Annotated in this window: 117 protein-coding genes and 2 pseudogenes (2 of these 119 cut by a window edge); 46 read left to right on the forward strand and 73 right to left on the reverse strand. The window is 51.5% G+C overall.

The features are described 5' to 3' along the window. The 18 genes and pseudogenes from rpoB to fkpA all read right to left on the reverse strand — a co-directional run. On the reverse strand, positions 1–1,808 hold the 5' portion of the coding sequence (gene rpoB / locus BZG82_RS03415) for a DNA-directed RNA polymerase subunit beta (RefSeq protein WP_077765220.1). 2,218 nt of this gene lie to the left of the window's left edge; only the first 1,808 of its 4,026 coding nucleotides appear in the window; its start codon is at positions 1,806–1,808; its stop codon lies beyond the left edge, outside the window. A gap of 228 nt (positions 1,809–2,036) precedes the next feature. After that, on the reverse strand, positions 2,037–2,405 hold the full coding sequence (gene rplL / locus BZG82_RS03420) for a 50S ribosomal protein L7/L12 (RefSeq protein ID WP_069586999.1): 369 nt from the start codon (positions 2,403–2,405) through the stop codon (positions 2,037–2,039). 57 nt (positions 2,406–2,462) lie between these two features. Beyond that, positions 2,463–2,951 (reverse strand): 50S ribosomal protein L10, encoded by a 489-nt coding sequence (gene rplJ / locus BZG82_RS03425; protein WP_069587000.1) that lies wholly within the window; start codon positions 2,949–2,951, stop codon positions 2,463–2,465. A gap of 228 nt (positions 2,952–3,179) precedes the next feature. After that, positions 3,180–3,884, reverse strand: coding sequence for a 50S ribosomal protein L1 (gene rplA / locus BZG82_RS03430; RefSeq protein ID WP_069587001.1), 705 nt, complete (start codon positions 3,882–3,884; stop codon positions 3,180–3,182). Positions 3,885–3,888: 4 nt separating this feature from the next. Next, positions 3,889–4,317 carry a 50S ribosomal protein L11 gene (gene rplK, locus BZG82_RS03435; protein ID WP_069587002.1) on the reverse strand — a complete coding sequence of 143 codons (429 nt, stop codon included), beginning with the start codon at positions 4,315–4,317 and terminating at the stop codon, positions 3,889–3,891. A gap of 122 nt (positions 4,318–4,439) precedes the next feature. Continuing rightward, on the reverse strand, positions 4,440–4,985 hold the full coding sequence (gene nusG / locus BZG82_RS03440) for a transcription termination/antitermination protein NusG (RefSeq protein ID WP_069587003.1): 546 nt from the start codon (positions 4,983–4,985) through the stop codon (positions 4,440–4,442). Positions 4,986–4,996: 11 nt separating this feature from the next. Then, entirely contained in the window at positions 4,997–5,368 is a 372-nt protein-coding gene (secE, locus tag BZG82_RS03445; protein WP_069587004.1) for a preprotein translocase subunit SecE, read from the reverse strand. A gap of 232 nt (positions 5,369–5,600) precedes the next feature. Continuing rightward, a pseudogene (locus tag BZG82_RS03450) lies at positions 5,601–5,900 on the reverse strand (hypothetical protein); the annotation flags it as partial. Positions 5,901–5,929: 29 nt separating this feature from the next. After that, positions 5,930–7,045: pseudogene (gene tuf, locus BZG82_RS03455) on the reverse strand (elongation factor Tu); the annotation flags it as partial. Continuing rightward, on the reverse strand, positions 7,041–7,262 hold the full coding sequence (locus BZG82_RS16715) for a GTP-binding protein (RefSeq protein WP_443216476.1): 222 nt from the start codon (positions 7,260–7,262) through the stop codon (positions 7,041–7,043). The pseudogene tuf and the gene BZG82_RS16715, both read right to left, overlap by 5 nt. 154 nt (positions 7,263–7,416) lie before the next feature. After that, a complete protein-coding gene (fusA, locus tag BZG82_RS03465; protein WP_077479741.1) occupies positions 7,417–9,513 on the reverse strand; it encodes an elongation factor G in 2,097 nt (698 codons plus the stop codon). 75 nt (positions 9,514–9,588) lie between these two features. Further along, complete coding sequence (rpsG, locus tag BZG82_RS03470) at positions 9,589–10,059, reverse strand: 30S ribosomal protein S7 (protein WP_069589544.1); 471 nt, start codon at positions 10,057–10,059, stop codon at positions 9,589–9,591. 97 nt (positions 10,060–10,156) lie between these two features. Beyond that, positions 10,157–10,531, reverse strand: a complete 375-nt coding sequence (gene rpsL, locus BZG82_RS03475; protein WP_069589545.1) for a 30S ribosomal protein S12 — start codon at positions 10,529–10,531, stop codon at positions 10,157–10,159. Between the two features lie 179 nt (positions 10,532–10,710). Then, positions 10,711–11,001: a sulfurtransferase complex subunit TusB gene (tusB, locus tag BZG82_RS03480; RefSeq protein ID WP_077765166.1), complete on the reverse strand. Its 291-nt coding sequence runs from the start codon at positions 10,999–11,001 to the stop codon at positions 10,711–10,713. 9 nt (positions 11,002–11,010) lie between these two features. Then, positions 11,011–11,364, reverse strand: a complete 354-nt coding sequence (tusC, locus tag BZG82_RS03485; RefSeq protein WP_077662638.1) for a sulfurtransferase complex subunit TusC — start codon at positions 11,362–11,364, stop codon at positions 11,011–11,013. 8 nt (positions 11,365–11,372) lie between these two features. Beyond that, entirely contained in the window at positions 11,373–11,765 is a 393-nt protein-coding gene (gene tusD, locus BZG82_RS03490) for a sulfurtransferase complex subunit TusD (protein ID WP_077765167.1), read from the reverse strand. Continuing rightward, complete coding sequence (locus tag BZG82_RS03495) at positions 11,762–12,484, reverse strand: helix-turn-helix transcriptional regulator (protein ID WP_069589551.1); 723 nt, start codon at positions 12,482–12,484, stop codon at positions 11,762–11,764. Before BZG82_RS03495 ends, tusD begins: the two co-directional genes overlap by 4 nt. A 125-nt stretch (positions 12,485–12,609) precedes the next feature. Next, the gene (fkpA, locus tag BZG82_RS03500) at positions 12,610–13,398 is read right to left on the reverse strand and encodes an FKBP-type peptidyl-prolyl cis-trans isomerase (RefSeq protein WP_069589552.1); all 789 of its coding nucleotides are present in this window, start codon (positions 13,396–13,398) and stop codon (positions 12,610–12,612) included. A gap of 126 nt (positions 13,399–13,524) precedes the next feature. On the opposite strand from fkpA, the gene BZG82_RS03505 reads away from it, so the two are divergent. Both BZG82_RS03505 and BZG82_RS03510 read left to right on the forward strand, forming a co-directional pair. Next, positions 13,525–14,508: a WD40 repeat domain-containing protein gene (locus BZG82_RS03505; protein WP_077765168.1), complete on the forward strand. Its 984-nt coding sequence runs from the start codon at positions 13,525–13,527 to the stop codon at positions 14,506–14,508. 17 nt (positions 14,509–14,525) lie between these two features. Next, entirely contained in the window at positions 14,526–14,747 is a 222-nt protein-coding gene (locus tag BZG82_RS03510; RefSeq protein ID WP_069589556.1) for a SlyX family protein, read from the forward strand. A 94-nt stretch (positions 14,748–14,841) separates the two neighbouring features. Here the strand turns inward: BZG82_RS03510 and slyD are convergent, their stop codons facing one another. Genes slyD through kefG form a run of 4 tightly spaced genes read right to left on the reverse strand, consistent with a single transcriptional unit; the run spans position 14,842 to position 17,967 of the window. Next, complete coding sequence (gene slyD / locus BZG82_RS03515; protein WP_077455135.1) at positions 14,842–15,330, reverse strand: peptidylprolyl isomerase; 489 nt, start codon at positions 15,328–15,330, stop codon at positions 14,842–14,844. A gap of 50 nt (positions 15,331–15,380) precedes the next feature. After that, positions 15,381–15,584, reverse strand: coding sequence for a YheV family putative zinc ribbon protein (locus BZG82_RS03520; protein ID WP_077455134.1), 204 nt, complete (start codon positions 15,582–15,584; stop codon positions 15,381–15,383). Between the two features lie 9 nt (positions 15,585–15,593). After that, positions 15,594–17,393 (reverse strand): glutathione-regulated potassium-efflux system protein KefB, encoded by a 1,800-nt coding sequence (gene kefB / locus BZG82_RS03525; protein ID WP_077765169.1) that lies wholly within the window; start codon positions 17,391–17,393, stop codon positions 15,594–15,596. Continuing rightward, positions 17,383–17,967 (reverse strand): glutathione-regulated potassium-efflux system ancillary protein KefG, encoded by a 585-nt coding sequence (kefG, locus tag BZG82_RS03530; protein ID WP_077674594.1) that lies wholly within the window; start codon positions 17,965–17,967, stop codon positions 17,383–17,385. The genes kefB and kefG overlap by 11 nt, the downstream gene beginning before the upstream one ends. 176 nt (positions 17,968–18,143) lie before the next feature. Here kefG and BZG82_RS03535 point away from each other — a divergent pair, with 176 nt between their 5' ends. The 7 genes from BZG82_RS03535 to BZG82_RS03565 all read left to right on the forward strand — a co-directional run bounded on the left by BZG82_RS03535 (position 18,144) and on the right by BZG82_RS03565 (position 24,684). Further along, positions 18,144–20,072 carry an ABC transporter ATP-binding protein gene (locus BZG82_RS03535; protein WP_077765170.1) on the forward strand — a complete coding sequence of 643 codons (1,929 nt, stop codon included), beginning with the start codon at positions 18,144–18,146 and terminating at the stop codon, positions 20,070–20,072. Then, a complete protein-coding gene (locus tag BZG82_RS03540) occupies positions 20,015–20,560 on the forward strand; it encodes a TIGR02444 family protein (protein WP_077765171.1) in 546 nt (181 codons plus the stop codon). The genes BZG82_RS03535 and BZG82_RS03540 overlap by 58 nt, the downstream gene beginning before the upstream one ends. Next, entirely contained in the window at positions 20,547–21,509 is a 963-nt protein-coding gene (locus tag BZG82_RS03545) for a hydrolase (protein ID WP_077678111.1), read from the forward strand. The genes BZG82_RS03540 and BZG82_RS03545 overlap by 14 nt, the downstream gene beginning before the upstream one ends. Positions 21,510–21,657: 148 nt before the next feature. Next, the gene (locus tag BZG82_RS03550) at positions 21,658–21,876 is read left to right on the forward strand and encodes a YheU family protein (protein WP_069589565.1); all 219 of its coding nucleotides are present in this window, start codon (positions 21,658–21,660) and stop codon (positions 21,874–21,876) included. 59 nt (positions 21,877–21,935) lie between these two features. After that, on the forward strand, positions 21,936–22,805 hold the full coding sequence (locus BZG82_RS03555) for a phosphoribulokinase (RefSeq protein WP_069589567.1): 870 nt from the start codon (positions 21,936–21,938) through the stop codon (positions 22,803–22,805). Between the two features lie 251 nt (positions 22,806–23,056). Next, complete coding sequence (gene crp / locus BZG82_RS03560) at positions 23,057–23,689, forward strand: cAMP-activated global transcriptional regulator CRP (protein WP_002535199.1); 633 nt, start codon at positions 23,057–23,059, stop codon at positions 23,687–23,689. A gap of 128 nt (positions 23,690–23,817) precedes the next feature. Then, a complete protein-coding gene (locus BZG82_RS03565) occupies positions 23,818–24,684 on the forward strand; it encodes a hypothetical protein (protein ID WP_077765172.1) in 867 nt (288 codons plus the stop codon). Positions 24,685–24,735: 51 nt separating this feature from the next. Here the strand turns inward: BZG82_RS03565 and BZG82_RS03570 are convergent, their stop codons facing one another. From BZG82_RS03570 to rpe, 9 genes are all read right to left on the reverse strand, one after another. Further along, a complete protein-coding gene (locus BZG82_RS03570) occupies positions 24,736–25,530 on the reverse strand; it encodes a DUF1338 domain-containing protein (protein WP_077662632.1) in 795 nt (264 codons plus the stop codon). 10 nt (positions 25,531–25,540) lie between these two features. Further along, positions 25,541–27,019 (reverse strand): succinylglutamate-semialdehyde dehydrogenase, encoded by a 1,479-nt coding sequence (gene astD / locus BZG82_RS03575; protein ID WP_077765173.1) that lies wholly within the window; start codon positions 27,017–27,019, stop codon positions 25,541–25,543. 2 nt (positions 27,020–27,021) lie between these two features. Beyond that, positions 27,022–28,044 (reverse strand): arginine N-succinyltransferase, encoded by a 1,023-nt coding sequence (gene astA, locus BZG82_RS03580; RefSeq protein WP_077479754.1) that lies wholly within the window; start codon positions 28,042–28,044, stop codon positions 27,022–27,024. 29 nt (positions 28,045–28,073) lie between these two features. Further along, positions 28,074–29,291, reverse strand: a complete 1,218-nt coding sequence (locus tag BZG82_RS03585) for an aspartate aminotransferase family protein (RefSeq protein WP_077765174.1) — start codon at positions 29,289–29,291, stop codon at positions 28,074–28,076. A 292-nt stretch (positions 29,292–29,583) separates the two neighbouring features. Further along, complete coding sequence (locus tag BZG82_RS03590) at positions 29,584–30,159, reverse strand: anthranilate synthase component II (RefSeq protein WP_077640976.1); 576 nt, start codon at positions 30,157–30,159, stop codon at positions 29,584–29,586. Between the two features lie 97 nt (positions 30,160–30,256). Beyond that, positions 30,257–32,596, reverse strand: a complete 2,340-nt coding sequence (locus tag BZG82_RS03595) for an ExeM/NucH family extracellular endonuclease (protein ID WP_077765175.1) — start codon at positions 32,594–32,596, stop codon at positions 30,257–30,259. Positions 32,597–32,795: 199 nt separating this feature from the next. Then, the gene (trpS, locus tag BZG82_RS03600; protein ID WP_101494755.1) at positions 32,796–33,809 is read right to left on the reverse strand and encodes a tryptophan--tRNA ligase; all 1,014 of its coding nucleotides are present in this window, start codon (positions 33,807–33,809) and stop codon (positions 32,796–32,798) included. Positions 33,810–33,869: 60 nt separating this feature from the next. Further along, entirely contained in the window at positions 33,870–34,550 is a 681-nt protein-coding gene (locus BZG82_RS03605) for a phosphoglycolate phosphatase (RefSeq protein ID WP_077662628.1), read from the reverse strand. 5 nt (positions 34,551–34,555) lie between these two features. Beyond that, positions 34,556–35,230 carry a ribulose-phosphate 3-epimerase gene (gene rpe, locus BZG82_RS03610; protein ID WP_069589885.1) on the reverse strand — a complete coding sequence of 225 codons (675 nt, stop codon included), beginning with the start codon at positions 35,228–35,230 and terminating at the stop codon, positions 34,556–34,558. Between the two features lie 148 nt (positions 35,231–35,378). On the opposite strand from rpe, the gene BZG82_RS03615 reads away from it, so the two are divergent. Continuing rightward, complete coding sequence (locus tag BZG82_RS03615) at positions 35,379–35,567, forward strand: DUF2970 domain-containing protein (protein ID WP_069589884.1); 189 nt, start codon at positions 35,379–35,381, stop codon at positions 35,565–35,567. A 13-nt stretch (positions 35,568–35,580) separates the two neighbouring features. Here the strand turns inward: BZG82_RS03615 and dam are convergent, their stop codons facing one another. The 9 genes from dam to pilM form a co-directional block, all read right to left on the reverse strand. Continuing rightward, entirely contained in the window at positions 35,581–36,402 is an 822-nt protein-coding gene (dam, locus tag BZG82_RS03620) for an adenine-specific DNA-methyltransferase (protein WP_069589882.1), read from the reverse strand. A 72-nt stretch (positions 36,403–36,474) separates the two neighbouring features. Next, the gene (locus tag BZG82_RS03625; protein ID WP_077765176.1) at positions 36,475–38,040 is read right to left on the reverse strand and encodes an AAA family ATPase; all 1,566 of its coding nucleotides are present in this window, start codon (positions 38,038–38,040) and stop codon (positions 36,475–36,477) included. Between the two features lie 11 nt (positions 38,041–38,051). Further along, positions 38,052–39,131, reverse strand: coding sequence for a 3-dehydroquinate synthase (gene aroB, locus BZG82_RS03630; protein ID WP_069589877.1), 1,080 nt, complete (start codon positions 39,129–39,131; stop codon positions 38,052–38,054). A 21-nt stretch (positions 39,132–39,152) separates the two neighbouring features. Continuing rightward, positions 39,153–39,671, reverse strand: a complete 519-nt coding sequence (gene aroK, locus BZG82_RS03635; RefSeq protein WP_069589875.1) for a shikimate kinase AroK — start codon at positions 39,669–39,671, stop codon at positions 39,153–39,155. 145 nt (positions 39,672–39,816) lie between these two features. Continuing rightward, positions 39,817–41,565: a type IV pilus secretin PilQ gene (locus tag BZG82_RS03640; protein WP_108742951.1), complete on the reverse strand. Its 1,749-nt coding sequence runs from the start codon at positions 41,563–41,565 to the stop codon at positions 39,817–39,819. A 13-nt stretch (positions 41,566–41,578) separates the two neighbouring features. Next, a complete protein-coding gene (locus BZG82_RS03645; protein ID WP_077765177.1) occupies positions 41,579–42,091 on the reverse strand; it encodes a pilus assembly protein PilP in 513 nt (170 codons plus the stop codon). Beyond that, positions 42,088–42,699, reverse strand: coding sequence for a type 4a pilus biogenesis protein PilO (locus BZG82_RS03650; protein ID WP_077765178.1), 612 nt, complete (start codon positions 42,697–42,699; stop codon positions 42,088–42,090). The genes BZG82_RS03645 and BZG82_RS03650 overlap by 4 nt, the downstream gene beginning before the upstream one ends. Next, entirely contained in the window at positions 42,696–43,274 is a 579-nt protein-coding gene (locus BZG82_RS03655; protein WP_077765179.1) for a PilN domain-containing protein, read from the reverse strand. Before BZG82_RS03655 ends, BZG82_RS03650 begins: the two co-directional genes overlap by 4 nt. Next, complete coding sequence (gene pilM / locus BZG82_RS03660) at positions 43,265–44,179, reverse strand: pilus assembly protein PilM (protein WP_077662623.1); 915 nt, start codon at positions 44,177–44,179, stop codon at positions 43,265–43,267. The genes BZG82_RS03655 and pilM overlap by 10 nt, the downstream gene beginning before the upstream one ends. Before the next feature lie 143 nt (positions 44,180–44,322). On the opposite strand from pilM, the gene BZG82_RS03665 reads away from it, so the two are divergent. Next, positions 44,323–46,815, forward strand: a complete 2,493-nt coding sequence (locus tag BZG82_RS03665; RefSeq protein WP_077479764.1) for a penicillin-binding protein 1A — start codon at positions 44,323–44,325, stop codon at positions 46,813–46,815. 64 nt (positions 46,816–46,879) lie between these two features. Here BZG82_RS03665 and oxyR read toward each other — a convergent pair whose 3' ends face one another. Continuing rightward, positions 46,880–47,812: a DNA-binding transcriptional regulator OxyR gene (oxyR, locus tag BZG82_RS03670; RefSeq protein WP_077765180.1), complete on the reverse strand. Its 933-nt coding sequence runs from the start codon at positions 47,810–47,812 to the stop codon at positions 46,880–46,882. Between the two features lie 149 nt (positions 47,813–47,961). Between oxyR and BZG82_RS03675 the strand changes: the two genes are divergently transcribed. The 3 genes from BZG82_RS03675 (at position 47,962) to BZG82_RS03685 (ending at position 50,631) form a co-directional block, all read left to right on the forward strand. Further along, positions 47,962–48,693, forward strand: a complete 732-nt coding sequence (locus BZG82_RS03675) for a glutathione peroxidase (RefSeq protein ID WP_077765181.1) — start codon at positions 47,962–47,964, stop codon at positions 48,691–48,693. A gap of 52 nt (positions 48,694–48,745) precedes the next feature. Then, positions 48,746–50,197, forward strand: coding sequence for a dihydrolipoyl dehydrogenase (locus BZG82_RS03680; protein WP_077479766.1), 1,452 nt, complete (start codon positions 48,746–48,748; stop codon positions 50,195–50,197). Between the two features lie 161 nt (positions 50,198–50,358). Continuing rightward, positions 50,359–50,631 (forward strand): DUF3624 domain-containing protein, encoded by a 273-nt coding sequence (locus BZG82_RS03685; protein WP_077765182.1) that lies wholly within the window; start codon positions 50,359–50,361, stop codon positions 50,629–50,631. On the opposite strand, the gene BZG82_RS03690 is transcribed toward BZG82_RS03685, so the two are convergent. The 5 genes from BZG82_RS03690 to argC form a co-directional block, all read right to left on the reverse strand. Continuing rightward, on the reverse strand, positions 50,628–52,097 hold the full coding sequence (locus BZG82_RS03690) for an alkaline phosphatase (protein WP_077765183.1): 1,470 nt from the start codon (positions 52,095–52,097) through the stop codon (positions 50,628–50,630). The genes BZG82_RS03685 and BZG82_RS03690 overlap by 4 nt on opposite strands. 213 nt (positions 52,098–52,310) lie before the next feature. After that, a complete protein-coding gene (gene argH / locus BZG82_RS03695; protein WP_077765184.1) occupies positions 52,311–54,191 on the reverse strand; it encodes an argininosuccinate lyase in 1,881 nt (626 codons plus the stop codon). A gap of 35 nt (positions 54,192–54,226) precedes the next feature. Next, on the reverse strand, positions 54,227–55,438 hold the full coding sequence (locus BZG82_RS03700; protein ID WP_077765185.1) for an argininosuccinate synthase: 1,212 nt from the start codon (positions 55,436–55,438) through the stop codon (positions 54,227–54,229). A 54-nt stretch (positions 55,439–55,492) separates the two neighbouring features. Continuing rightward, positions 55,493–56,272: an acetylglutamate kinase gene (gene argB / locus BZG82_RS03705; RefSeq protein ID WP_077765186.1), complete on the reverse strand. Its 780-nt coding sequence runs from the start codon at positions 56,270–56,272 to the stop codon at positions 55,493–55,495. A gap of 9 nt (positions 56,273–56,281) precedes the next feature. After that, the gene (argC, locus tag BZG82_RS03710; RefSeq protein ID WP_077765187.1) at positions 56,282–57,292 is read right to left on the reverse strand and encodes an N-acetyl-gamma-glutamyl-phosphate reductase; all 1,011 of its coding nucleotides are present in this window, start codon (positions 57,290–57,292) and stop codon (positions 56,282–56,284) included. 530 nt (positions 57,293–57,822) lie between these two features. On the opposite strand from argC, the gene ppc reads away from it, so the two are divergent. The 3 genes from ppc (at position 57,823) to BZG82_RS03725 (ending at position 62,542) form a co-directional block, all read left to right on the forward strand. Further along, complete coding sequence (gene ppc, locus BZG82_RS03715; RefSeq protein ID WP_077765188.1) at positions 57,823–60,456, forward strand: phosphoenolpyruvate carboxylase; 2,634 nt, start codon at positions 57,823–57,825, stop codon at positions 60,454–60,456. A 183-nt stretch (positions 60,457–60,639) separates the two neighbouring features. Further along, positions 60,640–61,917, forward strand: coding sequence for an O-acetylhomoserine aminocarboxypropyltransferase/cysteine synthase family protein (locus BZG82_RS03720; protein ID WP_077765189.1), 1,278 nt, complete (start codon positions 60,640–60,642; stop codon positions 61,915–61,917). 64 nt (positions 61,918–61,981) lie between these two features. Then, positions 61,982–62,542 (forward strand): PadR family transcriptional regulator, encoded by a 561-nt coding sequence (locus BZG82_RS03725; RefSeq protein ID WP_077765190.1) that lies wholly within the window; start codon positions 61,982–61,984, stop codon positions 62,540–62,542. Positions 62,543–62,594: 52 nt separating this feature from the next. On the opposite strand, the gene metF is transcribed toward BZG82_RS03725, so the two are convergent. From metF to metB, 3 genes are all read right to left on the reverse strand, one after another. Continuing rightward, on the reverse strand, positions 62,595–63,494 hold the full coding sequence (gene metF / locus BZG82_RS03730; RefSeq protein WP_069589847.1) for a methylenetetrahydrofolate reductase: 900 nt from the start codon (positions 63,492–63,494) through the stop codon (positions 62,595–62,597). A 251-nt stretch (positions 63,495–63,745) separates the two neighbouring features. Next, complete coding sequence (locus BZG82_RS03735) at positions 63,746–66,187, reverse strand: bifunctional aspartate kinase/homoserine dehydrogenase II (RefSeq protein WP_077765191.1); 2,442 nt, start codon at positions 66,185–66,187, stop codon at positions 63,746–63,748. Between the two features lie 69 nt (positions 66,188–66,256). Then, entirely contained in the window at positions 66,257–67,414 is a 1,158-nt protein-coding gene (gene metB, locus BZG82_RS03740; RefSeq protein WP_077479515.1) for a cystathionine gamma-synthase, read from the reverse strand. Positions 67,415–67,586: 172 nt separating this feature from the next. Between metB and metJ the strand changes: the two genes are divergently transcribed. Next, positions 67,587–67,904 (forward strand): met regulon transcriptional regulator MetJ, encoded by a 318-nt coding sequence (metJ, locus tag BZG82_RS03745; protein WP_069589843.1) that lies wholly within the window; start codon positions 67,587–67,589, stop codon positions 67,902–67,904. Positions 67,905–68,018: 114 nt separating this feature from the next. Here the strand turns inward: metJ and BZG82_RS03750 are convergent, their stop codons facing one another. Both BZG82_RS03750 and rpmE read right to left on the reverse strand, forming a co-directional pair. Next, positions 68,019–69,272, reverse strand: coding sequence for a malic enzyme-like NAD(P)-binding protein (locus tag BZG82_RS03750; RefSeq protein WP_069590824.1), 1,254 nt, complete (start codon positions 69,270–69,272; stop codon positions 68,019–68,021). Between the two features lie 252 nt (positions 69,273–69,524). Then, positions 69,525–69,740 carry a 50S ribosomal protein L31 gene (gene rpmE, locus BZG82_RS03755; RefSeq protein WP_069590826.1) on the reverse strand — a complete coding sequence of 72 codons (216 nt, stop codon included), beginning with the start codon at positions 69,738–69,740 and terminating at the stop codon, positions 69,525–69,527. A 218-nt stretch (positions 69,741–69,958) separates the two neighbouring features. Between rpmE and priA the strand changes: the two genes are divergently transcribed. From priA to rraA, 7 genes are all read left to right on the forward strand, one after another. Further along, complete coding sequence (gene priA, locus BZG82_RS03760; protein WP_077765192.1) at positions 69,959–72,157, forward strand: primosomal protein N'; 2,199 nt, start codon at positions 69,959–69,961, stop codon at positions 72,155–72,157. 146 nt (positions 72,158–72,303) lie between these two features. Continuing rightward, on the forward strand, positions 72,304–73,341 hold the full coding sequence (gene cytR / locus BZG82_RS03765) for a DNA-binding transcriptional regulator CytR (RefSeq protein ID WP_256369730.1): 1,038 nt from the start codon (positions 72,304–72,306) through the stop codon (positions 73,339–73,341). 71 nt (positions 73,342–73,412) lie between these two features. Beyond that, positions 73,413–73,964 carry an SPOR domain-containing protein gene (locus BZG82_RS03770; protein ID WP_077662609.1) on the forward strand — a complete coding sequence of 184 codons (552 nt, stop codon included), beginning with the start codon at positions 73,413–73,415 and terminating at the stop codon, positions 73,962–73,964. Between the two features lie 167 nt (positions 73,965–74,131). Continuing rightward, the gene (gene hslV / locus BZG82_RS03775; RefSeq protein ID WP_069590834.1) at positions 74,132–74,659 is read left to right on the forward strand and encodes an ATP-dependent protease subunit HslV; all 528 of its coding nucleotides are present in this window, start codon (positions 74,132–74,134) and stop codon (positions 74,657–74,659) included. Between the two features lie 11 nt (positions 74,660–74,670). Continuing rightward, a complete protein-coding gene (gene hslU / locus BZG82_RS03780; protein WP_077479517.1) occupies positions 74,671–76,002 on the forward strand; it encodes an HslU--HslV peptidase ATPase subunit in 1,332 nt (443 codons plus the stop codon). A gap of 153 nt (positions 76,003–76,155) precedes the next feature. Continuing rightward, positions 76,156–77,061 (forward strand): 1,4-dihydroxy-2-naphthoate polyprenyltransferase, encoded by a 906-nt coding sequence (locus tag BZG82_RS03785; RefSeq protein ID WP_077479518.1) that lies wholly within the window; start codon positions 76,156–76,158, stop codon positions 77,059–77,061. Positions 77,062–77,180: 119 nt separating this feature from the next. Then, a complete protein-coding gene (rraA, locus tag BZG82_RS03790; RefSeq protein ID WP_077765193.1) occupies positions 77,181–77,699 on the forward strand; it encodes a ribonuclease E activity regulator RraA in 519 nt (172 codons plus the stop codon). A 51-nt stretch (positions 77,700–77,750) separates the two neighbouring features. Here rraA and zapB read toward each other — a convergent pair whose 3' ends face one another. Then, entirely contained in the window at positions 77,751–77,993 is a 243-nt protein-coding gene (gene zapB, locus BZG82_RS03795) for a cell division protein ZapB (protein WP_077765194.1), read from the reverse strand. Positions 77,994–78,295: 302 nt separating this feature from the next. On the opposite strand from zapB, the gene glpX reads away from it, so the two are divergent. From glpX to BZG82_RS03815, 4 genes are all read left to right on the forward strand, one after another. Beyond that, positions 78,296–79,303: a class II fructose-bisphosphatase gene (glpX, locus tag BZG82_RS03800; protein WP_077479520.1), complete on the forward strand. Its 1,008-nt coding sequence runs from the start codon at positions 78,296–78,298 to the stop codon at positions 79,301–79,303. A 129-nt stretch (positions 79,304–79,432) separates the two neighbouring features. Next, entirely contained in the window at positions 79,433–80,053 is a 621-nt protein-coding gene (locus BZG82_RS03805) for a helix-turn-helix transcriptional regulator (RefSeq protein WP_077455151.1), read from the forward strand. Between the two features lie 9 nt (positions 80,054–80,062). Further along, positions 80,063–80,806, forward strand: a complete 744-nt coding sequence (locus tag BZG82_RS03810; RefSeq protein WP_069590846.1) for a ferredoxin--NADP reductase — start codon at positions 80,063–80,065, stop codon at positions 80,804–80,806. A gap of 238 nt (positions 80,807–81,044) precedes the next feature. Further along, entirely contained in the window at positions 81,045–81,386 is a 342-nt protein-coding gene (locus BZG82_RS03815; RefSeq protein ID WP_077455092.1) for a DUF3135 domain-containing protein, read from the forward strand. 51 nt (positions 81,387–81,437) lie between these two features. Here the strand turns inward: BZG82_RS03815 and BZG82_RS03820 are convergent, their stop codons facing one another. Beyond that, positions 81,438–81,797 carry a 5-carboxymethyl-2-hydroxymuconate Delta-isomerase gene (locus BZG82_RS03820; protein ID WP_069590851.1) on the reverse strand — a complete coding sequence of 120 codons (360 nt, stop codon included), beginning with the start codon at positions 81,795–81,797 and terminating at the stop codon, positions 81,438–81,440. Between the two features lie 260 nt (positions 81,798–82,057). Here BZG82_RS03820 and tpiA point away from each other — a divergent pair, with 260 nt between their 5' ends. Further along, entirely contained in the window at positions 82,058–82,825 is a 768-nt protein-coding gene (gene tpiA, locus BZG82_RS03825; RefSeq protein WP_077479522.1) for a triose-phosphate isomerase, read from the forward strand. A 50-nt stretch (positions 82,826–82,875) separates the two neighbouring features. On the opposite strand, the gene BZG82_RS03830 is transcribed toward tpiA, so the two are convergent. The 3 genes from BZG82_RS03830 to BZG82_RS03840 all read right to left on the reverse strand — a co-directional run bounded on the left by BZG82_RS03830 (position 82,876) and on the right by BZG82_RS03840 (position 85,487). Further along, positions 82,876–83,340, reverse strand: coding sequence for a tRNA (cytidine(34)-2'-O)-methyltransferase (locus BZG82_RS03830; RefSeq protein WP_077765195.1), 465 nt, complete (start codon positions 83,338–83,340; stop codon positions 82,876–82,878). Positions 83,341–83,403: 63 nt separating this feature from the next. Further along, the gene (cpxA, locus tag BZG82_RS03835; protein WP_077765196.1) at positions 83,404–84,804 is read right to left on the reverse strand and encodes an envelope stress sensor histidine kinase CpxA; all 1,401 of its coding nucleotides are present in this window, start codon (positions 84,802–84,804) and stop codon (positions 83,404–83,406) included. Then, positions 84,792–85,487: a response regulator gene (locus BZG82_RS03840; protein ID WP_077765197.1), complete on the reverse strand. Its 696-nt coding sequence runs from the start codon at positions 85,485–85,487 to the stop codon at positions 84,792–84,794. Before BZG82_RS03840 ends, cpxA begins: the two co-directional genes overlap by 13 nt. A 155-nt stretch (positions 85,488–85,642) precedes the next feature. Here BZG82_RS03840 and BZG82_RS03845 point away from each other — a divergent pair, with 155 nt between their 5' ends. From BZG82_RS03845 to pfkA, 3 genes are all read left to right on the forward strand, one after another. Then, complete coding sequence (locus BZG82_RS03845; protein ID WP_077479526.1) at positions 85,643–86,080, forward strand: Spy/CpxP family protein refolding chaperone; 438 nt, start codon at positions 85,643–85,645, stop codon at positions 86,078–86,080. Between the two features lie 76 nt (positions 86,081–86,156). After that, positions 86,157–87,083, forward strand: coding sequence for a CDF family cation-efflux transporter FieF (gene fieF, locus BZG82_RS03850; protein WP_077765198.1), 927 nt, complete (start codon positions 86,157–86,159; stop codon positions 87,081–87,083). Between the two features lie 154 nt (positions 87,084–87,237). Continuing rightward, positions 87,238–88,200: a 6-phosphofructokinase gene (pfkA, locus tag BZG82_RS03855; protein WP_069590862.1), complete on the forward strand. Its 963-nt coding sequence runs from the start codon at positions 87,238–87,240 to the stop codon at positions 88,198–88,200. 58 nt (positions 88,201–88,258) lie between these two features. Here the strand turns inward: pfkA and cysE are convergent, their stop codons facing one another. The 4 genes from cysE to BZG82_RS03875 all read right to left on the reverse strand — a co-directional run bounded on the left by cysE (position 88,259) and on the right by BZG82_RS03875 (position 91,279). Then, entirely contained in the window at positions 88,259–89,092 is an 834-nt protein-coding gene (cysE, locus tag BZG82_RS03860; RefSeq protein WP_069590864.1) for a serine O-acetyltransferase, read from the reverse strand. A gap of 122 nt (positions 89,093–89,214) precedes the next feature. Next, entirely contained in the window at positions 89,215–90,234 is a 1,020-nt protein-coding gene (gene gpsA / locus BZG82_RS03865) for an NAD(P)H-dependent glycerol-3-phosphate dehydrogenase (RefSeq protein ID WP_077455085.1), read from the reverse strand. Positions 90,235–90,243: 9 nt separating this feature from the next. Then, on the reverse strand, positions 90,244–90,720 hold the full coding sequence (secB, locus tag BZG82_RS03870; protein WP_069590868.1) for a protein-export chaperone SecB: 477 nt from the start codon (positions 90,718–90,720) through the stop codon (positions 90,244–90,246). Between the two features lie 97 nt (positions 90,721–90,817). After that, entirely contained in the window at positions 90,818–91,279 is a 462-nt protein-coding gene (locus tag BZG82_RS03875) for a rhodanese-like domain-containing protein (RefSeq protein ID WP_077479530.1), read from the reverse strand. 462 nt (positions 91,280–91,741) lie between these two features. Between BZG82_RS03875 and gpmM the strand changes: the two genes are divergently transcribed. Together gpmM and BZG82_RS03885 are read left to right on the forward strand one after the other, a co-directional pair. Beyond that, the gene (gpmM, locus tag BZG82_RS03880; RefSeq protein ID WP_077678120.1) at positions 91,742–93,280 is read left to right on the forward strand and encodes a 2,3-bisphosphoglycerate-independent phosphoglycerate mutase; all 1,539 of its coding nucleotides are present in this window, start codon (positions 91,742–91,744) and stop codon (positions 93,278–93,280) included. Between the two features lie 112 nt (positions 93,281–93,392). Then, positions 93,393–94,421: a murein hydrolase activator EnvC family protein gene (locus BZG82_RS03885; RefSeq protein ID WP_338012744.1), complete on the forward strand. Its 1,029-nt coding sequence runs from the start codon at positions 93,393–93,395 to the stop codon at positions 94,419–94,421. Positions 94,422–94,487: 66 nt separating this feature from the next. Here BZG82_RS03885 and tdh read toward each other — a convergent pair whose 3' ends face one another. The 3 genes from tdh to BZG82_RS03900 form a co-directional block, all read right to left on the reverse strand. Next, complete coding sequence (gene tdh, locus BZG82_RS03890; RefSeq protein WP_101494759.1) at positions 94,488–95,516, reverse strand: L-threonine 3-dehydrogenase; 1,029 nt, start codon at positions 95,514–95,516, stop codon at positions 94,488–94,490. A 19-nt stretch (positions 95,517–95,535) separates the two neighbouring features. Next, positions 95,536–96,732 (reverse strand): glycine C-acetyltransferase, encoded by a 1,197-nt coding sequence (locus tag BZG82_RS03895; protein ID WP_069590876.1) that lies wholly within the window; start codon positions 96,730–96,732, stop codon positions 95,536–95,538. A 190-nt stretch (positions 96,733–96,922) separates the two neighbouring features. After that, positions 96,923–97,591, reverse strand: a complete 669-nt coding sequence (locus BZG82_RS03900; RefSeq protein ID WP_069590877.1) for a TetR/AcrR family transcriptional regulator — start codon at positions 97,589–97,591, stop codon at positions 96,923–96,925. Between the two features lie 100 nt (positions 97,592–97,691). Between BZG82_RS03900 and rfaD the strand changes: the two genes are divergently transcribed. From rfaD to BZG82_RS03925, 5 genes are read left to right on the forward strand one after another with little or no spacing between them, the layout of a single operon-like run. After that, on the forward strand, positions 97,692–98,636 hold the full coding sequence (rfaD, locus tag BZG82_RS03905) for an ADP-glyceromanno-heptose 6-epimerase (protein ID WP_077765199.1): 945 nt from the start codon (positions 97,692–97,694) through the stop codon (positions 98,634–98,636). Positions 98,637–98,680: 44 nt separating this feature from the next. Continuing rightward, entirely contained in the window at positions 98,681–99,661 is a 981-nt protein-coding gene (locus tag BZG82_RS03910) for a lipid A biosynthesis (KDO)2-(lauroyl)-lipid IVA acyltransferase (protein WP_077479534.1), read from the forward strand. Continuing rightward, complete coding sequence (waaF, locus tag BZG82_RS03915; protein ID WP_077765200.1) at positions 99,658–100,698, forward strand: lipopolysaccharide heptosyltransferase II; 1,041 nt, start codon at positions 99,658–99,660, stop codon at positions 100,696–100,698. The genes BZG82_RS03910 and waaF overlap by 4 nt, the downstream gene beginning before the upstream one ends. Continuing rightward, positions 100,695–101,474 (forward strand): glycosyltransferase family 2 protein, encoded by a 780-nt coding sequence (locus tag BZG82_RS03920; RefSeq protein ID WP_077479536.1) that lies wholly within the window; start codon positions 100,695–100,697, stop codon positions 101,472–101,474. Before waaF ends, BZG82_RS03920 begins: the two co-directional genes overlap by 4 nt. 1 nt (position 101,475) lies before the next feature. Then, positions 101,476–102,519 (forward strand): glycosyltransferase family 4 protein, encoded by a 1,044-nt coding sequence (locus BZG82_RS03925; RefSeq protein ID WP_077662599.1) that lies wholly within the window; start codon positions 101,476–101,478, stop codon positions 102,517–102,519. On the opposite strand, the gene BZG82_RS03930 is transcribed toward BZG82_RS03925, so the two are convergent. Continuing rightward, positions 102,514–103,299 carry a glycosyltransferase gene (locus BZG82_RS03930; RefSeq protein WP_077765201.1) on the reverse strand — a complete coding sequence of 262 codons (786 nt, stop codon included), beginning with the start codon at positions 103,297–103,299 and terminating at the stop codon, positions 102,514–102,516. The two genes, BZG82_RS03925 and BZG82_RS03930, sit on opposite strands and share 6 nt — an antisense overlap. A gap of 91 nt (positions 103,300–103,390) precedes the next feature. Between BZG82_RS03930 and waaA the strand changes: the two genes are divergently transcribed. After that, positions 103,391–104,644 (forward strand): lipid IV(A) 3-deoxy-D-manno-octulosonic acid transferase, encoded by a 1,254-nt coding sequence (gene waaA / locus BZG82_RS03935; protein WP_077765202.1) that lies wholly within the window; start codon positions 103,391–103,393, stop codon positions 104,642–104,644. A 3-nt stretch (positions 104,645–104,647) separates the two neighbouring features. On the opposite strand, the gene BZG82_RS03940 is transcribed toward waaA, so the two are convergent. After that, positions 104,648–105,358, reverse strand: a complete 711-nt coding sequence (locus BZG82_RS03940; protein ID WP_077674608.1) for a 3-deoxy-D-manno-octulosonic acid kinase — start codon at positions 105,356–105,358, stop codon at positions 104,648–104,650. 153 nt (positions 105,359–105,511) lie between these two features. Between BZG82_RS03940 and coaD the strand changes: the two genes are divergently transcribed. Then, positions 105,512–106,018, forward strand: a complete 507-nt coding sequence (gene coaD, locus BZG82_RS03945) for a pantetheine-phosphate adenylyltransferase (protein ID WP_069590889.1) — start codon at positions 105,512–105,514, stop codon at positions 106,016–106,018. Here the strand turns inward: coaD and mutM are convergent. From mutM to radC, 5 genes are all read right to left on the reverse strand, one after another. Next, entirely contained in the window at positions 106,013–106,825 is an 813-nt protein-coding gene (gene mutM, locus BZG82_RS03950; protein ID WP_077765203.1) for a bifunctional DNA-formamidopyrimidine glycosylase/DNA-(apurinic or apyrimidinic site) lyase, read from the reverse strand. The two genes, coaD and mutM, sit on opposite strands and share 6 nt — an antisense overlap. A 15-nt stretch (positions 106,826–106,840) precedes the next feature. Continuing rightward, positions 106,841–107,320 carry a hypothetical protein gene (locus tag BZG82_RS03955; RefSeq protein WP_077765204.1) on the reverse strand — a complete coding sequence of 160 codons (480 nt, stop codon included), beginning with the start codon at positions 107,318–107,320 and terminating at the stop codon, positions 106,841–106,843. Between the two features lie 154 nt (positions 107,321–107,474). After that, positions 107,475–107,642, reverse strand: coding sequence for a 50S ribosomal protein L33 (rpmG, locus tag BZG82_RS03960; RefSeq protein ID WP_069590895.1), 168 nt, complete (start codon positions 107,640–107,642; stop codon positions 107,475–107,477). Between the two features lie 13 nt (positions 107,643–107,655). Continuing rightward, positions 107,656–107,892, reverse strand: coding sequence for a 50S ribosomal protein L28 (gene rpmB / locus BZG82_RS03965; protein WP_069590897.1), 237 nt, complete (start codon positions 107,890–107,892; stop codon positions 107,656–107,658). A gap of 185 nt (positions 107,893–108,077) precedes the next feature. Beyond that, positions 108,078–108,761: a RadC family protein gene (radC, locus tag BZG82_RS03970; protein ID WP_077455068.1), complete on the reverse strand. Its 684-nt coding sequence runs from the start codon at positions 108,759–108,761 to the stop codon at positions 108,078–108,080. Positions 108,762–109,028: 267 nt separating this feature from the next. Between radC and coaBC the strand changes: the two genes are divergently transcribed. Together coaBC and slmA are read left to right on the forward strand one after the other, a co-directional pair. Beyond that, complete coding sequence (coaBC, locus tag BZG82_RS03975; protein WP_108742954.1) at positions 109,029–110,273, forward strand: bifunctional phosphopantothenoylcysteine decarboxylase/phosphopantothenate--cysteine ligase CoaBC; 1,245 nt, start codon at positions 109,029–109,031, stop codon at positions 110,271–110,273. 180 nt (positions 110,274–110,453) lie between these two features. After that, positions 110,454–111,044, forward strand: a complete 591-nt coding sequence (gene slmA, locus BZG82_RS03980; RefSeq protein ID WP_069590901.1) for a nucleoid occlusion factor SlmA — start codon at positions 110,454–110,456, stop codon at positions 111,042–111,044. Positions 111,045–111,087: 43 nt separating this feature from the next. On the opposite strand, the gene pyrE is transcribed toward slmA, so the two are convergent. Then, entirely contained in the window at positions 111,088–111,729 is a 642-nt protein-coding gene (gene pyrE / locus BZG82_RS03985; RefSeq protein ID WP_077765206.1) for an orotate phosphoribosyltransferase, read from the reverse strand. A gap of 102 nt (positions 111,730–111,831) precedes the next feature. Beyond that, positions 111,832–112,551 (reverse strand): ribonuclease PH, encoded by a 720-nt coding sequence (gene rph / locus BZG82_RS03990; RefSeq protein ID WP_069589051.1) that lies wholly within the window; start codon positions 112,549–112,551, stop codon positions 111,832–111,834. A gap of 159 nt (positions 112,552–112,710) precedes the next feature. Between rph and BZG82_RS03995 the strand changes: the two genes are divergently transcribed. Both BZG82_RS03995 and BZG82_RS04000 read left to right on the forward strand, forming a co-directional pair. Continuing rightward, positions 112,711–113,574 carry a YicC/YloC family endoribonuclease gene (locus BZG82_RS03995; RefSeq protein WP_077765207.1) on the forward strand — a complete coding sequence of 288 codons (864 nt, stop codon included), beginning with the start codon at positions 112,711–112,713 and terminating at the stop codon, positions 113,572–113,574. A gap of 186 nt (positions 113,575–113,760) precedes the next feature. Next, the gene (locus BZG82_RS04000) at positions 113,761–114,975 is read left to right on the forward strand and encodes a tyrosine-type recombinase/integrase (RefSeq protein ID WP_077765208.1); all 1,215 of its coding nucleotides are present in this window, start codon (positions 113,761–113,763) and stop codon (positions 114,973–114,975) included. A gap of 136 nt (positions 114,976–115,111) precedes the next feature. On the opposite strand, the gene darG is transcribed toward BZG82_RS04000, so the two are convergent. Next, positions 115,112–115,343 carry the 3' end of a type II toxin-antitoxin system antitoxin DNA ADP-ribosyl glycohydrolase DarG gene (gene darG / locus BZG82_RS04005; RefSeq protein ID WP_077765209.1) on the reverse strand. The gene runs 839 nt beyond the window's last position, so 232 of the gene's 1,071 nt are visible here — the last part of the coding sequence; the start codon falls outside the window, past its right edge; its stop codon occupies positions 115,112–115,114.

Here is a 115,343-nt window from a genome sequence, read left to right on the forward strand (position 1 = left end):
ATTTGATCGGTCACTTTACCGTCAACCACTTTACGGTATGGGGTTTCCAAGAAGCCGTAAGGGTTACAACGCGCAAACGCTGACAGTGAGTTAATCAGACCGATGTTCGGACCTTCAGGGGTTTCGATCGGACAGAGACGACCGTAGTGCGTCGCGTGTACGTCTCGAACTTCAAAGCCGGCGCGCTCACGCGTCAAACCACCTGGACCCAATGCAGAGATACGACGTTTGTGCGTCACCTCAGACAACGGGTTGTTTTGGTCCATAAATTGTGACAACTGAGATGAACCAAAGAACTCTTTCACCGCGGCCGAAATTGGCTTAGCGTTGATCAAGTCTTGTGGCATCACATTGTCAAGGTCACCCAGGCTCAGACGCTCTTTAACCGCACGCTCAACACGTACCAAACCAACACGGAATTGGTTCTCGGCCATTTCGCCAACCGAACGAATACGACGGTTACCTAGGTGGTCGATGTCGTCCACTTCACCGATACCGTTACGGATATCGATCAGTTTACGCATCACTTCAATGATGTCTTCTTTGCTCAGTACGCCAGGACCGGTTAGTTCATCACGCCCTAATGAGCTGTTGAACTTCATACGGCCCACCGCTGATAGATCGTAACGATCTTCAGAGAAGAAGAGGCTTTCGAACAATTGCTCTGCCGCTTCTTTTGTTGGTGGCTCGCCTGGGCGCATCATGCGATAGATTTCAACCAACGCAGTCAAACGATCCGTGGTGTTGTCGATACGCAAGGTATCTGACATGTACGGACCATGATCTAAGTCGTTGGTGAACAGGGTTTCGATTTTCTTGTGACCCGCTTGCGACAATTGCGCCAGTGTCTCCAGGCTTAACTCTTGGTTAGCCGAGACAATCACTTCGCCTGTGTCTTGGTTAACGTAATCACGTGCAGAAATCTTGCCTGCGATGTACTCAACCGGCACTTCGATGTGATCGACGTTATCTTTCACCAACTGACGGATGTGGCGAGCGGTAATACGGCGACCCTGTTCAACATAAACGGTGCCGTTGGCTTCAATGTCAAAGCTGGCTGTTTCGCCACGTAGGCGATCAGGCACCAGTTCCATGACTAGCGCTTTACCTTTGACTTCAAAGACAACTTTATCGAAGAACAGATCCAGGATCTCTTCCGTTGTATATTCCAGCGCACGCAGAATAATCGATGCAGGCAGCTTACGACGACGGTCGATACGAACGTAAACGATATCCTTAGGATCAAATTCGAAATCCAACCATGAACCACGGTATGGGATCACGCGTGCGTTATATAGCACTTTTCCTGAGGAATGGGTTTTACCCTTATCGCTGTCGAAAAAGACGCCCGGACTACGGTGCAGCTGGGATACGATAACCCTCTCAGTACCATTGATGACAAAGGTACCATTTTCAGTCATGAGCGGAATTTCGCCCATATAGACTTCTTGTTCTTTGATGTCTTTAACGGTACCAGCCGGGGCATCTTTATCAAACATCACCAAGCGCAGTTTCACGCGTAGTGGTGCCGAATAGGTTACGCCGCGAATTTGGCATTCTTTGACATCGAAAACTGGCTCACCGAGACGATAGCTAACGTATTGCAGCTCGGAATTGCCGTTGTAGCTCTGAATTGGAAAGACAGAGCGAAAGGCAGCTTCAAGACCGTATTGCCCTTCTGGATCCTGCTCGATAAACTTCTCAAAAGATTCAAGCTGGATCGACAGCAAGTATGGCACGTCCAGAACTTGAGGACGCTTACCAAAATCCTTACGGATACGCTTTTTCTCGGTATAAGAGTAAACCATAGGGTTCCTCAGCTCGCTGATAAGTGACCCAAACTGTCCAGTACAAGGGACAGTGACTAAACAACCACCGTTTAGTGTAGGAAAATCAAAGCGCTTGCTTTGATTTTTTTGCATGGTCAGCAGTGATAAAACGGGGTGGAAATTTCACTACCGCCCTACAGCGCAAAAAGGCCGGTGGCTATTTAGCCACCAGCCAATGCCCTTTCAGGCTAAGAAATTAAGTATAAATTACTTAACTTCAACAGAAGCACCAGCTTCTTCTAGCTGAGCTTTAAGCGCTTCAGCTTCTTCTTTCTCAACACCTTCTTTCAGAGGTGCAGGAGCGCCGTCAACCAGAGCTTTCGCTTCTTTCAGGCCTAGACCAGTTGCGCCACGAACCGCTTTGATAACTGCTACTTTGTTAGCACCAGCTTCTTTCAGGATTACGTCAAATTCGGTTTGCTCTTCAGCAGCACCGCCTTCAGCAGCACCACCAGCAACAACTGCTGCTGCAGCTGATACGCCGAATTTTTCTTCCATTGCTTCGATTAGCTCAACAACTTGCATTACAGACATGTCTGCAATTGCGTCTAGGATTTGCTCGTTAGTGATAGACATAACAATTCTCTTTAAAGTCAACAATAATTAGATTAAGCAACCAATGTAAAAGGGCAATTACGCCGCTTCTTTTTGGTCGCGAACAGCGGCAATAGTACGAACCAGCTTGCCTGCAGATGCTTCTTTCAGACCCATCATCAGGCGTGCAATTGCTTCGTCGTACGTTGGCAGTGTTGCCAATACCTCTGGGTCAGTGATCGCACCTTCGAATGCAGCAGACTTGATCTCAAACTCTTTGTTCTCTTTTGCGAAGTCTTTGAAAAGACGCGCAGCGGCACCAGGGTGCTCGTTAGAAAACGCAATCAGAGTTGGACCAACGAAAGTGTCTTTTAGACACTCGTAGTCAGTGCCTTCAACTGCACGGCGAGCCAGTGTATTACGAACAACTTTCATGAAAACGCCCGCTTCACGCGCTTGTTTACGTAGAGAAGTCATCGCATCCACGGTTACACCGCGAGAATCAGCAACTACTGCAGACAGGGCACCACTGGCAGCTTCGTTGACTTCAGCAACAATTGCTTTTTTGTCTTGAAGGTTTAAAGCCATTTGGATTTGCTCCTGGATTGTTTAACACCACTCTCTACAGCTTTGCAGAGAGAGCTTGTACGGTGCAGATCCAAGAAAGACGAGAAATCTATCATGTTCTGGCACCGTCTACGTAGGAAATATTAAGTTCGTAATGAACGCCTACGGTCTTGGACGAAGTCTGTTAAACAGACTCAGCCATAAAATTGTGAAGCGAGAGAGTATAAACTACTCACTCGCTTCTGGCAATTAGCTTGCGCTGGTTTCCAGAGTGTTCTGGTCCAGAGCAACACCTGCGCCCATGGTGGTAGACAGGCTAACTTTCTTAATGAAAGTACCTTTTGCTGAAGTTGGCTTCGCCTTCTTCAGAGCAACCAACAGCGCTTCCAGGTTTTCTTTCAGGCTGTTCGCGTCAAAGTCTACTTTACCGATGGTGGTGTGAACGATGCCGTTCTTGTCGTTACGGTAACGAACCTGACCTGCTTTCGCGTTCTTAACCGCTTCAGCAACGTTAGGCGTTACAGTACCCACTTTCGGGTTTGGCATCAGGCCGCGAGGACCTAGGATAGTACCCAGTTGGCCAACAACGCGCATCGCGTCTGGTGAAGCGACAACGACGTCAAAGTTCATTTCGCCTTTCTTCACTTGCTCAGCCAGGTCTTCCATACCAACGATGTCGGCACCCGCTTCTTTCGCAGCTTCAGCGTTCGCACCTTGTGTGAACACAGCAACACGGATATCACGGCCAGTACCGTGTGGCAGTACAGTTGCGCCACGAACGTTCTGGTCTGATTTACGTGCATCAATGCCAAGGTTGACAGCAACGTCAACGCTTTCAACAAATTTAGCAGTCGCCAGTTCCTTCAGTAGAGCAACGGCTTCGTTGATGTCGTACTCTTTGGTCACATCAACTTTTTCGCGGATTACGCGCATGCGCTTAGTCATTTTAGCCATTGTCTTAACCCTCTACGTTCAGGCCCATTGAACGGGCAGTACCCGCAATAGAGCGTTTCATCGCTTCGATGTCCGCACCGGTCATGTCTGCCGCTTTCGTTTCTGCGATCTCTTGGATCTGAGCGTCAGTGACGGTACCCACTTTTTCAGTGTTTGGACGACCTGAACCAGACTTAACGCCTGCTGCTTTCTTAAGAAGAACTGCCGCTGGCGGAGTCTTAGTAACGAAAGTGAAAGAACGATCGTTGTATACAGTGATAACAACAGGAATCGGCAGACCTTTCTCGATAGATTCGGTCTTCGCGTTAAACGCTTTACAGAATTCCATGATGTTCACACCGTGTTGACCTAGAGCAGGACCAACCGGTGGCGATGGGTTAGCTGCACCCGCTGCAACTTGCAGCTTGATGTAAGCTTCTACTTTCTTTGCCATTATTCAATTACCTAATTTTGGGTACTAACGTCTACCTGACGATAGACTCCCCGTTTAACAAAAGGGCGCGAAATTATAGTCAAATTTCGCGCCCTTGCCAACCGTTGATGATGCTTTTTTGATCAGGTTTTTTCTACCTGGCCAAACTCAAGCTCAACTGGGGTTGCACGGCCAAAGATAGACACAGACACCTTCAGGCGGTTCTTGTCATAGTCCACTTCTTCAACCACACCGTTAAAGTCTGCAAAGGGTCCTTCCGTCACGCGAACCACTTCACCAGCCTCAAAGACGGTTTTGTGTACGGGTGACTCACTCGCTTTTTCAAGACGGTTGAGAATCGCATCGGCTTCTTTGTCTGAAATCGGCGCAGGACGATCTGAGGTGCCACCGATGAAGCCCATTACACGAGGAACACTGCGTACCAAGTGCCAAGATTCATCGTTCATCACCATTTGTACTAGCACGTAGCCTGGGAAGAATTTGCGCTCACTTTTACGGCGCTGGCCTTGACGCATTTCAACCACTTCTTCGGTTGGCACCAAGACTTCACCAAAGTGATCTTCCATTTCGTGCATTTTGATATGTTCACGCAATGACTGCGCAACACGGCTTTCAAAACCAGAGAAAGCCTGAACCACATACCAACGTTTTTTGGGAGCTTCGCTCATGTACTTTTACCTCACACGCCAGTGATTAGGCGGACTAGACGGACCATAATCCCGTCAACGCCCCACAGGATGAGCGCCATAACGACAGTAACAGCCAGAACGATGAGAGTGGTTTGTAAGGTCTCTTGACGCGTAGGCCATACAACTTTACGCACTTCCATACGCGATTCGCGTGCAAACGTGATCGCAGCTTTTCCTTTCATCGTGAGTGCAGCAATACCACCAGCAGCGGCAACTAACACCACTACAGCAGCAGCTCGCACTACCACAGACACGTCACTGTACAGGCTATTCCCTACCACGGCTGCGGCCAACAGGACAAAAACAACACCCCATTTAAGGATGTCCATCGAACCGGATTGGGTCTCAGCGTTCGCTTTCATACATTCTACCTGTAACAAGTCTACATAGACGGCAATGTCTTTGCAGCCAAAACACCATAATGCCTTGGCAATGACACGCGGTGCTCGTATTTATCACACCTAAGGGTATCAATACGAGCACCAACACGCTGCATTTGTTCACTAATACTGGGCAAAATAGCAACAATATAAGTGTCAAACGCAGAAAAAGGGCATCAAATGATGCCCTTTTTACTAGTGTTTCGTCAAATCATTATTCAACGATGTTGGCAACAACACCAGCGCCTACGGTACGGCCACCTTCACGGATAGCGAAACGTAGACCTTCGTCCATCGCGATTGGCGCGATCAGGGTAACAACCATCTTGATGTTGTCACCAGGCATTACCATCTCAACGCCTTCTGGCAGTTCGATAGTACCGGTCACGTCAGTTGTACGGAAGTAGAACTGTGGACGGTAGCCTTTGAAGAACGGAGTATGACGGCCGCCTTCGTCTTTAGACAGTACGTATACTTCTGACTCGAACTTAGTGTGCGGGGTGATTGAACCAGGNTTCAGTGGTATGTTTTTAACTCAACGCATTACGCGATGATGTTAGCGACAACACCAGCACCGACTGTACGGCCACCTTCACGGATAGCGAAACGTAGACCTTCGTCCATCGCGATTGGCGCGATCAACTCAACAACCATCTTGATGTTGTCACCAGGCATTACCATCTCAACGCCTTCTGGCAGTTCGATAGTACCGGTCACGTCAGTTGTACGGAAGTAGAACTGTGGACGGTAGCCTTTGAAGAACGGAGTATGACGGCCGCCTTCGTCTTTAGACAGTACGTATACTTCTGACTCGAACTTAGTGTGCGGGGTGATTGAACCAGGCTTCGCCAGTACTTGACCACGCTCAACTTCGTCACGCTTAGTACCACGCAGAAGAACACCAACGTTCTCACCTGCACGGCCTTCGTCTAGAAGCTTACGGAACATTTCAACACCAGTACAAGTGGTCTTGGTGGTGTCTTTCATGCCCACGATTTCTACTTCGTCACCAACGGTGATGATGCCTTGCTCAACACGACCAGTTACTACRGTACCACGGCCTTGGATTGAGAATACGTCTTCGATTGGYAGGATGAACGGCTTGTCGATTGCACGCTCTGGCTCTGGGATGTAAGAATCCAGTGCTTCCGCTAGCTCAACAATCTTCTGTTCCCACTGCTCTTCACCGTTCAGAGCRCCTAGYGCTGAACCTTGGATTACTGGGCAGTCGTCACCTGGGAAGTCATACTCTGAAAGCAGCTCACGTACTTCCATTTCAACTAGYTCAAGTAGYTCTTCATCATCAACCATGTCACATTTGTTCATGAATACGATGATGTATGGGATGCCTACCTGACGGCCTAGCAGGATGTGCTCACGAGTCTGTGGCATTGGGCCATCAGTCGCTGCTACTACTAGGATACCACCGTCCATTTGCGCTGCACCGGTGATCATGTTTTTCACGTAGTCGGCGTGCCCTGGGCAGTCAACGTGCGCGTAGTGGCGAGTTGGCGTATCGTATTCTACGTGCGAAGTCGCGATGGTGATACCACGCTCACGCTCTTCTGGTGCGTTATCGATTGATGCGAAGTCACGCGCTGCACCACCGTGTACTTTTGCAAGTACAGTACAGATAGCGGCAGTCAGAGTAGTTTTACCNCACGTAGTCGGCGTGCCCTGGGCAGTCAACGTGCGCGTAGTGGCGAGTTGGCGTATCGTATTCTACGTGCGAAGTCGCGATGGTGATACCACGCTCACGCTCTTCTGGTGCGTTATCGATTGATGCGAAGTCACGCGCTGCACCACCGTGTACTTTTGCAAGTACAGTACAGATAGCGGCAGTCAGAGTAGTTTTACCGTGGTCAACGTGGCCGATAGTACCAACGTTAACGTGCGGTTTCGTACGTTCAAATTTTTCTTTAGACACGATCGTCTTCCTTCCTAGTTGTGAGCTAAAGGTATCAACACCTAACTAGCTCAGAAGTCAGTATTGGATGCCGACAACACGCCGGCATCGAGACTAATAAAAATTAGCTACGCTCTGCAATCAGGGCGTCGGCAATGTTCTTAGGCACTTCGCCATACTCGCTGAATTCCATTGAGTATGAAGCACGACCCTGAGTTGCACTACGCAGGTCAGTGGCGTAACCGAACATTTCAGACAGTGGTACCTGAGCACGTACGATCTTCAGACCCGCTGGGCCCTCGTCCATACCGCCAATCAGGCCACGGCGACGGTTCAAGTCACCAACAACGTCACCCATCCACTCTTCTGGCGTAGTTACTTCTACTTTCATCATTGGCTCAAGCATAACAGGTTGCGCTTGCAGTGCACCTTTCTTGAATGCCATTGATGCAGCGATCTTAAACGCCATTTCGTTGGAGTCAACATCGTGGTAAGAACCATCGTACAGGGTTGCTTTAACGTCGAGCACTGGATAACCGGCAAGTACACCGTTTTTCATTTGCTCTTCAACGCCTTTCGCTACCGCGCCGATGTATTCACGTGGAACCACACCACCAACGATTTCGTCAACAAAGACAAAGCCTTCGTTTGGCTCAGATGGCTCAAGCTTCAGCCATACGTGACCATACTGACCACGACCACCTGACTGCTTAACGAACTTACCTTCAACTTCCGTGCTACCACGGATAGTTTCACGGTACGCTACCTGAGGCTTACCAACGTTACACTCAACGTTAAACTCACGGCGCATACGGTCAACGATAACGTCTAGGTGAAGCTCACCCATACCAGAGATCAGGGTCTGGCCAGACTCTTCGTCAGACTCAACGCGGAAAGATGGATCTTCTGCCGCCAGTTTACCTAGCGCGATACCCATTTTCTCTTGGTCTGCTTTAGACTTAGGCTCAACCGCGATCTGAATAACTGGATCAGGGAATTCCATACGCTCTAGGATTACTTTTGAATCCATCGCACACAGAGTATCACCCGTAGTTACGTCTTTTAGACCAACCGCGGCCGCGATGTCACCGGCGCGAATTTCTTTGATTTCTTCACGCTTGTTCGAGTGCATCTGTACGATACGGCCTAGACGCTCACGCTTCTGCTTAACAGAGTTGTAAACAGTATCGCCTGAGCTTACAACGCCCGAGTAAACACGCATAAAGGTCAGCGTACCTACGAATGGGTCAGTTGCAATTTTGAATGCCAACGCGGAGAACGGTTCTTTGTCGTCTGCGTGACGCTCGATTGGGTTGCCGTCTTCGTCTTCACCTTTGATTGACTTAACGTCGATTGGTGAAGGTAAGAATTCGATAACCGCATCCAGTACCGCCTGAACGCCTTTGTTCTTAAATGCAGAACCACAGGTTGCCAGTACGATTTCGTTATCTAGAGTACGCTGACGCAGCGCCTTCTTGATTTCTTCTTCAGACAGCTCACCTTCTTCAAGGTACTTGTCCATCAGCTCTTCAGACGCTTCTGCAGCAGACTCAACCAAGAAGTTGTGCCACTCTTCTGCTTGCTCTTGAAGTTCAGCTGGAATCTCTTCATAGGTATAAGTCATACCCATGTCTTCTTCATTCCAGTTGATCGCTTTCATTTTGATCAGATCGATAACGCCCTTGAACTCGTCTTCAGCACCGATGTTCAAGTGAATTGGCACAGGGGTCGCACCAAGGCGATTTTTGATTTGATCAACAACGCGTAGGAAGTCTGCGCCTGCACGGTCCATCTTGTTGACGAAAACCATGCGTGGAACTTCATATTTGTCAGCCTGACGCCATACGGTTTCAGACTGAGGCTCAACACCAGAAGAACCACAGAAAACAACAACCGCACCATCAAGAACACGCAGTGAACGTTCTACTTCGATAGTGAAGTCAACGTGTCCTGGAGTATCGATGATGTTAACACGGTGTTGTTCGAATTGGTGATCTGAACCTTGCCAGAAAGTGGTAGTTGCTGCAGAAGTGATGGTAATACCACGCTCTTGCTCCTGCTCCATCCAGTCCATGGTAGACGCGCCGTCGTGGGTCTCACCAAGCTTGTGGTTAACGCCTGTGTAGAACAGGATCCGCTCGGTAGTGGTGGTTTTACCGGCGTCTACGTGAGCACAAATACCGATGTTACGGTAGCGCTCGATAGGGGTTTTACGAGCCACAATAGTATCCTCTTACTAAGGTTAACCTTAGAAAATGGGTTCGGCGCGCCACCGAAGTGGCGCGCCATGAAGGCATTACCAGCGGTAATGTGCGAACGCTTTGTTCGCGTCTGCCATACGGTGAACGTCTTCACGTTTCTTAACAGCAGTACCTTTGTTTTCAGACGCGTCAAGCATCTCGTTGGCCAGGCGCTGAGCCATAGATTTTTCACCACGCTTACGAGCAGCTTCAACCAACCAACGCATAGCCAGCGCGTTACGACGCACAGGACGTACTTCTACTGGTACTTGGTAAGTTGAACCACCTACACGGCGAGATTTAACCTCTACCGCTGGGCGTACGTTTTCAAGAGCTTGTTCGAATACAGCCAAGTGCTCTTTACCAGAACGCTCAGCCATGATGTCTAGTGCACCGTAAACGATTTTTTCAGCAGTTGACTTCTTACCGTCAACCATCAGGATGTTCACAAATTTTGCCAGCAATTCTGATCCGAACTTAGGATCTGGAAGAATTTTACGCTGACCAATTACGCGACGACGTGGCATGGATTATCTCCGTTGTCTTCTTCAGGTTTTATCCAAAACTTTTCAGTTTTTTCAAAATTCAATTGTTTGAGTGTTTGGCCTTACTTAACGGAATCCATTAAGACTTAGGACGCTTCACACCGTACTTAGAACGACCTTGTTTACGGCCGTTAACGCCTGCACAGTCAAGTGCGCCACGAACAGTGTGGTAACGCACACCCGGCAAGTCTTTTACACGACCGCCGCGGATAAGCACAACGCTGTGCTCTTGCAGGTTGTGGCCTTCACCACCGATGTATGAGGTTACTTCGTAACCGTTAGTCAAACGCACACGGCATACTTTACGCAGTGCTGAGTTTGGTTTTTTTGGCGTAGTGGTGTAAACACGAGTACAAACACCACGTTTTTGCGGACACGCTTCCAGCGCAGGCACGTTGCTTTTCGCAACTTGCTTCAGGCGTGGTTTGCGTACCAGCTGGTTAATAGTTGCCATTAAATAGCTCCTGATATTACTTAACGTATAAGTGTGAAAAATCTATCCCCAATAAAACGGGGACGCGAAATTTTAGGCGCCGACTTATAGGGTGTCAAGATTTATACAGAGATCTTTGCATCGTCTGTTTTTTCACCGATAGCAAGGAAGGCATTTTTATCCTTCGATAGCCTAGTCGATCACCATGTCATTTGCGTGACGTGATCCTCGGTGAGTTGAACCAACCCTTGCATATCAATCWGTTTAACTTGCGGATGTAGATGCGCTTGTACCCCACGGGCCATCACATCTTCTTCGAGCACATAAACCGAACGATTATCTGTAAAAAGTGCCACACCCAAAGGGCTCTCTACCAGTGCGCCGAGGACTGCGTCATTGATCAAGACGATGACACTGTCAGGGGTGGCATACGCCAAACAGTGCGACAGCGCATGCGTTGCATAAGGGGACGATTTGATAATATGTAGCATCTGACTCTCTTAAAAATGCAGGATGCGATCGCAGCGAGCGAGCTTTGCCTGAATTTGTTCACGTTTCAGTACTTCGCCCGTCAACACGCGCGCCGCATCACCCATGCCTCTTGCCGTCAGTGACGCTTGGCAAATATAGATATCTTCGACATCACACAGCGGTAGCATTTTAAAGCTGGCAATATAATCGCGACTCAGCACTGTGCTTGGGCGCTGCCCATCAATCAATTGCATCACCCCATCACCAATGAAGAACACGCTAATCGTTTCGCAAAAAGCGGATGCCGCCAACAGCGCATCTAACCCCTCACGTCCGCTCGCTGAGCCATGCGGTGCGGTTGAAAAAACAAACCCGAGTTGCATACGTCCTCTTAAAATTGCAATACACGATCGGCTGTCAACAAAGCTTCTGCCAAGGCACCGAGACCAGCTTGTTGATACCCATCAGCTAGGTTAGCTTGTGACAAGCCATGCTGCATCGCTTCTTGCTCACTCACAATACCTCGACGTAATGCGGCAGCCACACAGGTTTCGAGTTGTACCTGATGTTCATTGGCTAAGGTCTGCCATGCCTTAACCAAGTCAAATTCGTCATTCGCAGGCACCGTTGTCGCAGCCCCGTTTAATACGCCATCTTGGTAGAAAAACACTTTGCTGACACTGTGTCCTTTGGCAATGGCCGCACACGTAAATTGATAGGCCGTACGCGCAAGTTGCGTCCCATAAGCCGGCTCTGAGACCACGAGTACGTAATTGAGGCTCATTTTTCCCCGTCTCCCGTTTTGCGTTGGCGCACGTAAAGATACACAGTGTGCTTCGATATGTTGAGCCTATCAGCGACACGATGAATAGCATCTTTGATATCAAAGATCCCTTTATCATAAAGCGCCATCACAATTTGGCGGTTTTTGGTGTTATTAGACACACTTTTATCCGCGTTGACTTCTTCAATGGTACGCTCAACGGTTTGATCCACCAGCTCTTCTACATCACTGGCAAAGTTAACCGATGACGCAGCTTGCTTGGCTTGATCATCAGGCATAAACGCTTGCAGCACCTGAGAGAAAGGGGCATCCAAGTTTATATTGATACATAACAGCCCGATAATGCGGCTTTCACCATTGCGGATGGCAACCGTGATCGATTTCATTAAGGTGCCGCTTTTCGCGCGCGTAAAGTAGGCGCGAGAAAAATTACGCTCAGACCCTTCAATGTCCCGCAACATCCGTAAGGCCAAATCCGTGATGGGTGACCCCACTTGGCGACCGGTGTTTTCACCATTGGCAATTTTGATTGCTGACTTGTTCAAGTCTTCTAGCGAGTGCAGTACGATTTCACAATGCTCGCCGATTAGCGCAGCCAAGCCGTCTACGACCGCGGCATAAGAGTGTAAAATCACACTGTCTTGCGCCGTAAATGGATTCGGCTCAATGAGCTCGCTTTCTGTCATGATTTCTGCGCCAAAATGCTCTGTCGGTACCACGTACGCCTATCCTTATTCGACGGTGAATCTGTGTTTATCTCAGCCAAGTTTAACAGAATCCAGCCCTAAAAAAGCAAAAGCCCCGGCAAAGCCGAGGCATTTTGGCGCGAAAACAAGCGTCAGGTTTACCCTTCACTCGCCTTCTCTTTGTTGGCATCGTCTTTGATTTCCAGTAGCTCAACATCAAACACAAGCGTTGAGTTAGCAGGAATGGACGCCGTATCTTGGTCACCATAAGCCAGCTCTGGCGGGATCACGAAGGTAAATTTAGATCCAACCGGCATCAGCTGCACCCCTTCGGTCCAACCTGGGATCACACGATTAAGCGGGAAGGTTGCTGGCTCGCCACGATCGTAAGAGCTATCAAATTGGGTACCATCTGTCAGGGTGCCTTTGTAGTGCACCACCACAGTGTCTTCCGCCGCGGGCTTTTTACCGTCACCTAAGCTATCCACTTTGTATAACAAGCCAGATTCGGTTTCTTTCACACCTTCTTGACTCGCAAATTCAGTGCGATACTTTTCACCGTCTGCCAGCGCAGCTTCTGCTTTCTCTTTAGCTTGTTGCTGAGCCAGCTCAGTCACGCGTTGATCGAGTGACTGCAGTGCCGCTTGCGCTTGCTCGTCGGTCAGCTTGGATTCGCCATTAAAGACGTCCTGCACCCCTTGCAATACCAACTCTTTATCTAAATCCAAACCGATGTCGGCTTGTTGTTCTAGGTTGGCGTTGAGGTATTGCGCTAAAGACGCACCAATCGCGTAGGCTGCCTTGTCGTCATCATTAGCAAACGACGCTTCCGCTTGCGCTTGCTCAGCGGCTTGGTTCGTCTGCTCGACGTTGGCGTCGTCTTGTTGACAGCCGACGGCAAGGGCAACGGTTGCCGCGAGTAGCGACATCTTCATTACTGATTTCATTGGGTACTCCGTTGATGGTAAGGATAAATCCTCGTATGGTTGTCACTGACGCATCAACAATGCGAAAGCCTGATTCTATCAATATACTCGTGGTTATATGGCTGCACGTTTCGGAACTCAAGCATCATGCCCAAAATTCGCCACATTGTTTGCATTTTTCTCATCGCCATCACGCTAACTGGCTGTTGGCAGTCTGGCAAAGAAGCCCAGCGTTGGTCAATCCATCCTGAAGGCGCCACCAGCTTTAGCCTGAGTCGAGACGGGCGATTTGCGCTGCTCGCCTCCGAAGAAACCGACATTGTGCTGTGGGATCTGGTCACCAACCAAAAACTGGCGGATCTAGGGCCCCAAGATCCGAATGCAAACCCTGTGGTGGTCAGCCATATCTCCGACAATAAACGCTATGCCATCACCGCGACCGCGCAAAATTTTGCTGTCTGGGATCTTGCCTGGAGCCAAGCCGAGGGCTTGTGGTCGGTCTCTGAAGGCATTATCCGTGATGCGGCTATCAGCAACAACGGCCAAAAAGTGGTCCTCGCGATGTCGGACGGCAAAGCGCTATTCATCGACTTAGGCACAGGAAGACGCTTAGAGTTCCTTGCCCATCGCGATAAAGTCAATGCGGTTGCCATTTCCCCGAACGGCGCTTACGTCCTCTCAGGGGGCAATGACCATCATGCCTATTTTTGGGACACCAGTTCCGGGCAAATTATCAACGACTTTCCTTATGACCAACGGGTGAAGCAAGTGGCGCTGCAACGGGAAGGGAAGTATGCCTTTGTCTCGGATGGCAGCAATCAAGCAATTATCTGGGCCTTACCCAGCGGTGAGAAGGTCAGTCAACTGGATATCTTTGCGCGCCAAGCGATTTATGCCAGTGCACGCTTTTCCGATGACGGCCGCCGACTCGCAACCGGTACTCCCTCACAGCGGGTCGAGCTTTGGGATGTTCAGACCGGTGAGAATCTAGGGCGTTGGGAGGCATTGGCTCAACCCAATACTCGCCCTCCCAGCGCGGTCGTGTATGATGTTGCTATCGACCCAACCGGCCGTGTGATTTCCGGTACCTCGGCGGGCATCGCCCAAGCTTGGTTAACCGACACCCCTTAATGCAGTGAGAAACAAAAATGAGTGAGATTGGCAAATTACAGCAACAAATTGACGATCTAGAGTGCAAGGTCGCGTTTCAAGAAGACACAATAGAACAGCTCAATGACGCTCTCACCCAGCAGCAAGGCGATATTGAGCGTATGACAGTGCAAATTCAGTATTTGGTCGGCAAACTGAAAGACGTCGCGCCGGCCAACATCGCCAGCCAATCGGAAGAAACCCCACCGCCGCATTATTAATTGCCAAGCGCTGGTGTCGATACACACCTGAAGACGGTGGATATGAAATAAAAAAGGCGCCAAACCGGCGCCTTTTCTCGTTGCTAATCACTGATTAGTGATCGTGACCGCAGCCACCTTCTTGGTGAATGTGGCCATGAGCAATTTCGTCTTCGGTTGCTGCACGTAGATCAACCACTTCCACAGAGAATGACAGAGTTTGGCCTGCCAGCATGTGGTTAGCATCAACAACAACTTCGTCACCGTCAACTTCGGTGACTTCAACCGGGATCTGACCTTGGTCAGTTTCCGCCATAAAGCGCATGCCGACTTCCACTTGGTCTACGCCTTGGAATACGTTCGCCGGTACACGTTGTACCATGGCTTCTTGATACTCACCGTATGCGTCGTCAGGACCTACAGTCACTTCAAACGCGTCGCCTTTCTCACGACCTTCCAGTGCCTTTTCCAGACCAACGATCAGGTTACGGTGACCGTGTAGGTACTGGAGGGGTTCTTGCGCTGTTGATTCATCAACTAACGCACCGTCTTCATTTTTTACTTGGTAGGCCAGGCTGACCACCACATCATTTGCAATTTTCATGCTCGCTCCGAGACCGGAAGGTTAATGGACTGCCGATGATAACGGATTCCCTACTCCGGTTTAAAGATCCCAATGACATTCTCTGCCGGCGGGGTTTCAGACTGTGACTGCTGTGCCGAATCCGGAAGCCGACTCTCATGGTAATCGCAGCTGACACATTCCACTTTGTCAATATTGTTTTCGCGCCAGACCCGCAAGGTATCTTGGCGCTGACATTTGGGGCACGCCGCCCCAGCAATAAAGCGCTTTTTCACAATTCCATCCTATTCATCTCGGTTCCAACTCTGGTGGCGCTCAATCTCTCCGCGCATTTCCCGATCGAAGATCTCTTCCAACTCTTTACGCGCCTCTTTCACGCGTGAGGCGGCGCCCATATCTTCATTATGCTGAGGTAAGAGGTCTTGCAATACCCGCATATCCAATTTTCGGAACAACACCTCGGCACGTTTTGCCTTGTAAGGATGCATGCCTAAGGACTCTAACGTCTGTCGGCCTAAATCAAGCGCGCCAAGAAATGTCTCCCGCGACAAGGTTTCGACGCCTAAGCCCATGAGCTGATAAGCCTCCACCCGACTTCGTGCTCGCGCTAATATCTTTAAGTTAGGGAAATGCCGCTGACAAAGATCAACAATCTCCATCACTTCATCCGGCGAGTCGGTGCAAATCACAATCGCCTCTGCGCTTTGCGCCCCTGCCGCCCGAAGCAAATCAAGCTGCGTCGCATCACCGTAATACACATCATACCCGAATTTGCGTAACAGTTTGATTTGGGTGGGATCACGTTCCAAGATGGTGACACCAATTTTGTTGGCAAACATCAATCGACCAACCACTTGACCAAACCGACCGAAGCCCGCGATGATGACGCGCGCATCATGTTGATCAAATTGCGTCTGTGTCGGTAACTCCTCGGGTTCATTAAAGGTGCGTTCAAACCAGCGTTGCTGCAAGGTAAGCATCAAAGGCGTGGTCATCATCGACAGACTCACCACCACCAGCAAGAAGGCATTCAATTCTTGGCTGAGTAACCCTTCTGCGCGTGCCGCCGTAAAGATCACGAAAGCAAACTCACCGCCTTGGCTAAGCAACACCGCCATTTGACTGCGCGCTTTAGGTGCCACACCAAATAGACGCGCGAGCAGATAGATAAGTAACGCCTTACCACACACCAGTGCAAGTACCGCACCGAGCAAGGTCAGCGGATATTCCAGCAATAGACCGAGATCCACCGCCATCCCAACCGCAATAAAAAACAGCCCCAGCAACAATCCTTTAAAGGGATCGATGGCGGTTTCGAGCTCGTGGCGATACTCACTCTCCGCAAGCAGCACACCCGCAAGGAACGCACCTAACGCCATCGAGAGACCCAACTGCTGCATCGCAAGCGCAATACCAATCACCAAGGCCAGTGCCGCCACGTTAAACAGCTCGCTGACCCCGCTCATGACCACCAAACGGAATAGAGGCCGAAGCAAGAAATGCCCGCCGACCAACAGCGCGCCAATCCCCACAAACATCCAGAGCACATCTAACCAGCTGCCGAGGCTGCCTCCTGCCAGTGCGGGCATCACCGCCAACATGGGGATCACCGCGATATCTTGGAATAACAGAATCGCAAACCCTGCTTGACCGGATTCACTGCGCATAAGGCGCTGATCCTCCATAACTTTCATCGCAATGGCAGTGGAGGAAAGCGCCATGGCCATGCCCACAATAAAGCCCTGCCGTTCCGTCAGGCCAAACATCACCCCAACAGCACCTATTACCAAGGTGGTCACCACCACTTGGCTACCACCCAGCCCCAGTATCGGGCGGCGCATTTGCAGCAGTTTTTTAGGGTTCAGTTCCAAGCCAATCAGAAATAGCAGCAATACCACCCCGAATTCAGAAAAATGGAGAATAGACTCCACATCGCTGATAAGCCCGAGCCCCCAAGGACCAATCACGATGCCAGCCATCAGATAGCCTAATACCGAGCCCATTCCTAACCGCTGCGCGAGTGGGACGGCAATGACCGCCGCGAGCAGAAAAATAAAGGCCGCAGACAGCAAGTTATGCTCCATGCTCACCTCCCGCATGGGCGAGCGGATCACGAATCCAATCGGCATACAGTTCCGCAAACGCATCCCGATCAGCATCACTAACACGGCGTGCCCAATGCAAGACCAACGGCGGAAGCCACTCCATGCGGCAAAGGGCTGCGGTCAGCTCAAACGGCTGGAGAAGCTCTTGCATCGAGTACTTGTTGTATCCGCTTTTAGTGAACGCCTCAGCCGCCCCTCCAGTAGTGACGACAAAACGGCAGGTTTTTCCTGCTAGCGCATCCCCTCCCTCGCCATGTGCAAAACCTTTGCCTAGCACCACATCAATCCATTCTTTCAATAACGCCGGACAGGAATACATTTGTAGCGGGTGTTGAAAAACAATCACATCAGCTTGTTGCACCCGTCGGCGCTCATCGTGCACATCAACCACAAAGTCGGGATAAGTTGCGTAAATATCGTGAACAGTAACATGCGGAAACGAAGAGATAGCGGCAAGCAGACGTCGGTTCGCCACCGACTGATCGGGGTCGGGATGGGCAAAGATCACCAACACCGACGCGGGGTCTTGGTGTGCATCCTTGTCATTGGGCATAGGCATCCTTGTTATCACGGCAAGAGTCAGTTTTCATGCTTGTTTTTAACCTTAACACACAAAACACACAACACAGATCGCGCCAGTTAGGCCTACTGACGGGGAAATTTGGCAATCCCTGCACCAAGCTGGTATAACGACGACGCACCCAAACCACACTAGCGCACTGAATAATCATGATTAGCTTTTCTGACATCCAATTACTGCGCGGTGGCAAGCCACTGCTCGATCACACCTCAGCAACCATCCATCCCGGCGACAAAGTCGGATTGGTCGGAAAAAACGGCTGTGGCAAATCCAGCTTGTTTGCGCTGCTTCGCCACCAGCTGACGTTAGATGCGGGCAGCTATCATTATCCTAGCCAATGGCAAGTAGCATGGGTGGCACAAGAAACACCCGCACTGGAAAAAAGTGCGCTCGAGTATGTCATTGATGGTGATGCTGAATACCGTGAACTGCAGATGGCCTTGTCGGATGCCGAACAACGCGATGACGGTCATGCCGTAGCGACCTTACACGATAAACTGGATGCCATTGGTGGCTACAGTATTGAGGCGCGCGCCGCCAGTTTGCTCGATGGTTTGGGGTTTAGTCAGGCGCAAATGCAATGGTCCCTCACGCAGTTTTCGGGCGGCTGGCGGATGCGCTTAAACCTTGCCCAAGCACTACTGTGTCGTTCCGACCTCTTGCTACTTGATGAACCAACCAACCACCTCGATTTAGATGCCGTGATGTGGCTGGAAAAATGGCTACAGCAATACCCCGGTACCTTGGTGCTGATTTCCCACGACCGTGACTTTCTTGACCCTGTGGTCAACCGCATTATTCATATTGAGCATCAGCAGCTGAATGAATACACGGGCAATTATTCCGACTTCGAGCAGATGCGGGCGCAGAAGCTGGCGCAACAACAAGCGCAGTTTGAAAAGCAAAAAAAGCAAATTGCCCACATGCAATCTTACATCGACCGCTTTCGTTACAAAGCCTCAAAGGCGCGCCAAGCGCAAAGCCGGATTAAGGCACTGGAGCGGATGGAAAAGGTGTTGCCAGCGCAATACGATAATCCGTTTAGCTTTACCTTCTTCACCCCAGATGCGCTCCCAAATCCTATCTTGATGATGGACAAGGTCGCAGCGGGGTACGACAAGACGCCGATTGTGGAAAACATCCGCCTCAATCTAGTCCCAGGCGCGCGTATTGGTTTGTTGGGCCGCAATGGTGCGGGTAAGTCTACGCTGATCAAACTCCTTGCTGGCACCTTACCAGCCATGGCCGGTGAGCTCAGTTACTCCCAAGGAGTAAAAATTGGCTATTTTGCGCAGCATCAACTCGATACCTTGCGCATTGACGAAACCCCACTGCAACATATGAATCGCCTTGCGCCCACCACAGCCGAGCAAACGCTACGTGACTTCTTAGGGCGCTTTGGCTTTCAGGGGGATAAAGCGCTTGAGACCATTGGTCCCTTTTCGGGAGGCGAGAAGGCACGCTTGGTATTAGCGTTATTGGTGTGGCAAAAGCCTAACCTGCTGTTGCTTGACGAACCGACTAACCACCTTGATTTAGACATGCGCCAAGCCTTGACGCTTGCCCTACAATCGTTTGAAGGGGCGATGGTGATCGTCAGCCATGATCGCTTTTTGCTGCGCGCGACCACCGACGATCTTTATCTTGTCGACAACGGCGCGGTGCAACCCTTTGACGGTGACTTACACGACTACCATCGCTGGCTTGGCGAGCAACAGCGTGCCGACCGTGCGGAAAGTAAAAAACAAAACGCCGATGACAAAGCCGCCCCCCAGCAACGTCAGGTCGATCGTAAGGCACAAAAGCGTCGCGAGGCCGAACTTCGCCAAAAAACCGCGCCACTTCGTAAAAAAATTGACAGCCTAGACACAAAAATCGAACAGCTCTCTGCCATTATTGCCGATGCAGAGACCAAACTGGCCGACCCAACAATTTATAGCGCAGACCAAAAAGCCCAACTCGCGGAACAATTACAACGCCAGGCTGATGCCAAATCAGCGCTGGAAGAGGTAGAGCAAGAATGGATGGAGCGACAGGAAGAACTGGAAGCCATGGAGGCGGCATTCAATCAAGCCTAATTCCCGGCAAAGCGAATGCAGCCGATCTGTGGCAGTTTTGTTTGCAACACTACGGCAAGCAAGACGTCAAACAGGCGTGTCTTAAATTGCAAGATCAGCATCAGGGCAACGTCAACCTTGCCTTGTTGCTGGCTTGGTTGGAAAGCCATGGCTATGGCCTTGCCCCAGAGAGCCTCAGCCAACTTAAACAATCGCTCAGCCGCTCTGAGCATTTGCTGATTGCCTACCGCAACCTGCGTCGCGATATCAAACCGCGCGTTGGTGCGGGACAATATAAAAAAATGCTGAATTTCGAGCTCAGCCTCGAGAAGTTCCAGCAACAAGACCTCATCCACGCCTTGAATCAACAAACATGGCTGACCGAATCACCCTCGCCGTTGGCGTATTATTGCCGTCAGCTCTCGCCCTCGGCCAAATCGCTCTACCCCGCCCTGCGCGCCAGTGTGATCAAAGACGATGAGCGAGGAGACGCCGATGACGCCCTTTGAACCGATTCCCAGCGCCCGTAATCCACACCTACAAACCATCATGCCACGGCTGATACGGCGTCAACCCGTGCTCTCTCCTTTGTGGCAACAGCTGGATTTACCGGATGGTGATTTTGTCGATCTCGCTTGGACGCAGACACCTAAGCCCGGTCAACCGATAGTGGTGCTTTTTCATGGCCTTGCTGGCAGCTTTCATAGCCCATACGCTAATGGGTTACTGGCTGCTTTTCAGCGCCGAGGCTGGTGCGGTGTGGTGATGCACTTTCGCAGTTGCAGTGGCCGCTTAAACCGCGTCCCGCGCACTTATCACTCAGGCGAGACACAAGACGCACGCTATTTTCTGACCACATTACGCATGCGTTATCCTCAGCATCCCATTCATGCTGTGGGCGTATCGCTAGGCGGCAACATGCTGGTGCGCTATTTGGCAGAGTATGCGGACGATCCGATCGTCTCCAGTGGCTGCGCAGTGTCACCCCCCTTAGACCTTGCCGCCTGCTCGTTACGCATTCAGCAAGGATTCTCACGTGTCTACCAAGCGTATCTGCTCCGATCGATGCGGCAAACCCTGTCAGATAAGCTTACGCGGCACGCCCAAGTGGGTCGTTGGCAAGCTGGCGAGCAGCCCCGTATTGCGACCTTATTCGAGTTTGACCAAACCGTCACCGCACCACTGCATGGATTTGAGGACGCACATCATTACTACCAGCAATGCAGTGGCCTATCCGTGTTGCCTGCGATCCGCACCCCTTTGACCATCATTCATGCCAAAGACGATCCTTTTATGACCGACGCGGTGATCCCAACCACGCCATTACCGGCCAATATACGCTATCAACTCACTGACCATGGCGGACATGTTGGGTTTGTCACTGGCCGTTGGCGTGCACCGCGTTTATGGTTGGAAGAGGCAGTGCCCGCGTGGATAGCTGAGCAACTCGACACCTGATGCCCCTATTCGTCACGATAAATTGTGACTGAATCGACATAGATACACTGCACCTACGCGCATAATTCGGTAAAATGGGAGCTAATTCACAACCTAAGCACGGAGATGGCGTCCGTGCCATCTAGGTGTCAGCAAAAGGTGATGTAGTATGATGGTTCCATGGCAATCTGTGCCAGCCGAAACCTTGACCAATTTAATTGAGCACTTTGTGTTGCGGGAAGGGACAGATTACGGTGAGCAGGAAGTCAGCTTTGCTGAGAAAGTTGAACAAGTGCGCGAACAATTAAAATCCGGCGATGCCGTGATTGTATACTCTGAGCTGCATGAGACAGTGGATATTCGTCGTCAGCGCGATCTCAGACCGTAACACCGCCTCCCATTGTGGGCTGCGGTGTAAATTCAGACTGATCAATGACAGGGCTCGTCATGTCGGCTAAACACCCAATCATCGCTGTGACCGGTTCATCTGGCGCAGGCACAACCACGACCTCCGAAGCGTTTCGCAAGATGTTCAATATGATGAACATCAAAGCCTCTTGGTTAGAGGGCGATAGCTTTCACCGCTTCACGCGGCCAGAGATGGATGTTGAGATCCGTAAAGCACGTGAACAAGGTCGTCATATTAGCTACTTTGGCCCCACGGCCAACGACTTCCCACGCCTTGAGCAATTTTTTAAAGAATATGGCGAACAAGGCACCGGCAAGTATCGTCGTTATCTACACACCTTTGATGAAGCCGTGCCTTATAATCAAATGCCGGGCACCTTCACTCCCTGGCAAGATCTGCCTGAAAATACCGACGTATTATTTTATGAAGGCTTGCATGGCGGAGTGGTGGATGGTGACGTCAATGTCGCCCAACATGTTGATTTACTGATCGGCATGGTGCCTATCGTTAACTTGGAGTGGATTCAAAAGTTTGTCCGCGATACGCGCGACCGCGGCCATTCCCGCGAGGCCGTTACGGACTCCATTGTGCGTTCCATGGACGATTACTTGCACTATATTACGCCGCAGTTTTCTCGCACGCATATTAACTTCCAACGCGTCCCAACCGTAGATACATCTAACCCGCTGAATGCAAAAGGGATCCCGTCACTCGACGAAAGTTTTGTCGTGATCCGCTTTCGTGGCATGAAGAACGTCGATTTTCCTTATTTACTGCAAATGATCAGTGGCGCCTTTATGTCTCGGCACAACACGCTGGTCGTGCCCGGCGGTAAAATGGGATTTGCGATGGAGCTGATTATTCGCCCCTTGATCCAACAGTTGATTGAGAAAGGCAAGATAGGTTAAGCGCCGTAGCGCACTTAACGTGTATTACTTCTCAGGTCGTGATCTTAGCCACATTTTTGCCGAATTTTTAGGCGGTTGGCTTAGATCAAAATCAAGAAATCCAGATAGAAAAAAGATACACTCTTGTTAACATACAGTGAGCTTGTAGCCTGCGCCAAGACCTCGTATTCTGTGCATTGGACTGATGGGTTTCCATTCAGACAAAGACAGGACGTCGTTGCCGGGCAACACATGCAGAGGAAATAAGTTATATGGTTCCAGGAAAACCTCAAACAGACCCTACACTCGAGTGGTTCCTTTCACATTGTCATATTCACAAGTACCCGTCCAAAAGTACTCTGATCCATGCAGGGGAAAAGGCGGAGACCTTGTACTACATCGTGAAAGGTTCTGTGGCCGTACTAATCAAAGATGAAGAAGGCAAGGAGATGATCCTGTCTTACCTTAACCAAGGTGACTTCATCGGCGAACTTGGTCTGTTCGAAGAGGACCAAGAGCGCACCGCATGGGTACGTGCGAAATCACCTTGCGAAGTGGCAGAAATTTCATTCAAGAAATTCCGCCAGCTGATCCAAGTTAACCCAGACATTTTGATGCGTCTCTCCTCTCAGATGGCGCGTCGCCTGCAAGTGACCAGCCAGAAAGTGGGAGACCTTGCCTTCCTGGACGTGACCGGCCGCATTGCACAAACCCTACTGAACTTGGCGAAGCAACCTGACGCCATGACTCACCCTGACGGCATGCAAATCAAGATCACGCGTCAGGAAATCGGTCAAATTGTTGGCTGTTCGCGTGAGACGGTTGGGCGTATCCTTAAAATGCTGGAAGAGCAGAATCTTATCTCAGCTCACGGTAAAACCATTGTGGTTTACGGCACACGCTAATCCTCGCGTGTTGCGATAAAACCGGCGCTTTTGCGTCGGTTTTTTATTTTTATTGACTGGAAACTCATTACCTAAGTTCTACACTTCAAAAACGACCCATCTAACAACTGATTAACAGGATGTCGTTTATGAGAAGCTTACGTCACACCCTTGCTGCATTGCTACTCGCGGCGGTTTCTTCAACTGCTGCGGCGAATATCACCATTGTCCACCCAGAACCACGGGCTGGCTCTGCCCTCGATTTATACGCTATCGACTTGATTGAGTTTTTAGCGGAAAAATCGGGTAAGTCTGTCACGTTACAGCCCTTTCAAGGCCAAATTGGCTCTCAGTCTCGTAAAGTAGAAATGCTGAAACAAGGACGACTGACGGTAGATTGGCTCGGGGCCGACCGTACCCTTGAGTCAGAATTACTTCCCATCCGTTATCCAGTTTTTCGGGGTCTATTAGGCCATCGCTTGTTCATTACCAATCAAGCCACCGAACCCAAGCTTGCACAAATCAGTGACCAAGCAGGGCTCAATAATCTGACCATGATCCAAGGGCAAGGCTGGGCGGATGTGAAGGTCTTGCAGTCGGCGGGATTTCGGGTTCGAGAAATATCAAGCTTTGAGAATATCTTTAAAGCCGTCGATACCGGACGGGCTGACCTCTTCCCGCGTGCTTTGATTGAGCCTTTTAGCGAGCTGGCAGAGCGACCTCAATATGCAAATCTGTTGGTCGATCCGCACTTAATGCTGATCTATCGCTTCCCGATGTTCTTGTTTGTATCGCCCCAAAACCCAGAGGTGGCGACCATGCTCAATGATGCCTTTGCGGCCGCCTATCAAGACGGATCCTTCATCGAATTTTTTGAGAATGCGCCTCTGGTAAAAGAGACCTTTGAGAAAGCCAATATTGGTGAGCGCACCTTTATTCGCGTCGACAACCCACATCTGAGTAATGAAACTCAGGCGATTGACGATAAATTCTGGCTCGATATTGAAAGTCGCTAAACACAGCCACCCAAAAAAGGAGAGCATCGCTCTCCTTTTCTTCTCTCGCCACTATTGATGCGTACTTTCAAAGATTTTATCAGCCGAGGCGGCGACAAAACCTTGATAAAGTTCACCGTCCGGAAGCGGATACCGTTTCGCAAACTCGTAGAACCCCCCCGGAATATCATGGCGTGCATCGCTAAATTGCACCGGCACGCGATCAGCCATCGTCGAGGATTGCTCCAAAAAGACTGATGCATCCCCTTTGACCTCCCCGCCAGATTCGTTAATGGTAAACCCATTTTGGCGCAAGGTATCGTTGACCGCTTGACAGCTATCATGGTTGTTCAGCTGATTCACGCTGACGGTAAAGTGGTTCGCCCCATAGCCATGCGCTGCCACCCAAGCTGCATATTCACTTTCATCCGCTAACGTCTTGTAGGTTTGCCAATCCAACTCCCACAAACGTCCTTGATGAAGAAAATCGCTCCCTTTCAGCGCATCATCATCCACATTCGCCACTAAGTCGCGCACGATAGATTGCAATCTTGTCGAGCATTGGCCGACCATCAATTCACTAATAAACACTTTCGGCATCAAAGGGTCGGGATGCTCGTAGTGACGTGCGTTGAGCTTCTTCGCTTCAAAGGTGTACTCACCTTTCGGTTCATAGCCCAACGCAATAAAAGGACGGGCAAGCTTGTCCAGCCCTACATTAGGCAGTGCAAAGGTGCGCAGTGCAATGTGATCATTGATCAGGGGTTGGCCTTCTTCGAGCAACCCATGCACTTTCTGCGCAGAAGGGCAAAGACGCTGTGTGTAGTCTTGCCACAATCTGTCAAATAACGCTTGGCAACTATCCATGTTATTCTCCTTAATCAAGAGGCGTGATCCCCGGCGCAAAGCTCTCGGGCAAGGTGACCTGCTCGCCTTCCATCGATGCCATAGGGTAGGCACAATAATCGGCGGCATAATAAGCACTTGGACGCAGGTTACCCGACGCGCCCGGACCACCAAATGGTGCATCCCCACTGGCACCGGTCAATTGACGGTTACGGTTTACAATACCGGCGCGAATATGGTCAAGGAAGTATTGCCACTCACCATCGTCGTCACTGATAAGGCCTGCCGATAAGCCGTAGCGGGTATCATTCGCTTTCGTCAATGCATCGGCCATATCGGTGTAACGCTGCACCTGCAATAAAGGACCGAAGTATTCTTCATCGGGTAACTCGGCGATCCCGCTAACATCAATGATCCCCGGCGAGATCACGGCATCATGGCGATGTTCACAAGCGACGACTGGCTTGCCACCGAGATCGATCAGTTTTTGCTGAGTGGCTAAGATCCCTTCAGCTGCCGCCACAGAGATCTGTGCGCCCATAAAGGGCGCCGGATCATCGAATTGCCCGCCCACACGGATCGTTTTAGTCCACGCTGCCAAGCGCGCCAAGATCTTGTCACCCTCCTCCCCTTTAGGAAGAAGCAGACGACGTGCACACGTACAACGCTGACCGGCACTGAGGTAAGCCGATTGAATAATGGTATAAACCGTGGCGTCCACACCACTGTGTTTATCACTGATAACCAGTGGGTTATTGCCCCCCATTTCCAGTGCCAGCATTTTGTCCGGTTGGCCGGCAAACTGGCGATGGAGGATGTGTCCGGTGTTGGCGCTCCCGGTAAATAGAAGGCCATCAATACCTCGCGCTTGTGCTAACGCTTCGCCGGTATCACGGCCCCCTTGCACCAAGTTAATCAGCCCAGCAGGTAGACCAGCGTCTAACCAGTAGCCAAGGGTTTGTTCAGCCACTTTAGGCGTCAGTTCAGACGGCTTGAAAACCACACTGTTTCCAGCCAATAGTGCTGGGACAATGTGGCCATTAGGCAAGTGACCGGGGAAATTGTACGGCCCAAACACTGCCATCACACCAAGAGGACGATGACGCAGTACAGCTTGCGTGCCATTGACGTCTTTTTCCCGCGAACCTGTACGTTCGTGGTAAGCGCGTAGCGAAATGGCAATTTTACCCACCATGGCGCCCACTTCAGTTTTGGTTTCCCAAAACGGCTTACCGGTTTCTTCAGCGATGGTACGGGCCAAATCGTCGGTATTGGCTTTCACAATTTCAGCGAAGCGTTCCACCAAGGCTTGGCGCTCGGCAAAATCGGTATTACGCCAAGTAAGAAAGGCTTGTCGTGCCGCGCTTACCGCTTGTTCAACCTGCACTTTCGTGGCTTCATTGCCTTGCCAGATACAACGACTATCAAAAGGGTTTAGCGAGGTCATGACGTCGCCTTCACCCGGCGTCCATTCACCATTGATCAAATGGCCTGCGGTTTGATGTGTCATCCTTACTCCTCCATCGCGATCAAACGGAGTCGATCGCCGTCTTTAACTTGCAGCGCTTCGGCAACCTCTGGCGCAATCACGACATGATTAGTTTCCGGATCAAGTGCCGCTTTCGCCGCAGTCGCGCGGAAGCCCGCAAAATCGGTATTCGAAATTAAGTAGTGCTGAGCACTGCTATGCTCACGCACGCTAGCCGTCGCATTAAATGAATGGCGGACCGATTCGATATTGTGGCGCAAACACTCGACCGTTGGCCCGGCATCAAAGATGTCCACATATCCTCGACACGAAAAGCCTTCTTTCTCCAACAGACGCAGTGCCGGCCGTGTTTTCGGGTGCACCTGTCCAATCACAGCACGCGCTTCTTCACTCAACAGACTGACGTAAATCGGCAACTTAGGCATTAAGTCGGCAATAAACCCTTTCGCACCGATACCGGTTAGGTAATCGGCCAAAGTAAAGTCAATCGAAAAGAAGTTGTCCTTAAGCCACTGCCAGAACGGCGAATTGCCATCATCATCAGACACGCCACGCATTTCGGCAAAAATCACATCCGCAAAGCGCTCAGGAAACTCAGCGAGCATCAAGAAGCGACACTTAGAAAGCAGTTTACCGTTGAGGCCACCTCGAAACTCAGGACGCAAAAACAGGGTGCAAATTTCCGTCGCTCCGGTGTAGTTGTTACCAAACGTCAGCACTTCAACAATGTTATGGACATTGAGCTTGCGCGATGAGTGCACCACTTTAGTTAAGTGATAACTATAAAAGGGGCTATCGAGGCCGATTGCCGCCTCGATCCCCGTGGTGCCCGCAACCTCACCTGTTTCGGTATCTTCGGCCACCATCAGGTAGCCTTCCATGCCAGGGCTAGTGACGTGCTTGGCGAAGCTTTCTAGCGAATTGTTGATACGTCCTTGTAGCAAATCGGCATCAACCGGCAATGAGGTAAATCCATGACCGGACTCTTCCGCACACAACATCAGTGCATCAAAATCTGACGCACGGATAGGCCGAATAACTAACATCTCAAATCCCTCCGAGTGTAAAGGCCGCCTTATGCAGCAACGACCTTCGCAATAGCACGATCAAGGCGCGCCATACCTTCTTCAATATCCGCTTTGGTAATCACCAATGATGGGGTGAAACGCACCACATTCGGGCCCGCGACCAGTACCAGTAAGCCTTCCTCACCGGCCGCCACTAAGATGTCACGCGCACGCCCTTCCCACTCCTTGTTGAGTGCCGCGCCAAGCAACAAACCTTTACCGCGCACTTCACTGAAGATGCCGTATTTATCGTTGATTGCTTCTAGGCCATCGCGGAACCACTGTTCGCGCTCAATGACACCGTCAAGAACCTCGGGTTTGGTCACTTCGTCCACCACCGCTTCTGCGACCGCACATGCCAAGGGGTTACCGCCATAAGTTGAGCCATGCGTCCCCGGTTTCATGTGTGCCGCCAGGGCTTCGGTGGTCAACATGGCACCGATCGGGATCCCCCCACCCAGTGATTTAGCGGTGGCTAAGATATCGGGAGCGACGCCCGATTGTTGATACGCATAGAAGGTGCCCGTACGGCCGTTACCGGTTTGCACTTCATCGAAGATCAGCAAGGCATTGTGTTTGTCACACAGTTCACGTACACCTTCCAAGAAACCCGGCTCTGGAGGAATAATGCCGCCTTCACCTTGCAGTGGCTCCATCATCACCGCACAAGTGCGATCGGAGATATGATCAGCCAGCGCTGCTAAGTCATTGTATGGCAGGTGGGTAATATCACCCGGCTTAGGACCAAAACCGTCAGAATAAGCAGGTTGACCGCCCACGGTGACCGTGAAGAAGGTACGACCATGGAAGCCTTTGCTAAACGCAATGATTTCGCTTTTGTGCTCGCCGTGTTCTTCTTTTGCCCAGCGTCGCGCCAACTTTAGCGCTGCTTCGTTCGCTTCGGCGCCAGAGTTTGCGTAGAAAACACGATCCGCAAATGACAGCTCAGTGAGGCGCTTTGCGAGACGCAATGCGGGTGCATTCGTCATGACGTTGCTTAAGTGCCAAAGCTTTTGAGCTTGCTCAGTCAACGCATCCACCATGACGGGATGACAATGGCCCAAACAGCTCACCGCAATCCCACCCGCAAAGTCGACGTACTCTTGCCCTTCTTGGTCCCAAATGCGGGAGCCTTTGCCGTGATCTGGGATCATGGGCATCGGGTTGTAGCAAGGTACCATCACTTCATCAAAGAGTTTACGTTCTACTTTGTTGTCCATCGTCATCACTCAATCCTTCTGTGTTTTTTCCATGACGCATAGTATTTACATTCTTTTAACCGCGGCAATAGCAGATTATTTTTTCTTTTCAGCAGAATAACAAATACCATGCAAATTAGAGATATAGTTATGCACAAAGTGTGAGGCGAAAGAAGCGCCTAATCAGCAAGGCTGAGATGCCTGTAAGGCATGAGTGGTGCGGGATGACGGTGATGGCTGCATAAGGTTGCAGCCACTGATAATCACGTCAGAAAAAACGAAATGTGAAAATAGTGATAAAGATCGCTATTTTTTGTAACTATTGCTGTAAGAAATTCGCTAGTAAGTCATGACCGTGTTCAGTCAAAATGCTCTCCGGATGGAATTGTACCCCCTCAATTGGCAGGGTTCGGTGCTTCAATCCCATAATGATTTGGCGACCATCGGGCTCAGTGGTGGTCGCTGTCACGGTCAAACAATCAGGCAGGGTTTGCGGGTCAACCACCAACGAGTGATACCGCGTGACGGTAAACGGACTGGGTAAGCGGTTAAATACCCCTTGATGATCATGTTCGACCAACGACGTCTTACCGTGCATCACCGCATTGGCGCGGATCACCGACGCACCAAAGACCTGTGCAATGGACTGATGGCCAAGACATACGCCTAAAATCGGTATCTGTCCGGCAAAATGGCGAATGACCTCGAGAGAAATCCCCGCCTCATTCGGCGTACAAGGACCAGGAGAGATCACTAAATGGGAGGGCTCCATCGCCTCAATGTCTGCGATAGCCAACTCGTCATTGCGTTTAACACACACGTCCACGCCTAGTTGGCAAAAGTACTGATAGAGGTTGTAGGTAAAGGAGTCGTAATTATCGATGATAAGAAGCACTGTGCTGCGCCATCCGATTGAAAACCGGAATGATGCTAACACAGTGCCTGACAAGCGTCATCCGCGGGCGGTGTTGCCACTGCCCGCAGTGATTAAATTAACGTAGTTGGCAACGGAAGCCGGTGTAACGGACCGACATGGGCTGACTCGCCGGCGCACTGCCACAATAGACGGGGATCAAACCCAGCGCTTTCACAGTGACCTCGATACGATCATCTTTATTAAGCTTCAGCTTTTGTACCAATGGGCTTTGCGTATCAAAGGTGCGCTGTGAGCGCCATTTCATCCAAGCGTGATCAGGACTTTTTTGTCCATTCAGCATCGGAATAATCGGCAAAATACTGCGGTTATTAATGGTAACCGATACAGGAACAACCGGATCCGGATACGCCAAAGACACAATTACAGGGTCGTGATCTGACGAAGAGAACGGGTTGGTCGATTTCACCAAATCCCCAGTGTAACGACGACCGTATTCAAACAAGGTGCTTTCGATCGAGTTGATGTGCCAGTCTTCCACACCGACAACTTTTTCCGCCAAGCTAGCGCTGGCGATGGCGTGGTCGAGACTCCCCAACTCACCCGAGTACGAGTAGGAATAGGCTTTATCACCCAATCGCGCCGTGGCGAGGTTGATATAGCCCAGGCCTTTCTCTACCGCTTGTGCGGTCGGATGCATAGGTACACCGCGAATTTCCGTTCCTGCGGCTGTCATGATATCGCGCTGGTTAGGCTGACGTTGGTAGTCGGTTAATACACGGACCGGATCTTCTTTCGCGTACGCATTGAGATCGCCAAGGATCAATACGTCTCCATCCAGCTGCTGCAGACGATCGCGTAGTGTCACCGCCGCCGAAACACGGAAGGCATTACAATGTCCTTGTAAATCTGCTGTATCCGTCTCGAACTCACCCGCGATCCAATCTTCATAACAGCCTGATCCTTTCGACTTAAAGTGGTTAACCACAATATGTAACGGCTCGCCATTAATGCTAAACGCTTGCAGCAAGCTGTCGCGTTGATACTTATTAAGCTCACGCGTTTCGCCCTCAGGGTTTTCACCACTTATATGCTGTTCGGGCATAGCAACCGCTTGTGCGTCACCGGCTAACGAGACTTTTGCAGGGCGGTAAATCATGCCGACCATGATCGCATCAGAGCCAAAAAACGCGCCCTGATTTTTCACCGCATCACTGGGTTCAACAAACTGATAATGATCCGCAGGATCCGCAAACTCTGCGTTGAGATGGCTCACCAAATCGGCAATGGCGCTTCCAGCTTCAAACCCATTGTTTTCAAGCTCCATCAAGCCAACGATATCAGCATCCATCGCGCGGAGGGCATTGACAATCTTGGTACGTTGGAGCTCAAACTCAGCGGCGGTTTTAGCGCCTCGGTTGCAACCACGCTTGGCGTCCGCATGGTCGCGATCTTTACAGGTGACATTTAAGGGGCCACCAATGGCGCTGGCACTGGTGAAATAGTTGAGTACGTTAAAGCTGGCCACTTTAATGTCGGTATTCGGTACCGTCGCGGGGGCATCTTGACGATCGTGACGGTGCACAATGTCACCGGCGGTAATGGTGTTGGTCGCCACTAAACGGTACTGATCGTAGCTAAAGCCCATCACGCCAGACAAATGCTCAATACGATCGCCAATACGCAGATAGCCTTGCTCAGCGTCAAGTCCCGGAAAATAGGGAATTTGTCCGTCTTTGGCTTTTTGATCACTTTCGATATAAAGCTGATTCGCCGCATTGTTCGCCGCAAGCGCTTTCGCTTCGTCGGTTAACGCTGGATAAAGTTGCGTGGGTTTAAATAAAGGGGTGCGGTGCGTTAACACCATATTGTTGCGAAACGCGTCGTAGTCAAAGCCAAAATTACGGGTGATCACCAGCTCACTGTCCGCGTCCATGGTCACATACATGCCTTCGTAACGCTCAAGTGCATCCTTTAACGACTCACCGTGATCCACACGAATGGCAGTCGGAGCCAACGGACCATAATACGGGCCCTTAGCCACTTGATTATCGGTCACACCCAATTGCGTATGACCATAATACTCTTTGACCTTACCACTGGCACATAAGGTGTCACCGGGCTGCAAATTGAGAGCATCAGCGTCCCGCAAGTACACAAACAAGCCATCGGACGTGGCGCGATTGCCATCCCCTTGAGGATCTTGAATCCAAACCCCTTTATAAAGGCCTTGGGTCACCGCAGTGACCACACCTTGTACCGCATAGGTTTTATCGGAGCTGTATTTGCCCGCCGGGACCAATGGGCTGCGCTCACCGTCACCTTGGATCGCATAAATGGGCGTTGTGGGCGTCATACCGCACTGGTAGGTTTGCTCGAGGGGGGCTTTGGCGGCCGCGGGCATGGCGAGTCCCGCCATCATCAATGCTAGCGGCGACCACATCAGTGGCTTTTTCATACCTGTTCCTTCACGTAGTTTGAGTGATTACTCGAATTTCGCGCGCATTATTAACGATGGATACATAGAATGGCGTGATTTAGCTCGCATCAGAAACAGTTACTATTGATGGACTTATAAGAAGTGAGAGTTGGGTTCCGGTCTGATCAAAAAAGCAGCGGAATCGGCCGCTGCTTTTTTATACCGTCATATTCGTGTGCTACACGCGTGGAACAAACCCCACGGCGTCATACACTTTACGCAAGGTTTGCTGTGCGCGTGCCGATGCATGCTCAGCACCTTTTTGCATCACACTGTCGAGCAGTGCACGGTCAGCGCGGTACTCATGATAACGCGCTTGGAGAGGCTCGAGCATCGCCACCACCGCTTCAGCAGTATCCTTTTTCAGATGGCCATACATTTTGCCTTCGTAGGCTTTTTCTAGTGCGGCAATTGACTCACCGGTCGCCCCGGACAGCAAACCAAGCAAGTTAGAGACACCTGGCTTTTGCTCGATATCAAAATGGACACGCGGTGGCTCTTCCGAGTCGGTAACCGCACGTTTGATTTTCTTGGCAATGGCTTTGGGATCTTCGAGCAAACCAATCACGTTATTACGGTTATCATCCGACTTCGACATTTTCTTGGTCGGATCTTGCAGGCTCATCACCCGTGCATTCACATCAGGAATGTAAGGCTCAGGCATGGTAAAGACATCGCCGTAACGGTTGTTAAAGCGCGTGGCAATGTCACGGGCAAGTTCTAGATGCTGCTTCTGATCATTACCTACAGGCACTTGATTGGTTTGATACAGCAAAATATCTGCCGCCATCAGCACTGGATACCCAAATAGACCGGCGTTGATATTCTCAGCATGACGCTGCGATTTATCTTTAAACTGAGTCATGCGGTTCAGCTCACCCATTTGGGTGTAACAGTTCAATACCCAGCCCAATTGCGCATGCTCTGGCACGTGCGATTGTACAAACAAGTTACTTTTCTCGGGGCTCACGCCCACCGCCAAGCACAACGCCAGCGCATCCAAGGTTGCTTCGCGTAACGCATCCGCATCTTGATGAACGGTAATCGCATGCAAATCCACCACACAGTATTGGCAGTCATAATCATCTTGCATCTGTTCCCACTGACGCAGCGCGCCTAGATAGTTACCGATACTTAGTTCACCCGAGGGCTGCACACCACTCAGTACAATGGGTTTTGAAGATTGACTCATGATGATTAGGTTCCTTTACGCGTTGCCCAACCGGGCGGTAGTTATGTTGCTATATAATCGTTATGCTTGATGGCTGGCGACCACGGCTTGTAGCTCACTGAATGAATCCAGCACATAGTCAGGACGGCTATCGCTAATCGGTTCACCGTAGTTGTAGCCATAGGTTAACCCGACAGAAGCGATGCCTGCATTCTGGGCTGCCAAAATGTCATTTTTTGAATCGCCGACCATCAACATTTGTGCATTGGTTAAGCCATGCTTGTCTCGCAAATGGTGCAACCCTTCTGGGTTTGGCTTGTTGGTCGGTAAGCTATCGCCTCCCAACACATCCGTAAACAAGGCGGCTAATCCTAAGTCTTCTAGGATGGCGGGCACAAATGCCACAGGTTTGTTTGTCACCACACCCAGTTGATAACCTTGCTGATGCAGCGCGACCAAGGTGTCTTTCACGCCCGGATACAGCACGGTTTTTTCATGGCCGTTATTTTCGTAGTGGAAGTTAAAACGCTCGCGGGCACGAGCGACCAAATCGGCATCCAAGTCAGTGGCAAAATCATGACGACGCGACAGCGCACGACGGATCATAATATCGGCACCATTACCAATCCAACCTGTAACTTGTTCCACCGTCACGGTGGGCATGTCCAAGTCGGCCAGCATCATCTGTAACGCTTGAGTTAAGTCCGGTACGCTGTCGACCAAGGTACCATCGAGGTCGAAGGCAATATAACGAAGGCTCATACTACTTACCTATTTACAGTTGCAAGCGCGGTGCGCATCTCATCAATCGCCGCTTTATAGTCGGGTTGCCCAAAAATCGCAGAACCGGCAACAAACATATCTGCCCCTGCTTGGGCAATCTCGGCGATATTGTCAGCTTTCACACCGCCATCAATTTCCAGTCGAATGTCTCGACCGCTGGCATCAATACGTGCGCGCACGTCACGCAGTTTATCCAAGGTGCTTGGAATAAACGATTGGCCACCAAAACCGGGATTTACGGACATCAACAAAATCATGTCGAGTTTGTCCATCACGTAATCAAGATAATGCAGTGGTGTGGCGGGATTAAATACCAGCCCGGCTTTCATGCCGTGATCTTTAATCAATTGTAAGGTGCGATCGATATGGTCACTGGCTTCAGCATGGAAGGTTATCATATCGGCGCCAGCTTTGGCGAAGTCGGGAATAATGCGGTCAACCGGCTTAACCATGAGGTGCACGTCAATCGGGGCGGTAATGCCGTAATCGCGCAGCGCCTGACAAATCGGCGCGCCAAAGGTGAGATTAGGCACGTAATGGTTATCCATTACATCAAAGTGGATCACATCTGCACCCGCGGCGAGTACCTTTTCTACATCCTCGCCCAAGCGCGCAAAATCTGCTGATAAAATCGATGGCGCGATCAAAAAATCCGTCATAGTTGTCGCCTCACTTGCCAAAAAGTCGCCGCAATTCTACCCGATCTCGCTCGCGCTGTCTTATTCGATCCCGCTTTTCTACCTGAACAGCTGACAAAATACATACCCCCAACTAGGGTTGGATAAGAGCGACAAAAAAGGAGGCATCATGACAACAAAATTAGGCGTTTGGGACGTCATCAAAAGTGTGATTGCCGCGCTTTTTGGTGTGCAGTCAGAGCAAAACCGCCAACGCGATTTTGCTCAAGACTCACCCGCTGCATACATCGTGATAGGCGTGGTGATGATTGGTGTATTTGTCGCAACTTTGCTTGCCATTGTCGGCATGATTACCTAATGCCGCTTTTCAGTTAGGGTTGGGGTGCAAACAGTGCCAACAGCTCATCCACTTTATTACGCCCATTCCCATTGCGGCTAATGGTGCGTTTGACTCGTACCACGTTGAAGGTCGCACCACGATATAAACGGCGGGTATAAGGGGTGTCGTGGTTTGAAATAAGAACCGGGATCCCACCCGCCATCGCTGCCTGCTCTGCATGCTCRGCCAATAACGCTTGGTCATCCAGCGTAAAGCCGTTGGTGGCATAGGTGGTAAAATTCGCCGTTGCGGTTAAAGGCGCATAAGGAGGATCGCAATACACCACGTCGCCCAGCTTCGCGCGAGCAAAACTTTCCGCATACCCTTCACACACAAACTCTGCCCGTTGTGCTTTTTCAGCAAAAAAGAACAGCTCTTTTTCAGGAAAGTACGGTTTCTTGTAAGACCCAAAGGGAACATTAAATCCGCCTTTTTTGTTGTAACGGCACAGGCCATTGAAGCCGTGACGATTCATGTACAAGAAATAGAGCGAGCGAAGATACGGATCTTGCGTGGCATTAAAGTCTTCCCGCACTTGCAAATATTGCGCTTTTTGATTGTAGTCTTGACAGAAAAAGGCGCGTGCATCATCGACAAACCGTGCTGGGGTTTGTTTGATAATGTTATAGAGATTAATCAAGTCGGGATTAATATCAGCCAAGATATAGCGGTCGTAGTCGGTGTTTAAAAACACCGACCCTGCGCCGACAAAAGGCTCGATCAGCGTGTCCCCTTCGGGAAGATGACGGCGAATGTCATCGACCAGCGAATACTTACCGCCAGCCCACTTTAGAAACGCGCGATGCTTTTTCATTGCCCCTTGTCATTCTCCGCGATATGAAAGGGGGCGGATTGTACCTTATTTTGTTTCATCAATCAGCGGATTTTACTGCCCATTTGCACGATTGATTTCACGGTGAATTTGGCTAAATGATTTCACGAATGGCTGCAGCGCACGGACATTATCGGCCAGCGTGAGTTCTGCGCGACGCGCCGCGGTGACACTCTCATAATCGCCCAGTAATACCATGTACCAAGTGCCGCCATTTCGGCGAGTTTGATAAACCTGAACACGCCCATCCAGTTGATAGTTCGCAATCAAATCAACTGCATCTTGGCGCGATTGTAAGGCGGCCAGCTGTAACGCATAGCGCTGCGCAGGCACCGCCAGTAGAGCTTGGGCATCTAATGGCAAGGTCTGGTTCGCGGACGCTGGCTGAGATGCAGCTTCCGGTTGCGCTGTTTGGCTTGGAGCGGCAGGCTCTGGGCGGCTGTCTGGTGCCGCCGGAGTAGGCGGTGTTTGTGCCAGTTCAGGGATCAAGGGTTCGTCAACGGCCTCAGTACCATCGCCGCCTGCATCCTGCTCTTCAATCATGGCATCGACCACATCATCAGGCACGACAACGCGTTTGCCTTCATCTCCGCGGCCAACCGTCAAGCCTTCGCCATTAACCTCTTCTGGCAATGAGACTGTGTCCTCAGTCACCGAGCCTGACTGGCTAGTGCGGTTTGAAGTACTGGCTGGGTTTTGGTCCATGCGTTTCTCGGTGCCTTGGCCAGCAGTCACGGCGCTCTCTGGCTCGCCCTGCTGTTCGCGGAGTAAGTCATCAAGATTCTTTAACCCTTCTGGCAATACCATGCCTGAGGACTGATCATCGCTTTGGCTCGGGAAGTACCACCAAATCACACCAGCACCCACGACCATGAGCACCACGGCCAATACCAGCATGGTAAAGGGTTTATTACGCGAGGGCTTTTTCTTCTCGTCACTCACTGTGCCTGTCTCCTGATTGTCCTTGCCCATTATCATGCCCGGATAGAGGGTTTGATTGGCCAGCTTGGCCAGCCATTGTTTTTTCTTGGTCGCATCAATGCGTCGGGTCACTGCCAACACATCGATAAACATTTCTTCCTCCCCCTCATTTAAGGGCGAGACTTCTAACTCTAACGGCTTTTGGCCTTGGCCATATGACACCTGACGAAGCCACTTGTTCAACTTTCCGGGCAATGCAAAAAGCACCACATTGATGCGCCAATGATCTTGGTTTTGTGCCTGTAAAACCAGTGCCCAAAGTTCAGACAATAAATTCGGGCTAAGACGGTGGGCATCATCAATGACAATTAATGCATCGCAACCACTGTCGCCTAGCATCATCGTCAGGCTATCGACTAGTGGATCGGCCTCATTAAAGACGCCATCTTTGACAATTTGACGAAGCAAAATAGCACGGCGTTGTGCATCATTTTGTGCCGTGTGACACACCAGTAAGGAGTGGACCGACGCGTCGGCCCATTGCTCCATATAGCGCTCACTGAGCCAGGTTTTACCCGCGCCAGTCGGACCGGTGACCTGGATAAGGTTAGAGCTAAAGCGGGTAAGAAACTGCAGGCGTGATAAGAGCTGGGTTTGGCTTTCCAGCTCCAAGGCCAAAGTATCAAAGGTGTTTGTCATGCATTCAATGGTTAACCGGCATCAATCACATCCGCTAACAGCTGATGTGGAACATCTGCAACCACTTGCGCTTGGCCGATCGCTGTTGGCAGTACCAAACGCAACTGTCCTGAAAGCACTTTTTTATCACGCATCATGTGCTTAATAAAAGCATCGTAGTTCATCTGGGCAGGGACGTGCACGGGAAGCTGCGCTTTTTCGAGCAAGGCAGTGATGCGGGACACACTTTGTTCGTCCAGCAAACCATGACGCTGTGCCGTGTGGGCAGCAAGCACGGTGCCCGTTGCAACCGCTTCACCATGTAACCAGTTGCCGTAGCCCATCTCCGCTTCAATCGCATGACCAAAGGTGTGGCCCAGATTAAGCAGAGCACGTACACCGGCTTCGGTTTCATCTTGCGCAACCACATCAGCCTTGATTTGACAGCAGCGCCGAATCGCATAACTTAACGCGTCGGGTGACAAGGCGGTCAACGCCGCCATTTCGCTATCGAGCCAGTCAAAAAAAGGCGCGTCGGCGATAATGCCGTATTTGATTACCTCAGCCATTCCCGCCGCAAACTCTCGATCTGGGAGAGTGCTGAGTACCTGAGTGTCAATCACCACCGCTTTGGGTTGGTAAAACGCACCAATCATATTTTTACCCAAAGGATGATTGATGGCCGTTTTCCCGCCAACTGACGAGTCAACCTGCGCCAATAAGGTGGTGGGAACTTGAATAAAATCTACCCCGCGTTGATAACAAGCGCTGGCAAAGCCAACGATATCACCAATCACACCGCCACCCAGTGCCACCAGCACCACATCGCGATTGTAGTTATTTTCAAGTAGGAAGGTATTGATAGTATTGAAGGTTTCTAGCGATTTGTACGCTTCACCATCGGGTAAGCTAAGGCAGGCGACATCTTGTGCCCCTGCCTGCTTAAGCGTCGAGACCAGTTTCTCGCCATACAATGGCATCACTGTCTCGTTGCTTATCACAGCAACCCGACGCGAACGTACGTTTTCAAACAAGCTGGCATCTGCCAGCAGCCCTTCGCCGATAGAGATAGGGTAGCTACGCGCCCCTAACTGAACATCTATCCGTTCCATGGTCGGGTCCTGTGTCTGGGATTAGTGCTGCTCTAACAACTCGATGATTTGATTCGCGACCACTTTGGCGCTTTGATCATCAGTACGCACCACATAATCAGCAATTTCTTCATAAAGTGGGTTGCGCTCTTGCGCGAGTGATTCCAACACTTCACGGGGTTGATCGGTTTGAAGCAAAGGACGTTTTTTATCGCGTTGTGTACGCGCCAGCTGCTTCTCGATAGTGGTTTCTAAGTACACCACTACACCACGAGCAGAGAGACGGTTACGGCTTTCTTTACTCATGATAGAGCCGCCGCCGGTCGCTAGCACGATACCTTGCTTCTCAGTCAGGTCGTTAATCACGTTCTCTTCACGTTGACGAAAACCTTCTTCTCCCTCAACGTCGAACACCCATGCAATGTCTGCCCCAGTTCGATCTTCAATCACTGAGTCAGAATCATAAAATTCCATGTGAAGTTGTTGAGCGAGATGACGACCAATTGTGCTTTTACCAGCCCCCATAGGGCCTACCAAAAAGATATTTCGTTTTTCAGCCATTTTAAGCAATTTTACGCGCGGTTAAATAAAACAACACCGCCCGCAGGCTTGATGTAGAAAAGCCCGAGGCGCCAATTCCTCACAGATAATTCGTGATCAGACTAAAAATTATCTCAGGACAGTGGCCCCTTTGGCAACACCTAACCTACCCTGTGACGATTTTAGGGGTCACAAAGATCAGAAGCTCGCGTTTTGCATGATCTTTCAGACGGTGTTTGAACAGATTTCCAAACAGCGGAATATCCCCGAGTAATGGCACCTTGGTTTCTTTGTTAATCATGGTGTGTTGGAAGATCCCTCCCAGCACCACCGTTTCACCATTCCGCGCCAATACCTGCGTATTAATGCGCTTGGTACTGATCGACATGGCCTCCCCTTTACCTGCCACCACCGACTTCTCCGGCATATCTTGGGTGACTTTCAAATCCAGCACTAACTCATTCTCTGGGGTAATTTGGGGCGTCACGGTAAGGCTAAGTACTGCTTTTTTAAACGACACCGCCACAGCACCGCTGGAAGAGGCTTCGAGATAAGGTAACTCTGTCCCCTGCTCGATATATGCCGCTTTTTTATTGGTGGTGATTAAGCGTGGGCTCGATACAATTTCTGCTTTGTTTTCGCTTTCCAGCGCCGATAACTCGAGATCGAGCAATAAATCACTGCCCAATTTAGCCACTTGCAGGGCCAGACTTGACGCAGCAGGGTTGGAGGCGGCCAAGTTCACATTCAAAAAATTGTCCACCGGCAGAGAATCATCGCCCGATCCGGTTAATGCCTCATCATCGGAATTGTACATATTCCGGTCCCACATCAGGTTACTTTCTATCGAAGAGCCGATACTGGTTGAGCCGTTGCGATTTAAAATCCCCCAGCGCACCCCCAGCTCATCGACAGACCCCTCTTCAACCGTGACAATCCGCGCCTCAATTTCAACTTGCTTCACCGGCACATCCAAGTGGCGAACTAAGGTGCGAATGCGGGCTAGATTCTTTTGATTATCCTTAATGATCAAGGCATTGGTTCGCTCATCCAGCGACACCGCCCCGCGAGGAGACAGTAAGCTGACCCCTTCGCCTTGGCCTTTAATCAGTGCGGCGATATCACTGGCTTTGGCATAGTTCACCGTGAGGACTTCTGAGGTCAGAGGCAGTAAGGCATCGGCCTGCTGACGCATTTCGAGTGCTTGCTTTTCTTGTGCCATCAGCTCAGCGCTCGGAGCAACGAGCATCACTTGTCCCCGTTGGCGCTTATCCAGTCCCTTCACACGCAAAATCACATCCAATACATCTTGCCAAGGCACACCATCAATGCGCATGGTGATGTTGCCTTGTACCGAGTCCGAGGTCACCAGGTTAAAATCATTCTGTTCAGCAATCAGCTGCAACACGGTACGAACCGGAATGTCTTGGAAGTTAATCGAGATCGCCGCCCCTTTTTGCGCTAAGGCCTTCGCAGAAGGCGCTTTTTTTGCCGCAGAGACGCGAATGGTCAACACCTTTCCTTGCTGCTGATAATCAAAATCCACCGCCTGCTCAGCACGCAGTACGATACGAGCACTCTCAGGAGCCTGAAAGGACTCAATCTCAGTCACTGGGGTCTGACGACTGCGAGTATCGAGTACCGCAAGTAATGCCTGTTTAAGCTGCACGTTCGGCAAGCGTAGCGTGACTTGCTGAGGGATGGGCTGACGAAAGTCAGCCGTTACCGCGGCATCGGAAAACGTCAGCGAGACCTGGGCATCACCATTATCTAAACGCTTAACTGCAATATCAGTCAGCATACTTTTTGCGGCAACCTGCACTGAACCTAGGCTGAACATCAGTACCAGCAGTATGAACCAGACTGGGCGAACGCTTTGCGCCAACGTGCGGGAAAGGTAAGGGGGTATCATCATATTGGTATCCTAACTACGGCAAAGTTGATTCCATCGACAAGGTGACGGTGCGAAGCTGCCAACACCCCAAGCCATCCGGCAGGGCTTCTTCAATCGCGATCTGGTGTGCATTCACGGCCACCACACGACCACGATTCTCGCCTAAATGCACACCTTCACTGACTTGAGTGATGGTGCCATCAGGGCGTGCAATTAAGGCTTGTTGCTTTGCGCCTTTGGTTAAGCTGCCTTTCATGGCAAGGCTTGCCAGTGGAAATTGTTCGAGCGGCTCTAACGGCCGTTGTAAATTGGGTTGCCAACAGTCACCCGTTGAAGCCTGTCTACCGACATTGATAGCTGGCAGTACAAAGGGATCTCGCTGATCGGCGACAAAAGCTATCGATTGATAACTCGGCGGTGGGGGAATGCGGGTCGCCGTGACTTGCGCACTGGCTTGGGTTTGTTGCATAAACCGCTCGATATCACTGTGGTATCTATCACAGCCCACCAAGCACAAACCAAATAACAATACCAAAAGACGCTTCACTGTAAGGCCTCCTTCTCGGTAGCAATACGTTCACCGGTATAGCGATACGTGGTTGCGGACACAGACAGCAGCAAGGGCGCATGAATGTCATCGGTTTCAGTACGGGTTAGGACAAAATCTTGCAGCGATACCAAGCGAGTCATGGCGGCAATATCTGCGCTAAATGCACCGATAGAGGCATAGTCACCGCTCAGCACAACCGTCATCGGGATAGCATCGAGCCAACTGCCATGCTTTCTTGACTGCCACTTCAGTGTGTTGAAACGCAACTGATGACGGATCCCAACTTCATTGACCCCGGCAAGTAATCCCGAAAGTTCCTCTTCTTCCGGCAATTGGGCAATCAAGGTGGCATATTGCTGATTTAACGCGCGCATTTGTGCCTCAACATCGGGCAGAGCGGCGACACGATTGGCCAACAACCGATACTCGGCTTTGAGTTGTGTTTCGCGCTGGGTCGCTGCCTCCAGCGCCTCTTGGTTGGGCAACAAAATCATCAAGGCTGCGAGAATCAATAGTGCGATCGCGCCCACCGCCCAAACGATAGCGCGGGTGGTGAGTGGTGCACTGGGGAGTTTTTGCCAATCCCATTCAGAAGGTGCGATCATAACTGCACTCCTTTGGGCTTAGGGAGTTGCGGTGTGACATAGTCGGTTAAACGAAAGCTTAACGTGAAGCGTTTGTTGGCGCGTTGCGAACCGGATTCTGTGATCACAGTGTCAATATCAACGTCGGTGGCTAACGCACTTTGCTCTAACGCTGCCAATAGACTTGCCATCTCCGCATTGGATGTGACCCAGCCTTCGACCGTGACACGCCCCTTTTGCTGCGCCAAACGACTTAAATAGGCCCCTTCAGGCATCACGGTTGGAATGAAATTCAGCAACGCAGTGACATTGTTGCGCTGTTGCTGTAAGGCGTTGACCAGTTGTAAGCGCGATTGCAGCGCGGCACGCTTTTTATCTTCGCGCTTAAAAGCTTGTAAGGTGGCACGAAAATCGTTCACCCCTGCGGTTAAGCGTTGATTGCGAGCCTGTTGCTCAGTCAGCCAGTGCTGCTGGACCGCGTTCACGGCACTAACCACCAGTACCACGCCCAGCACCACCAAACCACTGTGAACCATAAAGGTGTGACGCTGAGCGCGACGCGCTTTTTCTCGCCAAGGGAGTAGATTTATACGCATGAATACCCTCCCCGTAGCGCTAATCCCAACGCAATACTGGCCTCGTCACTGATGGTGGGGGCGGTTTGATCCAACATCGCCACTGGGTTTAAGCGTGTGATGGCAAGATGCTCAGACGTCAGTGTGGTAGGCCAGACGCCGCTGATCCAAACCGTGCTCAGTGGTAAGAGTCGATTATGCTCACGCGCACGATGACAAGCCTGATCAAAGTGCTGCTGCACCAAGGTGTTGGCAGCTAACTCACGGTTTTCGTAGCGCTCTCCCTCCCCCAAACGGCTGCGATGCTGGTAAACCTGACCATCCGGATAAAGACGAATCGCGGTGATCAAGCCACCGTGATAATGCAGCCACAGCGGCCAGTGATTAGCCTGCGCAACAGGTCGAATCGCTTGATAGACCCCGACTAACGCTTGGCTGTTAATGTCTGCCACCGAGGGCGATAAACCGACATGCTTGAGCGCATCTAGGGCTGGAGTGAGCGCATGACGCCGACACGCCACTACTTGATAACAGGCTTGTCCTGGCTGAACGGAAATACCGCTCATGACCTCAAAATCGTAATACAAGGTAGCGATATCCATATTGAGGGCAGCACTCAGCTTTTGACCAATCAAGGCTTCTTGCTCAATCTCATCGTCAATAAGCGGTGCCGTTATTTGCTTGGTGATCACAGCATCTTCATCCACACCCACCACCACAGGAACGCGCAAGCGCTGATACCAAGGTAAACATGCGAGTAATCGTTTTTTTATCTCGGTCATCGGGGTGAAAAGATCGTCAGTCGCGCGATAGTGCACCTCATGATGCCCTGCGACCTGAATGCCTTGTCGATGTGCACGAACCGCAATGGCGTGAATGGTATCTCGGCCAATATCGATACCTAAAACTGCCGAATTTCGAACCATTTCGTGTTAGGCTCCCAACGTCAGCGTGAGGTCAGCATTTAGAAAACTGCCCTTCACGGCGGGTTATTTTTCTTGCTGGTGCCTTTATACTACTGACGTATGGTTATTGAACGGCTCAATTGCAACAGAACGGGAAATCTCAGGTGAAGTTCATAAAGCGTCTGCTTATCTTTGCACTGGTTTGCACAGTGCTGGGAGTCACTACAATTTTCGGGTTTTACCTGTACGTAAAACCAGACCTCCCCGATGTGGCGACACTGAAAGATGTCGAGCTACAAACCCCAATGCAGGTATACAGTGCTGACGGCAAGCTGATCTCCCAATTTGGTGAGAAGCGACGTATTCCCGTTAAGCTGGAAGACATCCCACCGCAAATGATTGATGCGCTAATCGCCACTGAAGACAGTCGCTTCTATCAACACCCGGGGATCGACCCAATTGGTATCGTTCGGGCCGCGGTGGTGGTAGCCATGTCAGGCAGTGCGAAGCAAGGGGCCAGTACCATTACCCAACAGTTGGCGCGAAATTTCTTCCTTTCTAACGAAAAACGCATTATGCGCAAGATAAAAGAGATTTTTATCGCGGTGCATATCGAGCAATTACTGAATAAGGACGAAATCCTTGAGCTGTACTTTAACAAGGTTTTTCTCGGCTACCGCGCCTATGGCGTCGGTGCCGCCGCCCAAGTGTACTTTGGTAAGACATTAGACGAGCTGACCTTAAGTGAAATGGCGGTGATTGTCGGCCTCCCTAAAGCGCCATCCACCATGAACCCGTTGTACTCCTTGTCTCGTGCTACTGAGCGCCGTAACGTGGTGCTAGCTCGCATGCTTAAAGAAGGCTACATTTCGCAAGCCGAGTATAGCCAAGCGAAGAATGAGCCGATTGTCGCGCGTTATCACGGCGCTGAAATTGAGCTCGATGCGCCTTATGTCGCAGAAATGGCGCGTGCATGGGCGGTAGAACACTTTGGCGACGATGCTTACACATCGGGCATTCGCATATACACCAGTGTCGACTCCGATATGCAACGCGCGGCCAATGATGCAGCGATGGATAACATCCTGGCTTACGATCGTCGCCACGGCTTCCGCGGTCCAGTCGCGACCTTATGGCAAGCCGCAAGCGACCGCTGGCAACACCAGCGTATTGTCGATTATCTTGCCAAGCAGCCTAGCTATGGTCCACTAGAGCCTGCCATCGTGACCGAAGTGAGTGACCAATCCGCCTTAGTGGTTGGTCCTAATGGCCAAGAAATTACACTCGATTGGGCGGGGATGGACTGGGCGCGCCCTTACATTACCGATAATCGACAAGGCCCCGCGCCCAAACACGCCAGTGATATTTTACAAAGCGGTGAGCAGGTGTGGATTCGTCGCGTTGACGATCAATGGCACTTGGCGCAAGTGCCCAACGCCAATACCGCCTTAGTATCCATGTCGCCTACCACGGGGGCTATCAAAGCCTTAGTGGGTGGATTTAACTTTGTGCATAGCAAATTTAATCGTGCCACCCAATCGGTGCGCCAAGTGGGTTCGAGCATCAAACCCTTTATCTATTCGGCGGCCATCCATGAAGGCATGACCCTTGCCACCTTGATCAATGACGCCCCCATCAACCGCTGGGATCGCAGTCAAGGCGTGGCATGGCGTCCGAAAAACTCGCCGCCACGTTATGAAGGGCCACTGCGTGCCCGTATTGGCTTGGCACAATCGAAGAACGTGATGGCCGTGCGTGTCCTGCGTCGTGTTGGGTTGGACGATACCCTAGATTATCTGACTCGCTTTGGCTTTAAACGTAGTGATCTCCCTCGCGCCGAAGCCATTGCACTCGGCGCAGGCAGCTTAACGCCGGTTGAAATGGCACAAGGGTTTAGCGTATTTGCCAATGGTGGCTACTTTATGGAGCCCTTTATCATCGATCGGGTAGAAACGCCCTTCGGTGAAGAAATTTATCGTGCTAACCCATCGGTGATTTGCGATGACTGCGAAAAACCGATGGAGAAGGCTGACCCCTTCAACGAGCAGAATTTGCTGACCGATAACGGCGAAGAATCGCCACAGCCCGCAAAACAAGTTATTGACGAGCAAAATGCGTTCTTGGTGCGCGAAATGATGCAGAGCAATATTTGGGGCGGCGGCGACTGGCGCTATGGCACCGGTTGGAATGGCACCGGCTGGCGCGCACAAGCACTCAAACGACGGGATATCGGCGGTAAAACAGGGACCACCAACGACTCTAAAGACACTTGGTACACAGGCTATGGCCCGGGTATCGTCACCACGGTATGGGTCGGCTTTGATGACCACTCACGTGAATTAGGGCGCACAACCCGCAACAGCAACCTGAATGACGAACAGCAACCGATTCGTGGGGCCGAGTCTGGCGCCAAAACCGCTGGGCCCGCATGGATAGACTTTATGCAAAAAGCGCTCGCGGATGTGCCAGAACAAAGCAAGGTGGTGCCACCGGGTATCGTCAAGGTACGCATTGACCGTGAAACCGGTTTGCTCACCCGCAAAACCGACCACACCTCGATGTTCGAGTACTTTATTAAAGGGACAGAGCCAACCGAATACGTCTCGTCTCAGCCGAGCGGCACCATCTATGAAACAGAGACCGAATCGCTATTTTAATCGACCGTATCCGTGACAATTGAAGTGACCCCCAGTATTGGATATCCAGCACTGGGGGTTCTTTTTATCCTGCGTTTAATGCGGCAGGCTCAGCACTTAACGGCGTGTCCATGACTGCGACCATGTGCTCACGGATCACTTCAGCCAATTGTTCATAGCGCCCTCGCAATGGTGAACCGGGGCGATAATCCAAGGTGATCTGCCGTGTCGGTGTTGGCGACGTGGTGGGAATATAGGCCACGCCATCACGGCGCTGTGCCGGGACGGATAAGCGAGGGAGTAAGGTGATACCACTGCCCGCCGCGACCATATTGCGGAGTGTTTCTAAACTGGTGGCACGAAAACGCTGATCTTCACGCGCCCCCACTTTAAAACAAAAGCCCATCGCTTGGTCACGTAAGCAATGACCATCGCCCAGCATTAACAAGGTCTCTCCTTGCAGGACATCTAACGCCACTTCAGCACACCCCGCAAGCTTATGCGTCTCACTAACCGCTAATAACATTGGCTCTTCATACAATGGCAGCTCTTTTAAATGCTGGGTTTCTTCCACAGAAGCCAAGATGATGCAATCGAGTTTGCCCTCTTCCAGTTGCTGCACTAACTGCTGCGTCTGTCCTTCGTGAATGAATAGCTCCAATTCTGGAAAACGGTCGCGCAGCATGGGAATGATCTTCGGCAACAGATAAGGGCCGACGGTCGGGATCAGGCCAATATGTAGGGGGCCGGTCATACTTTCCCCTTGTTCACTGGCCAATTCGGTCAAAATTGTGACTTCTCGCAATACGTTACGTGCCTGCTGTACTAACCTCATACCCGCATCCGTGAACAACACACGACGACTGGTGCGCTCTAACAAACTCACGCCCAGCTCATCTTCCAGCTTACGAATCTGTCCGCTCAAGGTGGGTTGGCTAACAAAACACGCTTCGGCCGCTTTGCGAAAGTGGCGGTGTTCAGCCAGCGCCACCAGGTATTCCAAATCACGAATATTCATTGCTGTCTCTTCTATAGGAGAAAACTATCAAAACCATAGCATCAAGCGATTAGAGCTATCAATCTTCTTTCGCGATACTACATCCATCAAGACACGGCGAGTCAGACACATGCCGTCGACAGTTAACGACCAAATCAAAAGGGGAAACCATGTTTGCATCAAAAGAAGGCCAACCAGTACCACAAGTTACCTTCCGTACTCGCGAAGGCGACCAGTGGAAAGACGTTACCACCGATGACATTTTTGCCAATAAAACCGTGATTGTATTCAGCCTGCCGGGTGCGTTTACACCGACCTGTTCATCCTCGCACCTGCCGCGCTATAACGAGCTATATCCGGTGTTCCAACAGTACGGCGTTGATGACATTGTCTGTGTGTCCGTCAACGACACCTTTGTGATGAATGCATGGAAAGCCGACCAAGACGCTGACAACATTCATGTCCTGCCTGATGGTAACGGCGAGTTTACTGATGGCATGGGAATGCTGGTCGACAAAAACGATCTTGGCTTTGGCAAACGCTCATGGCGCTACAGCATGCTGGTGAAAAACGGCGTGGTCGAGAAAATGTTTATCGAACCCAACGAGCCAGGCGACCCGTTCAAGGTCTCTGATGCCGACACCATGCTGGGCTACATCGCCCCTGATCACAAACTGCAAGACTCGATCACTGTGTTTAGTAAGCCAGGCTGCCCATTCTGTGCCAAGGCCAAACAAGCCCTGATCGACGCAGGTCTTCAGTTTGAAGAAATCATCCTCGGTAAAGACGCCACCACGGTTTCTTTGCGTGCGGTGAGCGGTCGCGCCACCGTGCCACAAGTATTTATCGGTGGCCGTCATATCGGTGGCAGTGAAGAGCTCGATACCTACCTAAATCAGTAATCCGCTGTTTGGGCGGCCTCTTTGCCGCCCGTTATTTTCCCAGGAGAAAGCAATGAAAACATTAACGGTTGATGTGGCTGTGATTGGTGGCGGAACCGCCGGACTCGGTGCTTATCGCGCAGCCAAAGCGCATACGGATAACGTGGTGATGATTGAAGGCGGCCCCTATGGCACCACGTGTGCGCGAGTTGGCTGCATGCCTTCCAAACTGTTAATTGCGGCGGCTGAAGCGGCGCATCATATCGACAAAGCGCCCGGCTTCGGTGTGTATCCCGGCGGCACCACGGAAATTAATGGCCGTGAGGTGATGGATCGGGTGAAACGCGAGCGTGACCGCTTTGTCGGCTTTGTACTGGAAAGTGTCGATGACATTCCCGCTCAAGACAAAATTGATGGCTATGCGCGCTTTGTAGATGATCACACCTTAATGGTCGACGATCACACCACCATCCACGCTGATCGCATCGTGATCGCGACAGGATCTCGTCCAAGCTGGCCGTCTGCTTGGGATCACCTTGGCGATCGTTTAGTGGTCAATGATGATATTTTCGAATGGGACGATCTGCCTGACTCAGTTGCGGTATTTGGCCCAGGTGTGATTGGCCTTGAGCTAGGACAAGCGCTGCATCGCCTCGGGGTCGAGATGATTATGTTTGGCGTCGGCGGCCAAGTGGGCCCGCTGACCGATCCGGACATCATGGCATATGCGGATAAAACCTTTAGCGAGGAGTTTTATCTCGACGCCGATGCCAAGGTGGAAGAGATGGTGCGTGAAGGCGATAAGGTGCAAATCCGTTATCGTGATAAAGAGGGCGAGAGCCAACTACGCTGGGTCGACTATGTAGTTGCCGCCACCGGTCGTCGTCCCAATGTCGACAAGCTAAACCTCGATGCGACCAGCATCAAAGTGGATGCCCGCGGCGTGCCAGTTGCCGATAGTTACACCCTGCAAACCACGGCACCGCACATTTTTATTGCCGGTGACGCCAGTAACCAAATTCCGTTGCTGCACGAAGCGGCTGACCAAGCGCGTATCGCCGGTGACAACGCCGGACGCGGCAAAGATATCCGTGCCGGATTACGCCGCAGCAAGCTCTCCGCAGTCTTCTCCGACCCACAAATCGCAATGGTGGGCGAAAGCTACAAAGCGATTACCGACCGTCTCGGCCCCTGCGGCTGCTTTGAAACCGGCGTGGTGTCGTTTGAAAACCAAGGCCGCTCACGAGTAATGCTGCGTAACAAAGGTTTGTTACACGTTTATGCCGAGCAAGGGACTGGCCGCTTTCTTGGCGCTGAAATGATTGGTCCGAACGCTGAGCACTTGGCCCACTTGTTGGCATGGGCACATCAAAATCAAATGACCATTTCGCAAATGTTAGATATGCCCTTCTATCACCCAGTGATTGAAGAAGGGGTACGTACCGCGCTGCGGGATGTGAATGCCAAGCTCAAACTCGGCCCTGAAATGATCAAACACTGCATGGACTGCGGCCCAGGCTGCTAACCCACTGCCCTTTTCGCCGACACTCGGCGCTTTACAGGCGCTGCCTGTTGCTTCCCCAAGCACTTGCTTACCTTTTGCCCTCCTCGTTGGAGGGCTTTTTTGTATCTGGCGGCCCACTGCGCCACAATAAGCTATCGCTACTACCGACCAAGAGACACCGCATGGCTTGCAAATACTGTCAGTCCGCGATTTGGCAACAAAAACTGGGACGCTGTACCCGTTGCATGAAACAACTGTCCGCCATCTGCGCGCTACTTTGGCCACTCTGGTGGTGGGGCTATGCCGACACGCCACGGCAAGTGGAGTCGATTGCATTATTGTTCGCCGCCGGCAGTGCCAGTGTGCTACTCACGCTACATGTGGTGATTTATCCGTTTCGGCGCAATAAAAAACCCGCGCCGGGGCGCGGGTCATCAGACACACCAGACGATTAATCAGCCAGACCCGTGGCTTCGTTAATCACGTGGAAAATGTAGTTTTGCTCCACGGCCCCTTGGAACAACCACGCCATCGGCCCACGCGCCATGATGGCCACATCTTCACCGGAGTGGGTTTCCGAACCAAGCTTAATCAAGGATTGCTGTTTGTAATCCAGCGCACGCACCTGCCCTTCTTGCAAGTTTTCACGCTCACCTTTCACCGCTCCCGGGCCGTTACCATAGGTGATGGTGGTATAGGTTTTACCAAAATCATCCTGATTCAAGCGCCCCTTTTGACGTGACAAACCGAGAATCGGATTGCCCCGCTCCGCATAGCCGTTCATCACCATGGTATGGGCATGGTCGGCGGTGACAATGATCAGGGTATCTTCTGGGTTGGTTTTCTCTAAGGCCACTTTAATGGCATCGTCGTAAGCCAACGTATCTTCTAATGCTCGCGCGGCGTTGCCCGCATGGTGAGCATGGTCGATACGTCCGGCTTCCACCATCATCACATAGCCGTCTTTGTCGCGGCTGAGCATATCGATCGCCTTGCTGGTCATTTCCGCCAATGACGGCTCATCTTGGCTTTCACGGCGATCCGCTTCATATTTCATGTGGCTGCTTTCAAACAAACCAAACACGCGTGAGGTGGTCGCCGGATCGATGGCATCAAAACCGGATTTATCGAAAATGTATTGCCCATCAGGGTGACGGGTTTGCCATGCCTCAATCAGGTTGCGTCCATCTTTACGCTTGCCCTTTTTGCCCTCAGGATCGACGCTATCGGTAGGAATAAATTCACGCCGTCCGCCGCCGAACGCCACCTGAAATCCTTCACCAGCATCAAAGTCGACAAACTGGCTGGCGATATCGGTACAGCCTTGGTTTTTGGCAATGTTGGGTAACTTGCTATCGTTCTCCCAATTGCGATCCGCACTGTGCGCGTAGGTGGTGGCTGGGGTGGCGTGGGTTAAACGGGCGGTTGAGATTAAACCCAACGCCTTACCCTTCTCGCCCGCCATTTCAAATAGGGTTTTCGCTTCGTTACCTTTGGCGGTACTGCAAAAACCACGCTGGACATTATCGTCAACACTGATGATCCCAGCTTTGGTTTTCACTCCAGTGACCATCGCCGTCGCGGTCCCGGCCGAGTCAGGGGTTTGCATGTCGGTATTATAGGTTTTTGCTAGTGCAACATGCGGCAGGCTTTCCATGCCAAGGCGGTTTTCCTCACCGGTTTTTCCTTGCTGCTGCCCCTGATAAATCCGCGCCGCGGTGATTGTCCCCACACTCATGCCATCACCGATAAAGAGGATCACGTTTTTGGCTTTGCCCGTAATAGGTGGGTTCGCTTTAGCGGCCGCCAATGCCGCTTGCGCGTCTTGGTACCAGACATCGTTTTGTTGAGGCACTGCTGCGTGTGCAGTTGCCGCTAATAAGGCTGAGGCCACTGCGGCCGTCACGGTTGTTTTCACCACAAAATCTCCATCATTAACGAGAAAACGCGGGCATGATGGTCATTGCACGTGACGCTTCTGTGACAAACCGTACAATGTAACAATTTGTAAGCCACTCAATTTGATGAAGTTTTTATGACACCGATAGGTAAAAAGGCTGCGACTTAGTCAGCACACAGCCTTTAGGAGGGATAACGACGACGCTGATAGCGTCAGCCAATAGACGATGTCACCCTACTCCAGCGTAGAGAAGGTCGAAATCGTGGCTGGCCCAGCAATGTTATAGGTCAGTGCCACTTCGTCACAGGCGTGAAAGCGCGGACAGATTTCACAATCTTTCATCACTTTCTCAGGCAGTTGCGATTTCGACACCGGGGTAAAGCCTAATTGAGTGAAAAACTCGGGCACTCGGGTGAGGACAAAGACTTGCTCAATCGCCATTTGCTTGGCTTTTTTAATCAAGTGCATCATCAGCGCGGTACCGTGACCTTGGCGCTGCCAGCCTGCTTCGACTCCTAAAGAGCGAATTTCTGCCAGCCCTGAGTCGTAAATATACAGCGAGCCGCAGCCAGTCAAATCCCCTTGATGCTCGGAGACCGCAAACAGGCCAATATTGCGCACCAATTCATGGCGGTCTCGAGGTAAGTTCTCCCCCAACTTCGCCCAATACACCACCATGCCTTCGATGGTATCGAGGTCGGTGAGCCTTGCCGAGCGCACCGTGACTTTGGGGGTAAAGCGCTTATCCAAACGCTTTTGTGCTTCTTGAATAGCAAAGCTAACCTGCTCGGGCGCGACCCCACCGAGTGCACGACGTTGAGCCAAGCAGGATTCAATCGTGAGCATGGCATACACATCGTCTTCAATGACCGGTGAGAATTGCTGCAAGGTGGCAAGCGGCAGCGCTTCTAATGCACAACCTTGCTCAATGGCGGATACTACCGCCACGCCCACAATATGGTGTGCTTCACGGAACGGGATCCCTTTGCTCACCAAATAATCCGCGAGCTCGGTGGCGTTGGCATGACCTTGCTGCGCCGCCTGCAAGGTTTTGTCTTTGTGAATGGTGATACCTTCAAAACACAAGGCGGCCATATCCAAGCAATCATGCCAAGTGTCCATCGCATCGAAGAGCCCTTCCTTGTCTTCTTGCATATCCTTGTTATAGGCCAGTGGCAAGGCTTTGACCGTCATCATCATTGCCGACAAGGTGCCATACACGCGGCCGGTTTTACCGCGGATAAGCTCTAGGGCATCGGGGTTTTTCTTTTGTGGCATCAGCGATGAGCCTGACGTCACCGTATCGGCCAGCTCGATAAACCCGGATTCGCCCGAGTTATAGAAGATCATATCTTCGGCCATCCGCGATAAATGCAGCATTGATATCGACGCCGCAGACAGCATCTCCATCACATGATCACGGTCCGAGACTGAGTCAAGGCTATTACGGGTGGCCCGCTCAAAACCCAGTTGTTGCGCCAAGGCATCGCGATCAATCGGGTACGCCGTGCCTGCCAGCGCGCCGGATCCTAACGGACAGGTATCCAGACGCTTAAGCGCATCTTGTAAGCGGGTGGTGTCGCGCTCAAACATCTCCAGATAGGCCAAACACCAATGGGCAAAGGTCACTGGCTGAGCACGCTGCAAGTGGGTGTAGCCGGGCAGCACGGTATCATGGTGCTGACTGGCCACATCCACCAGCTGCTGCTGAAGCTTGTCGAGAGACAGTAAGATTTGCTGGCCTTGCTGGCGACACCAGAGTTTGAGATCCGTGGCAACCTGATCGTTGCGTGAGCGTCCGGTGTGAAGCTTTTTGCCCAAATCCCCGACTTTATCGATCAGTTGCTGCTCAACCCAGCTGTGAATATCCTCGGCCTCTGAGCTTAAGATTTGCTTCGGGTTTTCCATCACCGACAACTTGAGTTCATTGAGCGCGAGCTCCAATTGCTGTTGCTCGTCATCACTCAGCACGCCCACTGAACGCAAGGCTTTGGACCAAGCAATGGAGCCCACAATGTCTTGCTCTGCTAGGCGATAGTCAAAGCGCAGTGAATCGTTAAACGCTTGAAACCGTTTGTCTGCTGCCTGACTAAAGCGTCCGCCCCATAATGCCATGCTGTCTCTCCTTACTGCTCACGATGCTTTTTTAATTAGGATTGTTTTTGTTTGTTCAGCGTCCGAATCCGGCTCGACAGCGAATACAAACGGATAAAGCCTTCGGCATGGCTGTGATCGTAGACATCGTCATCACCAAAGGTGGCAAAGTCTTCCGAGTACAAACTATTGGTTGAACGCTTTTGGACCACTGTCGCTTGGCCTTTATAGAGTTTGATCACCACCTCGCCCGTTACCGGCGCGGCAAGAGAATTGGCCGCGGCAAGAATAGACTGGCAAAGCGGGGTAAACCAACGCCCATCATAAATCAGGTGAGACGCTTTTAAACCGAGCTCCTCACGGAACTGATAACTCTCTTTATCCAGCACCAATTGCTCAACACCACGCAGCGCTTCCATGATGATGGTGCCACCCGGGGTTTCATAACAGCCGCGGGATTTCATCCCCACCAAACGGTTCTCAACAATATCAATCCGTCCCACGCCATGCTGGGCGCCTTTGTCGTTCAGCAGCGTCAGCACGTCATAAGGCGACATAGACTCACCATCGACCGAGACCACCTCTCCGCTTCGTACTCCCAAGGTGACAAACTCAGGCGTATTGGGCGCCTCTTCTGGTGCGACGGTCCATACCCAGCAATCTTGGTTGGCCGCGGTCCAAGTATCTTCCAGAACACCACCTTCGGTCGAAACGTGCCAAGCATTGGCATCACGTGAATAAATTTTCTCAAGGCTCGCCGTACAAGGAATGTCACGGGCGGCCAAGTAATCGAGCAAGGCTTCACGACTGGTGAGATCCCACTCTCGCCACGGCGCAATCACTTTCAGTTGCGGCGCCAACGCGGAGAAGGTGCTCTCAAAACGGACTTGATCGTTACCCTTGCCGGTACAGCCGTGGCACAGTGCATCCGCCCCGACCTCTAGGGCACATTCGACCTGCGCTTTGGCAATGATAGGACGTGCCATCGAGGTGCCCAGAAGATACTTACCTTCATACACCGCACCGGTTTTCAGGCTGGGGTAAATATACTCCGCCACCATTTCATGTTTCAGATCGGCGATAAAACACTGTGATGCCCCCGAGGCAAGTGCTTTTTGCTCAATGCCATCGAGCTCTTGTTCGCCTTGACCCACGTCAGCGACAAAGGCCACCACTTCACAGTCATAGTTTTCTTTTAGCCAAGGAATGATGGCCGAAGTATCCAATCCACCCGAATAGGCCAGTACGACTTTATTTACCTTACTCATCTTGCTCTCCTTAAATCCTAAATCGACGGTGTCGTCGCGTCGTTATACGTCTAATTAACTGGCGCTAAACCGGGTGCCGATTTGCTGGCCATCGAATAATTGCGTGAGTTTTTCTGGGTAACGCCAGGTGGCAATCTCCACGGGTTTACCCAGTTCACGGGCAGCGGCAAACGCCGCGTTGACCTTGACCACCATGCCATCGGTGATCACCCCTTTTTCCATTAAGTGCTGCGCATCTAACTCGGTAAGGCAAGGCAGCAAGTGCCCTTTGCCGTCTAACACGCCGCTAACATCCGACAGCAACACCAGCTCCGCGCCAAGAGTGGTTGCCACCGCTACCGCTGCTTGGTCGGCATTGACGTTCATCAACTCACCTTGGTCACTGATGCCAATCGAGCTAATAATGGGAACACAATCCGCGGCCAATACCGCCTGCAACAGGCTCGGATCACCGGCGCTGGCTTCCCCCACTGCACCTAGCTCGGGGTCCAGTTGGCTGACCTGACACAAGCCGCCATCGGCCAAGCTCAAGCCACAGCTTTTAATCTTCGCCTTACGCGCCTCAGCTAACAGCAGCTTATTGGCCGTCCCGGCTAAGGCACCGGTGACATAATCAATCTGGTCGACTGGCGTGACCCGTAAGCCTTGTTTTTTCACACTGGTGAGGGCGAGTTTTTTCAGCAGTTGATCAACCAAGTAGCCGCCACCGTGCACCAGCACTAGCGGGCGCTCAGCCTCACTGCGATAGGTGTTCATCGCGCCGAAAACCTTGGCGAGGGTCTCGCTGCAGCTCAGTGCTGCGCCGCCTAATTTAATCACTAATGGCGTTTTCATCCGTTTCTCCTAGACAATCGCTGTGGTTTCGGCAAAGCCAAACTTAAGGTTTAAACACTGCACGGCTTGGCTGGCCGCGCCTTTAAGTAAGTTATCGATCGCACTGGTAAGGATCAGATGCCCATGCGCGGCCTGATAGCCAATATCGCAAAAGCCGGTATGTTGCACCGCTTGCAGCTTGGCCACCTCACCGGCAGGAAGTACCCGTACCAGCGGCGCATCTTGATAAGCCTGGTTCAGTACCTGCCCCACCTCGGCCTCACTAGCACCTGGCGCTAATTTGGCGGTAATGGTGGCAAGAATGCCGCGTTTGTAACTGCCAAGGTGTGGGGTGAAAATCACCGGCGTATCTAGGTGTGCAGCAATCTCTGGCTGATGACGGTGAGAAAACACCCCGTAGGCATGCAGGCTCACTTCGCAAAAACTATTGGTCAGGCTCGCTTTGCGCCCCGCGCCCGTTACGCCACTGGTGGCATTGATCACCGGCCACATTTGTTTATCCAACAAGCCTGCATCCAGCACAGGTTTGAGCGGTAATTGGCTGGCGGTCGGGTAACATCCCGGCACGGCTACCAGCTGCGCTGCAGATAATGCTTCCTGTTGCCACTCCGCCAAGCCATACACGGCTTGCGCCAGCCATGCCGGTGACTGGTGCGAAAAGCCGTAATTGGTAGGATAAAAATCCGCTTGATTGACCCGATATGCCCCCGACAAATCAAACACCACGCAACCTTGAGCCAGAAAAATCGGCGCCAATTCATGACTAACCGCATGCGCAGTGGCTAAAAACACCACATCGGCTTGCTTGGCCACATCCTGTGGCGAGGTCAAAGGCATCAGTAGCATATCCACTACACCACGCAATTGGCCGTGCAACGCGCTCACGGGGCGGTTGGCGTCTTCACTGCCTGCCGAGACATATAAACCGGCCAAGTGCAGTTGCGGATGGCGATGGACAAGGGCGACAAGCTCGGCTCCTGTGTAGCCACTGGCACCGACAATAATGGTGTTAAGGGTCATGGGTGTCTCTCTTTATAGGTGTTTAAGGCGTGCTGCGGGGCAGCAGAATATCGAGGGCGTAGCCGATAGCCACGCAAAGCAGGCTAGCGTCGTCGAGCAGAAAGGGCGTTGTGTTTGGCAGCGAGTGGAATCATGGTCAACTCTCAAAAAATATTTTTATTCATAAATAGTGAATGTTTATTTTTTATCGCATTCCCGTTTGACCGTCAACCCCCAAAAAGCGTAAAAAATCACTTTTAATGTCTATTCATTCATTTTGGAGCAATAATTCCATCTAACCATGCAAATAACACTACTGCCATTCATGAGAAAGTCGCGATACGGCGGGCGCGGAGAAGCCCTCGGGAGGATGGCAAACCTGAAAGCTGAAACTTTTTTTCAGCTTTTGGGGTAGCTCTATGATAAGCATCAAATCCGGCGGCCAGTTTTCGCGCTAATTTGCGGTTAAGTTGACCCGATCGCGCAATATTCGCTAGATTGGTTCTTTACAGTCACAGTAGGATGTAACTTTGTTACAGAATGGATACGCTATGAACGAAAAGTACTCTGCCTTAAAAAGCAATGTCAGTATGCTTGGCCGTCTGCTGGGTAACACCATCCAAGATGCCCATGGTCCAGCACTCTTAGAAAAAGTTGAGGAAATTCGTCAGCTCTCAAAATCGGCTGCCGCTGGCAATCAGGACGATCATGCTAAGCTGAAAACCGTGCTGCAAAACTTGCCGGCTGACCAACTGCTTCCGGTCGCCCGCGCCTTTAGCCAATTTTTGAATCTGACTAATATCGCCGAGCAATATCACACCGTCTCGCGTCAATGCGACGCGTTGGAGTGCAGCCCGGATGCTATCGACGATTTACTCCGCCGTGTCAGCCAAGGTGAGATTGATGCCAATGACGCGCAACAAGCGATCGCCGATTTAAAAATTGAGTTAGTCCTGACCGCTCACCCGACCGAAATCGCACGCCGTACCACCATTCATAACTTGGTGCAGATTAATAAGTGTTTATCGAAGTTAGAGCTCAGTGAACATTTGGGGGCGGCAGAGCGTGCCAAAACAGAGAAACGTCTTGAGCAGTTGATTGCACAAGCATGGCACACCGATGTAATTCGCCAAGAGCGACCTACCCCACTTGATGAAGCCAAATGGGGCTTCGCGGTGATTGAAAATTCACTGTGGCAAGCAGTACCGGCGTTTTTACGCCAATTTGATCAGCAGCTTGAAAGCCATCTCGATATCAACTTACCCATTGATGCCAAACCGGTACAAATTTCCTCGTGGATGGGCGGCGACCGCGACGGTAACCCCTATGTCACCAGCGAGGTTACCCGTGAAGTGATGCTGTTATCACGCTGGAAAGCAGCGGATTTGTATTTGCGCGATGTGCAGGATTTGATCAGTGAACTGTCAATGACACAGTGTGATGACACTGTGCGTGAGATGGCCGGCGAGGCGCACGAACCGTATCGCGCTATCCTCAAAACCTTGCGCAGCCAGCTAACTCATACCTTGAGCTATTTGGACGCCAAACTGAAAGGCGAACGCGTCTCCTCACAAGGGATCCTGACCGATACTCAGCAATTGTGGCAGCCATTACTGGCGTGTTACCAGTCTCTCCATCAATGTGGCATGGGCATTATTGCCGACGGCAAGTTGCTTGACCTACTTCGCTGCGTGCAATGCTTTGGCGTGCACCTGATCAAACTCGATATTCGCCAAGAAAGTACCCGCCATGCCGATGTGCTCTCAGAAGTAACCCGTTATTTGGGAATGGGCGATTACGCCCAATGGAGCGAGCAAGACAAGCAAGCCTTCTTAACCCGCGAGCTGGCGTCTAAGCGTCCGTTGTTGCCACGTGATTGGTCACCGTCGCCTGACGTCCAAGAGGTGATCGACACTTGCCGAGTGATTGCCGAGCAGCCGCGCGAAGCCTTGGGTGCCTACGTCATTTCGATGGCTCGCACCGCTTCCGACGTGCTGGCTGTCCACCTATTGCTGCAAGAAGCCGGTTGTCCATTCCGCATGGACGTGTGTCCGCTATTCGAAACCTTGGACGATCTGAACAATGCCGAGGCAGTGATTGGTGAACTACTGGCCATTGATTGGTACCGAGGCTTTACCCAGAACTTCCAAATGGTGATGATCGGTTACTCGGATTCCGCCAAAGACGCTGGAGTGATGGCCGCCGGTTGGGCGCAATATCGCGCCATGGAAGCGCTAGTCAATTTATGCGATGACCAATGCGTCGACTTGGTACTTTTCCACGGCCGTGGCGGCACCGTAGGTCGCGGTGGTGCACCCGCGCATGCGGCATTGCTCTCACAACCTCCGCGTAGCTTAAAAGGCGGTTTGCGGGTGACCGAACAAGGCGAGATGATCCGCTTTAAATTGGGTCTGCCTGACGTTGCTGTCAACAGCTTAAACCTGTACACCAGCGCCATTTTGGAAGCGAACTTGCTGCCACCACCAGAGCCTAAGCAAGAGTGGCGTCAGCTGATGGACACCTTAAGTGACATCTCCTGCCAAGCTTACCGTGATGTGGTACGCGGCCATGAGCAATTTGTCCCTTACTTCCGCTCTACCACGCCTGAGCTTGAGTTAGGCAAACTGCCACTGGGATCGCGCCCGTCCAAACGTAACCCCAACGGTGGTGTGGAAAGCTTACGAGCCATTCCTTGGATTTTCGCCTGGAGTCAAAACCGATTATTGCTGCCAGCTTGGCTGGGGGCGGGACAAGCTATCGATCACGCCATTGCAAAAGGCCATAAAGCCCAGCTGGAAGAAATGTGCCGCGAATGGCCATTTTTCTCCACCCGCCTTGGCATGCTAGAAATGGTGTTTACCAAAACCAACTTAGACATTGCCAAGTACTATGATCAGCGCTTGGTCGATGAGAGCCTCTGGCCGTTAGGTGAATCCTTGCGTGAGCAATTACGCCAAGATATTCAGGTTGTGCTGGCAGTGGAAAATAGCGACAACCTGATGGAGCAAAACCCGTGGGGCGCTGAAGCGATTCGCTTACGTAATATTTATGTTGAGCCGCTCAATATGTTGCAAGCCGAGCTGTTATACCGTACACGGCAATCGGAACAAGGCGATCAGTCACTCGACGATGCCTTGATGATTTCCATTGCGGGGATTGCCGCGGGGCTGCGCAATACCGGTTAATCCTTGATAGTAGAGCCGTACCCTAGGGTGCGGCTTTTTTGTCTTGGCACACAGACGACGCTGAGGAAATCCTAACCACAGACTTTTTTATGCAAAGCCGCAGCTAATGCTTGCTGTTGCATTGATAATATTATTACTATTGAAGGTCGCACTGACGCGACCCAACAACGCAAAGGAATTGCCATGAAAGACGAAACCCTCTCGATTCATCACGGCTACCAGACCGACCCCACCACCAAATCGGTGGCAACGCCCATTTATCAAACCGTCGCTTACGAGTTTGATAATGCCCAACATGGTGCTGACCTGTTCAATCTTGATGTACCGGGCAATATCTACTCACGGATAATGAACCCGACCAACGACGTGTTGGAACAACGCGTGGCGGCACTAGAAGGCGGTATTGCGGGGCTTTGCGTCAGTGCCGGCGCGGCGGCCATCACCTATGCGATTCAAACCCTCGCCAAGGCCGGTGATAACATCGTCGCCACACCACAGCTTTACGGTGGCACCTATACCTTGTTTGCCCACATGCTCCCTGAGCAAGGCATTGAGGTGCGTTTTGCCGCGAGTGACGACGCCAGTGCCATTGAGGCGCTGATCGATGCCAATACTAAAGCGGTGTATTGCGAGTCGATTGGTAACCCGGCCGGCAATATCGCCGACATTGAAGGCTTAGCCAAGGTTGCCCACGCGCATGGGGTCCCGTTGGTGGTCGACAATACCGTGGCCACACCGGTTTTGTGTAAACCGATTGAGCACGGGGCCGATATCGTGGTGCACTCACTCACCAAGTACATTGGCGGTCATGGCACCACCCTTGGCGGCATGATTGTCGATGGCGGTACCTTTGACTGGGTGGCCCATCAAGCCCGCTTCCCGCAATTCTCACAACCGGAGCCGGCCTATCACGGCGTGGTTTACAGTGAGACCTTTGGCCCAGCCGCATTTATTGCCCGCGCACGTACGGTGCCGCTACGTAACAGTGGCGCAGCCCTCTCGCCGATGAATGCTTTTATGTTGATGCAGGGGTTAGAAACCTTGAGCCTGCGTATGGAACGCCATTGCGAGAACGCCAAAGCCGTGGCCGATTACCTAGCCAATCACCCTGCCGTGGCGTGGGTGAACTATGCCGGCCTTGAAACGCATCCGCATTATTCGCGCGCCCACACGCTGATCCGTGGTGGATTGCCCGCGTCACTGTTGTCGTTTGGCTTGAAAGGTGGCTTTGATGAGGGTGTGCGCTTTTACGATGCACTGAATTTATTTAAACGTCTGGTGAACATTGGCGATGCCAAGTCGCTCGCGTGTCATCCTGCTTCGACCACTCATCGTCAGTTAAACGAGCAGGAGCAGGCCGCGGCCGGCGTCACACCAGAAATGATCCGTCTTTGTGTCGGCATTGAGCATATTGATGACATCATTGCCGACCTTGAGCAGGCCTTGAGTTTGGCGAAATAACCCAAAGAAGGTTATCGCATTCCGGGCCGACCTATTGTTGTACGACTAATTGTGGATAGAAGAGATGTCACTACCCCATGTAATACTGACGGTGCTAAGCAACTGCGAGGCCACGGGTTACGATATTACCAAGGCGTTTTCCACTAGCATTAGCTATGTATGGAAAGCCAGCCATCAACAAGTGTATCGCGAGCTTACCAAGCTCGCAGAAAAAGGGGCGGTGAGCTGCCGCTTGGAGCCACAGATGGGTAAGCCCGACCGCAAGGTCTATGCCATTACGCCGATCGGCACTGACATGTTACAAACTTGGCTACTCAGTGAGCCAAAACTTGCCCCCGAACGGGATGAGTATGTCGCACGTCTGTTAAGCTGTGAGGTGCTCGACCCGTCCCCTATGCTAGGTCATGTTAATCAGTTAATTGCCGAATCGCAGCAACTCCTCAACCATTACGCCATGATTGAGCAACGCGAATTTGGTCAAGCCAACCCGCTCACCAATCAGCAGCGCCTGCTGCGTTTAGCCTTGCGTCGTACTATTCATCAACGCCGCGCTTGGCTGGCTTGGGCACAAGAGGTACGCGACGAATTGGCTATGCTAGCCCCTCGCGAACCTTGCTCGGCATAAATTGCAAACCACACAACACGCAACCTCAAAACGCCCCATTGTGGGCGTTTTTTTATGAGACCGCGGCAAGTGGACGCACGCCCAAGGTATGGCACAAGGCATAAGTAAGCTCGGCACGATTCAAGGTGTAGAAATGGAAATCTTTCACCCCTTCCCGACTCAGGACGCGCACCATATCGATAGCAATCGAGGCCCCAACCATCTGACGCGTAACAGGATCATCCTCTAGACCTTGGTATTGTTTGTGCATCCACTGCGGCACGCGCACATTGGTCATCTTGGCAAAGCGCGACGCCTGCTTAAAGTTGGAGACCGGCAAAATCCCCGGCACAATTTCGACATCAATGCCCGTCGCCACACAACGGTCACGAAAGCGCAGGTAGCTTTCCACATCGAAGAAAAACTGGGTAATCGCCCGGCTGGCCCCCGCATCCACTTTGCGCTTGAGGTTAATTAAATCCGCCTGCGCGCTTTTCGCTTCTGGGTGCACTTCGGGATAAGCGGCGACCGAAATATCAAAATCATGCTCTTCTTTGAGCAAGCGCACCAAATCAACCGCATACATATCGGGCTTTTTCTCTGGCGAGGGCAAGTCACCACGCAACGCCACAATGTCACGAATGCCGTTTTGCCAATAGTCGCGGGCAATATGACGCAGCTCGTCTTCGCTGGCATCAATGCAGGTCAAATGTGGCGCCGCGGCGATACCCGTTTGTTCATGAATGCTTTTCACAATGTCGTGGGTACGATCGCGCTCGCCTGAATTGGCGCCGTAGGTCACTGACATAAATTTAGGTTTGAGCGCTTTTAAGCGATGCACGGAGTTCCAAAGTGTCTCCTCCATGGTTGGGGTACTCGGCGGAAAAAACTCAAATGAGACGTTAATATCGCCATTTAGGTCAGCAATGTTCTGATTCAGTGCATCAATGTGGCCCGCGTGCGTGTAGCTCATACCCTCTCCCTGCAACCAATATGGTGTGTGCTATGATGTGTGTTTTGGTTTATACGTTTAGACGTCTATATGTCTAAAGATTGGCGTTATCCGGCGAGAATGTCAACGATACATTAATGAAAAAAACTCATAACGTTATGAATCAGGCCGTCGAGATCAGTATGGTGGAAAAGCCGTTGATGCGTGGCAGAAAAAAGGCTGCTCAACGCATCATTGAGCAGCCTAGTCAACGTGGGATACAAATGCGCTAGCTAGTGGAGACGTCCAATCAAACGGTTAAGATCGGATTGAATCGCGCCTGCAGTGACATCACGCCCCGCGCCAGGGCCACGAATGACTAATGGATTTTCGCGATACCATTGGCTTTCAATCGCAAATACATTGTCACACGGCAGCAGATGCGCCAGCGGGTGTTCAACCGGCAGGGTTTCTAAACTGACTTGCGCTTTACCTTGGCCGTCTAAACGCGCCACATAACGTAGCACCGAGCGGTCGCGTTGTGCCTTCATTAAACGTTCATGCAGTACCTCATCCATTTGGCTGGCGTTATCTAAAAAACCGTCCAAAGAAAGTGCTTGCAGCGTCTCTGGCACTAACGACTCCACTTTCACTTGTTCCGGCTCTAACGCCATACCGGCCTCACGCGCTAATATCACCAGCTTGCGCACCACATCCGCGCCGGAGAGATCTTCACGCGGATCAGGCTCGGTTAATCCTTGCTGCCAAGCCTGCTCAAGCAACACGCTAAACGGAACCTCGCCGCTAAATTGTAAAAATAGCCACGAGAGTGTGCCGGAGAAAATGCCGGATAAGGCTAGGATCTGATCGCCACTTTCCTGTAAATCTTGCACCGCGTAGTTAATCGGCAACCCTGCCCCGACGGTCGCGTTGTAAAGCCAATGCCGTCCGGTTTTAGCAAAGGCCTGCTGAATAGCATGATATTGCTCTGCCGGTGCCGCCCCCGCTTCTTTATTCGCCGAGATCAAATGAAAGCCATGTTCAGCAAGGCGCGGATACAAGTATGCGAGGGATGCACTGGCAGTGACGTCCAACACAATCACATCGTCATAGGGATGATTGAGCAGGCGAGTAAGCCACTCGTCATCAAAATAGGGCTCGCTTTTGTCATCGAATCCGTCTAACACACGGCTAGGATCGATACCGGCAAAATCCAACCATTGGTTGCGACTATCCACCACAGAGATCAATGAGACACCTTTACCATGGCGCTTCTCCAGCGCTGTTTTTTGCTCGGCAAAGAGACTGAGCCAGCGGGTACCAATGTTACCTTTTCCCACTAACACCAAACCGATGCGGCGCTGAGCCTGAAACAGGGCATCGTGCATCCCCGCCACCAAGGCTTGGGTCTGCATTTGACGCAAAATCGCAACCAAGCTAAGCCCAGACGCCGACTCACTCATAAACTCGACAGGGTGTGCTTTTAGCTGTTGGTAAAAGCCGTGGCAATGGACGGGGTTATTGACCACACCGGCCCCCACCGCCGCCACCATGCTAAAGCCCTCACGCAAACGCAATTCCGCAGACAAGCCCGCGTCCTGAATCTGTGCCATCACGGTATCGATCACTTCTGCACTGAATGCCAATTGAATGCGATGCTGGTCATCACGGTAATCGACAGCTAGAGGTTGCAGCTTGAGCTGAGTCAGGGTGCGGCTTAGCTCCTGCTTAAACGCCTGAAAGTCGAGGCCGCGTGCGACATCAAACTGCAACAGGCAGACATCATCTAGCGCCGTAATGATCTTTGCACCACGCCCAGAGGCGAGCACACGTTCGATACGGGTTGAGCCACTATCAGGTGCATGCGTGCAGCGCAAGGTGAGATCGGTGGCACTCTGCGCGACCGGTTGTAAGGTGCGGCTATGTAGCACAGGGGCAGCAAGACGTGCCAGCTCAGCCGCCTCATCCAATCGAATCAAAGGCAACAAACAAGCATTGTCCACGTGACGCGGGTCGGCACTGTACACCCCTGCCACATCACTCCAAATCGTCACCCGACTCACCCCAGCCAGTGCGCCTAAAATGGTTGCCGAGTAATCGGACCCATTGCGGCCAAGCAGCACGGTTTCTCCCGCTTGGTTTTGTGCCATAAAGCCCGTGATCACCACTTGGGTGTGGGCATATTGGGATAACTGGTTGTTCAGCAATGGCCAAGACGCTCCCCGATCAACTTCTGGCTGCGCTGCTCGCTCTGCACGTAGACACAGACGTGAGTCCAACATCACAGCCGGTTGCTGGTGCTGGCTAAGCAAGCTCGCCAGTAAGCGTGCCGACCATACCTCGCCAAACCCTTGAATACGCGCCTTATCTGCGTCAGTCAGCGCGCCCTCACCCAAGGTCGCAATCGTGGCGATGTCTGTATACAAGGCATCGACAAGGCGCTGCTTATCTTCACCATCAATCAGATTTTCAATTAAATCTTGCTGAAAGCCGCGCAAGGTCTGTAGCGTTTCATGGGCGAGGCGACCGTCTTTGTTGAGCTGAGCCAAATAGGCAATCAATTGGTTAGTGGTTTTGCCTGCCGCGGAGACCACAATCAAATCTTGGCGGCCCGCGTGGGCGGTCAATACATCGACAACCCGACGATAGCAGGCGGGCGACGCCAAGCTGCTGCCGCCAAATTTATGAAGTTGTCGTTGTGATTCAGGGGACGTCTCCGTCGATTGCGCATGCATGACAAGGTCTCTCTTTGTCTAACCAAATATCAGGGTAAAGCAAGGAACAGCGCCGTAACGTTGTTCAGGTTACGCGGCTAATGCCGCAAAAGCGTGGGCCAAATCCGCGATGAGATCATCCGCATCTTCCAGTCCGATTGAAAAGCGCAGCAAAGTCGGTGCGATACCCGCTTCCGCTTGCGCCACATCACTCATCGCCCGATGTGTCATGGAGCCTGGGTGTGTGACCAAGCTTTCTACACCGCCTAACGACTCTGCTAAAGCAAATAGCGAAAGGCCTGCGATAAAACGCGCCACCCCGTCACTGTCGGTATCCAATTCCAAGCTCAGCATACTACCAAAGCCTGATTGCTGACGGGCAGCAATTTCGTGACCCGGATGGGTAGCGAGTCCCGGATAATAGAGTTGGCGCACAGCAGGAACCGTTTGCAGATAGGCGAGTACCGCTTGCGTGTTTTGCTGGTGTTGTTTAACCCGTGCGCCTAAGGTACGCAACCCTCGCAATGTCATATAACTGTCAAACGCGTTGCCCGTGGCGCCTATACAGTTGCCCCACCACGCTAAGGTTTCGGCAAGCTCACTGGTTGCTGCGATCACCGCGCCACCGACAATATCAGAATGGCCATTAATAAATTTGGTGGTCGAATGCACCACCATGTCGGCCCCTAGCGCAAGAGGTTGCTGTAAAGCGGGAGATAAAAAAGTGTTGTCGACCACCACCCAAGCGCCGACTTGATGCGCTTGCTGGCAAATATCAGCAATATCGACCACGCGCAGCAAGGGGTTCGATGGGGTTTCCACCAGTACCAACTTTGGCGATTCTGCCAAGGCGCTCGCCAAGGCGTCTGGGTCGGATTGATCGACAAATTTAACCTGCCAAATTCCCTGCTTGGCTCGGGACTCAAGCAAGCGGTACGTGCCACCATAACAGTCATGTGGGGCCACAATTTTGTCACCCGCATTCAATAGCGATAACACCAAATTAATCGCGGCCATCCCGCAGTTGGTTACCACCGCACCTGCGCCGCCTTCTAAGTCAGTCAATGCTTGCTCTAGCTGGGCGCGGGTCGGATTCCCTCCGCGTGCATAGTCATAGGTGGGCACATCCCCAAACGCAGGAAAGCGATAATTGGTCGAGAGATATAAAGGGGGAACCACCGCATGATGTTGCGTGTCGGTGCCAATGCCAGTTCTTACAGCGATGGTGTCAGTTTTTTTTCGGGTCATGGTTCATCCTTGCGATGTGGTGCGCGAGCCAGCGTTGTTATCCTCACCTTACCCTGCACTTTTTGAGACGTCAACACTTCTAGACGTCTATACAGCTTTGCATGTGGCGGTTAATATAGCTAGAATCTCCGCAGCATCATTCTGGGTATTCAATAATCAAGATAGGTGAGACATGGCGCAGTGGAACGGCGATTACATTAATCCGTATGCCGAGCATGGTAAGAAAAAGGAGCAGGTGAAAAAAATCACCGTTTCTATCCCACTTAAAGTTTTAAAAATTCTCACTGACGAGCGGACACGCCGTCAGGTTAATAACCTGCGTCACGCGACCAACAGTGAGCTGCTGTGTGAAGCATTTTTGCATGCTTATACCGGCCAGCCATTGCCAACCGATGACGATATTCGCAAAGACAAGCCTGACAGCATTCCTGCTGAAGCGCGTCAGATCATGAAAGAACTAGGTATCGAGTTCGACGATAGCGAATACTAAAAAAACCCGCCGATTGGCGGGTTTTCTGTCATCATAGGTGCTCGGTACAGCCTTCTCAGGCTTTATGGCACTGCGATTTTCCTAACGCTCATGCATTATGCCTTGTCGAGCATATTACGCCTTGTCGAGCATATAGTTGTCTGGCATCTCGATACGGGCGACGCCAGTTTCAACCGCTGCAAGTGCCACCGCGCGAGCCACGCGTGGCAATAAGCGTGCATCCATTGGCTTAGGAATAATGTAATCCGGGCCAAAATGCAGCGCATCAACACCTGCCGCGTCCAATACCGACTGTGGGACAGGCTCTTTCGCCAAACCACGGATCGCCTCGACGGCTGCCAGTTTCATTGCATCATTAATTTCACTGGCACGCACATCCAACGCGCCACGGAAAATAAACGGGAAGCAGAGTACGTTGTTGACTTGGTTTGGATAATCCGAGCGCCCTGTTCCCATGATCAAATCATCACGGACTTGATGCGCGACCTCTGGATTAATTTCAGGGTCTGGGTTCGAGCAGGCAAAAACAACCGGCTTATCGGCCATCAGTTTTAATGCCTCTGGCGAGAGCAAGTCTGGCCCTGACACACCCACAAACAAATCGGCGCCCTCAATCACATCTTCGAGGGTACGTTTGTCGGTATTGTTGGCAAACAATTGCTTGTACTTATTGATGTCGTCACGACGGGTGTGGATCACGCCTTTGCGATCCAGCATGTAGATTTTTTCGCGTTGCGCGCCACATTTGATCAATAGCTCCATGCAGGCAACAGCCGCTGCACCAGCACCGAGGCACACAATGGTGGCTTCACGAATATCTTTGCCTTGCAGCTCAAGGGCATTCAGCATACCCGCCGCGGTAACAATCGCGGTACCGTGCTGATCATCGTGAAAAACAGGCACTTCACAACGTTCAATCAGCTGCTTTTCAATTTCAAAGCAATCCGGCGCTTTGATGTCTTCAAGGTTGATACCGCCAAAGGTATCCGCGATGTTCGCAACGGTATCCACGAATTCATCGATAGTACGGTGTTTGACTTCAATGTCGATCGAGTCCAAGCCAGCAAAACGCTTGAACAATAAAGCTTTACCTTCCATGACGGGCTTTGAGGCCATTGGCCCTAAGTTACCCAATCCCAAAATGGCGGTACCGTTTGAGATCACCGCAACCATGTTGCCCTTTGCGGTATATTGATACACAGCGTCTGGGTTCTGAGCGATTTCACGGACCGGCTCTGCAACGCCTGGGCTGTATGCCAACGCCAGATCCGCCGCCGAGTCAGCAGGCTTGCTCAATTCAACAGAGATTTTTCCGGGAGTAGGGTATGCATGATAATCCAGCGCTTGCTGGCGTTTATCGTCCGACATGTAGTGTTCCTAGTTATTATCGTGAAGGGATGCACCAATATCAGCTGGGAAGGCTGCTGATATCAGCAACGCTATACTCAAACCACAGGGTAGATTCGAGCAAGATAGAAGATGTTAACGCAGTGGCTAAACGTCCACCAGTCCAAAACGGCCCCGAACGTTAACCTCCGACCTCTCGACGTTAAAAAGGTGACGACGGGATCAAAAAAGGGGCGCTTTCGCACCCCTTTTTCGCATTCGGCTATTAGCGGCTTATTTTTTGCTGCTAAGGGCACCGAAACGCTTCTTAAAGCGGTCAACACGGCCACCGGTGTCAACGATACGTTGCTTACCAGTGTAGAATGGGTGACATTTGTCACACACGTCTAGGTTGATGTCTTTACCAAGAGTGGTGTTGAACGCGAATTCGTTACCGCAAGAACACTTAGCAGTGACAGCTTTGTACTCTGGATGGATACCAGCTTTCATAGGGATAACCTCATAGTGAAGGCCGTGTCGCTCTCCCGATCCTAAGCCGGGCACCACACGTCGTTAACAAACATTTTCTAAGGCGCGCAATTCTAATCAAGCGACCTCGATTTCGCAACTTTTTTGTGCAGTCGCCCATCACCTCGTATCCAACAACAAGGCTTTGCCTACCTGGGTCAAGCCGTTACACTGAGCGTCTTGTTAGCCGATAAGATGTTGTGATGGAACAGTTTGCACAAGTGGCCTTACCGGTCCCGCTGGCGAAAACTTTTGATTACCGGATCACCGAACACGTCCCTGTGGTGGGAGCACGTGTGAAGGTGCCTTTTGGTCGCCAGCATAAGGTCGGCATTGTCACTGCCATCACCACCACACCTAGTGTTGCCGCCCATCAAGTCAAGGCGATCACTGAGGTATTGGATGACGCGCCACTTTGGACTCCTGCCGTCTATCATCTGTTGCAGTGGGCAAGTCGCTTTTATCATCATCCACTTGGCGATGCGATGGGCGCCGTGATGCCGACGCTACTGCGTAAAGGTCGACCCGCAGCGCTCAAGCAGCAAAAATGGTGGCAATTGACCGAAGCCGGACAGAATCAACCGGTGACCGGGCTTACCCGCGCGCCAAAGCAAGCGCGTGTGTTAACCCTGCTCACTCACGGCCCTACCCCGCATGCCGACCTCGTGGAGCAAGACATTACCCCCGCTGTGATTAATACCTTGGTGGACAAAGGCTGGATCGCGCCTTACACCCCACCGCTTGAAGGCAAAGCTTGGGCACGACATTTTGCCATCAGTGAAGACAAGCCCTCACTGAACCATGAACAAGCCATGGCCGTTGCCACCATCAACGCCAGCGATGGCTTTGCCTGTGTGCTTTTGGAAGGTATTACCGGCTCGGGCAAAACCGAAGTGTATTTAAACGTCTTAGAGCCGGTATTATCTCGTGGCGAGCAGGCGTTAATATTGGTGCCCGAAATTGGCCTCACCCCGCAGACCATCCGCCGATTCGAACGCCGCTTTAACGTCCCGGTTACCGTAATGCATTCGGGGCTTAATGATACCGAGAGACTGAACGCGTGGCTGGCGGCTCGCGACAATCAAGCTGCAATTGTGATTGGAACACGATCAGCACTTTTCACCCCGATGGCGAAGCTTGGCATCATCATTATTGATGAAGAGCACGACCCCTCATATAAGCAGCAAGACAGCTTTCGCTACCATGCACGCGATCTGGCGGTAATGCGCGGTCATGAAGAAAAGATACCTGTGGTGCTCGGTTCGGCAACACCGTCATTGGAAACGCTACACAATGCACAAACGGGAAAATACCAATACTTACGCTTAACCCAACGTCCGGGCAATGCAGTCACCGCCCGTCAAGGGGTGCTCGACATCAAAGGCCACCATCTTGAGGCGGGCTTATCGGCGCCCTTAATTGCCGAAATGCGTCAGCATCTTCAGCAGGGAACTCAGGTGATGTTGTTTTTAAACCGCCGTGGTTATGCGCCTGCAATGATGTGTCACGAATGTGGCTGGCTCGCCAGTTGTCAACGCTGTGATGCCTACTACACCCTCCACCAACAACATCAAGAGTTACGCTGCCACCATTGCGGGCATCAAAAACGCGTGCCGCCCCAATGTGGGGATTGTGGTTCGACACAGCTGATCAGTGTGGGCGTGGGGACCGAGCAACTCGAAGCCCAGCTGGGCGAACTGTTTCCCGACTACAATACGGTCCGTATCGATCGCGACAATACCCGACGCAAAGGCAGCTTAGAGAGCTATCTCGCTGGCATCGAAAAAGGTGAGTACCAAATCTTACTCGGCACCCAAATGCTTGCGAAGGGTCACCACTTTCCCAATGTCACCTTAGTGGCGCTTGTCGATGTAGATGGCGCCTTGTTCAGTAATGACTTCCGTGCCCCAGAGCGTCTCGCCCAACTGATGGTACAAGTCGCGGGACGAGCTGGCCGCGCCAGCAAACCCGGTACGGTGATTTTGCAAACCCACCACCCTGAGCACAGTCTCATTCAAGCGCTGATCCACAAGGGTTATCAGGCGTTTGCTGACTCTGCATTGGCAGAACGTCGCCAAGCGTGGCTGCCCCCTTACACCTTTTTAAGCCTGTTTCGTGCCGAAGGGCATGAGGACAACAGCGTGCAGCAATTTTTACAGCAAGTCCGACAAACCTTGGCCGCCTCACCCATTCAACATGATGAGGTACACATTATGGGGCCGATGCCTGCGCCGATGGCGCGACGCGCAGGGCGTTATCGCTGGCAACTGCTGATCCAAGCACCGTCACGAAAAGTGATGCAACAATGGCTCACCGTTGCCTTGCCCGTCATCCAACAATTGCCCTTGTCACGCAAAGTTAGATGGTCATTAGATGTTGAGCCGCAAGACCTTTCTTAACATTCCCTTGCATTAAAGCGACGTAGATCACGATTTCTTTGCAATAAGTGTTAGCTTGTTCGTATTTATATGGGCCAAGCCTAGGTAGAATACCTTCGCAAATTGACGCATCCTAGACAGGTCAGAGGAGTGAATAACTTACTGATCTGACTAACTCAGACAACAAGAGGACTGTCATTATGGCGACAATGAAGGACGTTGCCCACATTGCCGGTGTATCTACTGCCACGGTCTCGCGCGCACTGATGAACCCTGAAAAGGTGTCAGCATCCACGCGTAAGAAGGTCGAACAGGCTGTGGTTGAAGCTGGTTACTCCCCCAATTCACTCGCGCGCAATCTTCGCCGCAATGAGTCTAAGACCATTGTCGCGATCATTCCGGATATCTGCGATCCCTACTTTAGTGAGATCATTCGCGGTATCGAAGAAGCGGCGATGGAACACGGCTACTTGGTGTTGCTTGGCGACAGCGCCCAGCAGCAAAACCGTGAAAACTCCTTTGTGAATTTAGTCTTTACCAAGCAAGCCGACGGCATGCTGCTCTTGGGCACGGATGTCCCATTTGATGTCAGCAAGCCAGAGCAAAAGAATCTTCCCCCTTTGGTGATGGCCTGTGAATATGCGCCAGAGCTCGAGTTGCCCACCGTGCATATCGATAACCTCACCGCGGCATTCGAGGCAGTCAACTACCTCACCCAAGTGGGGCATACCCGTATTGCCAACATTACCGGTGCAACTCATACGGCACTGACACAGTTCCGCACCCAAGGCTACCAGCAAGCACTGCGCCGAGCTGGGATCACGGTTAACCCCGCCTACAGTGTGACTGGGGATTTCAGTTTTGCATCTGGAGCTCGCGCCATGACAAGCCTGTTATCCCTGCCTGAACCCCCCACCGCCGTATTCTGTCATTGTGATGTGATGGCAGTGGGTGCCATGCAGCAGGCAAAACGCTTGGGCATGCGTGTACCGCAAGATATTTCTATTGTCGGCTTTGATGACATTCAATTCGCTGAGTACTGCGATCCACCGCTTACCACGGTATCACAGCCTCGCTATGACATTGGTCGTCAAGCAATGCTGATGTTACTCAGTATCTTACGCGGACGAGATGTGAACGCCGGCTCTCGCTTACTGGATGCCAAATTAGTGATCCGTGAGAGTGTCGCGCCACCGTCTCGATAGTAAGACTAGTCAGCACGGGTTGAAGCCAGTAACATGAGCGCTTTACTGGCTTCTTGATTCGATTATTTGCTGTGGCAACTCGTGATTACGTCAAACGTGGCAAAGCGCCACGCAAAAAAAACTCCCGTCGCCAACCACCGGCTCGTAAAGGTTTCCCACTCAAATGGGCACTGCTTGCGATCGCGCTCGTGGGCGCGTTTGGCTATGGTTTATACCTTTTGAGCCAAACCGATACACCGGCGCCTGCGCATCCTCAGCAACCCACTGCGCCGGCGAAGCCGCAACCGAAGAGCACCTTGCCTGAAAAGCCCAAAGAAAAATGGAGCTACATCGAAGAGCTGGAAAGCAAAAAGGTGGAGGTTGAAGCGAAAGAGATTCCCCAATCAACCCGTCCGTATCTGATGCAATGTGGCGCGTACCGCAGTCGCGAACAAGCCAGTGAGCGTAAAGCGATGATTGCGTTTCAAGGTCTTGAAAGCCAAATCAAGGTCAGCCAAGGCGAAAAAGGCGCGTGGTACCGTGTGGTGCTCGGCCCCTACCCGCGTAAACGTCAAGCTGAGCGGGATCGCAACATGCTGCGCCGTGCGGGTATCGAACCCTGCGCCATCTGGTATTGGGAATAATCCGTTTGTCCTGCTCTACCGGTCCGTTTTTTAGTCGGACCGGTAAGGCATCGGTGGTAAGACAGCGCGAGGAAATATTACCACTCCCCTTGAAAACCCTCATCCGCGGCCCAAACTCTTAAGGTAATCACCCATCTGGTGCACCAGAAACAAACAAAGAGGTTCCCGTGACTACAATCGTCTCCGTTCGCCGCGAAGGTAAAGTGGTCATTGCTGGCGATGGCCAAGTCTCCCTTGGTAACACTGTCATGAAAGGCAATGCACGCAAAGTTCGCCGTTTATATAACGGCCAAGTATTAGCTGGTTTTGCTGGCGGTACGGCGGATGCCTTCACCCTATTTGAGCGCTTTGAACGCAAACTCGAATTGCATCAAGGCCATCTCACCAAAGCGGCGGTTGAACTCGCCAAAGAATGGCGCACCGATCGCGCCCTACGCCGGCTCGAAGCCTTGTTGGCGGTGGCGGATGAAACCGCGTCACTGATCATCACTGGTAACGGCGATGTGGTTGAGCCTGAGCGTGATCTCATTGCGATTGGCTCAGGTGGCAACTTTGCCCAAGCCGCCGCCGTCGCCATGCTCGAAAATACAGAGCTAGGCGCCCGAGAAATTGCCGAAAAAGCCCTCGCGATCGCTGGTGACATTTGTGTGTTCACCAACCAGCATCACACCATCGAAGAACTCGAGAGTAAATAACAGGATTTGTCATGTCTGAAATGACTCCACGCGAAATTGTGCATGAGCTTGACCGCCATATTATCGGCCAAGATAAAGCCAAACGTGCGGTGGCGATCGCACTGCGTAACCGCTGGCGCCGTATGCAGCTGCCAGAAGATCTGCGTGCGGAAGTCACGCCGAAAAACATCCTTATGATTGGCCCGACGGGTGTGGGTAAAACCGAGATTGCTCGCCGTCTGGCACGCCTTGCCAATGCGCCTTTCATTAAAGTCGAAGCGACCAAGTTCACCGAAGTCGGTTATGTGGGTAAAGAAGTGGAAACCATTATTCGCGATCTCGCGGATGTGGCGATGAACATGACCCAACAGCAAGCGATGGAGAAAGTGAAATTCCGCGCTGAAGAGCAAGCGGAAGAGCGCATCCTCGACATCTTACTGCCACCCGCCCGTGACGCTTGGGGGCAAAATGAAGCCAGTCAGGAAGACTCTTCTACCCGTCAAAACTTCCGCAAAAAACTGCGTGAAGGCAAACTCGACGATAAAGAAGTGGAAGTCGACGTTGCCGCCCCCCAAATGGGCGTTGAGATTATGTCGCCTCCTGGCATGGAAGAAATGACCAACCAGCTACAAGGCATGTTCCAAAACTTGGCAGGCAACACCACCAAAAAGCGCAAGATGAAAATCAAAGACGCGATGAAGGTGTTGACCGAAGAGGAAGCGGCCAAGCTGGTCAATCATGATGACATCAAAGAGCAAGCCATTCATGCGGTGGAAAACAATGGCATCGTCTTTATTGATGAAATCGATAAGATTTGTAAATCCGGTAACACCAGCGGCGGTGACGTATCGCGCGAAGGGGTGCAACGTGATCTATTGCCGTTAGTGGAAGGCAGTACGGTCTCGACCAAACACGGCATGATCAAAACTGATCATATCCTGTTTATCGCTTCAGGCGCATTCCAAGTGTCACGTCCGTCTGATCTGATCCCAGAGCTGCAAGGCCGTCTGCCCATCCGTGTTGAGCTTGAAGCCCTATCAACTCATGACTTCAAGCGTATCCTCACCGAGCCAAACGCCTCGCTCACCCAGCAATATACCGCCTTGCTGAAAACCGAAGAGATTGATCTGGCGTTTGAAGAAAGTGGTATCGATGAGCTCGCCTCTGCCGCTTGGCGCGTGAACGAGAAAACCGAAAACATCGGTGCTCGTCGTCTGCATACACTGATGGAGCGTTTGATGGAAGACGTCTCGTACGAAGCCAGCGAGCGCGCCGGTCAAAGCGTGACAGTGGATGCCGAGTACGTGCGTAGCCACCTTGAAGAGCTGGTGGATGACGAAGATCTCAGCCGCTTTATTCTCTAATCCACACCGATATCAAGGGCAGCAAACGCTGCCCTTTTTTGCATAAAAGTTTGCGCTGACGCAAACGGAAGTCGAATTTCCTCACCCTGCCCGTTGCCCACTTACACGCTTAAGCGATAATGGCGATATTGTCTTTTCGTCGAGAGTGTCTGTATGACTCAATCCACTTTGGCTATTTGGCTTGATGCCGCTCGGCCCAAGACCTTGCCCCTTGCCATTACCTCTATTTTATGTGGCAGCGCGGTCGCCGCTTCACAAGGGCGTCTTTCTTGGTCGATTAGCGCCATGGCCTTGGTCACCGCGTTATTACTGCAGATCTTGTCTAACCTCGCCAATGATTATGGCGATGCGGTGAAAGGGACAGATAACGCCGCGCGCCTGGGCCCGATGCGCGCCATTCAGTCAGGACACGTGAGTGTTGCCACCATGCGGCGTGCACTCATCCTCAACGTACTACTCACGCTCATCAGTGGCGGCAGTTTAATTGCCATTGCCTGCCAACAACCCACTGATATCGTCAGTTTTCTGCTACTCGGTGTCATGGCCATTGTGGCGGCCATTACCTACACCGTGGGCAATAAACCCTATGGCTATCGTGGGCTGGGGGATCTCTCCGTGTTGATGTTTTTCGGTTGGCTGGGTGTCGCTGGGACCTACTATTTACAAGTTGGACACATTGACTCGCTAGTTATCCTCCCCGCCACCGCTTGCGGCTTACTCGCAGTGGGAGTGCTCAACATCAATAATCTACGCGACATTGATAACGATCGCGCCTGTGGCAAACATACGCTTGTGGTGCGGTTAGGCCCACATCGCGGCCGTCAGTATCATGTGATTTTGCTTGCCAGTGCTGTCGTTTGCTATTCGCTGTTTGCCGCGCTCACCTTCCAAGCTTGGCTGGGATGGTTGTTTCTCGCCGGCGTTCCCTTATTGATTCGCCATGGCCGTGAAGTGTATCAAGCCGCAAGCGCCACCGCATTGCGCCCCATGATGGGAAACATGGTACGTTGTGCGCTGGTCACCAATGGCCTTTTTATGACCGGTATGCTGTTGGTGTAATCAGGGCACAGATTGTCCCCTTTTGCATTGCAAAGCCTTATCGGCCCGTTATACTTGGACTAGCCTTGTTGGCAACCGCATGTTGTCAGCCTTTTTCTGCCTCAACAAGAAGTTAGACTATGGAATACAATACCTCGGAACTATGCGACATGTATCTTGACCAAGTGGATGTCGTGGAGCCAATGTTTAGCTCTTACGGGGGCCGCAGTGCGTTTGGTGGCCAGATTACAACCGTTAAATGCTTTGAGGATAATGGCCTTATCCGCGAGCTTGCTGAACAAGACGGTCAGCAACGGATCATGTTGATTGATGGCGGTGGCTCACTGCGCCGTGCGTTGATTGATGGCGAAATTGCACAGCTTGCTGCTGATAACGATTGGGCAGGTATGATTGTGTATGGCTGCGTCCGTGATGTCGATACTATTGATGAGCTTGATATCGGTATTCAAGCACTGGCATCGATTCCGGTCGGCGCGGATGAACAAGGCACAGGGGAAACCGACGTTCCCGTCAACTTTGGCGGTGTGACTTTCCTCCCGGACGATCATGTCTATGCAGATACGACTGGCGTGATCCTCTCACCCGACGCGCTCACCATGGACAGCTTCGACGTTGATGACGAGGAAGACGACGACTAATACGTCGCCTCACGCGGATAGAAAAACAGAGCCAATCGGCTCTGTTTTTGTTTATTCGACGTTCTCAATCTTGCCCAGCAAGCTACGAATACGGTTTTGCCACGCTTCTTGCTCTTCACGCAGTTTGGCGTTTTCTTGCTCGAGGCTTTCACGGCTTTCTTTCACCGAGGCTGCATCACGCTCTAGCGCTTCATTCTTTTCTTTCAGCTCTTCGATTTCCATTTGCAGCAGCGAAATGGTATCCACCGCCATTTGTACTTTTGCTTCGAGTTGTTCTAATACTTCCAATGACATCAAGGCCACCTTATTTCTGACGATTGATCCCGTTACTACTGACATCAGCAGCAACCCGTGCAACGTGATTGTGCACCCCGCTGTTATTGTACCGAGCGCACGCTAGACTGCCACTGTTCTCGCGCCTTGCCAACGCACAAGTGCACAAAAATCCAGCATATTTGGTGTTATTCCTGATCCGCCTGACGTGTATTTCCACACATCCTCTGCTCACAGGCGTACGCAAACGTTTTCTATTTCTGGTAAACTGGCGCGCGCTCACTGGGCTGACCAGTTTTTGTGGCTTTTATCTTGGAGTACTCATGAAACGCGATCTCGCACTGGCTTTCTCTCGTGTCACCGAAGGCGCCGCCCTTGCCGGTTATAAATGGCTAGGCCGTGGCGATAAAAATGCAGCGGATGGTGCAGCCGTTGCCGTGATGCGCACCTTACTGAACCTCACCGAGATTGATGGTGAAATTGTGATTGGCGAGGGCGAAATTGACGACGCGCCGATGCTCTATATCGGCGAACAAGTCGGCTTGGGCGGCGACGCGGTCGATATTGCCGTCGATCCGATTGAAGGCACACGCATGACGGCCATGGGGCAAGCGAATGCCCTGGCGGTACTGGCCGCCGGCGAGAAAGGTAGCTTTTTAAAAGCGCCGGATATGTACATGGAAAAACTGGTAGTGGGACCGGGCGCCAAAGGTGCCATTGATCTGCACAAGCCCCTGCTCGAGAACTTAGAAAATATCGCCATCGCCCTAGGTAAAACCCTAGATACGCTGGTCGTCGCCACCTTGGCAAAGCCTCGTCATGACGCCATCATCGCCACTATGCAGCAACGCGGGATCCGAGTTTTCGCCTTTCCCGATGGCGACGTGGCCGCCTCAATTCTTACCTGCATGCCGGAAAGCGAAGTAGATGTGATGGTCGGCATTGGCGGTGCGCCGGAAGGTGTGGTGTCAGCCGCCGTTATTCGCGCCTTAGGCGGCGACATGCAAGGACGTTTGCTCCCTCGCCACGAAGTCAAAGACGATACCCCAGAAAACCGCGCTTTTGGTGAGCAAGAATTAGCCCGTTGCCAAGAAATGGGGATCCAAGCCCACCAAGTACTGACGTTATCCGACATGGCGAGCAGCGATAACGTTGTCTTTGCCGCCACTGGGATCACCAAAGGGGACTTGCTAGATGGCATTAGTCGCCAAGGCGATCTGGCCACCACAGAAACCCTGGTGGTACGCGGTCAATGTCGTACCATACGCCGCATCCACTCGACCCACTATTTAAGCCGCAAAGACGACGCCATCAAGCATCACATCTTATAACTCAGCGGGCAGCCAATGTGCTGCCCTCACTGGTCAAGTGGATTGATTTCGATTACCCTTTTATAAACACTTTGCTTTATTTAGTTGTGTGCTGCTGGGCAGCGTATTGGGGTAATCACTATCACTACCATCAAGTCTACCGATCGCATTCTCGATACCCTTAAACGAGAAGGCAGTGTCAGCGCAAAAACCCTCGCGCAATCGCTGGGGATGACCACGATGGGCGTGCGCCAACACTTACAGAGCCTTGAGCGAGAAGGGCTGGTTGATTTCGAAGATGTGCGCGCCAAAGTGGGCCGCCCCACCCGCCACTGGTCGCTCACCGCTAGTGGTCATAGCCGTTTTGCAGATAGTCATAACGATCTGTCGATCACCTTGATTGACTCCGTCCAAGACGTGTTTGGCGAGCAAGGCGTCGAAAAAGTGATCGCGCAACGAGAAGCGCGAACCCTTGCGCAATATCAAGATGCACTAAAAGATTGCGATAATTTAGAGGCTAAATTGCAAACCTTGGCGTATCTTAGAGAGAGCGAGGGGTATATGGCCGAGCTCCAACAGGATGGCGCCGACTACATATTGATTGAACATCACTGCCCTATCTGCCACGCAGCCAAAACGTGTCCGGCGCTTTGCCGTTCAGAAATACAATTATTTCAACGCCTTTTAGGTAACGCTTACCGTATCGAGCGCGAAGAGCACATCGTGTCCGGGCAACGTCGCTGTACATATCGAATCGGAGAAAAGACGTGAGGAGGTAATATGGCCACTTGGATCAAGGCTGAAGTTGTGGAGAACCAACATTGGACGAAGGATCTCTTCAGCCTGGTGTTATCCGCCCCTATTGAACCCTTTACCGCCGGCCAGTTTACAAAACTGGGGATGGAGATCGACGGTAAACTCATTCAACGCGCCTACTCGTTTGTTAACCCTCCTCAAAGTAAGTATCACGAAGTCTATGCCACACGTGTCGCCGATGGACTCATGTCGCCGCGACTGCATGCGCTAGAGCCGGGTGAAACCGTGATGATCACTAAAGATCCCGCGGGCTACTTTACCTTGGATGAAGTGCCGCAAGGCCAACACTTGTGGATGCTCGCCACCGGTACCGCCATTGGTCCTTATCTGTCGATTATGGAGCAAGGGGACGTTTGGTCACGGTTTAGAAAGGTTATCTTGGTGCATGCGGTAAGATTCGCGGCGGATCTGACCTATCAAGCGCGCATCAACGCACTGCAAGAAAAATACCCCGATCAGTTAGTCGTCCAACCGTTCGTGAGTCGCGAGCCCACCGCGGGCGCCCTTTCTGGACGGATCACCCATGCGTTGGAAGATGGCTTGCTCGAGCGTGTGGTTGGGCTGCCGCTTCAGCCGGACCATAGTCAAGTGATGCTGTGCGGGAACCCGGCGATGGTCAAAGAAGTGAAGAGCATTTTGGAAGGCAAAGGATTAAGCAAAAACCTACGCCGTAAGCCCGGTAACATTACCACCGAGCACTATTGGTAAGTCGTTGCGCCCCTTTGCTGGGGTGCATACGGTAACCCATTGTATTTTTATAGTTAAAAATAAGCACTAAAAAGCGGTCATTTTTCAGGGGATTGTTTGTGCCACAGTCTGCTTTCCCGTTCAGAGCGCCAAGTGGCTCAGACACCCTGAATTTGATCCCCCCACGCCCCCGACTCATAGTTATTCATACGCCTTGGTAATGCGGTCATCTGACCGACGGCGTACAAAGGAGTAACTTATGAAGACGCTACCTTCTTTTGATGAACTGGCCGCTTTGGCCCAGTCCGATCCAAAAGCTTTAGAAGCTTTGCGCCTCAAGATGAGTGAAGAAGTGATTGCCAATGCCTCACATGCCACGCAACCACAGCTCCACGCCATGCTAAGCCACATCAACCGCGTGATAGAACATGGCAAAAACCCACTGCACGTGAACGTCATGTTATTTCAAGCGCTGTCAAAGCAATACTCACGCTTTGCCACCGCCTTTGAATCACCCGAATCGCTACGTAGCCACAACGCTGAGATCATGGACTTTCGCGTCGGCCAAGCCGCACGACAAAGCGCACGCGCTGGCGAATAACGTCCAAACCGGCTCGGGTGGAGCATCCACCCGTTACCGCTTTATCATCGGTCAAACCACCGCTGACGCGACCCGCTTGCTGTAGCTTTTGGTTTCCATATCACGAATTTCAACCGTCAAACTGCTCACGTGACTAGCATGGCGGGATAACACGTCAACCAGCGCTTGGCTAATGGCTTGCTTTTGCGCCACAGTTCGCCCATCGAGCAAACGAAATTCGACATGAATAAAATCACCACGGTCGGCTTGTTCTCCAACCCGCCATACGCCGCAAGGCACGGCTCGCGACTTTAGCGCCGCCGGCTCAAACACCTCACTGGCGATGGCAGCTTGATGTAAGGCCTCCACCACCTGATCGATGTTCACTCGTTCAGAAACCGATTCTGTGTATTCCATGATTAAATGCGGCATCACACACTCCTTGTTATTGAGAAAGGCTATGGTGCCGGATTTTTCACCACCACTCTAGCGAGACCATCACAGTTCACTGGCCAGACGTGCCACAAAATGATGAAAATTTACTACTTAGCGGTTCACTTTTGCCAATAAAACGCGTAAAAACGAAGGCATTCTCGCCATTCTATGATTTTAAACAGAGAAGGCCGCGCTACAATAGACTACCTTCTTTACATCTTTTGACTTCAAATCAACTAAACCGCGGAGGAATTCCTATGCGCCGTCCATTGGTAATGGGTAACTGGAAACTCAATGGCAGCAAAGCCATGGTCACTGAACTGCTTAACGGCCTGAACGCTGAACTTAAAGGCGTGGAAGGTGTGGACGTTGCTGTTGCGCCACCGGTCATGTATTTGGCTCAAGCCGAACAACTGCTGGCGGATAGCGCCATTAAGCTTGGTGCGCAAAACGTAGACACACACAACAGCGGCGCATTCACCGGTGATATTTCTGCAGAGATGCTGAAAGACTTTGGTGCCACCCATATTATTATCGGCCACTCAGAGCGTCGTGAATATCACCAAGAATCTGACGAATTTGTCGCGCAGAAATTCGCTTTCTTGAAAGAAAATGGCCTCACGCCAGTACTTTGTATCGGTGAGTCCGAAGCGCAAAACGAAGCGGGCGAAACCCTTGCTGTCTGTGCACGTCAGCTTGACGCAGTGATCCAATCACAAGGTGTTGAAGCGCTGAACGGTGCGATCATTGCCTATGAACCTATTTGGGCGATCGGTACTGGTAAAGCTGCGACTGCGGAACAGGCTCAAGAAATCCACGCGGCCATTCGTAAGCACATTGCGTCTTACAGCGAAGACGTCGCAAGCAAGGTTGTGATTCAGTACGGCGGTTCAGTAAAAGCAGGAAATGCTGCAGAGCTATTCGCGATGCCGGATATCGACGGCGCGCTAGTTGGCGGTGCCGCGCTTGACGCAGCGGGCTTTGCCGCTATCGCTAAAGCAGCGGCTGAAGCGAAAAAAGCGTAAGCGACTGACGCTAAACGTCTAACAAAACGTCCCCAATCTGGGGACGTTTTTTATTGTGCGCCGGTAAAACCTAATTGCCGCCACGCTTCATAGCCAATAATGGCCACGGCATTAGACAGATTAAGGCTACGTGCCTCTGGCTGCATAGGTATGCGTAAACGCTGCGCATCGGGTAATGCTTGGATCAACGCATCAGGCAAGCCGCGCGTTTCTGGCCCAAACAACAACACATCACCTTCCGCAAACGTCGCCTCCGTATGAAACTGGGTGGCTTTGGTGGTACACGCAAAGATCCGACGACCCGCCATCGCGTTTGCAAACGCCGCATAGTCTTTATGACGTGTCACTCGGGCAAGATCGTGATAATCCAGTCCCGCACGACGGACTTTCTTTTCTTCTAGATCAAAGCCAAGCGGCTCAATCAAATGCAAGTTCGCACCACAGTTGGCACAAAGACGAATGATATTCCCCGTATTAGGGGCAATTTCAGGCTCGTAAAGCGCTATATCAAACATGAGAGTTCATTACCAAAGTAAGCAAGGCAGGTATTGTCGCAACCGCTGGTAGATTGCGCAATATTAACCACTCGGCCATTGCAAGCGCACCACGAGTCCACCTTGTGGATGGTTCGCGGCACTGACTTGGCCACCATGCTGCTGTACGGCTTGTGCGGTAATCGCCAGCCCAAGCCCAGTACCACCCGATTGACGGTCTCGCGCGGCAGACACGCGATAAAAGGGGCGGAAAATATCAGTCAGCATGGTCTCAGGGACGCCGGGGCCATCGTCCTGAATCTCAATATTTAACCCCGCTTGCTCGCTCGTGACCGATAGGCAGACATGTTTATTGGCGTAGCGAATCGCATTACGCAGCACATTGTCGAGCGCACTGCGGGCTAAGCGCACATTGACGGTTAATGCGACATCAGGAAAGGGAGTCGCCTCGATCTGTTTACCTTGCTGCCCCGCTTCAAATTGGGCATCGTCAACGACCGATTGCCAGAGTACTTGAGCACTGATGGATTCGCGTTCAAGCTGTCCTTGCGATTGCAGTCGTGACAAGGTGAGTAGCTCGCTGATCAAGGCTTCCAATTGGCTCGCTTCCCGTTCAATCCGCGCTAACACTTCGCTATCGCCCAATTCACGCGCGGCCAAGGCGCGTGCCATTTGTAATCGGGTCAAGGGTGAGCGCAACTCATGGGAAATATCTGACACCAGTTGTTGCTGCCCAGTCACCATCTGATTGAGCGCGGTCACCATTTGGTTAAAGCCTCGACCTGCGTCGCGAAACTCTTTGGGGCCTTGCTCAAGGGTAGAATCAATCACCAACTGCCCCTTGGCGACCCGCTGACTCGCGGTTTGAAACCGACGCGCGGGACGCGTCAAGGTATATGCCAACCAGAGCAACAAAGGGGTACTGACCAACATGGTCACCACTAATAAGTGCTGCGGTTTTTCCAAAATTTTAAGCACAAACGGCAGCTTGGGTTGCCAACGCCGAGCATGATAAAAGGTTCCGGCTTCACGCGCGGTAGTGACGGGGAAAGGGCCGGCTAACATATTGCGGTGATAAAGGCGCTGCATCGGCGCATCAGTATCGGTGGTTTGCGATATAAAATGGCGTAATTCGCGTGGCAAAGATCCTAATGTCGCGCTATCAGGCACCCAATACAACTTATAGGGCGTGCGACGATGACCGCGATGTTGATTCTGACGCGCAACCATCACCGCAATTGGAATCTCACGCTGTTGTGAGATTGCTACCAATTGGTCCAGTTGGGCCTGGATACGGGCTTTTTCCGGCGAGGGAATGGTATGCAGGCTACGCGGATCCTCTCGCTGTGCCCAAATAACCGCCGCCAACACCGCCAGCAGCGTCAACCAGAAAATGATAAAAACCCGACCGTATAAACTTCCGAGAAAGGGCACCCGAGACCAGCGCTCGGCGAGCTGGCGACGCCAGAGACCTAGTCGACCCATAGATAGCCTTTACCCCTTAGAGTTTTAATCCTAGGTTTGCCATCAAGGCGCTCTGGCAGCTTCTTACGCAAATTGGAAATATGCACATCGACTGCACGGTCAAAGGGCATTAGTCGCTTTCCTAGCACCTGCTCACTTAACAAGGCTTTACTTACCACTTCACCGGGGTGATGAAGCAAACAGGCCAACATTTCGGTTTCCATACCGGTCAACGCCACGGGTTTATCTTGGCACACCGTCTCTAATCGACGCGGATACACTCGCACATCATGATGGACCAGTACCGGCTCATCTTCAGGCGGTGCCGACTCTGCGCTTACGACCTGCGTTCGGCGCAAAATGGCCCGCATTCGCGCCAAAAGTTCGCGATCGCTAAAGGGTTTGGCCAAATAGTCATCCGCCCCTAGCTCGAGCCCCATCACTCGGTCTACTTCTTCTCCCCGCGCCGTGAGCATCAAGATCGCGACGTTGGATGTGGCGCGCAGCTGACGCAAGGTTTCCATGCCGTTCAAAACCGGCATCATCACATCAAGCAGAATAATGTCAGGGGGCGAGGCACTCGCCATCTCAAGGCCAGCTTGGCCATTATCCGCACAACGCACCGAAAATCCCTCCAGTGAGAGCAGCTCACTGAGTAAATCCGTTAGTGCGGTATCATCATCGATGATCAAAACCTCTTGCATGGCAATCAGACTCTCTGCCCATTATCAATTAGCTGTAGTTCTATCATAGCTACGCCCGCGGGTGAGTGACTTTACCCATCTTTACACCGAATAACGTGACTTTACATCCCAGCCCGTAAGCTAAACAGGTAACCACTCACCACCGGAGAAAAATCATGAAACGTTTCACTATCGGCCTAGCAATAGCCGCCATTGCCCTGCCCACCCTCGCCGCTCCCCACTTTGGCGATGGTATGGACCGCGGTATGTGGCGTGATCTGAACTTAACCGAGGCTCAACAGAATCAACTCCAAGCACTGCGTGATGAGTATCGCACTCAACGTCAGCAGGCACGCGGCGACTTTCAAGCAAAGATGAAAACCTTATTGACCCAAGAGACCTTTAATGAGCAGGCGGTGCGCGATTTATTGTCGGCTCATCCACAGCCGAATATTGAACGCCGCGTGGCCCATGCGCGTCATCAACACGCGATGATGCAGGTGCTCACCCCGGAGCAGCAAACCGCGTTCTTTGACGCCATGCATAAAAAGCATGACAAACAAGGCAAAGGGCATCATCGTCATCACGGCAAAAAAGGCGATTGTTCACGTTAAACCTGCGTCGTGTCATACGTTTGCTGTGAATGAGATATATACTGAGGGCAGAATTTATTAACCTTCTGCCCTTGGTATGACACAAAAGTATGCCTTCTGGGTTGAGGCCGCTGCTTGGGCCGCAACCTGCGTCGCCACCCTATTGCTGGTCGCCAAGCTGATTGCTTGGTGGCTGACCGGCTCGGTCAGTGTGCTCGCCTCCTTCGTCGACTCGCTACTCGACTTGCTCGCCTCATTAACCAACTTAGTCGTGGTGCGTTATGCCGTGCAACCGGCTGACAATGAACACAGCTTTGGCCATGGTAAGGCTGAGTCATTAGCCGCCGTAGCCCAATCAACCTTTATTGTCGGTTCGGCCTCGTTTTTGCTGCTCAGTGGGCTTGAACGTTTGTTCAAGCCTGTACCTATTGCAGCCCCTGAACTCGGGGTCGCTGTGAGTGTGGGGGCAACGCTCGTGACTTTGGGGTTGGTGCTGTTTCAAAAGTGGGTAATTCGTAAAACCGCGAGCCCCGCGATTCGCGCCGATGCGCTGCACTATCAGTCAGATTTGCTGATGAATGTGGCGATCATTATTGCATTGGTCCTTAGTTGGTATGGATGGACACAAGCCGACGCCTGGTTCGCGATTGGGATCAGTGGCTTTATTTTGTGGCAAGCAATCAAAATGGCCTACGAGGCAGTCCAGTCGTTACTCGACCGGCAAATTCCGCTTGATGATCAGGAACGCATCGCCGTGCTTTCCAGCTCTGTCGCGGGTGTGCGGGGGATCCACCAGCTGCGTACACGCCAAGCTGGGATGACAACGTTTATCCAACTGCACATTGAGCTGGATGACGAGCTACCCTTAGTAGATGCACATACCATTGCCGATGAAGTGGAAGACCGGTTGCTCATTGCATTTCCCGGCGCGGACATCATGATCCACCAAGATCCCGTGTCCGTGGTGAACAAAGAGCGCACACAATTCTCGTCATCGGCAGTGAACAAAAGCCCACAGGGCTGACATGTATCAACTTTTTAGCGACAGTAATTGTAATACTATTACAGAAGTAGGAAAATTACAGTCTAAGCAACAGTCGTTGCGGGTTCACTGGGGCAAATAGGTTGCCATTACCGCAATCGGCGCGAACTAATTGACCAAAAGTCAGAGGGTAACCATGGTTAGAAAAATTGGTGTTTTGACCAGTGGCGGCGATGCGCCGGGCATGAATGCAGCGATTCGTGGAGTGGTACGTAGCGCACTCACCGAAGGACTCGAAGTTTACGGCATCTATGATGGCTTTCTCGGTTTACACCAAAACCGCATTGAGCGTCTTAACCGCACCAGTGTTTCCGACGTGATTAACCGCGGCGGTACGTTTTTAGGCTCAGCCCGCTTCCCTGAGTTCGCGGACGAGAAAGTACGTGAACAAGCGATCCAAAACCTCAAGATGCACGGTATCGATGCACTGGTGGTAATTGGCGGCGACGGCTCATTCATGGGCGCCAAGAAGCTTACTGAAATGGGCTATCCTTGTATCGGCCTACCCGGCACTATTGACAACGATGTAGCCGGTACTGACTACACCATCGGTTACATGACCGCCTTGAACACCGTTATCGATGCGATTGACCGTCTGCGCGATACCTCATCCTCTCACCAACGTATCTCGATTGTCGAAGTGATGGGCCGCCATTGTGGTGACCTCACCTTGATGGCATCCGTTGCGGGTGGCTGCGAATACATCATTACCCCAGAGACTGGCTTGGATAAAGACAAACTGCTGTCGAAAATCAAAGAAGGGATCTACAAGGGTAAGAAACACGCCATTGTCGCTATCACAGAATTGATGACCGACGTAAACGAACTGGCGAAGTTTATCGAGACCGAAACCGGCCGCGAGACCCGTGCAACCATCTTGGGCCATATCCAGCGTGGCGGCCAACCGGGTGCTTTTGACCGTATTTTGGCATCCCGCATGGGTGCGTATGCCGTCGATCTTCTCCAGCAAGGTGAAGGTGGCCGTTGTGTGGGTATTCAGAACGATAAAATGGTGCATCACGACATCATCGACGCTATTGAAAACATGAAGCGTCCATTCCGCCAAGATTTGTACGAAGTAGCAGAAAAGCTGTTTTAATCTCGTTCAATATGCGAACAAAAACGGAGCCAGTGGCTCCGTTTTTTTATCGGCTAGATTAGATCCCATCACCAGAGATAAAGGTTTTATGCGAGCCGTTGAATTCTTGGTCCATATCCAAAGACGGCATATGCGAGCTGGGTCGGCCCACAATTTTCGCCGGTACACCGGCCACGGTGGTATGGGGCGGAACAGGGTTGAGTACCACAGAGCAGGAACCGATTTTCGCGCCTTCGCCAATATCGATATTGCCCAAAATCTTCGCCCCTGCGCCAATCATCACCCCTGTGCGGACTTTTGGATGGCGATCGCCCCCTTCTTTACCAGTACCGCCCAAGGTCACGTCTTGTAGGATAGAGACATCGTCTTCAATCACCGCGGTTTCGCCGATCACAATGCCAGTGGCATGGTCAAACATAATGCCACGCCCGATACAGGCAGCAGGGTGCACATCAACTTGGCATGTCACCGAGATTTGATTTTGAAGATAGGTGGCGAGCTCCTTACGGCCCTGACGCCATAACCAATTCGCGACGCGAAAGCCTTGCAACGCATGAAAACCTTTTAGGTATAAAAGTGGCGTTGAATATAGCTCCACCGCGGGATCACGCTCTACCGTGGCACAAATATCGCAGGCGGCTGACTCCGTCACGCAAGCATCATTGGCATAGACTTCTTCGATGACCTCTCGCACCGCCATCGACGGCATCGACGGGGTCGATAGCTTGTTCGCCAAAATATAACTTAACGCACTGGCAAGGTTGTCGTGCTTGATAATGGTGGCATGGTAAAAACTCGCCAACATCGGCTCGCGTTCAGCATGCTCGCGCGCTTCCTTTTTCACCGCTTGCCATACGCGGTGTTGCTGGCATTCTTTTCTGGCCTTATTCACTGCCTTCGTCCTTACAAAAATGACCTACAACCAGGACGCATATACGTCCAGTGCCACTGCCAGTGTATAAAAAAAACGCGCGGTTCTCACCCCGCGCGTTTATGTCTGCACTCGCTGGGCGATTATTCCGACTTTTTCTCTCGTGCGAGCAAGTCTTTTGCTGCTTGTTGAGCCGCTTTACCTTGGTAAAGGACTTGATAGATTTGCTCGACAATCGGCATTTCCACACCCGCGCGTTGCGCCAGCGCCCACACTTCTTTGGTATTGCGGTAACCTTCAACCACTTGACCAATCTTATCTTGCGCGTCTTGAACGCCCTCGCCCTGCCCGAGCGCTAAGCCAAAGCGACGATTTCGAGATTGGTTATCGGTACAAGTAAGCACCAAATCACCGAGTCCAGCCATGCCCATAAAGGTATCGCGTGACGCACCGAGCGCCTCGCCCAAGCGTGTCATTTCAGCAAGCCCTCGGGTGATCAGTGCGGTGCGCGCGTTGGCGCCAAAGCCAATCCCATCGGAGATCCCTGCGCCAATCGCAATCACATTCTTCACCGCACCGCCAAGCTGCATGCCGATGAAGTCGTGGTTACCATAAACGCGAAAGCTGTGCTGACAGTGAATGGTGTCTTGTAACTCACTCACAAATGTCGCATCCGGAGAGGCCACAGAAATCGCGGTAGGCAAGCCTGCCGCCAGCTCTTTGGCGAAGGTGGGACCCGACAAGACCGCAAGCGGGATGTTGTCGCCCAGTTGCTCCCGAGCCACCTCTTGTAAAAGGCGTCCGGTTTCTGGCTCAAGCCCTTTGGTAGCCCAACACACGCGAGAATCAGCACGTAGGTAAGGCTTCACCTTACCCAGCACATCACCAAAGACGTGGCTGGGTACCACAACTAACAAATCGCGGCTGGCATTCACTGCCACCGCTAAGTCAGCACACAAGATCAATGAGTCCGGAAACGCGATGTCAGGCAAAAACGCCTGATTGGCACGATCCGTTTCAAGCTGCGCGATATGCAGGGGATCATGGCCCCACAACACGACATTGGCACCGTTTCTGGCAAGTGAAATCGCCAGTGCTGTGCCGTAAGAGCCTGCGCCTAGTACGGTGATTGCAGCGTCTTGTGTCGGTGCCAACGTGGTCATGGCCAATCCTTACGCTTGCGCGTCTTCGGTTTTTTGCTCGTCAGCTTGCTGTTGCAAGTAGTTCATGAACAGCGCATCAAAGTTAACAGGCGCTAGGTTCAGTTGCGGGAAGGTGCCTTTGACGACCAAGCTTGAAATGGTTTCACGGGCATACGGGAAAAGAATGTTCGGGCAGAATGCACCCAAGCAGTGTGCCAATTGTGGCGCTTCCATGCCAGTCACTGAGAAAATACCGCCTTGCTGCACTTCACAAAGGAAGGCATTGCTGTCTTGGTTTTTCACTGTCACCGTGAGGCGCAGAACCACTTCATAAATGCCTTCGCCTAGCTCACGGCTTTGCGTATCGAGATCCAAGTTAACGTCTGGCGCCCAATCTTGTTGGAACACTTCCGGCGAGTTTGGCGCTTCGAAAGACACATCTTTCAAAAACACGCGTTGGATTGCAAAGTTTTGCTCGGCTTGTTGATTGGTTTCTGCTTCAGCCATGATGGTTAATCCTTACTTTAAATTGGCTCAATGTGCCCAGCACATTAAAAAAAGCGAGCCGCCGCGTCATGCGACCGCTCGATATTTGAGTTGATGATCACTTTTTCTTCTTAGTTTTGCCCTTGCTGCTTTTGGCGCGAACCAGTGGCATATTGGCATCATTCCAAGAGGTGAGACCATCTTTCAGTACATACACAGTGTCAAACCCAGCTTTGACTAGCTGGTTTGCGCTTTCTGCCGCCGTTTGACCTGTTTTACATACCACAATGATGGGGTCATTTTTGTGCTTTTCAAGCTCACCCAGTGAGTTCGATTTGATTTCACTCGGCAAGAGGTTGATCGCACCGGTGATGTGGCCAGCACGGTACTCATCACGACTGCGGATATCGACAAACACACCGTTTTCACGGTTGGTGATGATCGCCGCTTGGTTCGGCGCAACCACTTTGTATGCCGCGGTTTTCTGCTTAATTAAGGACATCAGCAGTGCTGCGGCCAAACCTACCCAAACCAAAGTGAGGAGCATGTTGTTGGAGACGAAATCGATATATTCCTGCATAATCTTTGCTCTATACTGCTTGCTGACTCGCGTCGCGAGAATCCATCAAGGGGTGAAAAATGGTGTCGAGTATAACTTGCTCGCCATGGTTTTACAGCCTGTCCGCGCAAATCCGCGCGCTCGCTCACTTGCCAGATGACTAGCACGGTTTTCCCCATCCGCTCAATAACTTGAAAAGAAAGAAGGTTTCACCAATAGCAGAAATCGAGCAAAGCCATTCGCAAGCCGGCTGGATCTTCGCCATAATGAGGGGACTCAAGGGGTATTGGCAAGCCTAATGGTCAACTTGTCAGCAGGGATAATTGATCTTAGCCTACATATCGCGGCGTAAAATGTAGTAAAATTACGCTCATTCAATGACCATTGAGTCATGCTGCTGCTCAGCTCGGGTCGGCATCAAGCCTCAGTGGTTGTCTTATGGCAGCCAATGTCAGTCTTTAGCTTGAATTGAGAGGACGTAATATGTCTGCAAAAAAACCACTCGCACTGGTGATTCTCGATGGTTGGGGTTATCGCGATCCACAAAGCGATAATGCGATCACCAACGCCAACACCCCGGTACTCGATAGCCTGATGGCCGCTAACAGCACCTTGATCTCTGCATCAGGTTTCGATGTGGGCCTGCCGGACGGGCAAATGGGTAACTCAGAAGTGGGACACGTGAACATTGGTGCTGGCCGCGTGGTTTACCAAGACTTGACTCGGATCACCAAAGCCATTGCAGATGGTGAATTTAACCAAACGCCAGCGCTGACTGCTGCGGTTGATAAAGCGGTAGACAAAGGTAAAGCGGTTCACATTATGGGTCTGATGTCGCCAGGCGGTGTACACAGTCATGAAGACCATATTGCGGCTATGGTTGAGCTTGCCGCTGAACGCGGTGCCGACCAAATCTACCTGCACTGCTTCCTCGACGGGCGTGATACGCCACCACGCAGCGCCAAAGCATCACTTGAGCGTTTTGATGCCCTATTTGCCAAACTCGGTAAAGGCCGTATTGCGTCTTTGGTGGGCCGTTACTACGCGATGGACCGTGACAACAACTGGGACCGTGTTGAGCGCGCGTATGACCTGCTTACCCAAGCCCACGGCGAGTTCGCTGCCACCAGCGCGGTTGAGGGCCTAGAGGCTGCGTACGCCCGTGAAGAAAACGATGAGTTTGTCGCGCCGACCGAAATTTATCGCGACGGTGATAATAAAGCGACCATCAACGACGGCGATGCAGTGATCTTCATGAACTTCCGTGCCGACCGTGCGCGTCAAATGACCCGCGCCTTTATGCCGGATTTCGATGGCTTTACGCGTAAAAAATACGCCGAGCTGTCTGACTTTGTGATGCTGACAGAATATGCGGCCGACATCGATACCACGGTCGCCTTCCCACCAGAGAGCTTGTCTAACACCTTGGGTGAGTGGCTCTCGAAAAACGGCAAAACCCAGCTGCGTATCTCAGAAACTGAGAAGTACGCTCACGTGACTTTCTTCTTTAACGGCGGTATCGAGACCGTGTTTGAAGGCGAAGAGCGTGCGTTGGTTGCCTCACCAAAAGTAGCAACCTACGATCTGCAGCCTGAAATGAGCTCAGAAGAGTTGACTGACAAGCTCGTTGCGGCCATCAAGTCTGGCAAGTTCGACATGATCATCTGTAACTACCCGAACGGCGACATGGTCGGCCACACTGGCGTGTACGATGCTGCGGTGAAGGCATGTGAAGCGGTAGACCATTGCATTGGTCGCGTGCTTGAAGCGATTAAAGAAGTGGACGGCCAGATGCTGATCACCGCCGATCACGGTAACGCCGAGATGATGGTGGATCCAAACACTGGTGGCGCTTACACCGCGCACACCAATTTGCCAGTGCCACTGATGTATGTGGGCAGCAAAGACATCACGTTGAAAGAAGGCGGTAAGCTGTCTGATCTGGCCCCAACCATGCTGGCCTTGGCCGGTATGGAGATTCCAGAAGAGATGACTGGCAAGCCGGTGTTCGATCTGAAATAATCCTCTCATGCGGGAGAAACGAACACGCTTTTTTACAGCCCTCCGCGCCAGTGCCTTGTGCACTGGCGTTTTTCTGTGCCTGCTCACTTTTTCAACGAGCGCCAATTCCCAGTTGGAAGGGGTCAGTGATGAAATCGCTCGCCAACAATCGCAATTGGCCGCACACAACAAAAAACTGAATCACCTGCAACGCGATTTAAAAGCGCAAGCCACGCGTATTGAAACGCTATCGAAACGGATTCGCTCTGCACAGAGCGCTCTTGGTGATACAGAAGCCGAGATTGAGACACTCACTAAAAAACAGTCCCGCCTCCAACAGGAGATGATTGGCCAGCAAGCCTTACTGGCCGACTTACTGGACGCACAATACCGTCAAGGCCAAAACGATCAGCTCCAGCGACTACTCAGTGGCGATGATATTGCACAATTAGACCGACTCACACGCTATGCCGAAACCTTGGCACAGTCTCGTCAAGCTGCGATTGAGTCCCTCGCCGCGACACGCACCGAATATCAGTTAACCGTGCACCAATTGAAACAACAACGCGATAAGCAGTCTGCTTTAGTCACCGAACTGCAAGAGAAAAAGCGGGATTTGGAAAGCGAGCAAAACGCACAAAGTCAAACGGCGAAAAAAATTCGCGCACAAATTGCCAGTGACAGTGCCTACCTTGCGGAACTCAACGCGAACAAACAACGTTTACAAGAAGAAATCGCCGCGGCGGCACGACGCGCCACCGTGAAGATGGCAGGGATTGCGAATGCCAAAGGCAAGCTTACTTGGCCCGTCAAAGGCAGGTTATTACACCGTTTTGGCGAACGTCAGTCCGGCCAAGTCAGTTGGAACGGTGTGGTGATTGGCGCCAAGCGCGGCACCGAAGTGAAAGCGGCGCATGCGGGTAAAGTGGTGCTATCGAGCTGGTTGCGTGGCTATGGCCTATTGATTGCCGTAGACCACGGTAAAGGTGACATGACCTTGTATGGTTATAACCAAGCCTTGCTAAAAGATGTAGGCGATACCGTGACCGCCGGTGAGCCTATCGCCTTGGTCGGCGACAGCGGTGGCCAATCCACCCCTTCCTTGTATTTCGAAATTCGCCGCAAAGGCAACACCACCAATCCACTCCCTTGGCTGGATTAAAAACGCCCACCAAATAGGTGGGCGTGCGGGTGTTTTGCGTACATCAGCGCTGCTACACCAGAGGCATTAACGCTGCCAATCGAGGATCACCTTGCCAGATTGCCCTGAACACATCACATCAAAGCCTTGTTGGAAGTCATCCACGCTGTAGTGATGGGTGATGATCGGGGTTAAATCCAAGCCAGATTGAATTAACGATGCCATCTTGTACCAGGTTTCGAACATCTCGCGGCCGTAGATACCTTTGATCACGAGCCCTTTAAAGATCACCTGATTCCAATCAATGCCCATATCACTCGGTGGGATGCCAAGAAGCGCAATCTTGCCACCGTGGTTCATGGCTGCCAGCATGCTATTAAACGCCGCCGGCACCCCAGACATTTCGAGGCCAACATCAAAGCCTTCCGTCATGCCAAGCTCTGCCATTACCGACTCCAGAGATGACTCAGCCACATTGACCGCACGTGTAACACCCATCTTACGAGCAAGCTCGAGGCGATATTCATTCACATCGGTGATCACCACATGACGCGCCCCAACATGACGCGCCACCGCAGCGGCCATGATGCCAATCGGCCCTGCGCCGGTGATCAACACGTCTTCGCCCACCAAATCAAAGGACAGCGCCGTATGCACGGCATTGCCGAATGGGTCGAAAATCGAGGCTAAATCATCGGAGATCTCATCGGGGATTTTGAACGCGTTAAACGCTGGGATCACCAGATACTCCGCGAAGGCACCTTCACGGTTAACGCCTACACCAACGGTGTTGCGGCACAGGTGAGTACGACCGCCGCGACAGTTGCGGCAGTGTCCACAAGTGATATGCCCTTCACCCGATACGCGGTCACCCAATGAGAAGCCGCGTACCTCCTGACCAATGCCGACTACTTCACCGACATATTCATGGCCAACCACCATAGGCACCGGAATGGTCTTTTGCGACCACTCATCCCATTTGTAAATGTGCACGTCGGTGCCACAGATGGCCGTTTTTCGAATCTTTATCAGTAGATCGTTGTGCCCCAGCTCGGGAAGCTCGGTCTCCGTCATCCAAATGCCGGGCTCCGCTTTGAGTTTCGCCAACGCTTTCATGGTTGTTTGTGTCATGACATTACCCAATCAGTTGCATCTCTTTGCCTACTTTAATGAAGGCATCAATGGCTCGGTCCAATTGCTCACGCGTATGCGCGGCTGACATCTGGGTGCGGATACGTGCTTGACCTTTCGGTACCACTGGGTAGGAGAAGCCCACCACATAGACGCCCTCTTCCATCATGCGCTCGGCAAACTCACTGGCGACTTTGGCATCGCCAAGCATCACAGGAATAATGGCGTGATCGGCCCCTGCTAGCGTAAAGCCAGCTTCCGTCATGCGTGCACGGAAGTGCTTGCTGTTGTCCCAAAGCTGCTCACGCAAGTGGTCACTCTCGGCTAGCATATCCAGTACACGGATAGAGGCAGACACAATCGCAGGTGCCAGAGAGTTGGAGAAGAGATAAGGGCGCGAACGCTGACGCAGCCAATCAATCACCTCTTTTTTGCCTGACGTGTAGCCCCCTGACGCGCCGCCCATCGCTTTACCCAAGGTGCCGGTGATGATGTCGACACGATCCATCACTTGATGGTATTCGTGCGTCCCTCGGCCATGCTCGCCCATAAAGCCAACTGCGTGGGAATCATCCACCATGACTAGCGCGCCATATTGCTCCGCCAGATCGCACACAGCTGGTAAGTTCGCCACCACGCCGTCCATCGAGAAGACACCATCAGTCACAATCAAGATATTCGCCACACCGGCGGCTTTCGCGGCTTTAAGCTGGGCTTCCAGTTCGTCCATATCGTTGTTGGCATAACGGAATCGCTTCGCTTTACACAAGCGTACGCCATCGATAATTGACGCATGGTTTAGCGCATCAGAAATAATGGCATCGTCAGGGCCGAGAATGGTTTCGAACAAGCCCGCGTTGGCATCAAAGCATGAGGAATACAGGATGGTATCTTCCATCCCGAGAAAGTCAGATAACTTGGCTTCCAGGGTTTTGTGTGCATCTTGCGTCCCACAAATAAACCGTACCGACGCCATACCAAAACCGTGCTCATCCATCCCTGCCTTGGCAGCCTTGACCAACTCAGGATGGTTCGCCAACCCCAAGTAGTTATTGGCGCAAAAGTTCAGTACCTGCTGCTCATGATTGACGGCAACACTGGCCGCTTGTGGCGAGGTAATAAGACGTTCACTTTTGTACAAGCCATCAGCTTTTACTTGCTCAAGCTGGTGACGAATTTGCTGATAGAAGGCAGCCGTCATCGCAATCTCCATGCTGTGATGATTACTTTACGAAGGTCGCTGCCCAACGGTGGCAGCGAATGATGGCGGCTATCATGGCACGTTAAATACCCGGGTGCCAATAAGGGATGTCAGACAGTGATTCATATCGTGTAATCGCTGTCATCTTGTTTGAATATCACGCAGCTAGGCAGGCAAACCGTCGAACTACTCAGTTCAGCGTGTCTAAAGCATGCTTATCTTGGCGAACTAATTGCTTGCGATAGTGGTCTATTAATACACCAATGGCGGCTTGCCCTTGTGCGGTAGTTAAGGGCCTGAGGAGCTCTAGCATTTGCAGCACGCCTTTATAAATCACCCCCGCGTGAATTTGCGTTTGGGGAGCCTGGGCGCTTTGGTAAAAAATCCAGCTCGACGCCACCAACTTCAGGGTTTCGCCAACGGCACTAAGGGCACTTTCATCCAGCGCGAGCCAGCCTGCTTGGCTATAGTGTTGAAGTATGGTCATTAAATTAACTTGCAGCTGTTGCTGGGCGGCCAGGTACTTTTGTTGCAAAGCTTCATCTCGGCGCAGGATGTCGGGCAGGTTGGCGTAAAAAAACCGATACCGCCACATCAGGCTAAACGTCGCGTCTAAATAATGCTGCAACAGGGCTTGGGTATCGTCGCGGGGCTGATGAGGATCAAACGCCAAGGCGAGATCTTGCGCGTATTGGTCGAATATACTGTGTATAATCGCCTCTTTATTGCGAAAGTGATAGTAAAGGTTGCCCGGGCTGATACCGAGGTCAGCCGCAATATGGTTTGTGGTAATATTTGGCTCGCCGTGTTGATTGAACAAAGCCAGTGCAGCATGGATAATTCGATCGCGGGTTTTCATGTATGGTTCTGTCCTCTGCCCGGTTGATGCTAAACCATACTATCACAGACAACAGCGAAGGCGACGGCGTCTGTCGTCAGGCAAAAATTTAGGTAATGATATGATAATTGTGACAGGTGGCGCCGGCATGATCGGCAGCAACTTAGTAAAAGCACTCAACCAGCAAGGCTATCGCGATATTGTGGTGGTCGATAACCTAAAAGACGGCACCAAGTTCGCTAACCTCGTTGATCTCGATATCGCCGACTACATGGATAAAGACGATTTCCTCACCCAAATTATGGCGGGTGATGACTTTGGTCCTATTGAGGCGGTTTTTCACCAAGGCGCCTGCTCTTCCACCACAGAGTGGGATGGTAAGTACATGATGCTCAATAACTATGAGTACTCCAAAGAGCTTCTCCATTATTGTATTGAGCGTGATATTCCATTCTTATACGCCTCGTCAGCAGCTACTTACGGCGGCCGCGACAGCGATTTTATTGAAGCGCCCGACTATGAAGGGGCACTCAATGTCTATGGCTATTCGAAGCAGCAATTCGATAACTATGTCCGTCGCGTATGGGACGATGCGGCAGCCCATGGTGAAACACTGCCACCTATCACCGGCTTTCGCTACTTTAATGTGTATGGCCCACGCGAGCAGCACAAAGGCAGTATGGCCTCAGTGGCCTACCACCTTAACCAACAAATTTTAAACGGTGAAAATCCCAAGCTTTTTGAAGGCAGTGATACCTTCAAACGTGATTTTGTCTATGTCGGTGATGTTTGCGCGATGAACATCTGGTTCTGGCAGCAGCAAGTCTCTGGGATTTTTAACTGCGGTACCGGCCGTGCTGAGCCATTCAGCGCCGTTGCCAATGCAGTGATCGCATTTCACGGCAAAGGTGAAATCGAAGAAATTCCATTTCCTGCCCACCTGAAAGGCCGTTACCAAGCCTACACGCAAGCCGATCTCACCAAGGTTCGAGAGGCTGGCTACACCGCAACATTTAAAACCGTTGCTGAAGGTGTTGCCGCGTACTTGGCCGAAATTAATCGCTAATAACAATAGTTCGCCCCAGTGAGGCTGGGGCGTGAGAAAGAGCAATGACAAAACAGCGACACGATTACGACGCGCATGCTTACAACCCAGAATTTTCGCGGGCCTATCTGGCGCCAAAATACTGGGGCACATGGCTGATGCTTTTGGTTGCCCTTCCCGTTTGTTTACTCACTCCGGCTAAGGCGAAGTATCGCTTTTCTCGCTGGGTCGCCAACAAACTGGTAGCAAAGAAAAAAGGTACCATTTTGAATGCATGGCTTAACCTCGAAGCCTGCTTTCCTGACAAATCCGCCGAGGCACGTCAGGCGATTTTGGTAGAAACCTTAACCACGGCTGGGGCCTTTTTGCTTAGCTTTCCGCTGATCACCTTGCGAAGCCGCCATTGGTTTCAACACCACTGTGACGTCGCGGGCATGGAGAACATCACTCGCCACACGGATAATGACGAAGCGGTGATCCTGTTTGTGCCCCACACATGGGCCATTGATGCCGCGGCCATTCTGTTTGCTTCTCAAGGACTGCCGGTGGCGGCCTTTTCTAAACGACAAAAGAATCGCCTGCTGGATTGGCTGATGCATCGCCAACGCGTGCAATACGGCGGGAACTGCTACGAGCGTGAGGCCGGTATTAAACCCTTTATTCGCGCAGTTAAACGCGGATTCCTGGGTTACTACTTGCCCGATGAAGATATGCGTGATGAAAGCAGCGAATTCGTGCCGTTTTTTGCCACCACCAAAGCCACCTTGCCAAGCTTGGGCAAGCTAAGCAAAGTGACCCGTTCCCATATTGTCCCGGTATTGTCCGGCTTTAATGCCCAAACAGGGCGATTTAACATCACCGTTTATCCCGCATTCAACGACTTTCCTACCGGTGAAAGTCAGACAGATGCACGCGCTATGAATGCGCAAATCGAGACAATGCTAGAAGGACAGCTAGACCAATATATGTGGATTCTTCAGCTTCTCCGGACCCGAGAAGATGGCCGCAACATTTATCAAGAAGCAAAAAAGAAGGCGGCAGCATGATGAACATACTGGTCATCGGTCCCTCTTGGGTAGGCGATATGGTGATGTCACAATCACTGTATAAAACTATTAAGCAACAGCACCCTAACGCCAAGATTGATGTGATGGCACCAGCGTGGTGTGCCCCAATTTTGGCACGCATGCCAGAGGTCAATCGCAGCATTGAGATGCCGCTCGGCCATGGCGAATTTGCGCTCGGTAAACGTCGCCAATTGGGTAAAGCACTCGCAAAGCACCACTATGATCACGCCTATGTGTTGCCTAATTCGGCCAAATCGGCACTGATCCCTTGGTTTGCCAATATTCCAGTGCGCACCGGCTGGAAAGGTGAAATGCGGTATGGCTTGCTGAATGACTTACGCCCCAACAAGAAAGCCTTTCAGTACATGGTTGAGCGCTATGTCGCATTGGCTCACCCTCGTGCTGAGATGCAAAGCTCAGCCTCACTCGGCGGTCTTGAAGGCCTGCCAAAACCTGAGTTAACCATTGACCCTGACGCACAAGCGGCCGTGGTCAAAAAACTGGGGCTAAATCAAGATAAGCCCGTGCTTGGTTTATGCCCAGGGGCCGAATTTGGCCCAGCGAAAAAGTGGCCCGAACGCCACTATGCCGCGGTCGCACAAGCGATGATTGCACAAGGCTACCAAGTATGGCTATTCGGCTCGGCAAAAGACGTTGAAACTTGTGAAAACATTGCCGCACTGTCTGGCCTGCAAGATGACATGTATGTGTTAGCGGGAAAAACCAGCCTGATTGAAGCCGTTGACTTACTCGGCGCCTGCCAAACTGTGGTCAGCAACGACTCGGGCTTAATGCATATCGCTGCCGCGGTAAATTGTCATGTGATTGCAGTATACGGCTCCACATCCCCGGAATATACGCCCCCATTAACCCATAAGGTCGATATTATTCACACCGATATCGACTGTCGCCCATGCTTTAAACGCGAATGTCCGTTAGGGCATTTAAAATGTTTAAACGAGTTGGACCCACGCCAGGTAATTGATCTAGTGGCAAGGACAGGGAAGCCATCATGACCAAAACAACTAATACTCTTGCCGTCGCACTGATTGTAAAAAACGAGGCACACAATCTCGAGCCGTGTCTACAGTCCGTAGAGGGATGGGTCGATGAGATCATCATTCTTGATTCTGGCAGCACCGATCAGACGCTCGATATTGCCAAACAATATACAGACAAAGTTTATATTGAATCAGATTGGCAAGGTTTTGGTAAGCAGCGACAGCGCGCACAAGCATATGTGGAAAGTGATTTTGTCTTGTGGCTAGATGCTGATGAACAAGTCACACCTGAATTAAAAGAAAGCATCTTAAGTGCCATTAATAGCCAACAAACGAACACAGTTTATTATGTGAACCGACTATCCCGTGCATTTGGCAAGGAAATAAAACACTCTGGTTGGCACCCTGATTGGATCTGTCGTCTCTATAAAACATCTGAGGCTCAGTATTCTGACTCGCTAGTCCATGAACATGTTTTAGTACCCAGTACACATCAAAAAGTCTATTTAGATGGTGTATTAAAGCATAATACATTTCATTATCTTCATGAGTACACCGCGAAGACCAACCAGTACATAAAGCTTTGGAGTGATCAGAGGGAGGGTAAAAAGTCGTCGAGTGTATTAAAAGCTATTAGCCATGCACTATTTCGATTCATAAAAATGTATATATTAAAAAAAGGCTTTTTAGATGGTCGACATGGGCTTGTCCTCGCACTACTCAGTGCTAATGTCGTCTTCACACGCTATGCCGATTTGTGGTTGAGAGACTATGTTAAGAGGCAATCTTGATATGCACATTTGCCATGTCAATCTTGCATCTGGGTTTAGCGGCGGTGAGCGACAAACACTCACACTGATCAAACAACAGCTCGCAATGGGTTATCAACTCACTGTGGTCGCTAACCCCAAAAGCCCGTTTGCTGATGAAATTCGCGCACTTGAACAGTGCCAATTAGTGCTTTGTAAGCATTATACTCGCTCGCATCAGCGCTCAATCACCGCTGACTGCGATGTGGTCCATGTTCATGAAGGCCGAGCCATCTATTGGGCGCTGCTCCAGCGCTTGATACATGGCGTACCCTATATCGTCACACGACGCATTGATAATCCCCTAAAGCGTAAATGGCTATCTCAACTTGCCTATACTCGTGCAAGTACGTTGGTCGGGCTCAGTTCGGAGATTGTCCGCCAGATAACTCGGCGCCACCCTCAAGCGAATGTCGCAACCATTCCTAGCTCTCCGGTTCAGTATCCGGTTTCAGACGCTGACGTCGACGCGATTAAGGCGCAGTTTGCTAATAAGTTTTTGGTCATTCAAGCCGCGAATATGTACGCCCATAAAGGCTTTGATGTCACTATTGGCGCCGCCAAGGTGCTCGAGAAGCACGCCCCTCAGATTCACATCTGCTTACTAGGCGATGGTAAAGCGCGCGCTGAGCTCGAAAAGCAAGCACAAGGCCTTGGCAACATTAGCTTTATGGGTAAACAAAGCGCAATGGGGAACTGGTTCGCAGCCGCCGATTTACTAGTTCACCCTTCGTATAGTGAAGGGCTAGGCTCTGTGATCCTCGAAGCGATGGCCACAGGCTTGCCGGCAGTTGGTACGAAGGCAGGCGGGATCCCTGATATTATTAATCACGAGACTAATGGCTATCTGATCCCGTCTGGTGATGCTGCATCACTTGCTCACTATATTGAAACACTATCTCAAACACCTGAGTTGTTAGAATGTATGGCCCGAGAAGCATTAAATACAGCCAAAAAATTTGATATCTCAATATGCGCACAAAAGTATCAAGATATTTACCAGCACATCATCCATGAAAAACTATAGCTTGTCTAAACCATTGTTTGCCCAGAATGCTTTATTTTTCACGGTTTCTTGAAAGATGTCCTGATTGATAGATGGCCTTTTAAGCTCTTGGTGATAAAGGTGCAGTAATGCTGCACCAAATTTTAGTGCTTTTGTTTTTATACCAACGCCATTCAAACGAAACTCAATATCTGTATCTTCACCCACTGCAGGCGCTTCATAGTTCATATCAAATCCGTTGATTTTTTTGAAATCGTCTTTAAACAAAGAAAAATTACAACCGATAATAGACTTTTCTAAACGCCTTTTTAACATTAGATTTCTGAGAAACTTTATATGAATACCGTTTTCAATGTGTTTACCGGTAACGTCTGTATCATAACCTAACAGATTAAACCACAAATAACGGAACATCATTGGAATGAAATAAACATGACTAAATGTTGACTTCTCTGGAGAAGAATATAATTTTTGGGTGTATTTTTCAGACAGTTCGACACGACGACCACAAACGACTACCCCTTTTTCTGCAGCATAAAGATGATCTTGCACAAAACCAGCTTGAGGTACACAATCGCCATCGATAAAAATTAAATAATCCGTTTTAGACGCAGCGATCGATTTATTCAAAATTCGATTTTTTCTAAATCCTTTATCTTCATGCCAGACATGAAACACGCGAAAAGGAAGCAATTTAATATAGTCTTTTAACCATGAAGTGATATCATCGGATGATCCATCATCGGCAACAATCACATCAAAGTTATAGGTTTTCTCTTCTTTGAGTGATTGGAAAATCATACACAATGCCNGTCCATAATATTTACATCATTTGGAAGGTGTTAATTTGTTTCGTAGTATAACAATTATGTATAAGGTTTGGGACTGATTCGTGCGCTGGCTATACACCTTTATCCTGACTCTTGTTGCCCCATTGTTATTAGTGGGCCTATATCAAAAACGTTCCGGGAAACCGGCCGTCGGTGCGCGATGGCGGGAGCACTTTGGCCGTACGCCAGCTGTTGAGGGGCAGCCGATTTGGCTGCATGCGGTTTCTGTGGGTGAAGTACTCGCCGCGAAACCCGTAATTGCCGCGTTGCAGCAGGCCTATCCATCCATTCCTCTGCTCGTCACCACCACGACTCCAACCGGCGCAGAGCAGGCAGAGAAGATAGAAGGCATTATCCATCGCTATATGCCAGTCGATTTTAACTTCGCTGTCCGTGGTTTTTTGCGCGCAGTCAAACCCCGCCTGTGCGTGATTATGGAAACCGAGCTGTGGCCAAACACCCTCGTTAACGTCCATCAAGCCGGTGTGCCTATCGTGGTCATCAATGCGCGCTTGTCCGAGAAAGCGTGCCGCGGCTATAAACGAATCGCACCGCTATTTCGTACCATGAGCCAAAATATCGATGTAATTTTATGTCAGCACGACAGCGATAAGGCCCGTTTTGCCGAATTGGGGGTTGCTGACAATAAGCTGGCGACGGTCGGCTCGGTCAAATTTGATATTAAAGCTACGGACCCACATCTGGGCCAATCACTGATTGATGACATTGGAGCGCGTCCATGCTGGGTCGCCGCCAGTACGCATGAGGGCGAAGATGCCATCATGCTCGACGCCCATGCTGCCTTGCTCCGTGATTATCCCGATGCCTTGTTAATTCTGGTTCCCCGTCATCCGGAGCGGTTTGATGGCGTAGAAGCGCAGATCCACACCCACGGACTCAGCGTCCAGCGCCGTACGAGTGACGCGCCAATCGCCCTATCCTCGCAAGTCTATTTAGGGGATACCATGGGAGAAATGATGACATATCTGGCTGCTGCGAACGTGGTTGTCATGGCGGGTAGCTTTCTCGGCCCTAAAGTCGGTGGGCATAACTTGCTCGAGCCTGCCGCGCTCGCCAAGCCACAATTAACGGGACCCAGCTACTACAATTTCCAAGTGATTGGTGACACCTTGATTGAAGCGGGCGCCTTGCAAGTGTGCAACGACAGCCGCGATATTGCCGCGAAGATCGGTGCCTTTTTCTCGTCGCCACCACTGGGCGCGCAAGCAGGACAAGCCGGATTACAGGTTGTTGAGCAAAACCGAGGGGCTGTAGAACGCACCTTGCAAGCACTGGCGCCTTGGTTAAATCGCTAACCCCTATTTGCGAATCTTGTTATAGCCTTTTAGCACGGCGGCCCAATCTTCGGGCTGCCAATGGATTTGACGTTTTTCCTTCTCTTTTTTAAACGAGCGATGCAAACGCGCTAAGTTGTCTTCTTTCCACTGCTCACCATCACGCTGCTGGCATTTGTCGAAGTCAATTAACCACAACTTGCCTTTCTTATCGCGAAGAATGTTATGAATATTGAGGTCAGTGTGACAAACACCGGCATCGTGAAGCCGTCGAACGAGTCGTCCGATGGCTCGATAATCATGAGCCAATAGTGCATGTTCACAGAGAATAGCCACAAGATCGCGCGCGCCTGGCACTTTTTCAACCAGAATATCTGCCCGATACGTGCGCCCAGATTTGACCGCGCGCGCCGCAACCGGTCGAGGCACTGGCAACTTTTTCGCCCGCAAATAGGCAAGTAACGTCAGCTCCGCCCCGCAACGGGTTGTCTCCCAACCGGTGAACCAGTACTGATCTTTTACCAGCTTACCGAACAAACCGCCCCGATAATAATGGCGCAATGCCATCTCCATCTTAGGGCCACGCACAAAAAACGTCGTACCGCGTCCCTTTGCTGATCCCGTCACCGCGGCTTGCTGATGCCAATAGTGAATATCGAAATAGTGGCGTGGATCCCCTTCCACCAACTCAGGGTCAAACCAAATACATTCGTTGTCGCGCTGTTCTACTTCTATACTCACTGTTTTTCCTATCTTGCGGTCGCTGCAGCGCCTATCAGTGTAACGTGCCTATTTTCAGATTCACAGACGCACCACGATGAAGAACAATGCGCCTCGACGCATGATTTGATAACCTCTGCCCAGATAACACATCAAAAGGACAACCCTGTGACCAAGAAACAACTGACCCGTGTGATTTACCCGGGCACGTTTGACCCCATCACTAATGGCCATCTTGATTTGGTCGAACGCGCTGCAAGCATGTTCGATGAGGTCATCGTCGGTATTGCCGCAAGCCCCAGTAAAAAACCCCTGTTTGATCTGGACGAACGCGTCGCCTTAACCCAAGCGGTAACCAGTCATTTGCCCAATGTTTCTGTGGTCGGTTTTTCTGGACTACTGGTGAATTTTGCCAAGCAATACCAAGCCAACATTTTGGTACGCGGTCTACGTGCGGTCTCTGATTTCGAGTACGAGTTCCAACTGGCTAACATGAATCGTCGTTTGATGCCTGAGCTTGAAAGCGTGTTTCTCACCCCATCCGAAGAGCACTCGTTTATCTCATCGACCTTGGTCAAAGAAGTGGCACTGCACGGCGGCGACACCAGTGAGTTTGTGCACCCTGATGTCTTAACCGCGCTTTGCAATAAGCTTCACGTCAACACGCCATCATAGTGGCTGGCAATGCGGGCAGAATACCGTTGCCCGCTGCCCAATCACCACACGCTCTAATACCGTCTCACATTGCGGACAAGGTTCGCCGGCTTTGCCGTAAACCCGAAGCTCCTGAGCAAAATAGCCTGCTTTGCCATCCGCATTGGTAAAGTCTTTTAAGGTCGTGCCCCCTTGGGCAATCGCCGCCGCGAGCACGGTTTTTATCTCATCGACAAGGCATGCTGCTTCTGAGTGCGTCAGGCTCCCTGCTGGACGCTTGGGGTGGATCCCCGCACAAAAAAGAGATTCATTGGCATAGATATTCCCCACGCCAACGACCACCGCGTTATCCATAATGAAGGATTTCATCACCAGTTTTTTACCCTTCGCACGCGCCAGTAAATAATCAGCGTTAAAAGCGTCACTTAATGGCTCGGGGCCAAGCTTGCTCAGCACTTGATGCATTGTATCCTGCGCTTGCCACAGCCAAGCACCAAATCGTCTTGGGTCGTGATAGCGGATCATCATATTGTTGCTGAGAATGACATCCACATGGTCATGCTTTTCTGGGGCTAAGCTGGCGGGCAATACCCGTAAACTGCCCGACATCCCAAGATGCACAAGCGCCGCGCCTAAATCGCACTCGAGCAACAAATATTTGGCACGACGTGTTATCCGGCGAATCACTTGACCTTGGAGCAATTGCAATTCATCAGGCACCAGCCAGCGCAGCTGTGGTTGGCGAACAATAATTTGGGTGACGGTCTGACCTTCAACATAGGGAGTGATCCCCATGCGACTGACTTCAACTTCAGGTAATTCAGGCATGATAAGGACTTTTACTTACGACTTAGTCAATGGAAAAAGGTAACGGCTATCAACAGACACCGCCAGCCATTGGCCTCGCTCATTTTGCATTAACCAAAATTGCGGCTGCTGATAATAAGTAATACGGATAGGTTCTTGATCAGGACTACGCAGCAGCTCAAGCGTCCGCGGTGCGGTTAGTTGCGGCCGCAGCGATTGCAAGGTAGCGTCATTCACTTGTGTCCCTTTCAGTCCCAGCCAACGCTGAGCGAGCTCCGTGGGGCTAATCAATAACGGCTTGTCGGTTTGCCAACCATCGAGCGTACGCGTCAAGGTTAAGTGCGAGAAGCGCAGCGCGAGCACCTCACTGCGCGACGTCACCAAGGCAATCACACCGTCAGGCATATCTCTGGCGTGGCGTTGGTGGCGCAGGTAGTCAGGCAATAGCATTAAACCGAAAAAGATCACCACGGAAAAAATGAGGATGTTGTTCCACGTCTTTCGTTTTAGCTTCATGAGACACCGCCACTGGATACCCGACTTTGTTAATCAGCAGTATATACACAAATGAGGCTGGCGTTGATAGCTAAGCAACCGGATGGCCCAGCGAGGAAAAATAGATATAAAAAAACCCAGCCTAGGCTGGGTCTTTCTCGAAACTTTCAACCAATTACTTGATTTTGGCTTCTTTATACATAACGTGCTTGCGAACTACGGGATCAAATTTTTTGATCTCGAACTTGCTTGGCATGTTACGTTTGTTCTTATCTGTGGTGTAGAAGTGACCAGTACCAGCAGAGGATACTAGACGAATCTTCTCGCGAATGCCTTTAGCCATTCTCTAAGTCCTCTTATACTTTCTCACCGCGGGCACGCATTTCTGCTAGTACAGAATCGATACCTTTTTTGTCGATGATGCGCATACCTTTAGTAGATAGACGCAGTTTAACGAAGCGTTTTTCGCTTTCTACCCAGAAACGATGAGTTTGCAGGTTCGGCAGAAAACGACGCTTGGTGGCGTTATTAGCGTGAGAGCGGTTGTTACCAACTACAGGACGCTTGCCAGTTACTTGGCATACTCGTGACATGAAAGTCTCTCCAAAATCGTTTCAGCTCGATATCAACCTTGTCCGCCAGTCCTGCAAATTCAAGGTCAGGCTCAAGGTCAAGGCTATCAAAGGTGGCGCATTATACTAACTGAATTCACATTGCTCAAGTCCCGAGCAGATCCTTTTGCGCTCTTTTTGATCGTTTTTTTCGCCAAAGGCGATCCTCAAAGGGATAACAACCAACCTCGTTCGGCGAAGGATACCACTTCTCCGTCCCCAACCACCAGATGATCAAGCACACGAATGTCGACTAATCCCAACGCTTGAACAATTCTTTCGGTGATTTGGCGATCGGCCTGACTCGGCTCTGCCACACCCGAAGGGTGATTGTGGGCCAATATCAGCGCCGACGCATGTAATTCGAGTGCGCGGCGCACAATTTCACGCGGATACACACTCGCCGCATTGTGAGTGCCCTCAAAAAGTTGCTCATCGGCAATGACACGGTGTTGATTGTCGAGAAATAACACATAAAACGCTTCGCGGGGCCGATCTCGAAGCAACGTCGACAAATAACGGCGGGTATGATCAGGGCTGGTCAGTGCATCGGTTTTACTTAACGTTTCTTTTAAATAACGGCGACTAAGCTCCAATACCGCCTGAAGCTGGGCATATTTCGCGCTTCCTAGCCCTTTGTGCTGACAAAACGCAGCTTGGTCAGCACCCATCAGCGCACGCAACGAGCCAAAGTCATTTAATAGGTAGTCGGCCAGCTCGACCGCACTCATCCCCGTCACCCCAGTTCGCAAAAAAATCGCCAGTAACTCGGCATCAGACAAGCTCTGTGCCCCTCTACTCAGCAAACGCTCTCGTGGGCGGCAATCTTGCGGCATGGTTTTTAAGCTCATGATCGTTCTCCCTTTGCTGAGCCAGTCGTCGGCTACGACAACGCCGATAGTAGGGAGAGGACGCCGCCTTGATACAAGCGCATCATGGCAAGGTTGCGTTACAGTCGCCTATTTTTATTCCCCGTTGCGTGTGCTTTTCAGCAGACATCAGCCCATATCACAGCCAACCTGGCTCACACCGTGCGAGGATTCATGCGCTTGAACAAGCTTTTTACGCTAAGGATTATGGTATGGTTGCGCCATTCACTGACAACGATATCACGCATTATGGCCAGTTCTTCACAACAGCCAGCCCAGACGCTGGCAGGAAAACGTATACTGCTCGGTATGGGCGGCGGCATTGCCGCGTATAAATGTGCCGACCTCACTCGACGTCTGATTGAACGTGGGGCGACGGTCAAGGTGGTGATGACTCGCGCAGCAAAAGAATTCATCACCCCGCTGACCATGCAAGCCGTTTCCGGTCACCCGGTATCAGATAGCTTACTTGACCCCGCCGCTGAAGCGTCGATGGGCCACATTGAATTAGCCAAGTGGGCAGATTTAGTCTTGCTCGCCCCCGCGACCGCTGACTTAATTGCACGCGTCCATGCTGGCATGGGCAATGATCTGCTCACCACGGTGTGTCTCGCCACCGATGCGCCGATTGCGATTGCACCCGCAATGAATCAGCAGATGTATCGTGCAGCTGTCACGCAAGCCAATATCGCTGCGTTGAGTGCGCGCGGTTACCTGATTTGGGGGCCCGACAGTGGCGCACAAGCCTGTGGCGATGTCGGCCCGGGGCGCATGCTAGAGCCGATGGCGTTAGTGGCAGAATGTGAACACTGGGCCGGTCCCACCCCTCTGGCTGGCAAGCACATCATGATCACCGCCGGGCCAACCCGAGAAGCACTCGACCCGGTGCGCTATCTTTCTAACCATAGCTCGGGAAAAATGGGCTATGCGCTCGCAGAAGCCGCCCGTGCACTGGGGGCTACCGTGACCCTAGTGAGTGGCCCAGTCGCACTGCCAACGCCCACCGGCGTACACCGTGTTGATGTGACCAGTGCACAACAAATGTATGAAGCCGTCCATGCCAGCATTGCCTCACAAGACATTTTTATTGGCTGTGCGGCCGTGGCGGATTATCGTCCCCAAACCGTTGCCGAGCAAAAGCTGAAAAAACAGGCAGATAAAGATGCAATGACAGTCACCATGGTGAAAAACCCTGACATTATCGCCTCGGTAGCTGCGCTGTCGGATACACGACCTTTTACCGTTGGTTTTGCGGCAGAAACACAGGATATCGAGACCTATGCACGCGATAAGCTTGCACGTAAAGGGCTCGACATGATTTGTGCTAACGATGTCTCGCTTTCAGACCAAGGGTTTAATAGCGATCACAACGCCTTACACCTTTTCTGGCCGAACGGTGATCTCGCACTACCGTTAACAGAGAAAGCACCCTTGGCACGCACTGTGATGACACATATCGCCAGCCGTTATCACGCGGCGGATACCAAAGCGTAACGTAAAAAAACGCCGTTACATCAAGTGTAAAAGCGTGCGCCAAGGCCACGCTTTTTGCTTTTAATACAGACACCTCACCGCTAAGATAAAGGGCATGACTAACACGCTTGGTGGCACCTCGTCCTGATGCTTCCTTTACCGCCCGCCAACGTGAGAATAAAAGACAAAGGAATCGCATGAATGGCAGCCCCGAAAAAAAATAATCGCCGCGAAGAGATCCTCCAAGCGCTCGCGCAAATGCTGGAATCCACGCAAGGCAGCCAGCGCATCACGACCGCCAAATTGGCCGCCCAAGTTGGCGTCTCCGAGGCCGCACTCTATCGCCACTTTCCCAGCAAAGCACGCATGTTTGAGGGCTTAATTGAGTTTATTGAGGACTCATTACTGTCCCGCATCAACCTGATTATTGATGAAGAGAAAGACACCTTAGTGCGTCTTAAGCTCATTCTGCAGTTGCTGCTTGGATTTGGTGAGCGCAACCCGGGACTCACGCGTATCATGACAGGCCATGCGTTGATGTTCGAGCAAGACCGCTTACAAGGTCGCATCAACCAATTGTTTGAGCGCGTTGAAGCACAGCTCAAGCAAGTACTGCGGGAAAGACGTTTGCGAGAAGGGAAAGGCTTTCCGCTCGATGAAGCGGTGCTCGCTAGCCAGCTAATTGGCCAAGTTGAAGGCAGCTTATGCCGTTATGTGCGCTCCTCTTTCAAACAACTGCCTACCGCCAACTTTGAACAGTACTGGCAATTGCTCACCAGTCAGCTGCAATAAGCCATAAAAGCAATCAGGCGCGCCGTGGCGCGCCCAGTAAAGGTTAGATACCATACTCTGCTTGATAAGCTTTGACCGCCGCCAGCTGCGCCGGATCAGCCTCGCTTTGCTCTAGATAGGTCACTAAGTCACTCAAACTAATGATAGAGACAACGCGGCAGGCAAAATCACGCTCTACTTCTTGAATCGCAGACAGCTCTCCTTGGCCCCGTTCTTGGCGGTCAATCGCCACCAAAACACCGGCAAGTTGCGCACCTTGCGCCTGGATCAGCGCCATAGATTCACGAATAGCAGTACCAGCGGTGATCACATCATCCACCAACATCACGCGACCTGCGAGCGCACTGCCCACTAACTGGCCGCCCTCGCCATGATCTTTTGCCTCTTTGCGGTTAAAACAGTAAGGCGTATCCACATCATGATGATCGGCAAGCGCAACCGCGGTAGTGGTCGCAATCGGGATCCCCTTGTACGCAGGGCCAAATAGCACATCGTAATCAATCCCAGTATCCATTAATGCAGCGGCATAAAAACGACCCAATTTTGCTAAATCACGTCCGGTATTAAACAAACCTGCATTAAAGAAATACGGGCTCTTGCGGCCGGATTTCAGGGTGAATTCACCAAACTTTAAAACCTGCTTTTCAAGGGCAAACTCAATAAACTGGCGCTGGTAGGCTTTCATTCCATCCTCTCACTATTAAAACGGTTGTGACGGTTATGTCACGGGCTCCATCCTGTTCTCAGGGCAAAAAAATAGCCCCCAATGTGGGAGCTACTCAATTTGTTATGCGTCGGCTAACGCCGATTTTTGGGCAACGACAATGTCATCAATGCCCTTCTTGGCCAGTACCAACATGGCATTGAGCTCATCGGGAGTAAATGGCTCTGCCTCAGCGGTACCTTGTACCTCAATCATACGGCCATCTTCGAGCATCACCACATTCATGTCGGTGTCTGCCGCGGAGTCTTCGACGTATTCCAGATCGCAAATTGGCGTTTGCTGATAAATACCTACCGACACCGCTGCGACGTGACCTTTCATGGGGTTCGCGGCAAGTTTGCCATCACGCACCATGGCATTGAGTGCGTCAGCCAGAGCAACGCTCGCTCCCGAGATAGATGCAGTACGCGTGCCGCCGTCGGCCTGAATCACATCACAATCGACTGTGATGGTGTACTCACCCAACGCGGTTAAATCAACCGCTGCACGCAGGCTGCGCGCGATCAGACGCTGAATTTCCATCGTGCGGCCGCCTTGTTTACCGGTCGACGCTTCTCGACGGTTACGCGTATGCGTGGCACGTGGCAACATACCATATTCTGCCGTCACCCAGCCTTGGCCCTTGCCTTTTAAAAAGCGTGGCACACCCTCTTCGACAGTGGCGTTACAAATGACTTTTGTGTCGCCAAAGCAAACCAGCACAGAGCCTTCTGCGTGGGCAGTAAAACCGCGGGTAAAGCTAACGGGACGAATTTGGTCGAGCGCTCTTCCACTTGGACGCATGCAAGTAACCTTTTGGGCAGATGAAATTTGCCCGCGATTATACGTGTTTCTTGCCACGCTTGCGATCCCTGTCGGCACATCTTGCCAACACAGCTGACGCATTGCAGGTGGATGCGTATAATCAAGCCATTCACTCTTTGCACACACAAGCAGGTACCAATGATCCACAGCATGACCGCCTACGCGCGACACGAAATCAAGGGCGATTGGGGCAACGCCGTTTGGGAAATTCGTTCCGTCAACCAGCGCTATCTCGAAACCTACATTCGCATGCCCGAGCAATTGCGCAGCCTTGAGCCCGTCGTGCGTGAGCGCTTCCGCAAGCGCCTTGCGCGCGGCAAAGTGGAATGCAACTTACGCTTTGATACCTCGCAAGCCAATCAAGACAAGCTCACCATTAACGAAGCCTTGGCCAAACAAGTAATTCACGCCGCCAAATGGGTGAAAGAAACCGCTGGGGAAGGCAACATCAATCCGTTCCAGGTCCTGAACTGGCCGGGGGTGATGGAAGCCCCTGAGCAAGATACCGACGAACTGCATCGCGCCCTATTGACTGGTCTTGAAGAAGCACTCGACGCCTTTATCGCCGCGCGTGCGAGCGAAGGTGACAACATGAAGGCGCTGATTGAACAGCGATTAGATGCGATTAGCGCTGAAGTCATCAAAGTGCGCGAAAAGATGCCTACCGTGATTGAATGGCAGCGTGAACGCTTAACCACACGTTTGGAAGAAGCCAAAGTGGAGCTCGATCCAACTCGCATCGAGCAAGAAATGGTGATGCTGGCGCAAAAAGTAGACGTTGCAGAAGAGCTTGACCGCTTGGACTCACACGTTTCAGAGGCGCGAAAAATCCTCAAAAAAGGCGGCGCCTGCGGCCGACGTCTGGATTTTATGATGCAAGAGTTCAACCGCGAAGCCAACACCCTCGCCTCCAAATCAATCAGCACCGAAATCACCGCCTCCGGCGTCGAGCTCAAAGTACTTATCGAACAAATGCGCGAGCAGATCCAGAATATTGAATAAATTCCATATCTAAACATAAACACCTTATAAGCACTTAAAAACAATAATTTATAGAAAAGCTAACTTCCATAGCATTACATAGCCAACCACCTTTACCCACCACCAAATGGTGGGTAATATGGTGGGTAATGAGATTATACTGTCAGTAAGGTGGTGGGTAATCGTGTTACGGGTATGGAGAATGCAATGGGAAAGCTAACAGTAAAAAAAGTTGACGCGCTGATTAAAGCAAGAGCTGAGAAGACTCAACGCTATGCTGACGGTGATGGCTTATACCTTGTTGTGCCTGCCTCCGGTCTTCCAAGCTGGATGCTACGGTATACCTCAAACAAAAAGCGACGAGAGATGAGTCTCGGGAAGGTACGCGATGTATCGCTCCAGGATGCTCGATTAGACGCTGCCGCCAAGATGAAGCAACTGCGGGATGGGTATGATCCGCTCTTGCAACGAAAACGAGTCCAACAAGTACAAATAAAAACAGTGAACGACCTTTTCGAAGATTGGTACCCCACTCTCGTTAAACGTCTCAAATACCCCGATATTCCTAAACGCATCTACACGAAAGACATTGCGCCGCATATTGGTGAGATCTTACTGGACCAAGTCACAGCGCGAGATATTCGTTTTACTATTAATGCGATTACAAATTCCGGCAGGCCAACAATCGCGAATGATGCATTAGGTTACTGTAAACAACTCTTTAACCATGCCATCAAACTCGATCTTATGAACGGCAACCCAGCGGCAGCTTTTACAGTAAGAGATGCTGGTGGTGTTGAGCACAGCAAGGATAGAGCCTTGACCCCAGAGGAACTAAACCAGTTTTTTTCTACGGCAAAGGCATATCAAACTAGTTTTGGTCGCGATAACTATCTCGCTTGTGCGTTATTGGTTTGCTTGGGGGTACGAAAATCAGAGCTATGTGAAGCAAAGTGGCAAGAGTTTGATTTAGAAGCAGGGGTATGGGTGCTCCCTAAAGAGCGCAGTAAAACCGGCGTTGCGTTAGATATTCCTTTAGCGCCAGTGGTCGTTACCTGGTTAGAAGAGTTAAAAATCCGAGGTTGTGGCTCAGACTATGTGTTTCCGAGCCGACGCGCCAGCAAGCGGCCTCATATGGGCCCAGATACGCTCAATCGTGCGATTTCAAAATTATTCGGTAGAGAGGCAGGCAAAAAAAAACCTGCACCGAATGTAATGGGCGACATGCCACATTTTGCCGTGCACGACTTACGCCGTACGTGCCGGACATTACTGGCACGACAAGGCACACCTGGTCACATTGCAGAACGATGCCTAAACCATAAACTCAAAGGCGTTGAAGGGATCTACGATAGGTATACTTACTTTGATGAGCGGAAAGAAGCACTTTCCGCTCTAGCGAATAGCTTACACTGGATCTAGAAATGACAAGAACCAGTCTCTGACGACCATCGCCAGACTTTGTCCTTAATCAGCAGAGTAGCACGAGGGAACGATTATCTTAGAGTGCACTAAACTATATACTTTATAACAAGCACAAGATGATCAGCCACCGCAACTAGCATGCCACAGGCGCTTTGCTTTCAAGCCAACCCTGCTCTTTCAATCGGTTCCAGGCCGCTAAAATATGTGCTGGCTTCATGTTTGCTTTTCTGGCATTCCAACGATGAACACCATTAATCACATCATCACTACTTAGCGGCTTATCGCCACATTCTTGAGTGGCTACCCAATGAACAGTCGAAAGCAGCTCCATACCATTTTGTGACTCAAACCCTTCAATCAATCTA

The organism is Salinivibrio sp. PR5 (assembly GCF_001996085.1).
Lineage (GTDB): Bacteria > Pseudomonadota > Gammaproteobacteria > Enterobacterales > Vibrionaceae > Salinivibrio > Salinivibrio proteolyticus.

Coding starts and splice junctions, on each gene's coding strand:
- BZG82_RS03675 (WP_077765181.1), top strand. CDS start 47,962: ATGTTTGCATCAAAAGAAGGCCAACCAGTACCACAAGTTACCTTCCGT.
- BZG82_RS04000 (WP_077765208.1), top strand. CDS start 113,761: ATGGGAAAGCTAACAGTAAAAAAAGTTGACGCGCTGATTAAAGCAAGA.
- rplK (WP_069587002.1), bottom strand. CDS start 4,317: ATGGCAAAGAAAGTAGAAGCTTACATCAAGCTGCAAGTTGCAGCGGGT.
- glpX (WP_077479520.1), top strand. CDS start 78,296: ATGAAACGCGATCTCGCACTGGCTTTCTCTCGTGTCACCGAAGGCGCC.
- rpsL (WP_069589545.1), bottom strand. CDS start 10,531: ATGGCAACTATTAACCAGCTGGTACGCAAACCACGCCTGAAGCAAGTT.
- tdh (WP_101494759.1), bottom strand. CDS start 95,516: ATGAAAGCGTTGGCGAAACTCAAAGCGGAGCCCGGCATTTGGATGACG.
- secE (WP_069587004.1), bottom strand. CDS start 5,368: ATGAAAGCGAACGCTGAGACCCAATCCGGTTCGATGGACATCCTTAAA.
- argH (WP_077765184.1), bottom strand. CDS start 54,191: ATGGCATTATGGGGCGGACGCTTTAGTCAGGCAGCAGACAAACGGTTT.
- radC (WP_077455068.1), bottom strand. CDS start 108,761: ATGAGCTTAAAAACCATGCCGCAAGATTGCCGCCCACGAGAGCGTTTG.
- argC (WP_077765187.1), bottom strand. CDS start 57,292: ATGACCCTTAACACCATTATTGTCGGTGCCAGTGGCTACACAGGAGCC.
- BZG82_RS03595 (WP_077765175.1), bottom strand. CDS start 32,596: ATGAAAAAGCCACTGATGTGGTCGCCGCTAGCATTGATGATGGCGGGA.
- metJ (WP_069589843.1), top strand. CDS start 67,587: ATGGCGCAGTGGAACGGCGATTACATTAATCCGTATGCCGAGCATGGT.
- kefG (WP_077674594.1), bottom strand. CDS start 17,967: ATGCCCAATGACAAGGATGCACACCAAGACCCCGCGTCGGTGTTGGTG.
- tusC (WP_077662638.1), bottom strand. CDS start 11,364: ATGCAACTCGGGTTTGTTTTTTCAACCGCACCGCATGGCTCAGCGAGC.
- BZG82_RS03920 (WP_077479536.1), top strand. CDS start 100,695: ATGACCAAAACAACTAATACTCTTGCCGTCGCACTGATTGTAAAAAAC.
- trpS (WP_101494755.1), bottom strand. CDS start 33,809: ATGAGTCAATCTTCAAAACCCATTGTACTGAGTGGTGTGCAGCCCTCG.
- rph (WP_069589051.1), bottom strand. CDS start 112,551: ATGCGTCCAAGTGGAAGAGCGCTCGACCAAATTCGTCCCGTTAGCTTT.
- rraA (WP_077765193.1), top strand. CDS start 77,181: ATGGAATACAATACCTCGGAACTATGCGACATGTATCTTGACCAAGTG.
- BZG82_RS03875 (WP_077479530.1), bottom strand. CDS start 91,279: ATGCAGGAATATATCGATTTCGTCTCCAACAACATGCTCCTCACTTTG.
- aroK (WP_069589875.1), bottom strand. CDS start 39,671: ATGGCTGAAAAACGAAATATCTTTTTGGTAGGCCCTATGGGGGCTGGT.
- rpe (WP_069589885.1), bottom strand. CDS start 35,230: ATGACGGATTTTTTGATCGCGCCATCGATTTTATCAGCAGATTTTGCG.
- BZG82_RS03505 (WP_077765168.1), top strand. CDS start 13,525: ATGCCCAAAATTCGCCACATTGTTTGCATTTTTCTCATCGCCATCACG.
- slyD (WP_077455135.1), bottom strand. CDS start 15,330: ATGAAAATTGCAAATGATGTGGTGGTCAGCCTGGCCTACCAAGTAAAA.
- rpmE (WP_069590826.1), bottom strand. CDS start 69,740: ATGAAAGCTGGTATCCATCCAGAGTACAAAGCTGTCACTGCTAAGTGT.
- BZG82_RS03510 (WP_069589556.1), top strand. CDS start 14,526: ATGAGTGAGATTGGCAAATTACAGCAACAAATTGACGATCTAGAGTGC.
- BZG82_RS03540 (WP_077765171.1), top strand. CDS start 20,015: ATGGATGGAGCGACAGGAAGAACTGGAAGCCATGGAGGCGGCATTCAA.
- BZG82_RS03545 (WP_077678111.1), top strand. CDS start 20,547: ATGACGCCCTTTGAACCGATTCCCAGCGCCCGTAATCCACACCTACAA.
- BZG82_RS03535 (WP_077765170.1), top strand. CDS start 18,144: ATGATTAGCTTTTCTGACATCCAATTACTGCGCGGTGGCAAGCCACTG.
- BZG82_RS03640 (WP_108742951.1), bottom strand. CDS start 41,565: ATGATGATACCCCCTTACCTTTCCCGCACGTTGGCGCAAAGCGTTCGC.
- crp (WP_002535199.1), top strand. CDS start 23,057: ATGGTTCCAGGAAAACCTCAAACAGACCCTACACTCGAGTGGTTCCTT.
- pilM (WP_077662623.1), bottom strand. CDS start 44,179: ATGGTTCGAAATTCGGCAGTTTTAGGTATCGATATTGGCCGAGATACC.
- BZG82_RS03700 (WP_077765185.1), bottom strand. CDS start 55,438: ATGAGTAAGGTAAATAAAGTCGTACTGGCCTATTCGGGTGGATTGGAT.
- BZG82_RS03735 (WP_077765191.1), bottom strand. CDS start 66,187: ATGCATGCGCAATCGACGGAGACGTCCCCTGAATCACAACGACAACTT.
- BZG82_RS03650 (WP_077765178.1), bottom strand. CDS start 42,699: ATGATCGCACCTTCTGAATGGGATTGGCAAAAACTCCCCAGTGCACCA.
- ppc (WP_077765188.1), top strand. CDS start 57,823: ATGAACGAAAAGTACTCTGCCTTAAAAAGCAATGTCAGTATGCTTGGC.
- BZG82_RS03785 (WP_077479518.1), top strand. CDS start 76,156: ATGACTCAATCCACTTTGGCTATTTGGCTTGATGCCGCTCGGCCCAAG.
- BZG82_RS03550 (WP_069589565.1), top strand. CDS start 21,658: ATGATGGTTCCATGGCAATCTGTGCCAGCCGAAACCTTGACCAATTTA.
- fkpA (WP_069589552.1), bottom strand. CDS start 13,398: ATGAAATCAGTAATGAAGATGTCGCTACTCGCGGCAACCGTTGCCCTT.
- rplA (WP_069587001.1), bottom strand. CDS start 3,884: ATGGCTAAAATGACTAAGCGCATGCGCGTAATCCGCGAAAAAGTTGAT.
- coaBC (WP_108742954.1), top strand. CDS start 109,029: ATGGCCAGTTCTTCACAACAGCCAGCCCAGACGCTGGCAGGAAAACGT.
- BZG82_RS03615 (WP_069589884.1), top strand. CDS start 35,379: ATGACAACAAAATTAGGCGTTTGGGACGTCATCAAAAGTGTGATTGCC.
- BZG82_RS03750 (WP_069590824.1), bottom strand. CDS start 69,272: ATGTCGGACGATAAACGCCAGCAAGCGCTGGATTATCATGCATACCCT.
- BZG82_RS03625 (WP_077765176.1), bottom strand. CDS start 38,040: ATGACAAACACCTTTGATACTTTGGCCTTGGAGCTGGAAAGCCAAACC.
- rpmG (WP_069590895.1), bottom strand. CDS start 107,642: ATGGCTAAAGGCATTCGCGAGAAGATTCGTCTAGTATCCTCTGCTGGT.
- BZG82_RS03565 (WP_077765172.1), top strand. CDS start 23,818: ATGAGAAGCTTACGTCACACCCTTGCTGCATTGCTACTCGCGGCGGTT.
- hslU (WP_077479517.1), top strand. CDS start 74,671: ATGTCTGAAATGACTCCACGCGAAATTGTGCATGAGCTTGACCGCCAT.
- nusG (WP_069587003.1), bottom strand. CDS start 4,985: ATGAGCGAAGCTCCCAAAAAACGTTGGTATGTGGTTCAGGCTTTCTCT.
- pyrE (WP_077765206.1), bottom strand. CDS start 111,729: ATGAAAGCCTACCAGCGCCAGTTTATTGAGTTTGCCCTTGAAAAGCAG.
- rpsG (WP_069589544.1), bottom strand. CDS start 10,059: ATGCCACGTCGTCGCGTAATTGGTCAGCGTAAAATTCTTCCAGATCCT.
- rfaD (WP_077765199.1), top strand. CDS start 97,692: ATGATAATTGTGACAGGTGGCGCCGGCATGATCGGCAGCAACTTAGTA.
- cpxA (WP_077765196.1), bottom strand. CDS start 84,804: ATGGGTCGACTAGGTCTCTGGCGTCGCCAGCTCGCCGAGCGCTGGTCT.
- BZG82_RS03900 (WP_069590877.1), bottom strand. CDS start 97,591: ATGAAAACCCGCGATCGAATTATCCATGCTGCACTGGCTTTGTTCAAT.
- BZG82_RS03810 (WP_069590846.1), top strand. CDS start 80,063: ATGGCCACTTGGATCAAGGCTGAAGTTGTGGAGAACCAACATTGGACG.
- BZG82_RS03685 (WP_077765182.1), top strand. CDS start 50,359: ATGGCTTGCAAATACTGTCAGTCCGCGATTTGGCAACAAAAACTGGGA.
- zapB (WP_077765194.1), bottom strand. CDS start 77,993: ATGTCATTGGAAGTATTAGAACAACTCGAAGCAAAAGTACAAATGGCG.
- astA (WP_077479754.1), bottom strand. CDS start 28,044: ATGTTAGTTATTCGGCCTATCCGTGCGTCAGATTTTGATGCACTGATG.
- slmA (WP_069590901.1), top strand. CDS start 110,454: ATGGCAGCCCCGAAAAAAAATAATCGCCGCGAAGAGATCCTCCAAGCG.
- secB (WP_069590868.1), bottom strand. CDS start 90,720: ATGGCTGAAGCAGAAACCAATCAACAAGCCGAGCAAAACTTTGCAATC.
- BZG82_RS03570 (WP_077662632.1), bottom strand. CDS start 25,530: ATGGATAGTTGCCAAGCGTTATTTGACAGATTGTGGCAAGACTACACA.
- BZG82_RS03930 (WP_077765201.1), bottom strand. CDS start 103,299: ATGATTTTCCAATCACTCAAAGAAGAGAAAACCTATAACTTTGATGTG.
- oxyR (WP_077765180.1), bottom strand. CDS start 47,812: ATGAATATTCGTGATTTGGAATACCTGGTGGCGCTGGCTGAACACCGC.
- kefB (WP_077765169.1), bottom strand. CDS start 17,393: ATGGAGCATAACTTGCTGTCTGCGGCCTTTATTTTTCTGCTCGCGGCG.
- rplL (WP_069586999.1), bottom strand. CDS start 2,405: ATGTCTATCACTAACGAGCAAATCCTAGACGCAATTGCAGACATGTCT.
- BZG82_RS03585 (WP_077765174.1), bottom strand. CDS start 29,291: ATGACGATGGACAACAAAGTAGAACGTAAACTCTTTGATGAAGTGATG.
- rplJ (WP_069587000.1), bottom strand. CDS start 2,951: ATGGCTTTAAACCTTCAAGACAAAAAAGCAATTGTTGCTGAAGTCAAC.
- BZG82_RS03725 (WP_077765190.1), top strand. CDS start 61,982: ATGTCACTACCCCATGTAATACTGACGGTGCTAAGCAACTGCGAGGCC.
- BZG82_RS03820 (WP_069590851.1), bottom strand. CDS start 81,797: ATGCCGCATTTAATCATGGAATACACAGAATCGGTTTCTGAACGAGTG.
- metF (WP_069589847.1), bottom strand. CDS start 63,494: ATGAGCTACACGCACGCGGGCCACATTGATGCACTGAATCAGAACATT.
- waaF (WP_077765200.1), top strand. CDS start 99,658: ATGATGAACATACTGGTCATCGGTCCCTCTTGGGTAGGCGATATGGTG.
- BZG82_RS03815 (WP_077455092.1), top strand. CDS start 81,045: ATGAAGACGCTACCTTCTTTTGATGAACTGGCCGCTTTGGCCCAGTCC.
- tusD (WP_077765167.1), bottom strand. CDS start 11,765: ATGAGCCTCAATTACGTACTCGTGGTCTCAGAGCCGGCTTATGGGACG.
- BZG82_RS03555 (WP_069589567.1), top strand. CDS start 21,936: ATGTCGGCTAAACACCCAATCATCGCTGTGACCGGTTCATCTGGCGCA.
- gpmM (WP_077678120.1), top strand. CDS start 91,742: ATGTCTGCAAAAAAACCACTCGCACTGGTGATTCTCGATGGTTGGGGT.
- BZG82_RS03680 (WP_077479766.1), top strand. CDS start 48,746: ATGAAAACATTAACGGTTGATGTGGCTGTGATTGGTGGCGGAACCGCC.
- gpsA (WP_077455085.1), bottom strand. CDS start 90,234: ATGACCACGTTGGCACCGACACAAGACGCTGCAATCACCGTACTAGGC.
- BZG82_RS03605 (WP_077662628.1), bottom strand. CDS start 34,550: ATGAGCCTTCGTTATATTGCCTTCGACCTCGATGGTACCTTGGTCGAC.
- BZG82_RS03720 (WP_077765189.1), top strand. CDS start 60,640: ATGAAAGACGAAACCCTCTCGATTCATCACGGCTACCAGACCGACCCC.
- BZG82_RS03910 (WP_077479534.1), top strand. CDS start 98,681: ATGACAAAACAGCGACACGATTACGACGCGCATGCTTACAACCCAGAA.
- astD (WP_077765173.1), bottom strand. CDS start 27,019: ATGACACATCAAACCGCAGGCCATTTGATCAATGGTGAATGGACGCCG.
- argB (WP_077765186.1), bottom strand. CDS start 56,272: ATGAAAACGCCATTAGTGATTAAATTAGGCGGCGCAGCACTGAGCTGC.
- BZG82_RS03925 (WP_077662599.1), top strand. CDS start 101,476: ATGCACATTTGCCATGTCAATCTTGCATCTGGGTTTAGCGGCGGTGAG.
- BZG82_RS03655 (WP_077765179.1), bottom strand. CDS start 43,274: ATGCGTATAAATCTACTCCCTTGGCGAGAAAAAGCGCGTCGCGCTCAG.
- fieF (WP_077765198.1), top strand. CDS start 86,157: ATGACACAAAAGTATGCCTTCTGGGTTGAGGCCGCTGCTTGGGCCGCA.
- rpmB (WP_069590897.1), bottom strand. CDS start 107,892: ATGTCACGAGTATGCCAAGTAACTGGCAAGCGTCCTGTAGTTGGTAAC.
- mutM (WP_077765203.1), bottom strand. CDS start 106,825: ATGCCTGAATTACCTGAAGTTGAAGTCAGTCGCATGGGGATCACTCCC.
- BZG82_RS03845 (WP_077479526.1), top strand. CDS start 85,643: ATGAAACGTTTCACTATCGGCCTAGCAATAGCCGCCATTGCCCTGCCC.
- aroB (WP_069589877.1), bottom strand. CDS start 39,131: ATGGAACGGATAGATGTTCAGTTAGGGGCGCGTAGCTACCCTATCTCT.
- pfkA (WP_069590862.1), top strand. CDS start 87,238: ATGGTTAGAAAAATTGGTGTTTTGACCAGTGGCGGCGATGCGCCGGGC.
- BZG82_RS03840 (WP_077765197.1), bottom strand. CDS start 85,487: ATGCAAGAGGTTTTGATCATCGATGATGATACCGCACTAACGGATTTA.
- tpiA (WP_077479522.1), top strand. CDS start 82,058: ATGCGCCGTCCATTGGTAATGGGTAACTGGAAACTCAATGGCAGCAAA.
- BZG82_RS03830 (WP_077765195.1), bottom strand. CDS start 83,340: ATGTTTGATATAGCGCTTTACGAGCCTGAAATTGCCCCTAATACGGGG.
- BZG82_RS03955 (WP_077765204.1), bottom strand. CDS start 107,320: ATGAAGCTAAAACGAAAGACGTGGAACAACATCCTCATTTTTTCCGTG.
- BZG82_RS03995 (WP_077765207.1), top strand. CDS start 112,711: ATGATCCACAGCATGACCGCCTACGCGCGACACGAAATCAAGGGCGAT.
- metB (WP_077479515.1), bottom strand. CDS start 67,414: ATGACCCGAAAAAAAACTGACACCATCGCTGTAAGAACTGGCATTGGC.
- BZG82_RS03895 (WP_069590876.1), bottom strand. CDS start 96,732: ATGACGGCTGCCTTCTATCAGCAAATTCGTCACCAGCTTGAGCAAGTA.